We start from the raw sequence: 113,091 nt of genomic DNA, 5'->3' as shown, positions 1-113,091 counted from the left end.
ACCGCTCCAGGTGCTGAGCCTGCTCGGTCAACAGCGCGACGATTTCCGCGCGATAGACCTTTTTCACATGGCCGGTGTACCCGGGGTAAGCGATTCCGGCCAGAAACGCGATGATCGCCACGGCGATCAATAGCTCGATCAGGGTAAAACCCTGGCTGTCCATGCCCATTCCATTGCTCCTTATTGAAGTTGCCGCCACGAAACCCGCCGAAACCGCGAGCCGCTCTCGTCCTCCACCCGCGCATATACGCTCTCCAATACGGTGCGCGATTGACCACTGAGCCCGACCGCTGTTACCCGGTACAACGTCGCCAGGGCTTGCGGCGGCACATGCGGCAGCCCTGCACCAGGCCCCAGGGACTGAATACCGTACAGCCCACCCTTGATGGCAACCCAGTTAACCGATGACACAGGATGGGGACCGGCACCCACCACCGAAAACGCTTCATCCGGTGGCCCGCACGCAGCGATCGACTGGCACTGCGGCAAGGCCGCGCCCTTTCGCCTCACACCTTGCTCGCCCAGCCTCAAACCACTTTCTGCGGTTTGCAGCGACTGGTTGCGGTGCCACAGGCTACCGGTGATCTTTTGCTGGGTGACCGCCCCCTGTATCGAAGACAGGCCGATCAACGACAACAGCAGCAAAAACACCAGGCTTATCAGCAGAACCATCCCCCCCTGCCGCGAAGAAACACCCCCAGCAAACACCATGGTCGCCCTAGCCCACACGGTTTCGCAGCGCCGCCACGACGCTGTAGGTTTGATCTTTTACCCGCCCCGTCGGGTCTTGCAGCGTCATGCGGATGCGCACACTGCGGATCAAGGACTCATCGGTCGGGATAGCGTCATAACGCACAACCCGAACTGACGCCGGGCTGGCAGCCACGCCGAAACTGACATCGAAAGCCCGTACGTTATCCACCAACACAGCCCTGGCCGGCGAGGAAAGCGTGCTGACCTTCAACTGGCCCACCTCGAAGGTGTAGGTCAGTTGCCGAATCGCAAAACGAATCTGCCCGGGAGCAGGCGCAGGTGAGCTGCCTGAATAGGCTTGGGCGCCAGCAGTGCAGTCGGAGAGCACCGTCCAGTCAGGCCTGCCGCCGCCCACATCGGCAGTGACCAGCGTCAGCGACTTTGAACTGCCCCCGGCATTCCAGCTGACCGGCCTTTCAAAGGCTGGCGGGGCATTCTCGATAAAGGCCGGGGCCAAACAGCCAAACATGCCCGCCTGGCGAATGTCCCGGATCATCTTGCCCAGCACAAACCGCGCATCATCCTGCAGCAACATGGCCGCCTGCTGGCTGGCGTGGGTCGCTCGGGAATTGATCAGCACCTGGCTCCCGCCAAGCACCAGCACCAAACCGACGGCCAGGGCCAGCAACAATTCCACCAGGCTGAAACCTCTAACCCGATGCCTCATTGCATCACCCCCGCCTCATTGTCGATGCGACTGGTCAGGGTGAAGGTTTCCCGCGCGCCAGGCGTGTTTGCACCCCGGCTGTCATCCCAACTGATACTGACAGTCACTTCATCTGCACTGACCGCCACGGAGCCTTTGCCGCTCTCCCCGGCAAAACCGCGAATATTGGCCTCGAAATCATGCAGGTCCACGTCACGCACGCTGGTGGTCGCGGTACTGGCCGGCGCTCGAGCGCCACGACGCAACGAATAGTCGGCACCGGAATTGGCACGGATTCGGTCGAGCATATCGTAGGCGATGAAACTGGCCTGGCTGGTCATCCTCGAACTGTCGGTGTACTTGAGGGCGTTGAGCTGGAGCATCACTGCACCTAACAGCCCGACGGCGAGAATCAGCACCGCCACCAGCACTTCAATCAATGTCATGCCGATTTGGCACCGAGGAAAAGTCAGGAAGAAACAGGTTTTCAGGCAGGCAGGCATTACCGTCGTCATCCGTGTCGAGGGCCGAAAAAAGCAGGAAAACCCTGCTGTGCCCCCCAAGACTAGCGTCGGTTTTTCGCCGGCGCTGGCTACGGAACAAAGGGAAATACTTTGGACATAAAGGCCATCATTCGACACTCCGAGCCGGACGCTATACCTATGTCTCAACCCTGTATGTACACACGCCCACGGAGGGACGGCCTATGGAGCAACGAGGTTTCACCCTGATCGAACTGCTGCTCGGACTGATCGTGAGCGGCATCCTGGCGCATCTGGCTACGCCCAGTTTCACCAGCCTGCTGGAATCACAGCAGCGACAAAGCGCGGCGCAATCACTGACAAACGGATTTCACTTCGCACGCACTGAAGCCATCACGCGTAACCGCGCGGTGGTCATCCACGCACTGGACGATGACTGGAGCCGGGGTTGGCGGGTCGTGCTGGATGTAAGCGGGCGTGGCCATCTGGACGACGACAACCCGGTGTTACTGGAGCGCCAGGGCAGTGGACGGGTGCCGATCGTCGGGAATGGACCGGTCAAAAGCCAGGTACGCTTCAGCGGATTGGGCGAGCCGGTATTTGCTGGGGGAGGTTTTCGTGCCGGCACTGTACATATATGCGCCACGGACTCGGTACAGAGCCTGTACCAGGTAGTGCTGGCGCCCAGTGGGCGCATCAGCCTGCGCAGCGATAGAGCCGAACAGGCGTTGTGCCGAAGTTACTCCGGCACCCTGGCATTCAGAGCAGCGAGCGAACCCGCAGCTCCTTGGGCATGGAGAAAGTGATGTTCTCTTCACGACCGGCCAACTCATCGGCGCCCGTAGCCCCCCATGCATGCAACTGCTGGATGACGCCGCGCACCAGGACTTCCGGGGCCGAAGCGCCCGCCGTGATGCCAATACGCTCGACACCATCGAACCAGCTGCGCTGCATATCTTCAGCACCGTCGATCAGGTACGCCGGTGTCGCCATGCGTTCGGCCAATTCGCGCAGGCGGTTGGAATTGGAGCTGTTAGGGCTGCCGACCACCAGCACTACATCGCATTCATCGGCCAACTGTTTGACTGCATCCTGGCGGTTTTGGGTGGCGTAGCAGATGTCGTCCTTGCGTGGCCCACCAATGGCCGGGAAGCGGCTGCGCAGCGCGTCGATGACGCGGCTGGTGTCGTCCATGGACAAGGTGGTCTGGGTCACGAACGCCAAACGCTCAGGGTTGTGAACCTGCAAGCTGGCGACGTCTTTTTCGTCTTCCACAAGGTAGATGGCGCCACCATTGCTGCCGTCGTATTGGCCCATGGTGCCTTCGACTTCCGGGTGGCCGGCATGGCCAATCAGGATGCATTCGCGACCATCACGGCTGTAGCGCGCGACTTCGATATGTACCTTGGTGACCAGCGGACAGGTGGCGTCGAATACTTTCAGGCCACGACCGGCCGCTTCGGAACGCACGGCCTGGGAAACACCGTGGGCGCTGAAAATAACGATGACGTCGTCCGGCACCTGCTCCAGTTCTTCGACAAAAATGGCGCCACGTGCGCGCAGGTCTTCGACGACGAACTTGTTATGGACGACCTCATGGCGCACATAGATCGGCGGCCCGAAGACTTCCAGGGCGCGGTTGACGATTTCGATCGCCCGGTCCACGCCGGCGCAGAAGCCACGGGGGTTGGCGAGTTTGATTTGCATGCTGTGCCTCGTGTCTGGCGCTTGGGCCAGAGTTGATGCTACTGAACTGACAATGACGACCAAACGCGGGAGCGGGCTTGCCCCCTCCCACATTTTAGCTCGGGGCGTTGATCAAAGAGCTTTAACGTCGATGATTTCAACGTCGAACGTCAAGGTTTTACCGGCCAACGGGTGGTTGAAGTCGATAGTTACCTGCGCGTCATCGAAGGTTTTGACCACACCGGGCAGCTCGGTATTCGCCGCATCGTTGAAGATCACCAGCAAGCCTTCCGACAGATCCATGTCCTGGAACTGAGAACGCGGGATGATCTGCAGGTTTTGCGGGTTGGGCTGGCCAAAGGCGTTTTCCGGCAGGATCTGCAGGGTGCGCTTGTCGCCGGCCTTGAAACCGAACAGGGCCGCTTCAAAACCCGGTAACAGGTTGCCGTCGCCGACCTTGAAGGTCGCCGGGGCTTTGTCGAACGTGCTGTCGACCGTGTCGCCATTCTCCAGGCGCAGTGCGAAATGCAAGGTGACTTCCGTGTTCTGGCCGATGCGTTGCTCAGCCAATACCTGATCAGTCATTGACGGTCTCTCCGGTTTTCTTACTTTTGAACATGTCCAGCGCCAGCATGATTGCACCGACGGTGATGGCGCTGTCGGCAAAATTGAACGCCGGGAAGTAATGGCGGTTCTGCCAATGCACCAGGATGAAGTCGATCACATGGCCCAGGGCTATACGGTCGTACAGGTTGCCCAGGGCGCCGCCCAACACCAGGGCCAAGGCGATGGCCAGCCAAGTGTCATCGCGCCCCAGGCGCTTGAGCCAGACCACGAGCACCGCACTGACCACCACCGCGATCAGGGCGAACAGCCAGCGCTGCCAGCCGCCACCGTCAGCCAGGAAGCTGAAAGCGGCGCCAGTGTTGTAGGCCAGGGTCCAGCTGAAGTAATCCGGGATCACCACGATTTGCTGGAACATTTCCAGGGAGCCCTCGAAATGAGCCTTGCTGACCTGGTCGATGACCAGGACCAGCACACTCAGTACGAGCCAGCCCAGACGTCCGAAACGACTGGCTGCATTAGGCATAGTGGCGAACCTCGCCTTCACCGGAAATGTTGTCGACGCAACGACCGCAGATTTCCGGATGCTCAGGGTTCACCCCGACGTCTTCACGGCAGTGCCAGCAACGGGCGCACTTAGGGAAGGCCGACTTGACAACCTTGAGCTTGAGGCCCGGCACTTCGGTGGCCACGGCGTCCGCCGGTGCCAGGGCAAACGGTGCCAGGCTCGCAGTGGAAGTGATCAACACGAAGCGCAGTTCGTTACTCAGCTTGGCCAGGTCGGCAGTGAGGCCTTCCTCGGCAAACAAGGTGACTTCGGCCTGGAGGTTGCCACCGACGGCCTTGGCCGCACGCTGAACCTCCAGCTCCTTGTTCACCGCAACCTTGACGGCCATTACGCCTTCCCAGTAGTCGCGGCCCAGTTCGAAGTCGGCCGGCAGTTCGGTCAAGCCTTCGTACCAGGTGTTGAGCATGACGGACTCGTTACGCTCGCCCGGCAGGTATTCCCACAGTTCGTCGGCGGTGAAGGCCAGGATCGGTGCGATCCAGCGCACCAGCGCTTCGGAGATGTGGTACAGCGCGGTCTGCGCCGAACGGCGGGCCTTGCTGTTGGCACCGGTGGTGTACTGGCGGTCCTTGATGATGTCGAGGTAGAAACCACCCAGCTCCTGCACGCAGAAGTTGTGGATCTTCGAGTACACGTTCCAGAAGCGGTATTCGCCGTAGTGCTCCTGCAACTCGCGCTGCAGCAACAGGGTACGGTCCACGGCCCAACGGTCCAGGGCGAGCATGTCCTCGGCCGGCAGGATGTCGGTGGCCGGGTTGAAACCGGTCAGGTTCGACAGCAGGAAGCGCGCGGTATTACGGATACGGCGGTAGGCATCGGCGCTGCGGGCCAGGATCTGGTCCGACACGGCGATCTCGCCGGAGTAATCGGTCGACGCCACCCACAGGCGCATGATGTCGGCGCCCAAGGTGTCGTTGATCTTTTTCGGCTCGATCACGTTCTTCAGCGACTTGGACATCTTGCGGCCCGTCTCGTCGACGGTGAACCCGTGGGTCAGCAGCTCGCGGTATGGCGCGTGGTTGTCGATGGCGCAACCGGTCAGCAGCGACGAGTGGAACCAGCCCCGGTGTTGGTCGGAGCCCTCCAGGTACAGGTCGGCACGCGGGCCGGTCTCGTGACCCATCGGGTGCGAGCCGCGCAGCACGTGCCAGTGGGTGGTACCGGAGTCGAACCATACGTCGAGGGTGTCGCTGATCTTGTCGTACAGCGGCGCTTCGTCACCCAGCAACTCGGCGGCGTCCAGCTTGAACCAGGCTTCGATGCCTTCCTGTTCGACACGCTGGGCCACCACTTCCATCAGTTCGACGGTGCGTGGGTGCAGCTCGCCGCTTTCCTTGTTGAGGAAGAACGGGATCGGCACGCCCCAGTTACGCTGACGGGAGATGCACCAGTCCGGACGGTTGGCGATCATCGAGTGCAGGCGCGCCTGGCCCCAGGCCGGGACGAACTTGGTGTCTTCGATAGCCTTGAGCGAGCGCACACGCAGGGTGTCGCCGCTGGTCGGCTCTTTGTCCATGCCGATAAACCATTGCGCGGTGGCGCGGTAGATCAGCGGGGTCTTGTGGCGCCAGCAGTGCATGTAGCTGTGCTTGATGGTGTCGGTTTGCATCAGCGCACCGACTTCACGCAGCTTGTCGATGATCGGCTGGTCGGCCTTGAAGATGAACTGGCCGCCGAAGAACTCCAGCGAAGGCACATAAACACCGTTGCTTTGCACCGGGTTGATGATCTCATCGTTGACCATGCCGTACTTCTTGCAGATCACGAAGTCGTCCACGCCATAGGCAGGCGAGCAGTGAACAATGCCCGTACCCGAACCCAGCTCGACGTAGTCAGCCAGGTACACCGGCGACAGACGGTCATAGAACGGGTGACGGAAGTTGATCAGCTCCAGCGCGGAACCGGTAGTGGTGGCAATCACCGAACCTTGCAGCTCGTAGCGAGCCAGGCACGCTTCGACCATTTCCTCGGCCAGCACCAGCAGGCGATCACCGACGTCCACCAAGGCGTAGGTGAATTCCGGGTGCACGTTCAGCGCCTGGTTGGCGGGAATGGTCCACGGGGTGGTGGTCCAGATCACGATGGCAGCCGGCTTGCTCAGGCTTGCCAGGCCAAAGGCCTCGGCCAGCTTGGCGTCGTCGGCGATCGGGAAGGCCACGTCGATGGTCGAGGACTTCTTGTCTTCGTATTCGACTTCCGCTTCAGCCAGGGCCGAGCCGCAATCGAAGCACCAGTTCACGGGCTTGAGGCCCTTGAACACGAAACCGCCCTTGACGATTTCGGCCAAGGCACGGATTTCACCGGCCTCGTTCTTGAAGTTCATGGTTTTGTACGGGTTGTCCCACTCGCCCAGCACACCCAGGCGGATGAACTCGGACTTCTGCCCTTCGATCTGCTCGGCAGCGTAGGCACGGCACAGTTCGCGGGTTTTATCCGCGCCCAGGTTCTTGCCGTGGGTCACTTCGACCTTGTGTTCGATCGGCAGGCCGTGGCAGTCCCAACCCGGGACATACGGCGCGTCAAAACCCGCCAGGGTTTTCGAGCGCAGGATCATGTCCTTGAGAATCTTGTTCAGCGCATGACCGATGTGAATCGTGCCGTTGGCATAAGGAGGGCCGTCGTGCAGGACGAATTTCGGACGATCCTTGCCAATTTCGCGCAACTTTCCGTACAGGCCAATACTGTCCCAGCGCTGCAGGATCTGCGGTTCGCGCTGTGGCAGGCCGGCCTTCATTGGGAAGGCGGTGTCCGGAAGGTTTAACGTGGCTTTATAGTCGGTCATTTAAGGCTCTTCGGTTAGCGATGGGCGCTAGGTGCGGCTAGTGCACGGGCGGCGGCGACATCCGCATTGATCGCCGTTTTCAACGCCTCAAGCGAGGCGAAACGCTGCTCTTCACGCAGCTTCTGGTGGAAAACCACCGTCAAACGCCGGTCATACAGATCACCGGCAAAATCCAACAGATGAACTTCCAGGTGGGCCTTGCCATCACCTGCAACCGTGGGCCTGACGCCTATGTTGGCGACTCCCGGCCACGATTGGCCGTCGATGTCGACGCTGACCAGGTAAACCCCGGTCAGCGGCACACGGCGGCGCTTGAGTTGCACGTTGGCGGTTGGCGTGCCCAGTTGGCGCGCCAGCTTCTGGCCGTGCAGTACCCGCCCGGCAATGCGGAACGGGCGACCGAGCAAACGCTCGGCCAAGGCGAAGTCGGCAGCGGCCAGGGCGTTCCGCACCTGGGTGCTGCTCACGCGCAGGCCGTCCAGTTCGACGGTTTGCGCGGCTTCGACGGTAAAGCCCTGGGTGATACCGGCGTGTTGCAGGAACTCGAAATCCCCGACCCGGTCGCAGCCAAAACGGAAGTCGTCGCCAACCTCCAAATGCTGTACGCCCAGGCCGTCTACCAGTATGCGGTCGACGAACTCGGCAGCGCTGAGACTTTGCAAACGTTGGTTGAAAGCCAGGCAGAGGACGCGGTCCACGCCTTCTTCGGCCAGCAGTTGCAGCTTGTCCCGCAGACGGGCCAGACGTGCCGGTGCCGTTTCCGGGGTGAAATATTCCCGCGGCTGCGGCTCGAAAATCACCACGCAGCTGGGTACGCCCAACTCGACCGCACGCTCGCGCAGCCGGGCCAGGATAGCCTGGTGGCCACGGTGAACACCGTCAAAGTTGCCAATAGTGGCGACGCAGCCCCGATGCTCAGGGCGCAGGTTGTGGAGACCTCGAACCAGCTGCATAACGCGCTTCTTGCTCATAAAGTGGTCGATTATAACCACACCCGGCCCCGGACGACAGGCAACAGCGCAGGGCAAATGGATCGAATCGATAAAACAACCGTTTTATCGCGGCAAACTCTCTAGCTCAACGACTTGCGATTGAAATCCCGCAGGCGGAAGCCTTGCAGCAGCAACATCCCGAAGTACACCACCACGCCGGCCACGACCAGCACGCCCAGGCGCATGAAGCGCTCCAGCATATGCCCCTCATCCCAGGCCGGCATGAAGTGCATCAGGCCGAGCAATACCGCCGACATCATCGCAACGGCCACCAACAACTTGAGGGCGAACATGCCCCAGCCAGGCTGAGGCTGGAACATCTGTTGTTTGCGCAGCTGATAAAACAGCAGGCCGGCATTGATGCACGCACCGGCACTGATGGCCAGGGCCAGGCCGGCGTGGGCCAGCGGACCGATAAACACCAGGTTGAGCAGTTGCGTGACGATCAGGGTGAAGATCGCGATCTTTACCGGCGTGCGGATGTTCTGCTGGGCATAGAAGCCAGGCGCCAGCACCTTGATCACGATGATGCCGAGCAGCCCGACGGAATAAGCCACCAGCGCATGCTGGGTCATCAACGCGTCATGGGCATCGAATTGCCCGTATTGGAACAGCGACACCGTCAGCGGCTCGGCCAGGATCCCCAACGCCAGTGCGCACGGCAGCACCAGCACAAAGCACAGGCGCAGGCCCCAATCGAGGATGCGCGAGTATTCCTGGCGATCCTTGCTGGCATAGGTGCGTGCCAGCGTCGGCAGCAAAATGGTGCCGAGGGCAACGCCCAGTACGCCGGACGGCAGTTCCATGAGGCGGTCGGCGTAATACATCCACGACACCGAGCCGGATACCAGCAGCGAGGCGAACGCGGTGTTGATGATCAGGGAAATCTGGCTCACCGACACCCCAAGGATCGCCGGCAACATATTGCGCATCACGCGCCAGACGCCGGTGTCCTTGAGGTTCAGGCGCGGCAATACGAGCATGCCGATCTTTTTCAGGTGCGGCAGTTGGTAGAGCAACTGCGCCAGGCCACCGGCCAGCACGGCCCAGCCAAGGGCCATGACCGGTGGATCGAAGTAAGGTGTCAGGAACAGCGCAAAGATAATCATGCTGACGTTAAGCAGCGTCGGCACGAACGCCGGCACCGAGAAACGGTTCCAGGTGTTGAGGATCGCACCGGCCAGGGATGACAGCGAGATCAGCAATATATAAGGAAAGGTCACCCGCAACAGGTCAGTGGTCAGCGCGAATTTTTCCGGCGTATTGGCAAAACCCGGCGCCGTGGCCCAGATCACCCAGGGCGCGGCGAGCATGCCGACGAGGGTCACCAGCATCAACACCAGGGTCAGCAGGCCCGAAACGTAGGCGATAAAGGTCCGGGTCGCCTCCTCACCCTGTTGAGTCTTGTATTCGGCCAGAATCGGCACGAACGCCTGGGAAAACGCGCCCTCGGCAAAGATCCGTCGCAGCAGGTTGGGCAGTTTGAAGGCAATAAAGAACGCATCCGTGGCCATGCTGGCGCCGAAGATACGCGCCAGCAGGGTGTCACGCACAAACCCCAAAACCCGGGAGATCATCGTGATAGAGCTGACGGCGGCCAACGATTTGAGCAGATTCATTGAAAGAGTTTGCGCCTATAGATAAAGAGCAGGCGAACTAAGCGCCTACTTATGCGATACTGCGCGCCTGCAACAGCACAGCGCCAAAGCTCGCGAGTTTACAGGTCAAGCGCCGGAAATAAATCACCCGCCTCTTCAGATCGACCACTCAGCAGTTCGCATCAGCCGGCCTTGACAACACATCAAGTCATCGGCATGATTCGCGGCCTATTTTGTTTGCTATTTCCTAAAAAGTCTTTCGAGGAGCTCGACGGTGGCCAACACACCTTCCGCCAAAAAACGTGCAAAACAGGCTGAGAAGCGTCGCAGCCACAACGCCAGCCTGCGTTCCATGGTTCGTACCTACATCAAGAATGTAGTTAAAGCCATCGACACCAAAGACGCTGAAAAAGCTCAAGCAGCTTACGTTCTGGCTGTGCCAGTTATCGACCGTATGGCCGATAAAGGCATCATCCACAAGAACAAGGCCGCTCGTCATAAGAGCCGCCTGAACGGCCACATCAAGGCTTTGAGCGTTCCTGCTGCAGCCTAAGTGGTAACAACTGCAACGCAACCCCGGTTGCAAAACAGTTAAGAAATGCCCCATACCGAAAGGTCTGGGGCATTTTTGTTTGTGCCTGAAAATACACCACGATCAAAATGTGGCCGGGGTATCCGGTAGAGATTTTCAAGCGCACAAAAAAACGCCCCGAACCAGCCGGGGCGTTTTTGCTACCACTTGATCAAAACATCAATCAATGGTGATGACCGCCTTCACCGTGGACGTGACCGTGGGCCACTTCTTCCTGGGAAGCGTCACGGATGGCAACGATCTTCACTTGGAAGTTCAGGCGCTGGCCAGCCAGAGGGTGGTTGCCGTCGACGGTAACGTCGTCGCCGTCCAGGTCACGGATGGTGACGATCTGCATTTGACCGTCCGGCGCGGAAGCGTGGAACTGCATGCCCACTTCCAACTCATCAACACCTTCGAACATGCTGCGGCTCAGGGTGCTGACCAGTTCGGCGGAGTATTCGCCGTAGGCATCTTCAGGTTCTACGGCAACGGTCAGCTCATCACCGACGTTCTTGCCTTCCAGAGCCTTTTCCAGGCCTGGGATGATGTTACCTGCGCCTTGCAGGTAGACCAGCGGCGCGCCGCCGGCTGAGCTGTCGATGACCTCACCAGCGTCGTTGGTCAGGGTATAGTCGATGGAGACAGCCTTGTTAGCGGCGATCGTCATGGGGCGAGACCTTTTGCATAAGAATGAAGAACGGACAAGTCTAAACAAGGATTTGCCCGAAAGCGAACAGAACCCGGACGGACGGGGCCGATCAACGGCATCCTTGGTCATCGGTTTCCATCAGGACGAGGAGGGTCACTGGGTTGCCGGGCTGTCCTGCGGCCACACCCAGCACCTGCGCCACCAGCCGCCATGGCAGTCTCGCGCCTGGGTACTCGACGCCGCGCAGCGCCTGGAAAAAATAGGCCAGCCCTTTGCCTGCGGCTGGTGTGCGCAAGCGCCCGAATAACGATAACCTTGGCGCCTGATTCCCGGTAGGCACTCAACCATAGGGCGCCACCGAAGCCATGCACCTCCAGAGAATTCGCATGCAGACTTTTTTTATCGCGCCCACCGATTTTGGTGTGGGTCTGACCTCCATCAGCCTTGGGCTGGTGCGTACCCTTGAGCGAGCCGGCCTGAAAGTCGGTTTTTTCAAGCCGATTGCCCAGCCGCATCCCGGCGATACCGGCCCCGAACGCTCCACCGAGCTGGTGGCTCGCACCCATGGCCTCAAGCCGCCACAACCACTAGGCCTGGCTCACGTGGAACGCATGCTCGGCGACGGCCAGCTCGACGAGCTGCTCGAAGAAATCATCACCCTTTATCAGCAGGCCGCCGTGGGCAAGGACGTGCTGATCGTCGAAGGCATGGTACCGACCCGCAGCGCCAGCTATGCGGCCCGGGTCAACCTGCACCTGGCCAAGAGCCTGGATGCGGAAGTGATCCTGGTCTCGGCCCCGGAAAACGAAGTGCTCACCGAACTCTCCGGCCGCGTGGAACTGCAGGCCCAGTTGTTCGGCGGCCCGAAAGACCCGAAAGTGCTCGGCGTGATCCTGAACAAGGTGCGCACCGACGAAAGCATGGAAGCCTTCTCGGCGCGCCTCAAGGAGCATTCGCCCTTGCTGCGCAGCGGTGATTTCCGCCTGCTCGGCTGCATTCCTTACCAGCCGGAACTCAACGCGCCGCGCACCCGCGACGTGGCCGACCTGATGGGCGCGCAGATCCTCAACGCCGGCGACTACGAAACCCGACGCATGACCAAGATCATCATCTGCGCCCGCACCATGCGTAACACCGTGGAGCTGCTCAAGCCCGGCGTGCTGGTGGTGACCCCCGGCGACCGTGACGACATCATCCTCGCCGTCAGCCTGGCCGCGATCAACGGCGTGCCCCTGGCCGGCCTGCTGCTGACCAGCGACACCCTGCCCGACCCGCGCATCATGGAGCTGTGCCGCGGCGCCTTCCAGGCCGGGTTGCCGGTGCTGTCGGTGAGTACCGGTTCCTACGAGACCGCCAACCTGCTCAACAACCTCAACAAGGAAATCCCCATCGATGACCGCGAGCGCGCGGAGATCATCACCGATTTCGTCGCCAGCCACCTCGATGCGCGCTGGCTGCACCAGCGTTGCGGCACGCCACGGGAGATGCGCCTGTCGCCGGCGGTGTTCCGCTACCAGCTGATCCAGCGCGCCCAGGCGGCCAACAAACGCATCGTGCTGCCCGAGGGCAGCGAACCGCTGACCGTGCAAGCCGCCGCCATCTGCCAGGCCCGGGGCATCGCGCGCTGCGTGCTGCTGGCCAAGCCGGCTGACGTAGAAGCGGTCGCGCGCGCGCAAGGCATCGAATTGCCCGAAGGCCTGGAGATTCTCGACCCGGACCTGATCCGCCAGCGCTACGTCGAGCCCATGGTTGCCCTGCGCAAGAGCAAGAGCCTGAATGCGCCGATGGCCGAGCAGCAACTGGAAGACACCGTGGTGATCGCCACCATGATGCTCGCACTGGATGAAGTGGACGGCCTGGTTTCCGGGGTTATCCACTCCACCGCCAACACCATTCGCCCGGCTCTGCAGCTGATCAAGACCGCACCGGGCTGCACCCTGGTGTCGTCGGTGTTCTTCATGCTGTTTCCCGAGCAGGTGCTGGTCTACGGCGACTGTGTGATGAACCCGCACCCCAGTGCCGCCGAGCTGGCGGAAATCGCCTTGCAAAGCGCCGACTCGGCCGCTGCCTTCGGTATCACCCCGCGTGTGGCGATGATCAGCTACTCCAGCGGCGACTCGGCCAGCGGTGAGGAAGTGGAGAAAGTCCGCGAAGCCACCCTGCTCGCCCATGAACAGCAAAGCTCACTGCTGATCGACGGCCCGCTGCAATACGACGCCGCCGCCAACGAAACCGTCGCCCGCCAACTGGCCCCCGACAGCCTGGTCGCCGGCAAAGCCACCGTGTTTGTGTTCCCGGACCTGAACACCGGCAACACCACGCACAAGGCCGTGCAACGCAGTGCCGATTGCGTCAGCCTGGGGCCGATGCTCCAAGGCCTGCGCAAACCGGTCAACGACCTGCCACGGGGTGCCCAGGTCGACGACATCGTGTACACCATCGCGCTGACTGCGATCCAAGCCGCCAACCGACCTATGGATATCTAAATGCTGGATTTTCTACCTGCCGCCGTACGCGGGGTGATCGCTTCGCTGCTGTTGGCGCTGAATACGATCCTGCTGTGTTCGTTCCTGTTTATCGTGGCGCTGTTCAAGGCACTGCCCTTCGCCAAGGGCTTCAGCGAATGGCTGATGAACCACACCCACGAAGCCTGGGTCACCAACAACAAGGGCTGGATGAACCTGGTGCGCCATACCCGTTGGCACCTTAAAGGTCTTGAAGGCCTGGACTACCAGCACTCGTACCTGGTGACCAGCAACCATCAGAGCTGGGTCGACATCATGGTCCTGCAATATGTGCTCAATCGTCGGATTCGCCCGCTGAAGTTCTTCCTCAAGCAGGAGTTGATCTGGGTGCCGGTGATTGGCCTGGCGTGGTGGGCACTGGGCTTTCCCTTCATGAAGCGCTACACCAAGGCCTACCTGGAAAAACACCCGGAGAAGAAAGGCAAGGACCTGGAAACCACTCGCAAGACCTGTGCGAAGTTTCGCGACAACCCGGTGGGTATTTTCAACTTTGCCGAAGGCACGCGTTTTACACCGGGCAAGCATGCGCAGCAGAAGTCGCCGTTTCGCTACCTGCTCAAGCCCAAGGCGGGTGGTATCGCGTTTGTGCTGGATGCCATGGGAGAACAGCTGAAATCACTGGTCAATGTGACCATTCACTACCCTGGCGGGCGCCCGGGGTATTGGGACTTGCTGTGCGGGAATGTGAAGGACGTTGTGGTGCAGTTTGAAGAGGTGCAGATTCCGGCAGAGTTTATCGGCAGGAATTATGAGCAGGATGGGGAGTATCGGTTGGCGTTCCAGGGGTGGATCAACCAACTGTGGGAAGAGAAGGATGCGTTACTGGACACGCTGCATAAAGACTTCCCAGACAAACGATGATCAAAATGTGGGAGAGGGCTTGCCCTCGATAGCAGTGTGTCAGTCAGTACATCTGTCACTGATCCACCGCTATCGGGGGCAAGCCCCCTCCCACATTTGACTGCGCGAGGCTTAGATCGCGCCGCGCTGACGCAACAGCTCCAGCACTTGCTTGACGCTGTCTTCCAGCGACAAGGCCTGGGTGTCGATTACCAGGTCGGCATTCAACGGCACGTCGTACGGGAAGGATTCGCCAGGGATGTTATCCCCACCCGCCGCGTACAAGCCCTGCGGATCACGCTCGGCGCACACCTGCGGGGAGGCCTGCACGTACACGGTCAACAGGCGGTCGCTGCCAATCAGCGCCTTGGCCTGTTCACGGCCTTCGGCATCCGGGGCAACGAATGCGGCCAGGGTCAGCAGGCCGGCTTCGTTGAACTGACGCGCCACGTGAGCGGCACGGCGCCAGTTTTCGGTACGCCCGGCACGGTCCTGGGGCAAGCCCTTGTTCAGGTCGTGACGCAGGTTCTGGCCATCCAGCACGAACACCGCACGGCCCATGTCGAACAGCTTGCGCTCGACCGCATAGGCCAAGGTGCTCTTGCCCGCGCCTGACAGACCGCTGAACAACACGGTAGCCGGTTGCTGGCCGAAACGCTGGGCGCGCTCCTCGGTGGCGACATGGGCCAACTTGCCGTGATGCGCCGCACTGCCGTGGGTGACCGGCGGCGCGATGATCATGCCGGCGCCCACGGTGCCGTTGGTCAGGCGGTCGATGACGATAAACGCACCGGTGGTGCGGTTGCTGTCATAGCCATCCAACGCGATGGCGGCGTCGAGGCTGACCTTGACCCGGCCGATTTCGTTCAGTTGCAGCGAACTCGCAGGGCCTTCGGCCAGGGTGTTCACGTCCACACGGTGCACGATGCTGGTGATGGAACCCGGCACGTAGCTGGTGGCGCGCTTGATGTCGTATTTCTTGCCCGGCAGCATCGGTTCTTCGGCCATCCACACCAGCATGGCGTCGAAGGCGTCGGTCACTTGCGGCACGTTGTCGGCATGCACCAGCAGGTCGCCACGGGAGATGTCGATCTCGTCTTCCATGGTCAGGGTCACGGCCTGGCCTGGGCCGGCGTGTTCCAGCTCACCTTCGAAGGTGACGATGGATTTGACGCGGCTGCTCTTGCCCGACGGCAGTACCACGACTTCGTCGCCCTTGTGCACGATGCCGCTGGCCAGGGTGCCGGCGAACCCACGGAAGTTCAGGTTCGGACGGTTGACGTACTGCACCGGGAAACGCAGGTCGGTGTAGTTGCGGTCGTTGGCGATCTCGACGGTCTCGAGGATCTCCATCAGCGACTGGCCGGTGTACCAGGGCGAGTGCTCGCTCTTGTTCACCACGTTGTCGCCCTTGAGCGCCGACATCGGCACGAATGCCATGGTGCTCGGCTTGAAGGCGATGCCTTCGGCGAACTTCAGGTAATCGGCCTTGATCGACTCGAACACGCTTTGGTCAAAGCCATTGATGTCCATCTTGTTGACGGCGATCACGATGTGCTTGATGCCCAGCAGCGAAGCGATATAACTGTGGCGACGGGTCTGGGTCTGCACGCCGTAGCGCGCGTCGATCAGGATGATCGCCAGGTCACAGGTGGAGGCACCGGTGGCCATGTTGCGGGTGTACTGCTCATGGCCGGGGGTGTCGGCGATGATGAACTTGCGCTTGGCGGTGGAGAAGTAGCGGTAGGCGACATCGATGGTGATGCCCTGCTCACGCTCGGCCTGCAGGCCGTCGACCAGCAACGCCAGGTCGATGTCGTCACCGGTGGTACCGGACTTTTTCGAGTCACGGGTGATGGCTTCCAGGTGATCTTCGTAGATCATCTTGGAGTCGTGCAGCAGGCGCCCGATCAGGGTGCTCTTGCCGTCGTCGACGTTGCCACAGGTCAGGAAGCGCAACATTTCCTTGCGCTCGTGCTGGCCCAGGTAGGCGAGGATGTCCTCGCTGATCAAATCAGATTGATGCGACATGACAGCCCCTTAGAAATAGCCTTGACGTTTTTTATCTTCCATCGAGCCGGCACCATCGTGGTCGATGACACGGCCCTGGCGCTCGGAAGTTCGCGTCAGGAGCATTTCCTGAATGATGTCCGTCAGCGTCTCGGCTTCGGACTCCACCGCGCCCGTCAACGGGTAGCAGCCAAGGGTACGGAAACGTACTTTCTTTTTGACGATTCGGGCTTTGTCTTCGTCGGACAAGTGCTCGAGGATGCGGTCGTCGTCGATCATGATCAACGTGCCGTTCTTCTCGATGACATCGCGCTCGGCGGCGAAGTACAGCGGCACGATCGGGATGCCTTCCAGGTAGATGTACTGCCAGATATCCAGCTCGGTCCAGTTGGACAGCGGGAACACACGGATCGACTCGCCCTTGTTGACGTTGCCGTTGTAGACGTTCCACAGCTCCGGGCGCTGGTTCTTCGGGTCCCACCGGTGCTTGCTGTCGCGGAATGAGTACACGCGCTCTTTGGCGCGGGATTTCTCTTCATCGCGACGGGCACCGCCGAAGGCCGCGTCGAAACCATGCTTGTCCAAGGCCTGCTTGAGGCCTTCGGTCTTCATGATGTCGGTGTGCTTGGCGCTGCCGTGGGTGAACGGGTTGATGCCCTGCGCCACGCCATCCGGGTTGACATGGGTGATCAGGTCCAGGCCCAGTTCCTCGACCATTTTGTCGCGGAACTTGTACATCTCCTGGAATTTCCAGCGGGTGTCGACGTGCATCACCGGGAACGGCAGCTTGCCCGGGAAGAAGGCCTTGCGCGCCAGGTGCAGCATCACGGCGGAGTCTTTACCGATCGAGTAGAGCATCACCGGGTTATCGAACTCGGCGGCGACCTCGCGGATGATGTGGATGCTTTCCGCCTCCAGCTGTTTCAGATGCGTCAGTTTGTCGACCATGGTTACTCACGGAAAAACGATCTTATGGACGGCCAGCGGGCCGTGTTCGAGCGGGGCATGCTAGCACAGCACCTTCTTCTATTCAGGGCGCCAGCTAGATCGAAACGGTATATCAATATGCCCCAAGGTTTGGCCATCAAATCGGGTTGGGGCAATCGATGAACAGATGCTCCAGGGCGAAGCGCCGCGCCAGGTAATCGCCCAGCGCCTGTACGCCGTAACGTTCGGTGGCGTGGTGGCCGGCGGCGATAAAGCTGATGTCGTTTTCCCGGGCACTGTGGAAGGTTTGCTCGGAAGCTTCGCCGCTCAGGAACAGATCGACGCCCGCGGCGATGGCGTTGTCGATGTAACCCTGGCCGCCACCGGTGCACCAGCCGACGCGGCGGATCATCTGGCTGCCTTCGATCAGCAGCGGCTCGCGGCCCATCACGTCCTGCACACGCCGGGCGAAGTCGCGGGGCGACAGCGGTTCGACGAGCGAGCCGACCAGGCCGACGACCCTGGGGTTGCTCGGGTCCAGTGGGCCTTCGACGGTGATATCCAACTGGCGGGCGAGTTGCACGTTATTGCCAACGTCGGGGTGCAGGTCCAGCGGCAGGTGGTAGGCCAGCAGGCTGATGTCGTGTTTGAGCAGGGTTTTCAGGCGGCGTTGCTTCATGCCGGTGATACAGGGGGTTTCGCCTTTCCAGAAATAACCGTGGTGCACCAGGATCAAATCGGCCTGGGCTTCGACGGCCGCGTCCAGCAGGGCCTGGCTGGCGGTCACGCCGCTGACGATGCGCATCACTTGCGGCCGCCCCTCGACCTGCAGGCCATTGGGGCAGTAATCGGCAATCTTTGCGCTGCCGAGGTAGCGGTCCGCTTCCTCGACGAGGGTGGTAAGGGGGACGGCCATAAAAGACTCCTAAATATCCCGTTCCGAGGCGCTCGCAGCCTCGTATAATGCGCGACATTATGGGCGCTCTCCCGCCCCCTGCAACCTGTCAGGACTTACTTGATGCTCAAGGCACTGCGTTTTTTTGGATGGCCATTGCTGGCTGGCGTGCTGATCGCGATGCTGATTATTCAGCGTTATCCCCAGTGGGTGGGCTTGCCCAGCCTTGATGTCAACCTGCAACAGGCGCCCCAGACCAGCTCGGTGGTGCAAGGCCCGGTGACTTACGCGGACGCGGTGGTCATCGCCGCTCCTGCGGTGGTCAACCTGTACACCACCAAGGTCATCAACAAGCCGGCCCATCCGTTGTTTGAAGACCCGCAGTTCCGCCGCTACTTCGGTGACAACGGGCCCAAGCAGCGCCGCATGGAGTCCAGCCTGGGTTCCGGGGTGATCATGAGCCCCGAAGGCTACATCCTCACCAATAACCACGTGACCACCGGCGCCGACCAGATTGTGGTGGCCCTGCGTGACGGCCGTGAAACCCTGGCCCGCGTGGTGGGCAGCGACCCGGAAACCGACCTCGCGGTCCTGAAGATCGATCTGAAAAGCCTGCCGTCCATCACCCTCGGCCGCTCCGATGGGCTGCGGGTGGGTGATGTGGCACTGGCTATCGGCAACCCGTTCGGAGTGGGCCAGACGGTGACCATGGGCATCATCAGCGCCACCGGGCGAAACCAACTGGGGCTGAACAGCTACGAGGACTTTATCCAGACCGACGCGGCGATCAACCCGGGCAACTCCGGCGGCGCACTGGTGGATGCCAATGGCAACCTGACCGGCATCAACACGGCGATTTTCTCCAAGTCCGGCGGCTCCCAGGGCATCGGCTTTGCGATCCCGGTAAAGCTGGCGATGGAAGTGATGAAGTCGATCATCGAGCACGGCCAGGTGATTCGCGGCTGGCTGGGGATCGAAGTACAGCCGCTGACCAAGGAGCTGGCCGAGTCGTTCGGCCTGACCGGGCGCCCAGGCATCGTGGTTGCCGGGATTTTCCGCGATGGCCCGGCGCAGAAAGCCGGCCTGCAGCTGGGGGATGTGATCCTCAGCATCAACGGCGAACCGGCCGGTGATGGGCGCAAGTCGATGAACCAGGTGGCGCGGATCAAGCCAACCGACAAGGTGGCGATCCAGGTGATGCGCAACGGTAAAGAGATCAAGCTGCTGGCGGAAATCGGCCTGCGTCCACCCCCTGCACCGGTCAAGGAAGAGGAATAAACCACCTCGCCAGGTACCCGTTCGCGGGTACCTGTAAGCTCATATTTCAAAGCGAATCCATTCTCATCGGTTATGTTATATTGTTTCAATATCGCTATTGGAACGCTCTATCATGCCGTCTCGAAAGTTTGCCCCCCTGGCTGGCCTGGCCTTGGGTCTGCTGCTGGATCCCGCGTTTGCCGAAGAAAACACCGTTGAGCTGGATACCATCAGCGTCACTACCGACGCCTATGAATCCGCCACCGGCCCGGTCAAAGGCTACCGTGCCACCCGCTCTGCCAGCGCGACTAAAACCGACACCGCCCTGCGCGACATCCCACAGTCCATCAGCGTGATTCCCGCCTCGGTACTCACGGACCTGGGCAGCACCAACGTGGAACGCGCCCTGGAGTTTGCCGGCGGAGTGTCCAAGCAGAACAACTTTGGCGGCCTCACGCTCTACGAATACAGCGTGCGCGGCTTCACCACCTCGGAGTTCTACCAGGACGGTTTCAGCGCCAACCGCGGCTACCCGAGCACACCGGACGCGGCCAATATCGAACGCATCGAAGTGCTCAAGGGCCCCGCAGCCAGCCTGTATGGCCGCGGTGATCCCGGTGGCACGGTGAATATCGTCACCAAAAAACCCCAGCCCGAAGCCTTCACCACCATGCAAACCAGCGCGGGCAGTTGGGACCGTTATCGCACTGCCGTCGATATCAATACGCCGCTGGACAGCGAGGGCGACCTGCTGTCGCGGGTCAACCTGGCGGTGGAGGACAACAACAGCTTCCGCGATCACGTCGAGAGCAAGCGCGTATTCGTCGCGCCCTCATTCAGCTGGCAGCTGGACCCGGACACCCACCTGCTGGTAGAAAGCGAATTCGTACGCCACAGCTCCACCTTCGACCGGGGCATCGTCGATGCCCCAGGCGTATCACGCTCCACCTTCCTCGGCGAACCCAACGACGGCGATATCGACAACCACAACAACCGCATCCAGGCGACCCTCGAGCATCATCTCAACGACGCCTGGAAACTGCGCCTGGCCAGCCACTACAAGCAAGGCAGCCTGTGGGGCGACGCCTCGGAAAACCGCGCGCTGAACGCCGACGGCCACACCCTCAACCGCCGTTACCGCGAACGTTCCATGGGTTGGCACGACAGCATCACCCAACTGGAACTGCGCGGTCTGTTCGACCTTGGCAGTTGGCAGCATGAATTGCTGGTCGGCACCGAATACGAGGACTACCGCAAGAAGGAGCGCGTCACCGCCATTGCCGGCAGCCCCTACGCCATCGACCTCTACAACCCGGTCTACGGCCAGCCCAAACCCAATGGCGCACGTTCCGGCACCGACTTCTTCGAACAGACCAAAAGCCAGGCGCTGAACCTGCAAGACCAGATCATCTTCACGGACCGCCTGCGCGGCATGGTCGGCGCGCGCTTCGAGCATTTCGAACAAAGCACCGACGACTTCACCCGCAACCACGCCAAGAGTCGGCAAACCCACGACGCACTTACCCAGCGCGCCGGTCTGCTGTATCAACTGACGCCAGAGGTCGGCGTATTCGCCAACGCCTCCACTTCGTTCAAGCCCAACAGCGGCCTGGACGCCAGCGGTAACACCTTCAAGCCCGAAGAAGGCGTGGGCTACGAGGTGGGGATCAAGAGCGAGCTGTTCGACGACCGCCTCAGCACCACCCTCGCCGCCTTCCATATCGAAAAGGAAAACGTGCTGGCCCTGGACCCGGCCACCAACACCAACCGCGCCATGGGCAAGGCACGCAGCCAGGGCTTCGACCTGCAACTGACAGGACAACTGACCGATGCCGTACGCGTGATCGGCGCGCTTGCCTACATCGACGCCGAAGTGACCAAGGGTGATAAAGCCATTCCTGCGGGCAGCCGCATCCTCGGCGTAGCCAAGCGCAGCGGCAGCCTGTTGGGGGTGTATGAATTCCAGGACGGCGCGCTGCGCGGTTCAGACCTGGGCGCGGCGTTCACCTATGTGGGGGATCGCTCGGGTGAAGCGGGCAGCCGCTTTGAATTGCCCGCCTACCACACCGTCGACTTGCTGGCCCATTACAAGGCCACGCAGAGCGTCACCGTGGGCCTGAACCTCAACAACTTGTTCGATGAAAAGTACTACGAGCGGTCCTATAGCAATTACTGGATCAATCCCGGCGAGCCGCGCAATCTCACCGTCAGCCTGACCCTCAACCTCTAACCCCCCCTTGTAGGAGCGAGCTTGCTCGCGAAGCACCTGAGAGCGCCGCGTTACCCCAGAGGCGCTGCGTTATCGTTAACGACCTTCGCGAGCAAGCTCGCTCCTACAGTGACAGCGGTGCTCTTTCGCAGAGCGTATTGAGCGCTGCCGCCCACTGCGGATCGTCATTCAAACACGGCACCAGCACCAACTCCTCACCGCCCGCCTCGCGGAATTGCTCCCGACCACGATCACCGATCTCTTCCAGGGTCTCAATGCAGTCGGCAACAAACGCGGGGCACATCACCAGCAGCTTTTTCACCCCTTGCCGGGCCAGCGCTTCCAGGCGTGCCTCGGTGTAGGGTTCGATCCACTTCGCACGGCCCAGGCGCGACTGGAACGCCACCGACCATTTGTCGTCGGGCAAGCCCAGGCGCGCGGCGAAGTCGCGGGCAACGCTGAAGCATTGTGCGCGGTAGCAGGTCGCGAGCACCTCAGGCGAGGCGTTCTTGCAGCAGTCCGCATCCTTGAAGCAATGCTGGCCGGTCGGGTCGAGCTTTTTCAGATGGCGCTCGGGCAAGCCGTGGAAGCTCAGCAGCAAGTGGTCGTAATGCGCGTCTATATAAGGTCGGGCGCTGGCTGCCAACGCGTCGAGGTATTCCGCCTGATCGTAGAATGGCTGCAGGATCGAGAACTGTACGTTGAGCTTTTTGTCACGCACTACCCGCTTGGCTTCTTCAATCACTGTGGTCACGGTGCTGTCGGCAAATTGCGGGTACAAGGGCGCCAAGGTGACCTTTTGAATACCTTGGGCGGCCAGCCGCGTGAGCGTCGTTTCCAGGGAAGGCTCGCCATAACGCATCGCCAGCTCCACTGGCCCCTGGGTCCACTGCGCGGTCATCTGCTGCTGTAGGCGACGACTGAGCACCACCAGCGGCGAGCCCTCGTCCCACCAGATCGAGGCGTAGGCATGGGCCGATTGCTCGGGGCGCTTGATCAGGATCAGCGACACCAGCAAGCGCCGCACCGGCCACGGCAGATCGATGACATAAGGGTCCATCAGGAACTGATTGAGGTAGCTGCGCACATCGGCCACCGAAGTGGACGCCGGTGAACCCAGGTTGACCAGTAACAACGCGTGATCCGTCATGCAACATCCTATCTCTTAGCGGCGGCTGGAAACGTCGTCCAAGGCCGCACGCAACTCAGTGAACTGGAAAGTGAAACCGGCCGCCAGCAAGCGTTCGGGCATTGCTTTCTGGCCGCCCAGCAACAAGCCGGACAACTCGCCCAAACCCACCTTCAACACAAAGGCCGGCATCGGCATGAACGCCGGGCGGTGCAGCGCCTGGCCCAATGTCCTGGCGAACTCGCGGTTACGCACCGGGTGCGGCGCGCAGGCATTATAAGGACCGCTGGCGTCATCCTTGTGCAGAAGAAAATCAATCAAGGCGATTTGATCCTTGATATGCACCCACGGCATCCACTGCCGCCCGTTGCCGATAGGCCCGCCCAGCCCGAGTTTGAACGGCAGCAACAGGCGCGACAAAAAGCCGCCCTCGGCCGCCAGTACCAGGCCGGTGCGCACCAGCACCACGCGGATGCCCATCGCTTCGGCACGTTGGGCGGTTTCTTCCCAGGCGATGCACAGTTGGCTGGGGAAATCGTCCTGTACCGGCCCACTCGCCTCGGTCAGTTCGCGCTCGCCGCCGTCGCCGTACCAGCCCACCGCCGAACCGGAAACCAGCACCGCCGGCTTCTGCGCCTGGCTTTCGAGCCAGGCCAGCAGGGTTTCGGTCAAGCCGATGCGGCTGCTCCAGAGCAGCGCCTTGCGTTTGTGGGTCCAGGGACGGTCAGCTATCGGCGCGCCTGCCAGGTTGACCACCGCGTCCACCGCGCCAATCACCTCCTCCAGACGAGCCACCCCGAGCACCGTTGCACCGCATAACCGGGCGACGTCTTCAGGATGGCGGCTCCACACCGTCAGGCGATGACCTTGGGCAATCCAGTGTTGGCAGAGTTGGCGACCGATCAGGCCGGTACCGCCGGTCAGCAAAATATGCATGGGACGCTCCTCATGTAACGTTCGCCGCCGATCACTAGTCTATTTTATAAGCAGGGATCAATTTGTAATCGAGCGTGACTTTTGTTTAAGCCTCATGCTTAACCATAGGTCACGCCAAGCGATCAGGTACGCCAAAACTTATACCAAAAAATAATATTGTACAGCTATTGGTGTCGGCGTAGCCTGTACCCAACGGTAAAACGAGGCCTCCCATGACTGTCCCCATCGCGATCATCGGCACCGGCATCGCCGGTCTCTCCGCCGCCCGAGCGTTACAAGACGCCGGGCACGTTGTACAACTCTTCGATAAAAGCCGCGGCAGCGGCGGCCGCATGTCCAGCAAGCGCAGCGACGCCGGCGCATTGGACATGGGCGCCCAATACTTCACCGCCCGCGACCGACGCTTCGTCAACGAAGTGCAGCGCTGGCAAAGCAACGGCTGGGCCGAGCAGTGGAAGCCCCAGCTGTACAACTTCAAGTCCGGCCAACTCACGCCCTCCCCCGATGAACAGATCCGCTGGGTCGGCACGCCGCGCATGAGCGCCATTACCCGCGCCCTGCTCGATGACCTGCCGGTGGAGTTCGGTTGCCGGATCACCGAAGTGTTCCAAGGCAAGCAACACTGGAACCTGCTGGATGCCGACGGCGAAAACCACGGCCCGTTCAGCCATGTGATCATCGCCACGCCTGCGCCCCAGGCCACGGCCCTGCTGGCGGCAGCGCCCAAATTGGCGAGTGCCGCCGCCGGCGTGAAGATGGACCCGACCTGGGCCATTGCCCTGGCCTTCGACAAGCCCCTGGATACCCCTATGGAAGGCTGCTTCGTGCAAGACAGCCCGCTGGACTGGCTGGCGCGCAACCGCAGCAAGCCCGGGCGCGATACGACCCTCGACACCTGGGTGCTGCATGCCACCAGCACCTGGAGCAAGGCCCACCTGGACCTGTCCAAGGACGCGGTCATCGAACACCTGCACGGCGCCTTCGCCGAATTGCTGCACAGCGCCATGCCCGCACCGTCCTTCAGCCTGGCCCACCGCTGGCTCTACGCACGGCCGTCAGCCGCCCATGAGTTCGGGGTGCTGGCCGACGCCGACCTGGGCCTGTACGTGTGTGGCGACTGGTGCCTCTCGGGCCGCGTGGAAGGGGCGTGGCTCAGTGGCCAGGAAGCCGCGCGACGGTTGATCGAGCACCTGCAATGAACCGCATCAACCCGGCCAAATTGCTGCTGTCGAAGTGGACGGCAGCCCGGCCCCGCAACAAGGAAAAACACTTTCTGGTGACCGAACTGTTTCGTGACGAAGACGGCACAGTGCTGGAAATCGAGTTGCAAGCCGTGATGACCCTGCGTGCCCAGCGCCTGGCCTGGCAAACCCTGCAAAATGCCGAGGCTTGGCAAATCGGCTGGAAATAGCCCCGCGCAAATACTTGTACAAAATATTTGACTTGTACAGCATCAAACCTATGATGAGATTTAGTTGTACAGATTTCAGATCTTGTACAGGAATCTTGCAGAGGTTTGGCCATGCCCAGCACACCGTCCATCAAGCCGAAGATTGGCATCAGCGCCTGCCTGCTGGGCGAGAACGTGCGTTTCAATGGCGGTCACAAGCAGTCCCAGCTATGCAGCGAGGTCCTCGCCGAGTACTTCGACTTTGTGCCGCTGTGCCCGGAAGTGGCGATCGGCCTCGGTATCCCCCGTGAAACCATTCGCCTGGTGGGCGATGCCGAACAGCCCCAGGCCGTCGGCACCGTACACCACGAGCTGAATGTCACCGCGCCGCTGGACGCATACGGCCGCAAAATGGCCGCCGAACACACTGACCTGTGCGGCTACATCTTCATGCAGAAGTCGCCGTCCTGCGGCCTGGAACGCGTCAAGGTCTACCGTGAAAACGGAGCGCCGGTGGAGGGCGGCGGGCGTGGCATCTACGCCCAGGCGTTCTGCGCGCGCCACCCGAACCTGCCTGTGGAAGAAGACGGCCGCCTGAATGACCCGGTACTGCGGGAAAACTTCCTGACCCGCGTCTTCGTCTACGCCAGTTGGCAGCAACTGCTGGCCGAGGGCCTGACCCGCCACCGCCTGCTGGCGTTTCACGCGCGCTACAAGTATTTGCTGATGGCCCACAGCCTGATGCACTACAAGAGCCTTGGCCACCGCCTCGGCAGCATGGCCAGGGACGTCAACCTCGACGAGGTGGCCGCCTGCTATTTCAGCGACTTGATGACCGGTCTGAAAAAGTGCGCCACCCGCGGCACCCACACCAACGTGCTGCAACACATCAGCGGCTACCTCAAGCAGGCCATCAGCGCCGATGACAAACAGGAAATGCAGACGGTCATCAGCCAGTATCACCAGGGCATCGTGCCGCTGGTGGTGCCGTTGACCCTGCTCAAGCATCACTTTCGCCAACACCCGGACCGCTACATCGCGCAGCAGGCCTACTTGCAGCCGCACCCGGAAAATCTCAGCCTGCGTAATGCGATCTAAACCATGAAAAGCGTCATGACCGCTATCTTGCAAGACGAACCCGGCGCAGACATCGCCCAAGCCCTCGAAGACGGCTGGCTGCCGATTCGTGAAGTGGCGCGCCAGACCGGCGTCAACGCCGTGACCCTGCGCGCCTGGGAGCGCCGTTATGGCCTGATCGTGCCCCAGCGCACCCCCAAGGGCCATCGGCTGTTCAATGCGGACCATGTCCAACGCATCCACACCATCCTCACCTGGCTCAATCGCGGCGTGCCGGTCAGCCAGGTCAAAGGCCTGATCGATTCCGCCCAGGCCCTTCCCGATGCCGTCGAGAACGAGTGGCACGCCTTGCGCCAGAACCTGGTACAGGCCGTCAGCGAACTGGCCGAACGCCGGGTGGACGATGTGTTTAACCAGGCGATGGCGCTGTACCCGCCGCGCACCCTGTGCGAGCAATTGCTGCTGCCGTTGCTGCAGGAGCTGGAACAGCGCTGGCAAGGCCAGTTTGGCGCACAGATGGAGCGGGTGTTTTTCCTGTCCTGGCTGCGCAGCAAGTTCGGTGCACGCATCTACCACAACAACCGGCAGTTGCACGGCGCGCCGCTGCTGCTGGTCAACCACTCCGACCTGCCCCTGGAGCCGCACCTGTGGCTCAGCGCCTGGCTGGCCAGCAGCGCCGATTGCCCGGTGGAAGTCTTCGACTGGCCGTTGCCCACCGGCGAGCTGGCCCTGGCGGTGGAACACCTGCAACCGCGCGCCGTGCTCCTGTATTCGAGCATGGCCCTGCAATTGCCGGCACTGAGCAAGCTGCTGGCTGGCGTCAATTGCGCAAAACTGCTCGTCGGACCCACGGTCTGCATCCACCAGACCGAGCTGTCCGTATTAACCCAAGACATTGCGCAATTGTTCGTGGCCGAAGACCCGTTGTCGGCCCATCAGCTCCTGATCCAGCGTGGACTTATCTAAATGCACTTGATCTGGCTGCGCACCGACTTGCGCCTTCACGACAACACCGCCCTGGCCGCGGCCTGCCAGCGAGGCCCGGTGGCGGCCGTGTACCTGGTCACGCCCGAGCAATGGCTGGCCCATGACGATGCCCCCTGCAAAGTGGATTTCTGGCTGCGCAACCTGCAGCACTTGAGCCAGGCCCTGGGCGCCCTGAACATTCCCTTGCTGATCCGCCATGCCGCTGACTGGGATCAGGTTCCCGCCATGTTGAGTCAACTGTGCCGGGAACTGGCCGTGGAGTCGGTGCACGTCAACGAGGAATACGGCATCCATGAAAGCCGTCGCGATGCCGCCGTTGCCAAGGCCCTGGAGGCCGTCGGCGTGACGTTCCACAGCTACCTGGACCAACTGCTTTTCCAACCGGGCAGCGTGCTGACCAAGACCGGCACCTACTTCCAGGTGTTCAGCCAGTTCCGCAAGGTCTGCTACGCGCGCCTGCACAGCGCCCTGCCGCGTCGGGTCGCAACGCCCAAGGCCCAAGCCGCGCTCGCGCTCAAGAGCGATCCGATTCCCGAACAGGTCGACGGCTTCGAACCGCCCAGCGACACCTTGCGCGCCCTCTGGCCCGCCGGCGAAGACGAAGCCCGCCGCCGCCTCGACGCCTTTGCCGACCAGCAGATCAGCTACTACAAAGACGAACGGGACTTTCCGGCCAAGCCCGGCACCAGCCAGCTCTCCGCCTACCTGGCCGCCGGTGTGGTTTCGCCGCGCCAATGCCTGCACGCCGCCCTGCAAACCAACCAGGGCGAGTTCGAAAGCGGCGACATCGGCGCCATCACCTGGATCAACGAACTGCTATGGCGTGAGTTCTACAAGCACATTCTGGTCGGCTACCCGCGGGTCTCCCGTCACCGCGCTTTCCGTCCCGAGACCGAAGCCCTGGCCTGGCGCGATGCGCCCGAGGACCTCGCCGCCTGGCAACAGGCGCGCACCGGCCTGCCGATCATCGATGCCGCGATGCGCCAGTTGCTGGAAACCGGCTGGATGCATAACCGCCTGCGCATGGTAGTGGCGATGTTCCTGACCAAGAACCTGTTGATCGACTGGCGCGAAGGCGAGCGCTTCTTCATGCGCCACCTGATCGACGGTGACCTCGCCGCCAACAACGGCGGCTGGCAATGGAGTTCATCCACCGGCACCGATTCGGCGCCGTATTTCCGGATTTTCAGCCCGCTGAGCCAGTCGGAAAAATTCGACGGCGACGGCGTGTTTATCAAGCGCTGGCTGCCGGAGCTGGCCACGCTGAACAAGAAGGAAGTGCACAACCCGCAAGCGCTCGGCGGCCTGTTTGGCGTGGCGGATTACCCGCGCTCGATTGTCGACCTGAAAAAATCCCGCGAACGCGCCCTCGCAGCCTTTCGCAACCTGCCTTCACGCCAGGAGGTCGCCGAACATGAGTGACTTCCTGCGCCGCTTCGCCCAGGCCTTTGCCTCGCTGGACAAGCACAATCTGCAGCTGCTCGACAGCCTCTACAGCCAGGACATCGCGTTCACTGACCCACTGCATGAAGTCCATGGACTGACCGCGCTGCACACGTATTTCGCCGAGTTGTACAGCAACGTCAGCCAGCTGCGCTTCGACTTCCATGGTTTCGACCAGGTGGCCGAAGGCGAAGGTTACCTGCGCTGGAACATGAGTTTCTGCCACCCGCGCCTGGGCAAAGGCAAGGTCATCCGCGTGGAGGGCTGCTCGCATTTGATGTGGCGTGACAAGGTGTACCGCCACCGCGATTACTTCGACGCCGGCGCCCTGTTGTACGAACACCTTCCCGTGTTGGGTGGGGTCGTCAGTTGGTTGAAAAGGAGAGTGGGATGAACGCACTGCCGCCCCGTCGTTATTGGCTGACCGGTGCCAGCAGTGGCATCGGTGCTGCGCTGGCCGTGGAGCTGCTCAACAGCGGCGCCCACGTGGCCCTCAGTTCACGCACCAAAGGCCCGCTGGAAGCACTCGCCCAACGGTACCCCGGCCAGGTGCTGGTGGTGGCCGGCGACCTGACCAACAGCCAGACCGTGCGCGAGATCGGTGAACACATCGGCGCGACCTGGGGTTCGGTCGACACCGTCATCCTCAACGCCGGCACCTGTGAATATGTCGACGCCAGGCAATTCGATGCCTCGATTATCGAACACGTGGTGCGCACCAACCTGCTGGCCAGCAGTTACTGCATTGAAGCGGCGCTGCCGTTGTTGCGCGCCGGGCGCACGCCACACCTGGTGGGCGTCGCCAGCGCCGTGACCTACCTGCCGATGCCACGGGCCGAAGCGTATGGCGCGTCCAAGGCCGGGCTGCGCTACCTGTTCGAATCCCTGCGCATCAGCCTGTCGACCGAAAACATTGATGTCACGGTGATCAGCCCGGGCTTCGTCGACACCCCACTCACCGAGCGCAATGACTTCCCGATGCCCCTGAGCTGGTCAGCCGACAAGGCTGCGCGGCATATCTTCGCCAAGCTGGAAAAACGCCCGCTGGAGATCGCCTTCCCCGCGCTGTTTATCGCCACGCTGTGGCCGCTGTCGAAACTGCCGAACCGCGCGCAATTGATCATCGGCAAACGCATGTTGCGCAGCCCGCCACCGAAAAAGGACGACCTGTGAAGATCGCCATTATCGGCAGCGGTATCGCCGGGCTGACCAGTGCCTACCTGCTCAGCCGCCGCCACGACATCACCCTGTTCGAGGCCGGCGACCGTATCGGCGGGCACACCCACACGGTCAACGTCACCGTCGAGGGCAAACCCTATGCCGTGGACACCGGCTTCATCGTGTTCAACGACTGGACCTACCCCAACTTCATCCGCTTGCTGGGGCAGATCGGCGTGACCTTCAAACCCACCGAGATGAGCTTTTCGGTGTGCGATCAGGGCAGCGGCTTCGAGTACAACGGCAACAACCTCAACAGCCTGTTTGCCCAGCGCCGCAATATCCTCTCGCCGGGCTTCTGGGGCATGCTGCGTGACATCCTGCGCTTCAATCGCCAGGCGCCGCTGGACCTGCAAGAGCAGCGCATCAGCGCCGAGATGACCTTGGGTGACTACCTCGAAGCCGGGGGCTACGGGCCACGGTTTATCCGGCATTACATCGTGCCGATGGGCGCGGCGATCTGGTCGATGTCCCTGGCGGACATGCTCGACTTTCCGTTGCAGTTCTTTGTGCGTTTCTTCAAGAACCACGGTTTGCTCTCGGTGAACAATCGGCCGCAGTGGTGCGTGATCGAGGGTGGCTCCAGCCGTTATATCGAACCGTTGACCCGCAGCTTTCGCGAGCAGATCCGCCTCGACTGCCCGGTGCATCTGGTCGAGCGTGACGCAGAGGGCGTAATCATTTACAGCGCCGCCGGCACCGAAGCCTTCGACAAGGTGGTGTTCGCCTGCCACAGCGACCAGGCACTGGCCCTGCTCGGCGACCCAAGCCAGGCCGAGCAGGAGATCCTCGGCGCCCTGCCCTACGCCGACAATGACGTGGTGCTGCACACCGACACGCGCCTGCTGCCCGAGCGCAAACTGGCCTGGGCCAGCTGGAACTACCGGCTGAGCGGCGACACGCAGACCCAGGCCGCTGTCACCTATGACATGAACATCCTGCAAGGCATCGACAGCGCCACCACCTTTTGCGTCAGCCTCAACCAGACCTCGATGATCAACCCGCTGAAGATCCTCGCGCGCTATACCTACGCCCACCCGCAATACAGCCTGGCCGCCGTGGCCGCACAAGCACGCTGGGAAGAACTGAACGGCACCCGCCATACCTGGTACTGCGGCGCCTATTGGGCCAACGGCTTCCATGAAGACGGCGTCGTCAGCGCCCTGCGCGTAGCCGAAGCCTTCGGGGAAAGCCTGTGAACAGCGCCCTGTACAGCGGCTGGATCGCCCATCGGCGGTTTGCCCCCAAGGCTCATGCCTTTCGCTACCGCATCGGCCTGCTGTATCTGGACCTCAGCGAACAAGACGAAGTGCTCGGGCTGTCGCCCCTGGCCGGTGCAAGTCGCCTGGCGCCCTTCGGCTTTCGCCAGCAGGACTACCTGCGTGAATTCACGCGCCACGGCATGAGTTTGACCGATGCCGTGCGCCAGGAAGTCGGCAAGGCCCTGGGGCATACACCCCTGGGCGTTATCTGCCTGCTGACCCAGGCCCGCAGTTGGGGCCTGGCTTTTAACCCGGTGAGTTTCTTCTACTGCTTCGAGGCCGATGGGCAACTGGCCGCGATCCTGTGCGAAGTGACCAACACCCCATGGCGCGAGCGCTATCACTACGTGCTGCCGGCCCAGGCCCTCGGCGCGGATCAGCACCAACACTTCGCCGTGGCCAAGGCGTTTCACGTGTCGCCGTTTTTGCCGCGCGACCTGGAATACCGCATGAGCTTCAGCCCGCCCGCCACCAGGCTCGGCGTGCACATGGCCGATTGGCAGGGCGAGGTGAAAGTCTTCGACGCCACCTTGAGCCTGCACAGGGAAACGCTGAACCGCGCCAGCCTGCACCGTTACCTGTGGCGCTATCCGTGGATGACCGCCAAGACCTGCCTGGCCATCTATTGGCAGGCCCTGCGCCTGTTGCTCAAGCGCACACCGATTTTTTCCCATCAGGCCGCCGACGGCGCCTCTCGCACAGCTGTCGGGTACACCAAGGATCGCCGCCATGAAATCCCCTAGCTTATCGGTCAAGACCCACCGCCTGAACGTCAACGGCATGACCGGTGCGCTGCTGCGCAAGGGCGTGCTGCGCCAACTCAGCCAACTGCGCCATGGCCAGTTGGTGGTGATCGAGGACGGCGAGCGCCAGGTATTCGGCGCACGGGAAGCGCACCTGCTGGGGGAAATCCAGATTGTCGATTCGGCGGTCTGGGGGCTGGTGGCGGCCAACGGCTCCATCGGTGCGGGCGAGGCCTTTATCCACGGCTATTGGACCAGCCCGGACCTGACGGCGGTGGTGCGGGTGATGGTGAGTAACCTGGATGTGCTCGATGCAATGGAGGGTGGCCTGGCGAGATTGGCACGGCCGTTCACCCAAGGCCTGCACTGGCTCAACCGCAACACGCGCAAGGGCTCGCAGAAAAACATCGCCGCCCACTACGACCTCGGCAATGAGCTGTTCGAAGAATTCCTCGACCCGACCATGATGTATTCGGCCGCGCAGTTCCTGACGCCCGACGACAGCCTGGAACAGGCGCAACTGAACAAACTGCAACGCATCTGCCAGAAGCTCGCGCTCAAGCCCACCGATCATCTGCTGGAAATCGGCACCGGCTGGGGCAGCATGGCGCTGTATGCGGCGCAGCAGTACGGCTGCAAAGTCACCACCACGACCTTGTCCAAAGAGCAGTTCGCCTACACCGAAAAACGCATCACCGCCTTGGGCCTGCAAGACCAGGTCACGTTATTGCTGCAGGACTACCGCGACCTGACCGGCGAGTACGACAAGCTGGTGTCCATCGAAATGATCGAAGCGGTGGGCCATCGGTTCCTGCCGACCTACTTCAAGCAGTGCGCGCACCTGCTCAAGCGCGATGGCCTGATGTTGCTGCAAGCCATCACCATCCGTGAGCAACGCTTTGAACAGGCGAAGAACAGCGTCGACTTTATCCAGCGCTATATCTTCCCCGGCGGCGCCTTGCCCAGTGTGCAGAACATGCTGCATATCGTCAGCCGCGACACCGACATGAACCTGTTGCACATGGAGGACTTCGGCCTGCACTACGCGCGAACCCTGCGCCTGTGGCACGAGAACTTTCGCCACGCCCACGGCCGCCTGACGGAGTTGGGCTACGACGAATATTTCCTGCGACTGTGGGAGTTTTACCTGTGCTACTGCGAGGGCGGCTTTATGGAGCGCACCATTGGCACGGCGCAATTGCTGTTGGCCAAACCGTCGGCCATCAACCCTCCGTTGCTCGGGCGCTTCAGTGCTTAAACCACTGATCAATGCCGTGCTGTTCCAGTGCGGGTGGTTTGCCTGCGTACTCGGTGGCGATAGCCCTTGGTTGCTGGTGGGGCTGGCGGTGCTGGCAATCCACCTGCTGTGGATAAGTTCGTGGGCCACCGACGGCGCGCTGATTATCCGCGTGACGCTGCTGGGCACGCTACTGGATACGTTGCTGCGCAGCCTGGGGGTGTTTCACTTCAGCGAGCCCGGACCGCTGATTCCCTTTTGGCTGATCCTGCTGTGGGCGGTGCTGGCCACCACCCTGCGCCATTGCCTGGCCTGGAGTGCACGGCCCTGGTGGCGTGCGGCCGCATTGGGGGCGATCGGGGGGCCGTTGTCGTATTACGCCGGGAGCCAGTTGGCGGGCGTGCATTTTGGCTACCCACTGCTACCCACCCTGGCGGGGCTGGCGCTGCTTTGGGCGGCGGTGTTCGTCGGACTGCATCGGCTGGCGCGCTGACGCCTGTCAGACCTTTCACACCTGCGTCACCCGCTTGCCTTACACTGCGCGCCTATGACCAACATCCCCCACATCCAGATCACCGAACCCGCCGTCACCTGCTCGACCTGCGCGGCCTGCTGCTGCCAGTTGGAAGTGATGCTGATCACCGACACCGGCGTGCCGGAGCGCTATATCGACACTGACGATTGGGGCGGTGAAGTGATGCTGCGCCTGGACGACGGCTGGTGCGCGGCGCTGGATCGGGACACGATGATGTGCACGATTTACGAACGTCGGCCGTTGATTTGCCGGGAGTTCGAGATGGGTGCACCGGAGTGCCTGACCGAACGCGAAGGCATCGCCACGGCCTACCGCTGATCTCAGGCCAGTGAGGACCTTAATGTGGGAGGGGGCTTGCCCCCTCCCACACTGTCTTGCAGCGTTCCTGGGAATTACAGCGGCATGGTGTAGTGCAGCGAGTAGCTTTCTACACCATCGTTATTGCTGCTGATCCCGGCATTGGAGTAGTGCGTGGCGCGAATGCCGACTTCATGCCCACCGGTGAAGCGCAGGCCAAAGCCCAGGCGGTCTTCGAACTGGAAAGCCTGGCCGATGTTGTTGTCTTCCAGCTTGGTACGGGAAAACACTGCCACGCCAATCCCGGCTTCGATGTAGGGCTTGACCGACTGGCCGGCAAACTCATACACAAATACCGGCGAGAACGACAGGCTGCTGGCACCTGCACGGTCATCACCCTCCCAATAGGTATAGGCGCCGCTCCAATAGCCGGTCAGGCGACCGACGTCGCTCTGCATCCAGCTTTTATCCCAATCCGAGGTCAGGCCCAGCCGATAGGTCAACGTCGAATCGCTGGTGCTGCCCACCCCAAACTCCAGGCCTGCAGCCTGGGCCGAAACAGAGTGTCCCACCACTACGGCCGCAATCGCGGCCAAACAGAACAAGCGCTTCATAAGAAACAGTCCTTTGAAAACAAAGTTTGTATGAATTTTTACAGGCCATCTCGCTATAGAAGCTGACGCACACTCAGAAGTTCAGCGACATTTCACGAAATTTTCACGACCCGAAGCTTCGCACAACTGCAGAATGTTTCCATAGTGTCGGTAGGATATTTCTTAGGTGATACACATCACCACTGGTCCAGAACTGTGCAGGCTCAGGATCGCCGAGGGCCAGCAGTTCGCGTTCGCCCAGCAAACGCTTGAGCTGTCGCGCGACAGCAGCGCCGGTGTCGATGAGGATGATGCTGGCGGGCAGCATCTGCGCCAGCAGCGGCTTGAGGAAGGGATAGTGGGTACAGCCGAGGATGATGGTGTCGCAGCCGGCGCTGAGCAGCGGGTCGATATAGCCCTGCAACAACTGACGCAGGGCCGGGCTGTCCAGATCACCGGTTTCAATCAGCTCCACCAGGCCCGGGCACGGCTGGGTGATCACCCGCACATCGGTGGCAAACCGATCGAGCAACGCGGCGAACTTGGCGCTTTGCAGGGTGCCGGTGGTGGCGAGCACCCCGACCACGCCACTGCGCGTGGCCGCCGCGGCGGGTTTGACCGCAGGCTCCATGCCCACCAGGGGCCAATCGGGGTAGTCCTGGCGCAAATCCGCGACGGCCGCCACGGTCGCGGTGTTGCAGGCGATCACAAAAGCCTTGGCGCCCTGCTCGCGGAAAAATTCGGCGACAGACCGGGAACGCTCAAGAATGAACGCCGGGGTTTTCTCGCCGTAGGGTATATGCCCGCAATCGGCCACGTACAACAGGGACTCGTGGGGCAGCAATTGCTGGATCTCAGCCAGCACCGACAAGCCGCCGACACCAGAATCGAACACACCGATTGGCGCCTCCTTACCCATGTTGCGTCCCGCAGACACTGCAAGCGGGATCACGCTTGACCCGCAGTTCGCGAAAACGTGTGGTCAACGCATCGATCAGCAACAAGCGGCCTACCAGCGGCTCGCCGAAACCCGCCAGCAACTTCAAGGCCTCCAGGGCTTGCAGGCTACCGACCAGGCCCACCAGTGGGCCGACCACACCCGCTTCGCTGCAGGTCAGTTCAGTGTCGCTGCCGTGCCCGTATAAACAGTGATAGCACGGGCTTTCGGCACGACGTGGATCGAACACCGACAGTTGCCCTTCAAGCCGGATCGCCGCGCCGCTGATCAATGGCCTGGCCGCCGCCACACAGGCAGCATTGACGGCCTCGCGGGTGGAGAAGTTGTCGCTGCAATCGAGCACTACGTCCACACCCGCCACCGCCGCCGCCAAGGTATCGGCATCCAGCGCGATGGGATGGGCGACCAAGGTGATTTCGGGGTTGAGGGCACTCAGGCGGCGCATGGCCGAATCGACCTTGGCCTGCCCGACGCTGTCGGTGTCATGGATGATCTGGCGTTGCAGGTTGGTGAGGTCGACGGTGTCGAAATCCGCCAGGTGCAACTCACCGACACCCGCGGCGGCCAGGTACATCGCCACCGGGGCACCCAGGCCACCAAGGCCGACGATCAACGCGCGGCCGTTTTTCAGGCGCAATTGGCCGTCGATGTCGACATGCTGCAACAGAATCTGTCGGCTGTAGCGCAACAGCTCCTGATCGGTCAGCACGGCCGGCGTCCCAGGGAGATGCGTTCGTGACCGCCAAGGTCGATGCGGCTGTGCACCTGCTCGAAGCCTTGGCTCAGCAACAGGTCGCGCACCGCGCCAGCCTGGTCGTAACCGTGCTCCAGCAGCAGCCAACCCGCCGCGTTCAGGTGGGCCGGGGCCTGGGCGATGATCAACCGCAGGTCATCCAGGCCATCATGGCCCGCCACCAAGGCGCTGGCCGGCTCGAAACGCACATCGCCCGCCACCAGGTGCGGATCGTTGGCGGCGATGTAGGGCGGGTTGCTGATGATCAGGTCGTAGGCGTGGCCTGCCAGGGCGCTGAACCAATGGCTGTTGATCACCGTGGCGTTATGGAGGTGCAGGCGCTGGCGATTGCGCTCGGCCAGCGCCACGGCTTCCAGCACGCGATCGACGGCCGTGACGTGCCAGGCCGGACGCTCGCTGGCCAGGGCCAGGGCGATGGCGCCGCTGCCAGTACCGAGATCGAGGACCTTGACCGGTGTGGCCGGTAACAATTCCAGGGCCGCTTCCACCAGCAGCTCGGTGTCCGGACGCGGGATCAGCGTGTGGGGCGCGACCTCCAGGTCCAGCTTCCAGAAACCTTGCTGACCGAGGATATAGGCGACCGGCTCGCCGGCGCGGCGGCGTTGCAGGTAGCCGGCAAACGCCAGGGCGTGTTCGCTGCTGACGATTTTTTCCGGCCAGGTGTGCAGGTAGCTGCGGGACTTGCCCAAGGCCGCCGCCAGCAATAACTCGGCATCCAGGCGCGCCGTGGGCGAGTCGGGCAGGTCGGCGGCGCGCAACAGGCTGGCGATAATGGTCATTTATTCACCTATCGCCGCCAGCTGATCGGCCTGGTATTCGGCGAGCAGTGGCTCGATCACCGCATCCACGCCACCGGCGAGAATCTCGTCCAGGGAATAAAGGGTGAGGTTGACCCGGTGGTCGGTGACCCGGCCCTGAGCAAAGTTGTAGGTACGGATGCGCTCGGAGCGGTCGCCCGAGCCCACCAGCAATTTGCGCTCGCTGGCAATCGCGTTGGCGGCGGCGCTGGTCTGCTGGTCATTGAGCTTGGCCGAGAGCCAGGACATGGCCCGTGCACGGTTCTTATGCTGGGAACGTTCTTCCTGGCACTCCACCACGATGCCCGACGGCAAGTGGGTGATACGAATCGCCGAATCCGTCTTGTTGACGTGCTGGCCACCGGCGCCCGACGAGCGGTAGGTATCGACCCGCAGGTCGGCCGGGTTGATCTCGATGGCTTCCTGCTCGTCCGGCTCGGGCAACACGGCCACGGTGCAGGCCGAGGTGTGGATGCGACCTTGGGATTCCGTCGCGGGAACGCGCTGCACACGATGGGCACCGGACTCGAACTTCAGCTTGCCATAGACGTTGTCGCCTTCGACCCGCGCGATGACTTCTTTATAGCCGCCGTGCTCACCTTCGTTCTCGGACAGGATCTCGACCCGCCAACCGCGACGCTCGGCATAACGCGAATACATGCGGAACAGGTCGCCGGAGAAAATCGCCGCTTCATCACCGCCGGTGCCGGCACGGATTTCAAGGAACACATTGCGCCCGTCGTTGGGGTCTTTGGGCAGCAGCATGCGCTGCAGGTCACCTTCCAGCTCGGCCAACTTTTCCTTGGCCTCGCGGACTTCTTCCACGGCCATTTCACGCATGTCCGGGTCGCTGTCCTTGAGCAGCGCCTGGGCGCCTTCAAGGTCGGCCTGCACTTTGGTGAGATTCTTGTACGTGGCCACAATGGGCTCAACTTCGGCGTATTCCTTGGAATAGGCGCGGAACTTGGTTTGATCGGAAATGACTTCGCCGTCGCCGAGCAAGGCGGTCAGTTCTTCGAAACGGTCCTGGAGCACGTCCAGTTTATTGAGCAGTGACGCTTTCATTGCGATTTTTTATCCGAAGAGCTGGGCGCGCCCTCACCGAGGGCAAAGAGTTCCTGGGCCATGGCCAGCGCATCGAGGCGGCCTTCGGCAGTCAGTTTTTTTAATTGTACGCTGGGCGCATGCAGCAACTTGTTGGTCAGGCCGCGGGCCAGTTGCATCAGCACCTCCTCGGCGCTGCTGCCGTTGGCGAGCAGGCGCTGGGCCTTGATCAACTCTTCATCACGCAGGCGTTCGCCCTGCTGACGATACGCCTTGAGCACGTCCACCGCCGCCAGCTCACGCAGGCGCACCATGAACTCTTCGGCACCGACGCTGACCATCTCTTCAGCCGCCTGGGCAGCGCCCTGGCGACTCTTGAGGTTTTCGGCGACCACTTCATGGAGATCGTCGACGCTATAGAGGTAAACGTCGTCCAACTCGCCGACTTCGGGCTCGATATCCCGGGGAACGGCAATGTCCACCATGAAGATCGGCTTGTGCTTGCGCAGTTTCAGCGCGCTTTCCACCGCGCCCTTGCCGAGGATCGGTAGCTGGCTGGCGGTGGAGCTGATGACGATATCGCTGCGCACCAGTTCGGCCGGGATGTCCGACAGCAGCACCGCATGGGCGCCGAACTGCTCGGCGAGAATGCTGGCGCGCTCCAGGGTACGGTTGGCGACCACGATGCGCTTTACGCCCAGGTCATGCAGGTGGCGGGCAACCAGGGTGATGGTCTCACCGGCGCCGATCAACAGCGCCTGGCTGCGCTGCAGGTCGCTGAAGATCTGCTTGGCCAGGCTGACGGCGGCAAACGCCACGGACACCGGGTTTTCACCGATGGCGGTGTCGGTGCGCACTTGCTTGGCGGAATTGAAGGTGGCCTGGAACAGACGCCCCAGCAGCGGACCGACGGTACCGGCCTCGCGCGCCACGGCATAGGCGGATTTCATCTGGCCCAGGATCTGCGGCTCGCCCAACACCAGCGAATCGAGACCGGATGCCACGCGCATCATGTGACGAACTGCCGCATCGTCTTCGTGCACATAGGCGCTCGCGCGCAGGTCGTCGAGGCTCAAATGGTGATAATCGGCCAGCCAGCGCAGTACCACATCCGCCGAGAGATGTTCCTGCTCTATATAAAGCTCACTGCGATTGCAGGTCGAAAGGATCGCAGCTTCGCGGCTGTCGGTGAGACGGCAGAGCTGCTGCAAGGCCTCAACCAACTGCTCTGGCGTAAACGCCACGCGCTCGCGCACGTCTACGGAAGCAGTCTTGTGGTTAATACCGAGTGCGAGGAAGGCCATTCAATATCGCTGATGATGTCGGGAAGCCGACAATTGTCCTACTTCGAAAGATTCAGAACAACCACCGTCGTCTATTGTCCTAATGCCTTGTGTCTATAAAGGCATCAACTGAGACTCGGTTATGTTTGGCCGAAGGCTTGTGTCATGATGATCCGACCGCAGGTTAGTCGTCCTCTTCCTATATGAATAGATCTTCCGCGTTGCTCCTTGCTTTTGTCTTCCTCAGCGGCTGCCAGGCCATGGCACCCGTGTCGCCGGACGGTACACCGCCGGTGGAAGACAGCACACCCGCCCCTGAAAAGCCCAAGGTTTATTCCTCGTTCAGTGAAGAAACGGTGTTCAGCCTGCTCAGTGCGGAACTGGCCGGCCAGCGCAATCGCTTCGATATTGCGCTGGATAACTACGTGACCCAGGCCATCAACACCCAGGATCCGGGAGTTTCCGAGCGGGCGTTCCGCATTGCCGAGTACCTCGGGGCCGATCAGGCCGCGCTGGATACTTCGTTGATCTGGGCAAAGAACGCGCCGGACGATCTGGAAGCCCAACGGGCAGCCGCCATTCAATTGGCGCGGGCCGGGCGCTATGACGACTCCATGGTCTATATGGAGAAAGTCCTGCAAGGCAAGGGCGACACCCATTTCGACTTCCTCGCGCTGTCGGCTGCCGACACCGACCAGGACACCCGCAATGGCCTGATGAAGAGTTTCGACCGCCTGCTGCAAAAACACCCGAAGAACAGTCAACTGGTGTTCGGCAAGGCCCTGCTGCTGCAACAGGATGATGAAGCCGAAGCCGCATTGAAGCTGCTGGAACAGAACCCGCCGGAAGACGGCGAGATCGCGCCGATTCTGCTGCGCGCGCGCCTGTTGCAGAACCTCAACCGCGGCAAGGAAGCGATTCCACTGCTGGAAAAAAGCATCAAGAAATACCCGGACGACAAGCGCCTGCGCCTGACTTACGCACGCACGCTGGTGGAGCAGGACCGCATGGAGGACGCCAAAGTGCAGTTCGCCAACCTGCTCCAGCAATACCCGGATGACGATGAACTGCGTTATTCCCTGGCACTGGTGTGCCTGGAAGCCAAGGCCTGGGACGAGGCCAAGGGTTACCTGGAAGAGCTGATCGAGCGCGAAAGTCATGTCGACTCGGCGCACCTGAACCTGGGTCGCATCGCTGAAGAGCGCAGCGACCCGCAGGCCGCCCTGCTCGAATACGCACAGGTCGGCCCAGGCAACGACTACCTGCCGGCCCAACTACGCCAGGCCGACATCCTGATGAGCAACGGGCGTACCGATGAGGCAGAAAAACGCCTGGCCGCTGCACGGGATGCCGAACCGGACTACGGGATCCAGCTTTACCTGATCCAGGCCGAGACCTTGTCAGCCAATAATCAGGGCGAGCGCGCCTGGAAGGTGCTGCAACAGGCCTTGCTGCAATTCCCCGACGATTTGAACCTGCTGTACACCCGTGCCATGCAGGCGGAAAAACGCAATGACCTGGCGCAGATGGAAAAAGACCTGCGCCTGATCATCAAGCGCGACCCGGACAACGCCATGGCCCTGAATGCCCTGGGCTACACCTTGTCCGACCGCACCACGCGCTACGACGAAGCCAAGGCGTTGATCGAGCAGGCGCACAAGCTCAACCCGGAAGACCCGGCCGTACTCGACAGCCTGGGCTGGGTGAACTATCGCCTGGGTAACCTCGACGAAGCCGAACGCTTGCTGCGCCAGGCCCTGGAGCGCTTCCCCGACCAGGAAGTCGCTGCACACCTGGGCGAGGTGCTGTGGGCCAATGGCAAGCAGCGCGAAGCCCGCCAGATCTGGGAAAAATTCCTCAAGGAACAACCCGAAAGCCCCATCCTGCGCGGCACCATCAAGCGCCTGACCGGATCCGAGACCCTTTAAGCTTATGTTCTTGCGCCACGTTATCGTTTTCAGCTTCATCGCCCTGCTCGCCGGTTGCGCGGGCTTCGGTGCCCGCGAATCCGTTGAGGGCCAGGGCAACCCGGCGCAATGGAAGCAGCACAAGGATCAGCTCGGCAGCATCGACGGCTGGCAGATCGAAGGCAAAGTCGGGGTTCGCGCACCGAAAGATTCCGGCAGCGGCACCTTGTTCTGGCTGCAACGCCAGGATTACTACGACATTCGCTTGTCCGGCCCCTTGGGGCGTGGCGCCGCGCGCCTGACCGGCCGCCCGGGACAAGTCAGCCTCGAAGTCGCCAACCAGGGTCGCTACGAGGCCACCTCGCCCGAAGCGCTGCTGGAAGAGCAGATTGGCTGGAAACTGCCTGTCTCGCACCTGGTGTGGTGGGTCCGCGGCTTGCCCGCGCCGGACAGCAAGAGCCGCCTGAGCCTCAACGGTGACAGCCGCCTGGCCACCCTGGAACAGGATGGCTGGCAGGTCGAGTACCTCAGCTACGTGGAACAGGGCGGTTATTGGCTGCCAGAGCGCATCAAGCTGCATGGCACCGACCTTGACGTCACGCTGGTGATCAAGGACTGGCAACCGCGCAAGCTGGGGCAATAACGTGGCCGTACAAAAACTGACCCTGCCCTCTCCTGCCAAACTCAATCTGATGCTGCACATTCTCGGTCGCCGTGAAGACGGCTACCACGAGCTGCAGACACTGTTTCAATTTCTCGACTACGGCGATGAGCTCACCTTCGCCCTGCGCGACGATGGCGTGATCCAGCTGCACACTGAATTCGAAGGCGTGCCCCACGACAGCAACCTGATCGTGAGGGCCGCGAAAAAACTCCAGGAGCAGTCCGGCTGTTCCCAGGGCATCGATATATGGATCGATAAGATTCTGCCCATGGGTGGCGGAATCGGTGGTGGCAGCTCGAATGCAGCGACCACACTGTTGGGTCTGAACCATTTGTGGCAACTGGGCTGGGACCATGATCGCCTGGCTGCGCTGGGCCTCACGCTGGGCGCCGACGTCCCGGTTTTCGTGCGTGGACACGCCGCTTTTGCTGAGGGCGTGGGGGAAAAACTCACCCCGGAATACCCCGAAGAGCCGTGGTATGTCGTGCTTGTCCCGCAAGTATCTGTAAGTACAGCAGAAATTTTTTCAGATCCGCTGTTGACACGTAACTCTCCTCCCATTAAAGTGCGCCCCGTTCCCAAGGGAAACAGTCGAAATGACTGCTTACCGGTTGTAGCAAGGCGTTATCCAGAGGTACGTAACGCTTTGAATTTGTTAGGTAAATTTACCGAAGCAAAATTAACCGGAACTGGAAGTTGTGTGTTTGGGGGCTTCCCAAGCAAAGCTGAAGCTGATAAAGTCTCGGCCCTTCTTACAGAGACCCTTACAGGGTTTGTAGCAAAAGGAAGCAACGTTTCGATGTTGCATCGCAAGCTGCAAAGTCTGCTCTAAAAGGAATCGAGTACTGGGTACTCGTTGCAACAGATACAGGGGCGTCGCCAAGCGGTAAGGCAGCAGGTTTTGATCCTGCCATGCGTTGGTTCGAATCCAGCCGCCCCTGCCATTTTCTAATACTCATCCAGGTTACCCTCAGCCTCTAGGTACTGCGCGTGTCCAAGATGATGGTCTTTACGGGGAACGCCAACCCCGATCTGGCTCGACGTGTCGTACGTCAGCTGCATATCCCTCTCGGTGACATCTCTGTCGGTAAATTCTCCGACGGCGAAATTACAGCCGAGATCAATGAAAACGTCCGCGGTAAAGACGTCTTCATTATCCAGCCGACCTGCGCTCCGACCAACGATAACCTGATGGAACTCGTCGTGATGGCTGATGCCTTCCGCCGCTCCTCAGCGACTCGAATCACAGCTGTAATCCCTTACTTTGGTTATGCCCGCCAGGATCGCCGTCCGCGTTCCGCACGTGTGGCTATCAGCGCGAAAGTCGTTGCTGACATGCTGACCGTGGTAGGTATCGACCGTGTGCTCACGGTTGACCTGCACGCTGACCAGATCCAGGGGTTCTTCGATATTCCGGTAGATAACATCTACGGCTCCCCCGTCTTGGTGGATGACATCGAAGACCAGCGCTTTGAAAACCTGATGATCGTGTCCCCGGACATTGGTGGCGTCGTGCGTGCACGGGCTGTTGCCAAATCCCTGGGCGTGGACCTCGGGATCATCGACAAACGCCGTGAGAAAGCCAATCACTCTGAAGTGATGCATATCATCGGTGATGTCGAAGGGCGTACCTGTATTCTGGTTGATGACATGGTCGACACCGCCGGCACCCTGTGCCACGCGGCCAAAGCCTTGAAAGAGCACGGTGCTGCTAAAGTCTTCGCCTACTGCACACACCCTGTGCTGTCGGGCCGAGCGATCGAGAACATCGAGAACTCCGTGCTGGACGAACTGGTGGTGACTAACACCATCCCGTTGTCCGCCGCTGCTCAAGCCTGTGCGCGTATCCGTCAACTGGATATCGCACCGGTAGTTGCCGAAGCGGTTCGCCGCATCAGCAATGAAGAATCGATCAGCGCGATGTTCCGCTAAGGGTCAAACCTTCGGAACACCTCACTGACGAAAAGCGCCCCGCCCCAGCATACTGTTGGGGCGGGGCTTTTTTGCCCATATCGCCTTTAGCGCTGGTCGCAAACGCTGGGGCGAATGTGGTTATTTTGGAGATACAACATGAACGATTTTACTCTGAATGCTGAAGTGCGTTCCGACCTGGGGAAAGGTGCGAGCCGCCGCCTGCGTCGTCTCGCAAGCCTGGTTCCAGCTGTAGTTTACGGTGGCGACAAAGCCCCTGAATCCATCAGCATGCTGGCTAAAGAAGTTGCCAAACTGCTCGAAAACGATGCGGCCTACAGCCACGTTATCGAACTGAACGTTGGCGGCAAAAAGCAAAACGTCATCATCAAAGCCCTGCAACGTCACCCATCCAAGGGTCACGTTCTGCACGCTGACTTCGTACGCGTCGTAGCCGGCCAGAAACTGACCGCTATCGTGCCTGTGCACTTTGTTGGCGAAGAAGCTCCGGTCAAGAAAGGCGGCGAGATCTCTCACGTCCTGAACGAAATCGAAGTGACTTGCCTGCCGAAAGACCTGCCTGAGTTCATCGAAGTCGACCTGTCGGCTCTGGAAATCGGCGCAATCATCCACCTGTCCGACCTCAAGGCTCCTAAAGGCGTTGAGTTTGTCGCACTGGCTCACGGTGATGACAAAGCTGTTGCAAACGTACACGCTCCACGCGTTGCTCCAGAAGCTGAAGAAGGCGCTGCAGAGTAATTCACTCTGTATTGCCGGAGCTTGAGGAAACATCGCGGACCGAAACGTAGCGAGAAAGCGGGCGATAACGCGGCGTTTACTCTTGAGTAAATGATCTCTTGTCGTCCACTTTCGCCGCACGCAGGTGTAGCGATGTTATCCACAACTCCAAAGGAAGGGCCCCTGTCGTGACTGCCATTAAACTGATCGTTGGCCTGGGAAATCCAGGCGCCGAATACGAACAGACCCGGCATAACGCGGGGGCCCTTTTTGTTGAGCGCATCGCCCACGCCCAAGGTGTAAACCTGGTGGCCGATCGCAAATATTTTGGCCTGACCGGACGCTTCTCGCATCAGGGTCAGGATGTTCGTCTGTTGATTCCCACCACCTACATGAACCGCAGCGGCCAGGCTGTAGCGGCGCTTGCGGGCTTCTTCAGGATCAAACCCGAAGAAATCCTGGTGGCCCATGACGAACTGGACCTGCCACCCGGCGTTGCCAAGCTCAAGCTCGGCGGCGGGCACGGCGGGCACAATGGCCTGCGCGACATCATCGCGCAGTTGGGCAATCAGAATAATTTTTACCGCCTGCGGCTCGGCATTGGCCACCCAGGCGTCGCCAGTATGGTTTCAAATTTCGTCCTGGGTCGTGCGCCACGCGCCGAACAGGAAAAACTCGATGCCAGCATCGACTTTGCCCTCGGCGTGCTGCCGGATATCTTCGCCGGTGAATGGAACCGCGCGATGAAAAACCTGCACAGCCAGAAGGCCTGACTTTTTTCCGAGGGGAAACACCATGGGATTCAATTGCGGCATCGTCGGCCTGCCCAACGTCGGCAAATCCACCTTGTTCAACGCTTTGACCAAGTCCGGTATTGCGGCGGAGAACTTCCCCTTCTGCACCATCGAACCCAACAGCGGCATCGTGCCGATGCCCGATCCGCGCCTGGACGCACTGGCGGCCATCGTCAATCCCAAGCGCATCCTGCCGACCACCATGGAGTTCGTCGACATCGCAGGCCTGGTAGCCGGCGCGTCGAAAGGTGAAGGCCTGGGCAACAAGTTCCTGGCCAACATCCGTGAAACCGATGCCATCGCCCACGTGGTCCGCTGCTTTGAAGACGAGAACGTGATTCACGTCTCCAACAGCGTCGACCCGAAACGCGACATCGAGATCATCGACCTGGAACTGATCTTCGCCGACCTCGACAGCTGCGAGAAGCAACTGCAGAAAGTCGCGCGCAACGCCAAAGGCGGCGACAAGGACGCAGTGGTCCAGAAAGGCCTGCTGGAACAGTTGATCGCGCACTTCACCCTGGGCAAGCCGGCACGCAGCCTGATGAAGACCATGGGCGCTGACGAGAAGGCCGTGGTCAAGGGTTTCCACCTGCTGACCACCAAGCCTGTGATGTACATCGCCAACGTCGCTGAAGACGGCTTCGAGAACAACCCTCTGCTCGACGTGGTCAAGGCCATCGCCGACGAAGAAGGCGCCATCGTGGTGCCGGTGTGCAACAAGATCGAAGCGGAAATCGCCGAACTGGATGACGGCGAAGAGAAAGACATGTTCCTTGAGGCCCTGGGCCTGGAAGAACCTGGCCTGAACCGCGTGATCCGCGCCGGCTACGAAATGCTCAACCTGCAGACCTACTTCACCGCCGGTGTCGAAGAAGTCCGCGCCTGGACCGTAAAAGTCGGCGCCACTGCGCCACAGGCTGCCGGTGTGATCCACACCGACTTTGAAAAAGGCTTTATCCGTGCGGAAGTGATCGCCTACAACGATTTTATCCAGTTCAAGGGTGAGGCCGGTGCCAAGGAAGCGGGTAAATGGCGTTTGGAAGGTAAGGAATACATTGTTAAAGATGGCGATGTGATGCACTTCCGCTTTAACGTGTAAACGCTACCTGCGAAGTCTACGACAAATAAAAAAGCCGATGCACTGCATCGGCTTTTTTGTAGGTGAAACTTCCTAACATAGGACAAGCATCGTTCACACTTCACTACCAGACTTCCCCTACTTACCCCCTCCGCCTTTAATGCAGCCAGGCAGTTGCACAATTTAAACTCAATAATGCCGGGGTTTTCCTACATTATTCCGGCCCACACTTACGTCAATATCCCCGTATAAGTTCTATACCCTCATTCCTGATTGACGAGCATAGACTGTCCTCTCAACACTGAAGTCGAGCGATAATGGAGAACTCTTCGATGTCGGTCTCCACCCTTGGAGAAAATGAAAAAGATACTTCACTCTTCGAAGACACGGATATTGAAAACACACTGAGCAGCACGGCCCCCCTCAACATAGACATACTGTTGCTGGGAGAAACCGGCACTGGCAAAGATACCCTGGCGCAGCGGGTTCACCGCCTATCGACACGGCGGGGCAATTTTGTCGCGGTCAATTGTGCGGCTATTCCTGATAGCCTCGCCGAAAGCCAATTGTTCGGCGTCAACAGCGGTGCCTATACCGGCGCCATCCAGTCCCGTGCCGGTTTTATCGAGGCAGCCCATCTCGGCACCCTGTACCTCGATGAGATCGATAGCATGCCGTTGAACCTGCAAGCCAAACTGCTGCGCGCGCTGGAGTCGCGGGGGGTAGAGCGCCTGGGCTCAACCCGCTTCATCCCGGTGGACATGCGTGTGATCGCGTCTGCCCAACAATCGCTCCACCAGATGGTCGAACTCGGAACCTTCAGGCGCGATCTGTACTTCCGTCTGAATGTCGTCAACATCCAGCTTCCAGCCTTGCGTGATCGGCGAGAGCACATCATCCCGTTGTTCCTGGAGATGATTCAGCAGGAAGCCCACCGGTTCAAACGCACTGCCCCGCCGCCCACTGACGGGCTGCTGCAACAACTGCTGTGCCACACCTGGCAGGGTAATGTTCGGGAGTTACGTTCTACGGCCAAGAGGTTCGTGCTGGGCCTGCCACCGTTTTCTACCTCGGTGAGCGACCAACAGAAAATCCAGATGGGCCTGAAGGCACGCCTACAACACGTTGAAAAAGCGTTTATTGAGGAGTCGTTGCGCAGGCATCACCACTGTGTAGAAACCGTCGCGGTTGAACTGGGTGTTGCCAAGCGCACGCTGTACTACAGGATGAAACAATTAAATATATCATTAATGTAGAAAAACTGTTCCAGCTAAGTGCCTCGCCTAACTAGACACCAGCGCATCTAAAAAAACACATTTAGGAACATCTATACCGAGCAATATTCGGAACCATTTCCTTCTAGCAACCACACACTCATCGTCAGATTCAAGTTGTAGAGAAACATGTCACAGACTCAATACAATTTGCTCTCCTGACGGTTAGTACCACTTAAATACCTTAAGATAGGAAGTTATTATGAGCGCAATTTCCGCTTCAAGCCCTGTTTCTTCTGGCTACGCCACAAATAATTACGCTTCACCAACGTCATCGGATTTGTCCGGAGCAATGGGCGGAGGCGACGATGATCTGATAGCCCAAGCAAAAGCTGTCGGCAGGGACGGTGCGATGAAAATGCTTGATATGAAAGCGTTTAACAACGTCACATCGGCCGCTAAAGCAGTCCAATAATAAAAGCACCTCTCCGAGCTGATGATTGGAGAGGTGCTTGTACTGCTTGAATGATTCAATCGTTAACGTCAGCGACAAAAAAACTATCGCCCCCACACAGTAGACTTCACATGTGGATAGAAAATATTGAGTCTTCAGTATCTGACGAGACTGTCGAGAGGAACGACAAGACGTCTGAATTTTTGGCGCTGGATACGGATGTCAACTTTTTCAGCTCAATGCTAGAACACTCATTCCCGGCTACCTCCGCCTCAGGAAAAAGAGGCCTGCCGACGGCGCTGATAGAAGCGATTGAGCCGCTCAATATCACAAGAGCGCGTCTTGCGCGAGCACTGAAATCCACAAACAAGCAGATAAATATCCAAGAACTTAAAAAATTTCCGGGAGAGCTTTCCGGTGCGGTTCTCACGTCTCAACTACTGGTAAAAACCCTTGGCAAGACAACTCAAGGCATCGACAAGATTTGCAATATGCAATAGTGAACATGAATAGATTGTTATCCGCCGCGCTGATTTTTTTTATTACGTTGATATTAAGCGGTTGCGGTGACCGCGTTGAACTTCATCGTCAGCTCTCTGAACAAGAGGCCAATGAGGTCATAGCAGAATTGGCAGATAAACATATTCGAGCCTTAAAAATCCCGGCCAAAGATGGTGTCGTCGTGGCGGTTAACGCAATCGATATCGGACGCGCCGTACGTACCTTGGAAGCCGCCGGTCTACCGAGAATGGCCCGGGCAACATTGGGCGATACCTTTCGCAAGGAAGGCGTTATTTCCACACCATTGGAGGAGCGCGCACGTTACATCTATGCCTTGTCCCAAGAGCTTGAGGCGACCTTCTCTAACATCGACGGCGTTATCGTTGCGCGGGTACACGTAGTGTTGCCCGAACGCATCGCACCTGGGGAACCTGTCCAACCCGCATCCGCGTCAGTATTCATCAAGCATGATCCGCGCCTGGATCCCGATAACATCCAAGCACGCATTCGCAGAATGGTGGCAAGCAGCATCCCTGGCATGACCACAGCAGTGGAAAATCCGCAAAAACTGACCGTGGTATTTGTACCTGCCACCGCTTACCAGGAACAGCAGCGCCTCGTGTATTTTGGCCCTTTCCTGGTACCCAGCGATGACCTGGGGTTTTGGCGCAACAGCACAGTCTTCACTCTGCTAGCCATGGTTGCCGTCGTGAGCACCGGACTATTCCTACGCAATCGGCGTCAGCGTCTTGTAAAAGGTGCGTCCGTGGCAGGCGAATCGACTGGCCTCTCCCATGACGTCTAGACCCGTCAATCCAATGAGCGAACATCTGGCCTGGGCTCAATGGTGGGCATTCCCATGGAAGTATGCCCACGCGGACTGGAGAGGCGAAAAATACCCAGCGATCAGCACGCTATATCACCTTGGACGGTTGGCGCCGGGCAACCTCACGGGGGTTGCAACCTGCTTGCCTGCTGCCCCTCACCCTACCGTGCTTCGCCTGGCCCTCGCCTCAACTGAGCAACTCGACCTGGCGATGACACTGATTCACGACACCTTTAATCCTGAGGCAGCAGCCCCCTTGAGCAACAGCCATCATCTGTGGTGCATGCGTCTGTCCAAGGCGCTGCCCCCAGCCATGCTGCCTTGCGACGCTGATCCATTGCAATTGCTCCATAGCTGGGTGGAACCGGCGACTTGGCAACGTCTTCGGTTGCGCTTCCCACGTGAGCGTGTAGGTGATGTCGAAAAAAGAAATATCTCATTCGAGAACGCCAGCAGCCGCCTGAACACACTGTGGCAAGCCGTGGTCTGGCGCGTGACGAATTTGGCAAGCGACCCCACGCCCCCCTGAATCGAAGGGGTAAGGAAATCAGCGATGTTATGTCGATACACCATTGAGTTGCTCAAGGACGCTACGCACGTACAGAGCAGCCTGATCCTGCGGGAAGAGCTTGCCAACTGGAAGCAGGCCGACCAACTCTTGAACCGGGCCCATGCACAGGCCGATGAGCTGATAAGCCTGGCAGAGGAAAAATGCGAAGCCTTGCTGGAAAAAGTATCCCTGGAGGTCTGGCAGCGCGCGGATGCCCAATTCAAGCGATGGGAGCACGACCGTCAAGCGATGTACGACAGCCTGGAGCACTACGCAACATCGATCACCAACCAGGCAATTCGCTGCCTGCTTGACGAGACGGTAGCCCAACAAAGGCTTGGAGCCCTTCTCAAGCATTTGATGGCGAACCAGATTCAAGAGGTCAACGCCACACTACTCTGTCACCCCCATGACCTGGAGGAGGTGAAACAGTTTTTTGTTCGTCACACCTCCACACGCTGGAAACTTCAGGCTGATGACACAACCCCCCTGCAGACACTGGTACTGAAAACAGATGAGGGCGATTTTCGCATCAGTTGGAATTCGATGATCGAAGCTTTTTTCAACGGCAGTTACGCAAACGAGTCCTCTCCACAATAAGGAAAACCATATGGACTTTTTCGATAAGTTGTCACGCCAACTTTTGAAGAATAACGCTGTCAGCGATAAACGTCTTAGGGCTTTAGTGGAGATGGAAGAAGAGGATGAAGAGTCTGCCGAACTATTCTACAACCTCGCGCTAAGACGCTCTGCGAGCGATATGGCTTATCACGAGCACAAGCGGGCGACCCATCTTATGTACAAATCGACGTTTGAGAGTTTCACCTGATATGCACGAGTTGATCAATGAATGGTTAAACAGCCATAACGAACAGATCAGTTTGTTCGAAGGCGACGATGAAATCATTCTTAAACGTCAAGGGGAAGTGCTATTACTGGGTGCTCAACTAACTTCAGTTCGTCCCGATAATGCAATCCTGCAGAATTGGATGCGACTGGGCGCCGCCAGCCTGAATCATTTCCAAGGCGCACTGGCCCTCAAAACTGAAAGCGGCGCGCTATGGCTGGTTCAAAGTCTGCGCAGCGGGCAGGAAAAGAGGGCTGTGCTCGGCTGTCTCGAAGCCCTGCTTAACCAACGTGACACATGGCGCTCAACGGTGACACGTCTCGCTCAGCCGGCCCGAAACCTCAAACCCACTTCGCTACGCTCACTATCCTACTGAACAGAGAACTGTGAATGTCTAACAAGCCTCACAAGCGCAGTCGCTTGCGTCCAGACTCGCCTGCCGATTCCCTTAAAAGATTCCATTGGCGCAACATGATCCTGCTTCCCTGGCTGCTGATCCCAGCAGGGAACACACTGGCGGCCATACCCCCCGAGTGGAAAAACACCGCATACGCTTATGAAGCTGAACATAAGCCACTCCGGGAAGTGCTGGAGGATTTCGCCCAGACCTTTGGGACACAACTACATGTCGAGGGCCTGCTGGAAGGCAACGTAAATGGCAAGATTCGCGCCAATACCCCGCAGTCGATGCTCGACCGTCTGGGGGTAGAACACCGTTTCCAGTGGTACCTGTACAACAACACCCTCTATATCAGCACGCTGGACCAGCAAGACTCGGCGCGCCTGGAGGTTTCTTCCGAGACCATTGCCGACCTTAAGCAAGCGCTCACCGATATTGGCCTGCTCGATAGCCGTTTCGGTTGGGGCGAGTTGCCCGAAGACGGCGTGGTACTGGTTTCGGGCCCTCGACGCTATATCGAGCAGATCAAACAGTTCAGTACCCAGCGCCGCTCTCCGGATGAAAAGCAGAGTGTGCTGAGTTTCCCGCTTAAATTCGCCAATGCGACGGATCGTCAAGTGGATTACCGCGGCGAGAAGCTCACTATTCCGGGAGTGGCCAGCATTCTGCGTGGATTGCTGGAGCCGCGCTCCAATTCGACCCTCAACAGGCTGAACCAACCCTCCCCGTCACAGCCAGCGCCGCTCGTACCGAACATTCCCCGATTGAACAACCCTTTACTGGGGCAGATGCTGGGTACAAACGTTAACACCGGGCAGGTGGATCCGCTCCCGACACTCACCTCGCGAGCCCCGGTCTCACCGAGCAGGATTCGCGTCGAAGCCGATGTACGCAATAACGCTGTGCTGATCTATGACCTGCCTGAGCGGCAGGGCATGTACCGAGAGTTGATCACTCAACTCGATGTCGCGCGCAAACTGGTGGAAATCGACGCGATCATTCTCGATATCGAGCGCACCCAATTGCGAGAGTTCGGGGTGAACTGGGGGTTTCAGAACAGCCGATTCCGTGGCGGCGTCAATATGGCACCGGGCACCTCTTCACAGGTGTCGATTGAGAACCGCGAGCGCTTCTACGCAGATATACGCGCGCTGGAAGCCAAGGGGCTGGCAAGCATGGTCTCCAACCCCTCGGTGCTCACCCTGGAAAACCAACCGGCGGTCATCGACTTCAACCGCACCCAGTACCTGACCCCCGGCCGGGAGAATGCAACCATTTTACCGGTTACCGTGGGCACCAGCTTCCAGGTGGTCCCCCGTGTCATCACCAGCCGTGGCAGTCACCAGATCCATTTGGCGGTGGATATCGAAGATGGCAACTTCAACGAAACCAACCCCACTCCCGGCAACCTCGATGTACGCCGAGGCAAGGTCAGCACCCAGGCCGTCATGGCGGAAAAGCGCTCACTGGTGGTCGGTGGTTTCCACGTCACCGAAAGCAGCGACAAGCGCAACAAAGTCCCCCTATTGGGTGATATCCCGCTACTGGGCAAGGCGCTGTTTTCCTCGACAGAACGGCAGAACAATCGACGTGAACGCCTGTTCATCCTCACCCCGCGCGTCATCGGTGACCAGGCCGATCCGTCGCGCTACCTGCCCCAGGCCGACCAGGTCGAATTGCAGGCAGCCCTCGCACCGTTGGCGCGGCGCTACAGCCCTCACCAGCCGGTAATCAAGCGCAGCGACATCATCAGTACCCTGGCGCACATGGTCAGCGGGAAAGTGCCCAAGGCCTTCAAGGCGGCACCAATGCCCCTGGGGCTGAACAGTTTGTGCAGCACCCGCGACTTGCTCGCGCTGAACACCGAACGCAGCCAATGGTATGCGGGACCGGACTACAACGTGGCGGTAGTGGTCCTGCGTAACCAGGTCAAACGCCACGTGCGTATCGACGAAAAGGAATGCAGCAACTCGCAGACCCTGGCCGTCAGCGTGTGGCCGCGCGCCTGGCTCAAGCCGGGTGAAGAAGCCGAGGTGTTTATCGCCATGCGCCCGGTGGTGAAGGACGAACACCTCAGCGTGCCCCGCCCCTCCTTGATTACTCCTGCTCAGAAGGCCACGCCATGAAACACCGCTTATTGTGCGTCACCCTGATCGCAACGGCACTGCTTGTCGCCGGCTGCACGCCCACCTGCAAGGGGGACTCCTGCTCACGCCCGCAATCGAGCAAGGACAAGATGGTGATCTGGTGGCCACCGCAGATGCGTGCCGAGCCTGGTCCCGCCGGGGAACGTGCGGATTACCAGACTATCTCGCTGGAACGATGAGCCGCCAGGAAATGCCCGACAATCAACGCCAGGTATTTCTGGACAATCTGGTGAGTGGCGCTGCCGCTCACCTGATGCTCGCTCCCGGTATCAAAGCATGTGCACTGCACGCCGGCAAACGCCCGGGCATGGCCTTGCAAGTCGCTCGTTCAGCATTACAGGCAGGGCAGTTGCAGCAGGTATTGGAGCGGCGCTTTGAGCTTGCCGTGGTGTTCGATGGTTGTTTTATCTACCTGGACGCGCAGGATGCCTTGGTAATCTGGCACGCGCTGCCGGCTGCAAACGATGCGCTCGACGGACTCCTCAGCCGGATGCTTTCCCTGGCCAATCTCCAAGCCCTGGACACACGCTCCACCTGCTGATCAGCGACGTTCCAACTCAGGCAATTCCAGCGTTTCGCGCTTGGCTTCATCATCAAGCTCACGCAAGGTGCGATAGATCAGTGCCACAGCCTGCAAGGATTCGCGGGGAATGCTTGCTCCCAACGCTTTGGTATAGAGCAAGCGTGCCAGCCATACGCATTGGATGACCGGCACCTCGGCAGCCTTCGCCTGCGCAATCAACTGGCGGGCGACGGCATCCGTACCTTTGCTGACCAGCAGCGGAAGCGGTGTCTTGCCCGGGCGGTAATACAGGGCGACAGCAAAGTGGGTCGGGTTGACCACCAGCATGTCGGCTTCCTCCAGCTTGGGCAGCTTGACCTTCGGTTCCTCCTGGGCCAATTGCTGCGCCAGCGCGCGGCGCTGGCCCTTCACATGCGGGTCGCCTTCCATATCCTTGTACTCTTTGACGACCTCGACCTGGGTCATGCGCATGCGCTTGGCGAAGAAGTACTTCTGCAAGGTGAAATCGATAACTGCCAGTACCAGTAACAATGCAAGACAGGCATGCAGCAGATAGCGGAACAGGGCGATCAACGCCAGCAGGTAACTTTGCAGATCGCTGTTGGCCAGGTTGATCAACGTCCCAAGAGAGGGCCAGACCACCAGGAATACGATCAGCCCCAAAAGAAACGCCTTGGCGATGCTCATCAACAGATTCATCAGCGACTGGGCAGAAAAGAATTGTTTAACTTGGCTGATCGGGTTGAGACGATTGAAATCGAGCTTCAGTGCCTCGGGTGCAAACAGCAATCCGAACTGCATCCAACTGGCGATCAGCTTCGTGGCAATCGCCACGCCGGCCATCAGCAGGCCGAATGAGAAGAACACCACCAGGCCTTCAATCAGCACTTCTTCCAACGCCCGTACAAAGGGCTGGTCCAGGCGTGAGATCGGCAACACCATCAATTGCTGGAAACGTTGCAAGCTGGTATCGGCGGTGAACAAGGCGATCTCGCTGATGGCCGCCAGCACCATCAACTTGGCCACATCCTGACTTTGAGCGACCTGGCCTTTCTGGCGCTGGTCACGCAGCTTCTTGGCTGACGCCGGGTGCTTTTTTTCCCCCGAGTCACTCATGGCATCGGGGCCTTGAATAAAAGGCCCAGCGAGTGCTTCAGGTCACTCAGTTGGCTCATACTCCCCACGATCAAGTCCTGCAGCAGCGCAAAATACAACAGCAGAATACCGATCCCCGCCAGGCACTTGACCGGTGGCGCCAGCGTACTCACCTGTAGCTGCTGACTGTAGACCCCCAGCAGTGCGATGCCGAACTCCAGCAACAGCAGCACCGCGATAAAGGGAGCAGCGTAGAGCATCATATGGGTGAAGGTGTCGCCCAGCAGGCCGACAAATACACTCATGCCATCAGGCGCCGGGAGTGGGAACCATACGGTGGGTGGCCAAATCAGGTAACTGTCCCAGATCACCTGAGTCAACGCGCCTAACCCCAGGGTGGCCATCAATAGAAAAATCGCCAATTGCTTGAACAAATGCCCTATCGGCGTCGCATCCGGCCCCAGTGAAGGATTGAGCTGACCACCGGCCAAGGCTCCGCGCTGGTTATCGAGCAAAGCCCCCACCGACTCGAACAGCCAGAACGGCATCGCAAGCAACATCCCCAGCAACACCCCCAGCGCCAACTCCTTGAGCGCCAATGCAGCGAGCACAAACGCTGAGTAATCATGCTCCGTCAACACAGCATGGATACCCGGCGCGGGCATCAGCGCCATGACCATCACAAGGATGTGCCGGAGCATGCCGCGTATATGCTGGAAACAGAACGCCGCCACCAGTATTCCGCACGGGTAGATTCGCGCCATGCCGATCATCAGACTGGGAAGGAAATCAAGATAAGCCAACACGGGCGAGGCCTCAGTTCCGGGCCGAGCGGCCAATCATTTCGAAGGTCAAGTTGATCAGTTGGATCAACTCCACGCCAATCCAGCGCCCCGTCAGGATCAACGTAACCCCTACGGCCACCAGCTTGATGCCAAAAGGCAGCGTCTGGTCCTGTATCTGCATCAATGCTTGCACCAGAGACACCAGCACCCCCACCACCACCGCCACAATCAATGGGGGGGCAGACAGCACCACCACCAGCAACATGCCCTGCTTGAACAGCACAATCGGGTCCATACGCCACTCAGAGATAGGAGAGGAACAAGCTGTCGAGCAACCGTGACCAACCCGACACCAACACGAACAACAGCAATTTGAGCGGCAGGGAAATGGTCATCGGCGAGACCATTTGCATGCCCAGCGCCAGCAGCAGGTTGGAAACAATCAGGTCGATCACGATGAAGGGGATATAGATCAAGAAGCCTATCTCGAACCCTGCCTGCAGCTGCGACAACACGAAAGCCGGAATCACCAGGATCAGATCTTCGCGTTGCACCTCCTGCGCCATTTGTGCAGGCCAGAGGCGCGTGGTGTTTTCCAGCAGGTGCGTCAATATATCCGGGTCCACATTGCGCAGCATGAATGCGCGTAACGGTGTGATGGCCTCATTGCCCGTCTGCAGAAACGTTTGCACGTTACTCATGTCCAGGGGCGATGCCTTGACGCTCTCGGCGATCTCATAACCCACTGGTGCCATGATGAACAGCGTGGCCGCCAACGCGATGCCATTGATGGCCATGCTGGGCGGTACCTGCTGCACACCGATGGCATTGCGGGTGATCATCAGCACGATGACGATCTTCAAGAACGATGTGCAGACGATCAACAGCATGGGCATCAGCGTTAATGCCCCCAGGAATACCGCCAGAATGAGGGGGTCTATCCCCTGCAAACTCATCGGCCGAACATCACGCGAGACAACTGCAACCCCAGGCGCCCATCGACTTCCACCAACTGCCCCTGGCCAATCGGCCGATCGCCGTAATACAGGCCGGCCATGCCGGGAGCGTAACCGCTAATGCCCAATACCGAACCGGGCGCGAGGTTACGCAGTTCGCCCAAGGTAAGGTTCAGCGTTCCACAGCGCACATTCAGCGCCATGCTCAACTCATCGAATGGTTCGTGGCCAAATACATCCACGACCGGTTCATCATCCTCATGCTCCGAGTAATGGGGCGCTGCAAAATGTTCGTCCACAGACGAGTCCTCGATAGAAGTAAGCGTCAGGCACAACGGCCCGGTGTCATCGTCAATGCGGCCATGCAAACGTTGCCTGCCAACCTGCACGTAGCCGCTGCCTTGGGCGGAAAAAAAATACGGGCCGAGCACCAGCACATCACCGGTACGCAGGCTGCGCACCTGCGCAATCGGTAACTGCACGCGGCCCAGGGTCACGGCGATTGCCAGTTGAAACGGCGCCGGCAAAGCTGCCGCAGTGGCGCGCCAAGGCCCTGCCTCACACAAGGCCAGGAAACTCTGGGGGGTCAACCATAGGTAGCCTTCAACCCGGGACGCCCCCTGGGTCACACTGAGCCGGCAGCCAAACCCCTTGGGTCGATCCGTTTCCAGCAAGCGCACATAACCCAGCAGCGCCCGCACCTGGGGACTCATGTGGTACTGGTACAAGGCCCAGAACCAGGAGTCCGGATCGTTGCCAACCTGGGACAGGGTCACCGGGCACTCACCCAGCAGACTGAGCAACGGCCCTGCTTCTACAAGCGCCAGCACGCCACACACCGTCTCAAAGCACAAAGCCTTGCCGCCAGCTGGGGCACGCCCGGGCTCAATCAGCAACTCGCCGGCCTGCCCGGCCACCTTGAACGGCAGGCGCAGGCCGCGCCCCAATCGACGGCGCGCGGCAACCGTATCGCTATTAATCAAGGGAAAGGTCAGCGCCGGCATCAGCATGCGCAACCGACGCTGGGCATCAGCAAGTTCACCGGCAGCCCCAGCGCTCCCGCGAATCGACCCTCGCACTGTTGGCGTACACCGCAAAGCCAGCGCGCCGTAGCGTCCTGCTCCGCCTCCAGCTCGATCGTCCAGGCGCCCTGCTCGCGGCGCACGCTGGCATTGATCCGCCCCAGGCGAGGCAAGTACAGCACCGCCTGCAACGGCCACTGCGACGCAGCCTGCACACGAGGCGCCAGTTGCTCGGCAAGCGCCTCGATCAGGGCTATACTGGTAGACGCCTGTTTGCCCGATAAGGCAGTCCCCACACCAGCGCCGCCATCGTCTCCAGTAAAAAATTGAGTGAATAATCGCCCGAGTTCCATGGACACGGCTGTCGTGGCCCCCGGCTCACGCTCCTCCCGCGGCTCGCGCTGGCGCGGACGCTCAGTGGGTTTATTTGAAACCTGGGTCATGTCGGCTCCTGAGCCAGTAAGAGGGATAACTCCTGAAGTTTTTCCACCTGCCGCAGGCACTCCGTGACATGTTTCTGGGCGCTGCCAACCCGACTTTCGCTTTCCCCCTGCTGGCCCCGCAACGCCTCCAACTGGCCTATCTCCCGCTGAGTACTGGCAGATAGGGAGCGCTCCTGCGCGCCCCAAGATTTCAAGGCCTTGAGGCTCAGCACCTGACCCTGATGCTGACTGAGCAATTCAGCACTTTGCCGGGCCTCCTCCTGCCGAGTCTGCTCAAGCGCATCCTTAGCCTGCTGGATATGTGCAAGCAGGGCCTGCTGGGCGCGCCTGGCCTCACGCAGGGCGCGCTCGGCGCGGTCAGCCCTGTGCCTGCGCAGGCGCCGCAACGTCTCGACTTCACCGAGAAGCACATCAGAATGGGACATGGGCGGTCAGATCCTTAAGTTGCTCCAGCGTCGCCACCATCGGCGTAGGCACACGCAAGTCCTGGCGCAGGAACCCGTCGACCGCCTGACGGCTGTCCACCGCCAGATCGGTCAGGGCATCGCTGCCGGGTTGATACTCTCCCAGCTTGAGCATCAGCTCGATCTGTTGGTACGCCGACAACAACCGTCGCAATGCCGTACCCGCCTGGATGTCCTCCGGCTCCGCGACGTTGCTCAAGATCCGTGAAAGGCTTGCCAACACATCCACCGCCGGGTAGTGCCCACGCTCGGCAAGCTTGCGGGACAGCACGATATGCCCATCGAGCAGCGAGCGAACTTCGTCGGCCACCGGATCGTTCATGGAGTCCTGCTCAATCAGCACCGTATAGATCGCGGTGATCACACCGTCACGCGTCAACCCGGCACGCTCCACCAGTCGTGGCAGCAGGCTGTATACCGAAGGAGGCAAACCTCCGCGCCCCAGGGGTTCGCCGGCAGCCAGGCCGATCTCACGCTGGGCCCGGGCGAAACGGGTCAAGGAGTCAATCAGCAGCAATACCCGCTGCCCCTTGCGCCGAAAACCTTCGGCTAATGCCGTGGCCGTGAACGCGGCGCGGGCGCGCTCCATGCTGGAGCGATCGGAGGTGGCGCACACCAGTACCGCCTTGGCGCGCAGCTGGTCATCGAGCTCATGGTCGAGAAATTCACGCAGCTCCCGCCCCCGCTCGCCGATCAGGCCGAACACGATGACATCGCACTCGACGTTACGCGCGATCTCGGCCAGCAGGGTGGTCTTGCCACAACCGGCCCCGGCGAACAGGCCTACACGCTGCCCCTCGCCAATCGTCATCAGGCCATCGATCGAACGCACGCCGGTGGCCAGTGCACGGTTAATCCTCGGCCGCTCAGTGGGCAACGGCGCTTCACACAACACCGCACTGGTATCCGGTAAGTCAGCCTCGACAAACGCACTCACGCCCTGCCCCGTAATCGGCCGCCCAAAACCATCCAGCACCTGGCCCAACAGGGCCTCGCTGACCTGGACTCGATGCGATACCCCAAGGCGCTCCACTCCAGCACCTACCCGCACGCCTTCCAAATTACCCAAGGCGCTGAGCACCGCGTCCTGCTGATCGAAGCCGATGATCTCGGCGAGCATGTAGTCGCCTGGACTTTTTTCCACCTGGCACAAATCGCCGATACGCGCCTGGGGTAGCCGGCACTGCAGCAGCATGCCGTTGACGCGCTGGATTCGGCCACGCATCGTCACCGGTGCAAAGGTGCTCAGTGACTGGGCCTGACGCTGTTGCCAGGCGTCCAGACGAGCTTGCAGTTCCGCACTCACCAGCGCACCTCGTAACGCTGCGCACCATCAAAAACCACTTTGCCGTTGTCGATCAGCACCAGCCGCAGCCCTTCCACTTCGTCGCCCACAAACAGTCGGCTGCCTTCTTCCAGGACCACGTGACCATTCGGCCCGCCGACGATTTGCACAATCCTGAATGGCAGTGTGCCGTCGCGCACACGCACACGGCTGATCACCGGCACCGAGCTGTCGAATTGCTCGCCAAAACGGCTGAGCATGCGCGCTACCAGCTCCACCTCGTCCTGTGAGACCTCTCCATTGAGCGCCACCTGGTCATTGATCACTTGCAAGGTGACCCGCTGACTCAACTCACGCTCGCTGAGCATCTTCAACAACTGCTGGCGTACTTCAAAAGACGAAGCCAATTCCTGTTTCTGCACCGCGGGCGGCATCAGCGAAGCCTGCGCCTCACGCTCCCCAGTGGAAACCATGCCCACTGCCACAATGATTACCGTCACCACCAGCACCAGGCTGATCAGGCGCTTCTGCTGGGAGGGCGAGATTGACGATAACGTCATCACCTGCGCAGGCACATCGGCCGCTAGCGGCACTACCGGAGCAGGGGCTGCGGGTTGAGGCCAGGGTTGCTCGGCCAAGGTCACGCACAGCCGCACCCCTCCCACTGTAAACGGCACATTCAGTTCCAGTTTGGCGATCTGCGCCAGTACCTGGCCTTCGGGGTCTCGCAACAGTCCGGCTTCGGCCTGCACCAACCAGTTGGCGTCGATAAACCGCAGGCACGCATGCTGCTCGACGACTCCCGGATCGTTCAGCATCAGGTCAGCGTCCGCGTGCGCACCAATACTCCATCGCTCCCCAAATAACGGCAACGCAGCGCCCTGGCGCAGCCCATCAAGCACCCTTAACTCAAACATCATCGCAACCTCCACGCTGGCCATGGCCGAATACTCATGCCACCGCACCACGCATCAGCTCGTCCTGGCCCAGGTCAATGCGCCCCAGCACCTTGACCTTGGAGGAGCTCCCCAACTCGGCAAACGACAGCACCGGGACATGGTTGAACTCTTCCAGCAGCAAGGTACGCAAGGGGCTTCGCAGGTCCTGCGCCACCAACAGCACACTTTTACTCTTGGCCCTTAAGGTAAAGGCCTGGTTGAGCAGGCTGATCAACGCAGCGCTGTGCTCATCGTCAAGCGCGAAAAACACCCCGGTCTGGGTCTGTCGCAATGCCTCGCGCAGGATGTTTTCCGTATGCGGTGAAAGCAGCCAGGCATGCAGGCCGTCGGCCTCGCTGTACTGGTGGAAAATCTGCGCCTTGAGCGCAATACGCGCGTAGTCGGCCAATGCTTCCGGTTCACGCTCATGCTGGCCATACTCGATCAACGATTCGACAATCAGCCGTACGGCCCGCAGCGGCACACCTTCGCTGGCCAGGCGTTGCAACACCGACGAAAAGCGCGACAGCGGCATGATTCGCTGCAGTTCCTGCACCAGCTCCGGCTGGTTGTGCTCCAGCCAGCTGAGGATCGACTTGCTCTCCTGGATCCCCAGGAACTGCGGGCCGCTGAGCATCATGGCCTGCTTCATGCGTTCGATGATCAGACTGGTCGCGGTGAAGCGCTCCAGTTGCGGATCGTCGAGCAGTGGATCATCCGGTGCCAGCCAGACCCAGTCCTGTTCATCACGCTCGGCCAGCCCGGGTATTCCATGCTCGGGCTCGACCGTCAAGGCGTTACGCTCAACGGCCAGATAGTTGACAACCGAGGCCTTGACCATCGGCACTTCATGCACACAGAAACGCATTTCGTCGGCGGCCAGCGAGTCATCGAGCTCGACCTCGAATGGCGGCAGGGTCAGGCCGATATTGGCAACCAGTGCATTTCGGGACTGGCGAATCCCATGAATAAGCTCCGTCACCTCAGGCGTCCCACGCAAAACCGGGGGAAACTGCAACAGGTAGGGGCGCGACGGATCGAACCCGCGCAAGTCCTCTTTTCCGTTCTCTTCGGGACGCACGGCTTCGGAGGCTTCGGCCGCGGGCGCTGCCTCTCGCTGACGCTGGCGCATCAGGTAATACCCCAATGTGCCGGTTATCAGCGAAATAAGGATAAATACCCCGGTCGGCATACCGGGCACTATCGCAAAGGCGAGCATGCCCACCGAAGCGATTATCCAGCTCTTGGGCTCGCTGGTCATTTGCCGGGCAATTTCGGCCCCCATGTTACTGATGCCCTTGCGCCCCTCCGGCGCCACCCGGGTGATGATCATGCCGGCGGTCAGGGAGATCAGCAGCGCCGGAATCTGTGCAATCAGGCCATCGCCGATAGTCAGCACCGAATACAACGCCATTGAATCAGCGGCGCTCAAGCCGTGCTGGAACATGCCCGTAGAGAAGCCACCCAGCAGGTTGACCACGACGATGATCAACCCCGCGATAGCGTCGCCCTTGACGAACTTCATGGCCCCATCCATCGCACCGAACAACTGGCTCTCACGGGACAACTGCTCGCGCTTGTCCCGCGCTTGCGTGCCGTCGATCAGGCCGGCACGCAAGTCACTGTCGATGGACATCTGCTTGCCCGGCATGGCGTCCAGGCTGAACCGCGCCGCGACCTCGGCCACCCGTTCCGAGCCCTTGGTGATCACCAGGAAGTTAACCAGGGTCAGGATCAGGAAAATCACCATTCCCACCGCCAGGTTGCCACCCACCACGAAATTACCGAAGGCCTCGACGATATCGCCGGCGTCTTGCTCCAGCAGGATCAGACGCGTGGTTGCAATCGACAGGGCCAGTCGAAACATGGTGGTCAACAGCAGGATCGAGGGGAACGAAGAAAACGCCAGGGGGCCCGGCAGGTAAAGCGCAAGCACGATCAACAGGCACGAAATGCAAATATTGAGGGCGATCAGAATATCCACCAGCCAGGTGGGTAACGGCACGATAAAGATGAATACGATGGCCATGACCACCACAGCGCCCAGCACCTCGGCGCGTTGTGCCACTTTGAGCAACCCACGGTTGATGGCCGACAGAGCGGTCACGTCATCAGCCTCGGTTCACCGGCATACCGTGTGGGTCCACGCAAGGCGCGGTCCAGTTCATCGATCACCGTCAGCAGGATCTGCAGGGTTTCCAGACGTATTCGCTTTTCGGACCACAATGCCAGGGGAAATTGCTGAAAAAGAGGGTAAAGGGCATTGAGGGACATCAGTTGACGGTCAAGCGGACCGCCTCCCAGTTCGTCCCCCAACCGCAGCAATTCATCGACAGCGATACCGGCGCCGGCATACCCCAGCAGGCGTTGCAACAAGCTCACGGCGTTATGCTCGATACTCAAGCGCTGGATCAGCTTGTGACAACCGCCCAATACGCTGCTCAGTTGCCCGCAGTCCCGCAGGCCCATCAGCAAAGTGCGCAACAGGGGTGTGGGCATTGACGACACCGCGGCCGCGATGTCATCCGCCAAAGCCTTACGCATCACCTTGAGCCCGACGTGGAACTGCTCACCACCATATACACCCAGCAAAGCCTGCATCATCGTCGACAGGGACTGGCGCGTGACCACACTGGCATAGTAGAGCACACGCAGTGCCTGGCGCTCCTGCGGGTCGACCCCGGCCGACTGCAATGCCAAGGCAATGTTCAGGCCGGCCTGGATCTCCCCTTTGAAACGAGCCTCAAGCTTGGCAATTGCATCGCGCGCCAACGTAGTGTCGGACGGGCGGCCCTCGCTGTCTGCCTTGGCCACCACATGCTTGAGCACCACGAACGCGCGCGCCGGGTCCCCGTCCGCAAGCTTCAGCAATTTTTCGACAGTCGGTCTGTCCTGCAATTGCTGCCTGAAGAGCAGTGAGAGGAAAGCCAGGGTTTTCTTGGCCGGATGGCCCAACTGATCATAAAGTTGCGCAAGCTGCTCGGCCGGGAGCACGCGTACCACCATCTTTCGTTCGTTCAGCGCCCGGCTGTTGAGCTCCACCTCCTGACCAAACAGATGTGCAAGCTCATCGATGCCCTTCGCGGATGTGTGCACTTGCGCTGAGGCATGGCTGACAACCGCTTCACCCTCAGAGGGGTGGGTGCGCACATCGTTACGAGGGTCAGTTGTTTTACGGGATACTTGTTCCATGGACACGCCAGTATAGGAAGAGTGTTTCCCTGTGTGGCAACGTCTCCCCATGCAGTTCCATCAAAATCCGTGCTCACTAGGAATTTGAAAAAACTTGCAAAAGCCTTAGGCGCCCCATGCAAATCACTGCATAAAAACCCACCAAATAAAAATATTTATATATGTAAATCATATAGTTATGTGTTTTTTTCGATTGGCACAGGGAGTGCTAAGGGGACCTGTCGACACCCGCTCGACTGCGTCTACCCTAAGGAAAAAAAACATGAATCTCCCCATTGAAGCTTTAGCTCACCTCGTTGGCAGCTCGCCTCAATTCATGCATCACCTGACAGACGACCAGCAGAAAAAACTCAGGCGCTTCATTCACAAGCGCGTACTTAACCCCGAAGATGCGGATGATCTTCTGCAACTGACGTACCTGGAGGCCTGGCGCAACCGCGAGCGCTTCTGCGGTAACGCCTCGCTCAGCACCTGGATGTGCGGCATCGCGCAAAACCTGATTCGCAACCACTTCAGGCGCATGTATGCCAAACCCGTGCATTGCGAATTTGATGAATCGTTGTGGCATGGACAGGAAGAAAACAACAACCTGGATTGGGAGTTTGAGATCAACCGCCGCCTGGAGAACACCCTGAGCGCCATTGATCACCTGCCGGCGGAAATGCGCAAGACGATGTACGCCTCCCTGGAAACCGACGGCAGCTATCAGGACACAGCCGACGTATTGGACATCCCCATCGGCACCGTTCGCTCGCGACTGTCGCGCGCACGAGAACAGCTCAAGCGTGCCACCCAGAATCCGTTTCAATCGTAAATCCGGTTGACTGGCCAAGCGTTGGGCGACAGGGATATCTGCCCAACCGAACCAGACCTCTTTCGTACGTGCCAGGCAGATCGCCCAGCCTCCTGACAGTACCGCACCGATCCCACCAACACCGAACATCAGCCCCACGCCTCTCGGGCGATCAGTCCAGCTGCCAGCAGGAGCAGCAGGCAGGTTTGCGCTGCGGTCGAGGATTGCTCGGCGTCATCGGTGTCTCTTCACGGGAGAAGCGAATCAGCAACCACTCGTCGCCCAACTCGCTCATTTCCGATAAACAATTGAAAGCGTAGATAAAAACTCAAAATAAATGCTTGACGCATTCCCGTTCTACGCGAATAATGCGCGCCACTTGGCTACATAGCTCAGTTGGTTAGAGCATAGCATTCATAATGCTGGGGTCCGGGGTTCAAGTCCCTGTGTAGCCACCAAGTACCGATCCATAGATGTCTACAGCAGTCTATGAATCACCTCAAGAAGCCCGCCTCGTGCGGGCTTTCTTGTGTCTGGCCGTTTATCCCTGTCTATCCCTCCCCACCCCGCACCATCGCTGCCCACTGGCATGCCGGACATCTATACCTGTCCTTTTTAACCAAACGGTTGTCCATTCGAGCCAAGCACACTTCATCTCCCCTAGATAATGTTCACTCCACGCCGTGTCCCTAAAAACACAAATGACGAGGTGTCTCATGCATCTACGAGAACAGCAGCGACTATCCGATTCATCCTGGTTTTTACACAGATGGGACATGGCACCCGAAGAGTTTGCCACTTACCTGCTGCAACTCGGGACCTTGGTGCTGCAACGCCGATGGAATGGGAGCAATCGTAAAACACCAACGTCCACGGCGATCTAGAACAGCGAACCGTCCGGTCAAGACAGAAATAAAGGAACCCCAGTCACGGACCATATATCCCCCCATGCCCGCAGGACCAGTTCCGATGTCAGCATTCTGCGTCGGCTGCAAGCACGGTTTTCCTAAGCCGTTGTCCGTCTAGACCAAACGATTGTCCTTGCCAGCAAAGCGTGCGCTCGACAGCAGCTCTAATTTTGTATTCGTCGCACGTTCTCGCGCCCTTTATCAACCGTGCGGAACACGACATTGAGCGAATCAGATCGTCCCCAGCCGAAACGGAGAAACCGCATCATGACCGACCAGCAACCATCCGTGGAACAACAGCCCTCCCTCTATGCGCGTCTTGGGGGCTACGACGTCATTTATCAGTTCGCAGGTGCAGTTTTGAGGAAGACCATGGGACATCCCGCTATCGGCCATATCTGGGCGCACATGTCCGAATCAACATTCCAGAAGGAACACATCAACTTTGTCGATTTCCTTTCTGAACATTGGGGTGGCAGCGCCAAATACCGGGGCAGGGACATGGTCACCGCGCATCGCGGAATGGGTCTTACCGAGGTGCACTGGCAAGCCGTGCTCGATTGTCTTGAGGAATGCTACAACGACTACGATCTGGCACCGGACCTGCGCAAAGAGGTCAATGACTTTCTGATCAAGTTTAAACCCGCCGTGATTGGTAGCCCCTCCTACCGCGACGTAGTACTCGCACACCCCGAAATGGACCCCGCCAAAGGAATGAAAAGCGTTGGGGTAATTTGGCCGAAACGAGGAAAGTAACCTGTGAAAAAGCTGGCGCCGGATACGGGTATTGCTGCACTCGTCGAGTAATGCAGGGAGCGATTTCACCAACTTCAGAGGGGGCAAAGACATGAGCCATACGCACGAACATCATCACGATCACGACCACACTGAGCCACCGGAGGCCATAGCGCTACGCGTCAAAGCGCTCGAGTCCCTGCTGACGGAAAAGGGCCTGGTCGATCCCGTCGCCATGGATGCTTTGGTGGACACCTACCAACACAAGGTCGGCCCGAGAAACGGCGCCCAGGTCATAGCGAAAGCCTGGTTCGACCCTCTGTACAAACACAGGCTGCTGGAAGATGGCACTGCAGCCATCGCCGAGCTGGGCTTTTCTGGTGTTCAGGGTGAAGACATGGTGGTCGTGGAGAACAGCCAGACCGTGCACAACGTGACGGTATGCACACTGTGCTCCTGCTACCCGTGGCCGACCCTGGGCCTGCCACCGGTCTGGTACAAATCCGCACCTTATCGCTCGAGGATAGTCATTGACCCGCGCGGCGTGCTGGCGGAGTTCGGTCTGACGATTCCTGATGACAAGGAAGTTCGCGTCTGGGACAGCAGCGCTGAGCTGCGCTATCTGGTATTGCCGGAACGTCCGGCGGGTACTGATGGCTGGAACGAGGAACAACTGGTCGAACTCGTGACTCGCGACGCCATGATCGGTACCGGACTGCCTAAGAATCCGGATCAAGTAGCCTGAACCTGAAAAGGAGAAAACCCATGAATGGTATACACGACCTGGGCGGCATGCATGGTTTCGGCCCAGTGCTCACGGAAGAGCACGAACCCATCTTCCATCATGATTGGGAGCGCAGGGTTTTTCCGCTCTTCGCCTCGCTCTTCGTCGGCGGGTACTTCAACGTCGACGAATTCCGCCACGCCATCGAACGCATGAAGCCGGCCGAATACCTGCAGTCGAGCTACTACGAGCACTGGCTGCACGCCTTCGAGACCCTGCTGACAGAAAAGGGCGTCATCAGCGCCGCCGAACTGCAGGGTACGGCCAAACCAACCCCACCGACACAGCCCGTCACGGTTTTAACTCCGGATATCGTCGACGCCGTCGTGCTCGGCGGCGCCTCGTCACGAGCAAAAGAAGATGTCCCCGGCCAATTCCGAGTCGGTGACCGGGTGCGGACGAAGTGCCTCAACCCAACCAATCACACCCGGCTGCCACGCTACGCGCGCGGTAAGGTCGGCACAATCGTGATCGCGCATGGCGCGTTCGCTACCCCGGACACGATGGCCCATGGTTTGGGCGAACAGCCGCAGCAGGTCTATGCCGTACGCTTCAGTGCCGAGGAATTGTGGGGAGTACGGCGACCGGACAGTGTGTGCATCGACCTATGGGACAACTACCTGGAGGCCGTATGAACACGAGCATGCGCCACGACTACAAGGCCGTCGGCCTCCCTCTCGACGATGAAGGCCCGGTGTTCGACAAGCCTTGGCAGGCTCAGGCTTTTTCCCTGCTGGTGCACTTGCACCAAGCCGGCGTGTTCCCCTGGAAGGACTGGGTGCAGGTATTCAGCGAAGAGATCAAGGCTGCCCCGGCGCAACCCGGAGAAAGCGTCAATGACGCCTATTACCGGCAATGGATCACGGCCATGGAAAGAATGGTCACCACCCTCGGCCTGACCGGGATGGAAGACATCGTCCAGCGGGGCGAGGAATGGAGGCAGGCCTACCTGAATACTCCCCATGGACAACCGGTGGTTTTGCTCAATGCAAGTTGTCCACCGGCCCACGGGCACACCGGTGAGCATCTGCCGCATCGCGAGCCCGTGGCGATCAGCCGAGCCTCTCACTGAGGGCGGAGCAGTTTTTTGTTGTCCTTTTTTACCTAGCAAGCCGCAGAGGCGGCCAAGGAGTCATCGTCATGCATATCGAACCTGGCCTCGTGGAAGCCGGAAAACTCTGGCTGAGCTATGTTACCGCCGCAAGCGTCGGCACCTACACCGTCAAACTCGTTGCGGACGCCATTGGCGAACGAGGTGCCGTCTCGCTGGTGGTTCGCGCCGCCGCCGCCACGGCGCTGGTGTTTGGCTTCTTTGAACTGCTGCCGCATCATCCGGTTGGCGTCTCGGAGGTGCATCTCATACTCGGTTCGACGCTGTTCCTGTTGTTCGGTGCAGCACCTGCCGCAGTAGGTCTCGCTTTGGGGCTGTTAATCCAGGGTCTGTTCTTCGCCCCATTCGACCTGCCGCAGTACGGCATGAACGTCACCACCCTTTTGGTACCGTTGTTGGCAGTTGCTGCCCTGGCGCGGCGTATCATCGCGCCAAACACGCCCTATGTTGATCTGGGCTATCGCCAGGCACTGGGCCTGTCGACGGCCTTCCAGTCAGGCATCGTCGCCTGGGTTGCCTTCTGGGCCTTCTACGGGAAGGGCTTCACGGCAGAGAACGCACTGTCAGTCCTGACCTTCGGCAGTGCCTACATGACCGTCGTCATCCTCGAGCCGCTGTTGGACCTGGCCGTGCTGGCCGGTGCCAAGGCAACGCATCGCCTGCGTAACAGCAGGCTGGTCGAGCACCGTCTGTACCAGGCCGCCTGAGTCGACAGACGCCAGTCCAAGCCAGACTGTCCCCGGGCATTCGAAGACCGCAATGCTCGGGGCATCAAGAGCGAGAACGACCTCAACACCTCGTGAGCAAAACTGGAGGTAGTTGATGCTTTTCAGAAATAGCCCCCGCAAGTCAGTCCGGGGAGTACCGCTGGCTCCATATTCATGGCGAAACGCGCCGTGATGAACGGGGACTACCAACAGATGACCGCGGGTCACCCTGCGCCGCATCCCATCCCGGCACCTCGCACCGTGATCGCCTTTGTAGTTCCTGAACCTTGTCTTCACCTGATCAGAAGATCCTGGACCGATCCACAACTGTTCGTTCCTGGTTTGGCTTCACCGTCGACGCTGGCTGCGAGTCCGCGTGGGGAGATCCCGAACCGCTGCTTGAACAACCGGGAGAAATGCGAGGCATCGTTAAATCCCCAGCGCAGCGCTACGGCGAGCACGCCAGGATGGCTGGAACTGCAGAGATCGCGCGCGCTGTGCCGCAAGCGCAGCTCCCGGATCAGGCCACTGACGGAAAATGGCTCTTCCTCGAACAGGCCATAGAGTGTCCGGCGCGAGACCTTGAATCGCGCCGCAAGCAGGTCCGGCCCGAGCCCGGGTTCAGATAAATGATCGGCTATATAGGTCTCGACCGCCTGGCGGAAGGCTGTCCGCAGCGGCACCCGGTCCTGTTCCTGCGCCTCCAGCGTGGCGCCCAGCGCGACGGCGATGACACCGTTGAGCGCGGCGCTGAGCCCGTGCTGCGCCTGTAGGCCGACGCTGGCGTCCATCTGTTCAAGTGAGCGGGCGAAGCGAGCCGCGACCAGTCCAAGTCCCGCTTGTCCGCTGACGCAGCGCGCTGTCGCCTGGCGCGGTGCCGCGAGCCTGGACACCAGTTGCTCCCTGGGTATACGGAATGACAGCACGCGCCAATCTTCCCTGAAATCGAGAAAGTAGGGACGCGTGGAGTCCACGACGGAGAAGTCACCGGGCAACACCAGTGTCTCCTGCCCATCCTGACGTACCACGCATGACCCTTCCAACTGGAAGTTCGCGAAGCAGAACTCGACCGGGTTGCGGCGGATTTCATCCCAGCGTCGTTGGACGAACTGCGCACGGGAAAACACGCGGGTCTGCGCGCTCATGGAGAGGGGCCGGGAGCTCACCTCGCCCGTGAAGTTCGATCCTGCAGGCTCTTGCTTGAGGATGGGATTGAGCGAGACGAAGGCTTCGCAGAGGACCTCACGCCAGTAGCTGAATCTTTCGCGCTGCACGCACGCTTCGGTAGTCCAGATTTGCATCCTGCGGTCACCCCTCAGTGGCGCAAAAGACAATCATCACGAGCGCAAGCCAGCGACTGATTTCTGAGCCAATGTCACGGTATGGCGGGCCGCTCAGACGTGTCATGTGTTCCTCCTGTTGCACAGATCGTCAACTGGTCTTGCACGCAAAGGCAAGTCGTCGGTTGATGGGCGTTCAGGCACCCTGGCACGGCATTTTCGTTTGTGCCTGCGCTGTGCACGGTGGGAATGCGAATGCGTCATGCCGGTGCAGTTTTCGCCGGATAAACAGGCGCAGGACTGAACCCATGTGACCTGCGGCAGGAAGACGCAAAGTCCGCGCCAGAACCAAGGGGGCATTCACCCGCCACAGGCTCTTTCTGCAGAAGGCACGACCTCAGTCGGGAAAGCCCTGTGCCCTTGCGCAAATCGTCAATTGGGCTTGCACGCTCCGGCGAGACCGAGGCAGTCCGGCTGCCTACGATGGGTTGTCCGTTACCTAACCCACCGCAAGAAAGGTCGCTTCCCATGGCTATCGATTTCCAGCTCACCGAATCACAGAAGGCTTTACAGGCAAGCGCGCGAACCTTCGCCGCCGAAGTCCTCAGCAAGGTCGCCCCCACTATCGCCCCAATCGCGCGACCGGAAGACCGGTTCTACGCCACGCGGCCGTTCTACGATGCAATGGTCGACGCCGGCTTCATCAAGGCGTTGCTGCCCGTCTCGTGCGGCGGCAGCGCCCTGACCACGCTGGATTTTGCCTTGGCAGCCGAAGAACTCGCCGCCGCCGACGTCAACTTGCCTTCGGCCTTGCTGGGCACCGGCCTGGGTTTGCACGCGGTGCTGCACCACGGCACCGAGGAGCAGAAGCGCCGCTTCCTGCCGGACTTCGTCGAAGATGGCTCGCGCCTGGCCGCCCTGGCCTTCACTGAGGTCACCGGAGGCGCTAACTACGACAACCCCGACCCCTCCGCCGGCGTGCAGACATTCGCCCGCCTCGAAGGCGACGAATGGGTCATCAACGGCGCAAAGCACTACACCACCAACGGCACCGGTTGGGACGGCAAGGGCGCGCACCTGTACAGCGTCATATGCCGCACCGATGCGACCCTGCCGCCGCAGCAATCGCTGGCGGTCATCATGGTGCCCGGCAGCGCCCAGGGCATCGAGATCGCGGGCTTTCTCGATACCGTCGGCCATCGCGCGACGATCTCGCCGCGCATCCACTTCAACAATGTGCGCGTGCCGGCGGCCAATATTGTGGGCAAGCCGGGCGATGGCATTGCCATGGTGGAAGATGCCTTCTCCTGGACTGCGGCGCTCATCGGCGCGGCCTGCGTAGGTGTGATGCGCGCGGCCTTCGACGTCGCCTTGAAGTTTGCCCGCACCGACAAGCGCTCCGGCACGGTGCCTGTGATTGAGCACCAGAACGTTGGCTTCATGCTGGCCGATATCAAGATGCGCATCGAGGCCGCGCGCTACCTGACCTGGAAAGCCTGTCACCAGCTTGATATCACCCAGGGACGCAGCCGCGAACTGGCCATCATCACCAAGGTTCACTGTTCAGAACTGTGCGTTCAGGCCGTCTACGATGCCATGCGCGTTGTCGGTGTCGATGCCTATACCGACCTCTACCCGTTGGCCGGCCTGATGCAGGACGCGCTGTGTTTTCCCCTGTACGACGGCGGCAACATGGGGGTCCGTCGCCGGCAACTCCATGCGCTGCTGCGCTCGCCGGCCTACGACGCCATGGCCGGTGCAGAGGCACGCAGTTGAAGCGGCCGCCGTGCCACGAGGCGTAAGCGCCGAGCAGCTGTCCTTCCCAGCACAACGAATGACCGCCCCAACAAAGCGACTTGGGGCGCGTCCCCCCTATCTTTGTCATGCGCACTGCCGCGTTGTCCTGTGTCGCCGCACTTCGCCGGCCGATCAATGACAGATGACTACTCGAGAGAGGACTTCCGTAATGACCCAAGCATTCTCCAGCGTCGCCCGCAGGACCGGCCACGTGTCAAAGGCCGGTACCCACTCGCCCCTGAGCAGCATGAACAAGGTATTGGCCTTGGCCTGTCTACCAATGGTCACGATGGTGCCGATGACCGCGCGCGCCATCGATGTGGACATCGGTGATTTCGTCCCGGCGCCGGAGGGTACGACGGCGGGGTTGCTGTACCTGCAGCATGCCGAGCGCAACAAACTCTATGCCCAGGGACGGCAGACGGCGCGGGATCCTCGGCTGGTCTCGGATGTCGGCATCGGGAGGCTGGTGCACTACACCACGATCGGCGGGCTGACGGTAGGCCCCCAGATCCTGGTACCGTTTGGCCGGCTGGATGCCGGGCGCGACACGAGTGCACTGGGCAAGACCAGCGGGGTAGGTGACGTTATCCTGGCCGCACCAGTCTGGTTGATCAACGACGCAGCGTCTCGCACCTATCTAGCCATAGCGCCCTATCTGTACCTTCCAACGGGTAGCTATAGCCACGACCGCCCGCTCAATCTGGGTGAAAACCGCTGGAAGTTTGATTTACAGGTAGGTTTCGTCAAAGGGCTGACCGACAATTGGTATGTCGACTTGACCGGCGACGTCATGTTCCACGGCAAGAACGACAACTACGGCGCTGCCGGCGACACGCTCAAGCAGAAACAGCTCTACCAGGGGCAGGGATATTTGCGTTACCAGTTCACCCCCGGCGCCAACGCTTTCGTCGGCCTGTCACAGACCTGGGGCGGTGAGACCCGAGTCAATGGCGTTGACAGCGACGACGAAGCTCGGCAACGAAAAATCAGCGTGGGTGGCAGTTACTTCATCCGCCCGAAGACGCAGGTGCTGGTGGCGCTCGGGCGCGATCTTGAGGTGGAAAATGGCTTCAAGGAAAGCGCCCGCATCAACGTTCGACTGTTGCAGGTGTTCTGAGCAAAAATCTCATTCAGGGCTACTCGATAACGCCTGGCGTTGAAACAACGCCGGGCATGAGGTGGCCAGGTGTAATCGAACAGCAGTTGCCCTCAATTGACGCGTAACCCGGTACTGATAACGGCTTACCGAAAGGTAGAGCGTTTTTTTATGCCTTGAAGAAAGTGCCTGGGGCATACTCGCAGCCCCCTCCTGGATACAGAACTGAGCCAATAGGATGCCCCTTCATGAGCCTTGATGTGTTCGCAATCATCATGCTGGGCGCTGCGTTGCACGCGACTTGGAATGCCGTGGTCAAGGGCGGTGACAACAAGCTGCTGACCACCTGCATGATCGCGTCCATTGCATCGCTGATCGCAGCGACGGTCATTCCGTTTCTGGAGTTGCCGGCCAAGGAAAGCTGGCCCTTCATCGGTGCGTCGGTGATTTTGCAGGTGGTGTATTTCGTGCTGGTCGCCTCGACTTACCGCATTTCCGACATGAGCCAGACCTACCCGATCATGCGCGGCACTGCGCCGTTGCTGGTGGCGACAGCGGGCGTAGGGCTGTTGTCCGAATCCTTGTCCTCATTCGCCTGGCTCGGTATTGCCATCATCTGCATCGGCATTTTGAGCATGGCTGCCGCCCCCAGCATCGGTCAGCGAAAAGGCATGCTCCTGGCGCTGGTCAACGCGGCAGTCATCGCCGGCTACACCCTTATCGACGGTGTGGGTGTGCGCAAATCCGGCGCGCCGGCGGCCTATACGCTGTGGATATTCCTGCTCACCGGCCTCGCGCTTGCCGTATGGGCATTTGCCGTCAGGCGGCGCGAATTCTGCCGCTATCTGGCGCGCCACTGGCGCCCAGGTGTTATCGGTGGCTTCGGCACCGTCGTGTCCTACGGCCTGGCACTTTGGGCAATGACGGCGGCACCGATCGCCACGGTTTCGGCGCTCAGGGAGACGTCGATCCTGTTTGGCGTGGTGATCTCGGCACTGGTGCTCAAAGAGCGGCTGACCGGCCGCCGCATCATGGCTGCGTGCATCATTGCCGGCGGGGCTATGGTATTGCGATTGGGCTGACGGGCAGGCCGCTTTTGACGCCCTCCCTTACCACTGTTAGTGTCCAGCCTCCCCCCACGCACGGAGTGCTTCACGGTGAAACTGGACATCTACCAAGTCGACGCCTTCAGCCAACATGCCTTCGGCGGCAACCCTGCCGCGGTGTGCCCGCTCACCGAGTGGCTGCCCGATGAGCAACTGCAGCATATCGCCGCCGAAAACAACCTCTCCGAAACCGCCTACTTCGTGCCCCGCGATGGCTTCTATGAGTTGCGCTGGTTTACCCCGCAAGTCGAAGTCGACCTGTGCGGCCATGCCACGCTGGCGACAGCGTGGGTGTTGATTCACGCGCTGGCGGATGCACCCCAGGTGCTGCGCTTTGCCACCCGCAGCGGCGAGCTACGGGTGACGCGCAAGGGTGATGAGCTGGCGATGGATTTCCCCGCCCGGCAACCACAGCGCTGCGAACCGCCCGCTGGAATGTTGAGTGCCCTGGGGATCGAGAGCGCCGACGTGTTCGGCACCGATGACTACATCGTGCTGGTGGACGACGAAGCCCAGGTCGCCGCGCTGACGCCTGACTTTTCGCGGCTCAAGGGCCTGCCCAAGCGCGGGATTGCAGTCACCGCCAAGAGCACACGGTTTGATTTCATTTCGCGCTGGTTCGGGCCGAATGTGGGGATCGATGAAGACCCGGTCACCGGTTCGGCGCATACCTCGCTGGCACCGTTCTGGGCCGAGCGCCTGGGCAAGTCGCACTTGACGGCCGAGCAAGGGGGCCAGCGCAAGGGCCAGTTGCACTGCGAGCTGCAGGGCGACCGCGTGATTATTTCCGGCAAGGCAGTGTTGTACATGCAAGGCACGATTTACCTGTAAACCGCAGCGCCCCAAGGACAACAGATCATTCGCACAATGAACGGAGTTCAGCACGTGTTTTCGATTTCCCGCCGCCAACTGTCACTCATGGCCGCAGCCCTGACCCTGGCTGCCTGCCACACCCCGGTCAACGACCAGCCACCGGCACCGGAGTTGGGCTCGGGCTATCGCACCGACCTCAGCACCCGCCATGCCGAGCGCCATATGGCCGCCGCCGCCAACCCGCTGGCGGCCGAGGCCGGCCGCGAGATGTTGCGCCAGGGCGGCTCGGCCATTGACGCCGCCATTGCGATGCAGGCGGTGTTGACCCTGGTGGAACCACAATCCTCCGGCATTGGCGGCGGTGCGTTCATCATGCTGTGGGACGGGAAAAACGTGCACGCCTATGACGGCCGGGAAACGGCTCCGGCCGGGGCGACCGAGCGGTTGTTCCTGAACGCCGACGGCACGCCGATGGCCTTCACCGACGCGCAGATCGGCGGGCGTTCGGTGGGCACGCCCGGGGTGCTGCGGGCCCTGGAAATGGCCCATAGGAAGACCGGCCGCCTGCAATGGGCCAAGCTGTTCGAGCCGGCGATTCGCTTGTCGGAGCAGGGCTTCGCGATTTCACCGCGCTTGCACAGCCTGATCGCCGCAGACCGCTTTATCCCGCAATCGCCGGAGATGGCGGCCTACTTTCTGAATGCCGACGGCACGCCAAAAGCCGCCGGTACACGGCTGAAAAACCCGGCGCTGGCCGCTGTGTTCAAGCGCATCGCCAAGGAAGGACCGGACGCCTTGTACCACGGGCCGATTGCCGATGAGATTGCGCGCAAGGTGCAGGGCAACCGTAATGCCGGCAGCCTGACTCAAGCCGACCTCAAGGGCTACGTCGCCAAGGAACGCGCGCCGTTGTGCACCGATTACAAACGCTGGAAAGTCTGCGGCATGCCGCCGCCGTCCTCAGGCGGGATTGCGGTCGCGCAGATGCTCGGCACATTGCAGGCCCTGGAAGCCCGCGACCCGCGCCTGGCCATCGCGCCGATGACACCGATAAAAAGCGCTTCGCCTGCCGGGCTTGAGCCCACGCCCGAGGCCGTGCACCTGATCGCCGAAGCCGGTCGCCTGGCCTTTGCCGACCGCGCGCTGTACGTGGCCGATGCGGACTTCACACCGGTGCCGGTGGCCGGCCTCGTGGCCCCGAACTACCTGGCACAGCGTGCCACGCTGATCGGCGAGCGCAGCATGGGCATCGCCAAGCCAGGCCGACCGGCCGGTATTCAAGTCGCGTATGCACCGGACCGTTCGCCGCTGCGCATCTCCACGTCACAAGTCGTCGCCGTAGATGACCTGGGCGGCGCCGTGTCGATGACCACCACGGTGGAAGCAGCGTTTGGCTCCCATGTAATGGTCCAGGGCTTTTTGCTCAATAACCAGATGACCGACTTCTCATTCATCCCCGAAGAAAACGGCCAGCCGGTCGCCAACCGCGTGCAACCCGGCAAACGCCCGCGCTCGGCGATGGCGCCGACCCTGGTGTTCGACCGCAAGAGCGGTGAATTGCTGGCTACGCTCGGTTCGCCGGGCGGCTCGCAAATCATCGAGTACGTGAGCAAATCCCTGGTGGCGCTGCTCGACTGGAACCTCGACCCGCAAGCCGCCATCGGCCTGCCCAATTTCGGCAGCCGCAATGGGGCTACCGAGTTGGAGGCCGGGTTGTTCAGCCCAGGCCTGAAGCAGGTATTGAAGGACAAGGGCCATGAGCTGAGCGAGATCGACATGACCAGCGGCATCCAGGCCATCGTGCTCAAGCGGGACGCCCAGGGTAAGGTGTCGCTCAGCGGCGGCGCCGACCCTCGGCGCGAAGGCGAGGCGATCGGCGACTGATTTTATTGAACGGAGGTAAGCCCTTGCATCAGGCTGAAAATCTCGCTGCCATCCCTGGCATCGACCACGGTTTCTGTTCGATCGACGACCCACGGCGCCCGGATGAAGTGTTCATCTGCAAGCAAGTGCACAGCGCCTCGGTGATTGAATGGCAGGCCGGCCAGGTGGCCAATACGATCGAGGCCGATGGTGTGTTGACGCACCACGCTCACTCGATCGCGGTGATCACCGCCGATTGCCTGCCCATTCTGTTCGCGTCGAAAACCGGCGAACGGGTGGCGGCAGTCCATGGCGGCTGGAAGGGGCTGCAACGCGGGATTATCGCCAACGTCATGCAGCGCTTTGCCGCCGAAGGGATTGCAGCCGACCAGCTGCAAGTAGCTATCGGCCCCTCGATCAAGCCGTGCTGTTATGAAGTGAGCGACGGGTTTATCGCCGAGTTCCAGAGTGACCAAGGGCACCTGTGGCAACACGCCCAGGCGCCGTGGAGCTACGTGCAACCGGCACCGCTGCGGTCCCCGCAAATCAGTCCGCCCCATGCAAGGCAAGCAGGCAGTGCGTGGTTTGACTTGAGCGGGTATGGGTTGTTGCTGCTGCAAGCGGCGGGTGTCAAGCGTGAGCAGATCGACGTGAGCGAGGTGTGTACCTACTGCACGTCGCCGACGTTTGCCAGCTACCGCAGAAGGACGCATCAGCCGGAGGAAGCGAAGACATTGATTTATTCGTGGATTGCTCGCACAGACTGATAGGAGAAGGCCTACAACACTCTTTCTCAAATCCTCTACATGTCTTCAGAGATTTACGGCAAGGGCGCTACGGAGAATATTCCAGCGCACATCCTGTACAAAATTGCGAAGGAGATGAACCATGCCTCTCACTGATAAACAACTGCAGGAACGTGACGCCAAACGCAATATCGGCGAAGAATTACTGAGCGCTGTTCAGGATGTTAAAGCAGGACGCTACGGCGCCATGCACCAGGTCGAAATCACTCAAGCTGCCGAAGCAAGAAGCAAGACAGGACTGTCGCAACCCAAATTTGCCGAGCTTTTGGGGGTTTCGGTAAGGACCCTTCAGGAGTGGGAACAGGGGCGTCGTTCCCCCTCCGGCGCAGCACGCTCACTGCTGCATATTGCGGCCATAAGGCCAGACGTTTTTCGGGAGGTCCTCAGTAAGGCCTGATGGCATTACTGGCCACTCCCTGAAGATCAACGGCTGATCTTCAACCCCTTCCGCCCCGCATGCCGCTCCAACGCCAGCTCGATCAACCGGCTCACCAGCTCGCTGTAGCTCATCCCCGCCGCCTGCCACAGCTTGGGGTACATGCTGATGCGGGTGAAGCCGGGCAGTGAGTTGATTTCGTTGATCAGCACTTCGCCGTCGTCGGTCAGGAACACATCGACCCGCGCCAACCCCGCGCAGCCCAACACCTCAAATGCCTCAAGGGCCAAGCGGCGAATCCGCTCACTGGCTGCATGGCTGATGTCCGCCGGCACCACCACCTGGGCCGCCTGGCCGTCGATGTATTTACTGTCGTAGGAGTAGAAACCGCTGTTCACCACGATCTCGCCGCAGCCGCTGGCCACAGGGTTTTCGTTGCCCAGCACGGCGCATTCGATTTCGCGGCCCTGGACCGCCGACTCCACCAGCACCTTTTGATCAAAACCCAGGGCCAGTTCAACCGCGGCGTGGTACTCAGCCTCGTTGCCAACCTTGCTCACACCCACCGAAGAACCCTGGTTGGCCGGTTTGACGAACATCGGCAGGCCGAGTTTATTCACCGCTGTTTCAAAGGAAGTACGCGCGGCGTTGCTGCGGGTCAGGGTGATGAACGGCGTCACGGCAATGCCTGCGTCGCGCAGCAGGCGTTTGCTGATGTCCTTGTCCATGCACACCGCCGAGCCGAGCACGTCGGAACCGACGAAAGGCAGGTCAGCCATGCGCAACAGGCCTTGCAGGCAGCCGTCTTCGCCGAGGGTGCCGTGGACGATGGGAAAGATCACGTCGATGTGTGCCAGCAGGCCGTTACCGGAGGTTTCCACCACCTGCTGGCTGGCCTTGCCGGGTACCACCGCCAGTTCGCGGTTGGATTGGTTGAGTGCGATGAGTGCCGGGTTTTCCTGGTTGATCAGGAAGTTCGAGGTGTCGTTGAGGTGCCAGTGGCCGGCCTTGTCGATGCCGATCAAAACCGGCTCGAAGCGGGTGCGGTCGAGTGCATCGACAATATTGCGCGCCGACTGCAACGAGACCTCGTGCTCGGCCGAACGGCCACCAAAAATAATCCCTACCCGCACCTTGCTCATGACCCGGCCTCACTGTTGAAAGTAAGGCTTCTTACCACGGACGGTCAGCGATTCGCTACCAGGTGTGCGCCGAACAACACGTAGCAACCGCCGGCAAAACGGTCGAGCCATTTGCGCGAGCGGCTGTAGAGGTTGGCCATGTGCGCACTGGAAAACACCAGGGCCACGCAGGAATACCAGCTGAACGACAGGGTGGCCATGGTGATCACCGCCAGGGTCAGCAGCATCGGCGACGGCGACGGCGGCATGGTGGAGGCGAAGATGGTGGCGACGAACAACGCGGCCTTGGGGTTGGACAGGTTGCCCAGCAACCCCAGGCGCCAGGCGGAAAACAACGAGCGGCGCGCTTCGTCCGGCAACAGGCTCTGGCCCATCGCCGGTGCCGAGCGCTTGAACAGTTTCAGCCCCAGGTAAATCAGGTAGCAGCCGCCGATGATCTTGAACGCCAGGTACAACATGGGCGCGGCGGTAAACAGCGACTTGATGCCCAGCCCACCCGCCAGCCCCCACATGATCGTGCCAGTGGACACGCCCGCCGAAGCCACCACGCCATGGCGGCGCGAACAACTGGCAGCCAACTGTGCGGTGTTGAAGAAGTTGGGACCCGGCGTCACCACCGCCACCGTCCACAGCAGGGCCAGCGAGACCAGAGGCGCCACATAGGTGGGGTTGATAAATTCCATGGGGCGGCTCCATCAGCGCAGGGCACGAGCAGGGAGCATAGACCTCGCCCGCCGCCTGCACAATCGTACAAGACCCCGGCAGACAAGGGATGCAGACTGGGTTAACGTGTTTCCACCTCTTTTTGTGACAAGCCACCATGGGCAAACCGACCCGCAACTTCGACTGGCTGCACCGTGCCCCCCATGCCAGCGGCCTGGACCGTATCGAGGCGTACTTCGCCGGTTTCGCCTTCGACCCCCATCGCCATGACACCTATGCCATCGGGCGTACCTTGTCTGGCGTACAGAGTTTTCACTACCGCGGCGACATGATCCACAGCCTGCCCGGCACGACCATGGTGCTTCATCCCGATGAGACCCACGACGGCCACGCCGGCAGTGAGGAAGGTTTCAAGTACCGGATGATTTACGTGGAGCCGTCGCTGATCCAGCAGATCCTTGGCGGCAAGCCATTGCCGTTTATCCCCGGAGGCTTGTCCACTGACCCCAGGCTGTTCCGCGCCAGCGATGTGCTGCTGCAAAACCTGGATAACCCCATCGACCCATTGCAGGAACAGGACGCGATGTTCGACCTGGCCCACGCGCTGAGCAACGCCGCGGGCGCCATCGTCAGCCGCAAGGCGTTCGATTACGTCGCCGCCGAGCGCGCCCGGGAGTTTATCCACAGCGCCCTGGGCCGCAGCATCACCCTGGACGAAATGGCCGACCACGCCGGCCGCGACCGCTGGGCATTGTCGCGGGACTTTCGCGCGCTGTTCGGCACCAGCCCCTATCGCTACCTGACGATGCGCCGTCTGGACCTGGTGCGCAGTCTGCTGGCACAGGGGCAGTCGCTGGTGGACGCGGCGCTGACCGCCGGCTTCACCGACCAGAGCCACATGACCCGGCAATTTCGCAGCACCTACGGTATGCCGCCGTCGCGATGGGTGAAGATGCTCGGGCGTTGAGTACGCTTATAGCGAATGCCCATCGATGGGCTCGCCGATGCTCAGGAAATGACCACCCGCTACATGGTGCAAGGTGCGTAACTGATCATACCCTTCAAAGTGCCAGCGGCCTTCGCTGAACACACGTTCGTCGGCATAGGCTGCGACCACTTCGCCGAGGAACAGGTCATAGGCCTGCTGGTTGTGGGGCTCGGGGAGCAAGCGGCATTCCAGCCAGGCTACACAGCCTTCCAGCAACGGCGCCTGCGTGTGTTCACCGTTGAAGGTTTGCAGGCCATAAGCGGCGAACTTGTCACGCTCGGTGCCGGTGGTATTGCCGACCGTCTGCACGAGGTCGACCTGGGCCACACAGGGCACCTGCAGCACGAAGCTGCCGGCACCTTCCAGCAATTGGCGAGTCCAGGTGGCCTTGTCCAGCACCACGGCGACTTTCGGCGGTTCGAAATCCAGCGGCATGGCCCAGGCGGCCGCCATGATATTGCGCTGGCCGTTGTGGGCCGCACTCACCAGCACGGTTGGCCCGTGGTTGAGCAAACGATAGGCCTTGGGCAACGGAACGGGGCGGCAGTGGGTAGGGCTCATGGAGGATCGGCTCTTCAAACGAAAAAACCTACGATACCTCAAGCATCAGCCCTATGGATCAGCTCGACAGTTGGTTAGCGAATTGTCCTACGGCGCTGACCACCTTCTGTGCGCCGTCCTGGATCTCCACGATCACCGTGCCCGCTTCCGCCGCCAGGGCCAGGCCTTGCTCGGCTTGCAGGCGGCCGTCGGTCATCAGGGCCACCGCGTCGCGGGCCATATCCTGGTTCTGACGCACCACACCAACAATTTCCTCGGTGGCTTTGCTGGTCCGTGATGCCAACTGGCGCACCTCATCGGCCACCACCGCAAAGCCCCGGCCTTGCTCGCCGGCACGTGCCGCTTCGATGGCCGCGTTGAGCGCCAGCAAATTGGTCTGTTCGGCAATGCCGCTGATGGTCTTGACGATGGTGCCGATCACTTGGGATTGCGCGTTCAGTGCCTCGATGCCTTCACCCGCCGCCTGCATGTGCGTGGCCAGGTCGCGCATCACCTCCACCGCCTGCGTCACCACGGTGGTACCGCGCTGGGCGCTGTCGTCGGTATGCAACGAGGTGCTGTAGGCAATGTTCGCGGCCTCGGCGACGGCTTGCTCCCGATTGACCTGATCGGTAATCACCGTGGCGAACTTGACCACTTTGTACAAACGATCATTGGCGTCCAGCACCGGATTGTAGGTGGCTTCCAGCCACACCACGCGGCCATGGCTGTCCACACGCTTGAAGCGCGCTGCGACGAATTCTCCGGCGTTCAGGCGTTTCCAGAAATGCTGGTACTCGGCGCTGTTGTACTCCTGCGGCTCACAGAAGATACGGTGATGCTTGCCCTGGATCTGCGCCAGGCTGTAGCCCATGCCGCTGAGGAAACGGTCGTTCGCGGTCAGCACGTGCCCATCCAGGTCAAACTCGATCACGGCGGTGGAACGCACCAGCGCGGTGATCAGGTTTTCATGCTCGCGCGACGCTTCGATGGTGCGGGTGAGGTCGCTGGAGTAAATCGAAAAATGCTTGATGCGCCCATCGGAACTGCGCACCGGCTGCACAATCGAGCGCAACCAGGCTTCCTGCCCGTTACCGCGCATCAGGCGTACGGCGCCGGCGAAATGCTCACCGCGCAGCAGGGCGTTCTTGAAGCGCTGCTGGAATTCGTCCTGGCGCACATGGGCGGGCACCAGGTCTTCGATGGGGCGCCCCAGCAGCGTGGAACTCTGGTAGACCAGTTCCTGCAGAAAGTTGGCATTGGCCCATTCAACCCGACCTTCTGCGTCCAGCGTCAGGCAGAGCATTTCGCTTTCCAGGCTCTCCCTGACCTGTTGCAAGCTGGACAGTTCTTCGCGAAGAGCGGACAGCTCCTGCTTCAAGCGGGTGTTAAACATAGGGCACCGAGGTCGATGGGAGAGAAGTATCAGATCTGCATCGGCCCTATGGGCTGTTTCTGAAGCGAACTCAGGCGCTACACCCCACTCTTTTTTTGACGCCATTAACTGCCGTTATTTCGGCACACGCCCATGACTTGGTACTCCAACGTGGTGAGCTTGCCGCTGGAGTCTTCATAGGTCATGCGCGAAGGCACGGTATTGCACGCGCGGATCGGCGGCGTCACGTTGACCACCTTGGCAATGTCCAGGTCCATGCCATAGCGATACACCTGGACCTGGGGCGCCGGCTTACCGTTTCTCTCGGCGTAGGCGGCCATGGCTTTTTCATTGCGTTCCATCATCAGGGCAAAGGTCCGGTCCCCCCCGCCTTCGGCCAATGCGCCGAATGACAGGACGGCCGTTAGTACACCCACGCCTGCGGTAGAAAAGTTCATCACCTGTTCCTCGACTGAAAGTTCAGTGCCGAGACTAACGAACGAACCCTGACGCGATGTTCACCAGAACATTACTTATTTGTTAGGTGGCGACGAGCTTCCAGAATTGTAATGTTCACGCCACCCAATCGTTATCCACGGTTTGCAACTATCAGCCCGGGCCAGATCAATAAGAACGCCCGCCTCCATAAGAAGCTGATAACTGCCAACACCGAGGAGCGAAACATGCGGATCCGTTATTACACCCTTCCCCTTTCACTGATCGCCACATTGCCCCTGGCAGCCGTGGCCGCGGAAGACAAACCTGAAGGGTTTATCGAAGGCAGCAGCGTGAACGTGCTGGCGCGCAATTTTTACTTCAACCGTGATGACCGCAAGGGCCAATCCAGCCCCACCGGTAATGGCTATTCCGAAGCCTGGGCCCAGGGACTGATCGGTCAATTCGAATCCGGTTTTACCCAGGGCACCGTGGGGTTTGGCCTGGACGCCTTCGCCATGGTCGGCGTGAAGCTCGACTCGGGCACCGGCCGCAGCGGCGGCAAGGGCTCGTTCGGCGTGCTGCCGGTGGACAGCAACAACCATCCTGAAGACAACTACAGCAAGGTCGGCGGCGCGGCGAAACTGCGGGTATTGGACACGGTGATCAAGGCCGGCGACGTGTTCCCGCTGACCCCCGTGGTGGCCTACGGCGATTCGCGGGTGTTGCCGGAAAGCTTCCGTGGCGTGACCCTGCAGAACACCAGCCTGGAAGGCCTGACCTTGCAGGGCGGGCGTCTGAGCGGCATGAGCCAACCCAACGAAAGCGGCATGAACAAGGGCTTTGCGACGTTTTACGCAGGCCCCGTGGACTCGCCCTGGATCGGCTATGCCGGTGGTGATTACCAACTCAACAAACACCTGAGCCTGAGCCTGTACAGCAGCCGCCTGAAGGACGCCTGGGACCAGTACTACGTGGGCAGCGCCGCCAGTTACCCGCTGAACGAAGACGTTTCGCTGTTCGGCGACATCAACTACTACAAGGCCGTGGACGAAGGCAAAAAACTGCTGGGTGAATTCGATAACAGCATCTGGAGCGCCCGGCTCGGCGTGAAGGTGGGCGCCCACAGCCTGGCCGTTTCGCACCAGCGCAACAACGGCGATGACGACTTCGATTACCTGCGCCAGTCGGACTCGATCTTCCTCAACAACTCGATCCAGTACAGCGACTTCAACTCGCCCAAGGAGCGCTCGTGGATGCTGCGCTACGACCTGGACATGCAGCCATTCGGCATTCCCGGCCTGTCGTTCATGACCCGCTACGGCAAGGGCACCGGCGCCGACTACAGCAACGCCAACGCGGTGTATATGCGCCGCGATGCCGCCGGCGATCCGCTCACCGACCAACGCCGCTGGGAGCGGGATATCGAAGCCAAGTACGTGGTGCAAAGCGGCAACTTGAAGGACTTATCGCTGCGACTGCGCCAGGCCACCGTGCGCTCAAGTTCATTCGAGTCCGACCTTGAAGAAGTCCGCGTCATTATCGAATACCCACTGGCGGTGCTTTAAGACGCGCTTACATTCACTTGCCGATGCCCTACATCTGTTCACAGGTTGAAGTCTGTCAGAACTGTAATATCGGCCTCACCTTCTCGTTAAGTTGCGCTTTTTATACTGCGCATCGAACACTTCTCATCTCTGCGGCTTTTGTGTAGCTCCTTTGGAACAGAGATGAATTTTATACGCCCCAGCCGGGGCGTTTTTTTTGCGTGCCCGGTCAGTGACGAATCGTCGCACCGGCCTGACGCGGCTTGACCCTAAAGCTACTCCAGGCTTCAGAGTTTTCCTACAGCCCATTCAAGCCTCTATGAGGCCATCTCCTTTCGTTTTCCTTGAAGGTAAATCCCCATGCGTATCCTTGTGGTTGAGGACGAGCAGAAAACCGCCGATTACTTGCAGCAAGGCCTGACCGAAAGTGGCTACGTCGTCGATTGCGCCGCCAGCGGCATCGACGGCCTGCACCTGGCCCGGCAGCACACCTACGAACTGGTGATCCTCGACGTGAACCTGCCCAACACCGACGGCTGGGAGGTACTGGAACAACTGCGCCGGGACGGCAACCAGCGCGTGATGATGCTGACCGCGCGCGGCCGCCTGGCCGACAAGATCAAGGGCCTGGACATGGGCGCCGACGATTACCTGGTCAAACCCTTCGAGTTCCCCGAACTGCTGGCCCGTGTGCGCACCTTGCTGCGCCGTAGCGAACATATCCCGCTGCCGGATGTGCTGCGCGTCGCGGACCTGGAGCTGGACCCGCGTCGCCATCGCGCCTATCGTGGCAGCCGGCGCATCGACCTGACCACCAAGGAATTCGCCCTGCTGCATGTGTTGATGCGCCAGGCCGGCGAGGTAATGACCCGCACGCAGATCATCTCGCTGGTGTGGGACATGAACTTCGACTGCGACACCAACGTGGTCGAGGTCTCCATCAGCCGCCTGCGCGGCAAGGTCGATGACCAGAGCGAGGTCAAATTGATCCACACCATTCGCGGCGTGGGTTATGTGCTGGAGGCGCGCCAATGAGGACCAGCAGCCTGTCGATGCGCCTGGGGCTGACGGTCAGCCTCATGGGCGCCGGGCTGGTGGTGCTGTTGGCGACCCTGGCCTACCTGGCCTTGACCCATGAGCTGGAAAAGCTCGCGCGCAAGGGCCTGGAAAGCAAGATGGAACAGCTCCAGCACAGCCTAGCGCTGGGCCTGGACACCCACGCAATCAAAGCCCGCCCCCACTCGTTGCTGGACCTGGTGATGGGCCATGACAATTTCTACCTGACCATCGTCGGCACCGCACCCGATAACGCGGTGCTGCTCAGTGTCGGCGCCAAACCCCAGGAACCGTTGCTGACCGACTTCTCCCCTCGGGAAACCCTCGGTTACCTCAACTGGCAAGACCAGGACGGCAACCAGGTACTCAGTGCCTCCAGCCTGATGCGCCTGGCCAGCGGCGAGCGCGTACGGGTGTTGCTGTCGCTGGACCGCAGGGATGACCAGGCCCTGCTCAGTGCCTACCTGCGCGCCACCCTCATCGCCCTGCCGATGCTGCTGGTCCTGATCGGCATGGGCGCCTGGTGGCTGGTGCAGCGTGGGTTGGCGCCGTTGAAGCAGTTCAGCCATGTCGCGGCCCAGGTGACGACCCAGGACCTGACCCACCGTTTATCCATCGACAACCTGCCCCAGGAGCTGGGCGAGTTGGCGCAAAGCATCAACGTAATGCTGCGTCGCCTGGACGCCGGTGTGCAGCAGTTGTCGCAGTTCTCCGACGACCTCGCCCACGAGCTGCGTGCGCCGCTGACCAACCTGATGGGCAAGGCCCAGGTGACCCTGTCCCGCGAACGGCCCTCGGAGGAATACAAGGCGGGGCTGGAATCCTGCACCGAGGAAATGGAACGCCTGTCGCGCATCGTCTCCGACATGCTGTTCCTGGCCCAGGTCAGCCATCCGGCGGCGCGGGCCGGGTTTGGCCCGGTGTCATTGGGTGAAGAAGCACAACGGGTGATGGCGCTGTTCGCCCTCAGCGCCGAAGACAAACACGTGGCCCTCAACCTGCGCGGCGACGCCTGGGTGACGGGCGATCGCCTGATGATCCAGCGGGCGATTTCCAACCTGCTGTCCAATGCCATCCGCCATACGCCCGAAGGCTCCAGCGTGCTGCTGCTGGTGGAGACCTACGACCAGAGCGTGGCGTTGTCGGTGGGCAACCCCGGGCGTGGCATCGAAGCGCACCACCTGCCGCATCTGTTCGAACGCTTCTACCGCGCCGACAGCAGCCGTACCCGCGCCGAAGGTGGCACGGGGCTGGGGCTGGCCATTGTGCAGTCGATCATGCAGCTGCATCAGGGGCACACCGACGTCAGCAGCCAGCCAGGCCGGTTTACACGGTTCAGCCTGGTGTTTCCTCTGCGCCTGAAAACAACGCAGGTCTAGGGTGGGAGGGGGCTTGCCCCCGATAGCAGTGTGTCAGCTGACACATGTATCAACTGACCCACCGCTATCGGGGGCAAGCCCCCTCCCACATTGTTTTGCGGTGTTTTTAAAGAACTCAGGCAGCCTCCTCTTCACGGCGATGGGCCCACTGGTACAACGCCGGCAGCACCAGCAAGGTCAGCAAGGTAGAAGAAATGATCCCGCCGATCACCACCGTCGCCAACGGACGCTGCACTTCGGCGCCGGTGCCGGTGGCCAGGGCCATGGGGATAAACCCCAGGGAGGCCACCAGCGCGGTCATCAATACCGGGCGCAGGCGGGTCAGCGCGCCCTCGTGGATAGCCACCGACAGCGAGCGTCCTTCCTCGCGCAGGTTGCGGATGAAGGCAATCATCACCAGGCCGTTGAGCACCGCCACGCCGGACAAGGCGATAAAGCCCACGCCTGCCGAGATCGACAGCGGAATATCGCGCATCCACAGCGCCATGATCCCGCCGGTCAACGCGAACGGAATCCCGGTAAACACCAGCAGCCCGTCCTTGAGGTTGTTGAACATCATGAACAGCAACCCGAACACCAGCAGCAACGCCACCGGCACCACGATCTGCAAACGCTCGGCGGCTTCCTTCAACTGTTCGAACTGGCCGCCCCAGGTGGTCCAGTAACCCGCTGGCACTTTCACCTGCGCCGTGATCGCCGCCTCGGCCTCTTCCACGAACGATCCCATATCCCGCCCGCGCACGTTGGCACTGACGATCACCAGACGCTTGCCGTTCTCGCGGCTGATCTGGTTCGGGCCGAGCACCAGGTCCAGGCTGGCGACCTGGGACAACGCAATGAACCCCAACTGCCCCGCCGCATTCCCGGCCAGCGCCGGCACCGGAATCAGCAGCCGCGACAAGCCGTCGATATCAGTACGCAGCGCGTCGGACAAGCGCACAACCATGTCGAAACGCCGGTCACCTTCATACAGGGTACCGGCCTGGCGCCCACCGACGGCGACGGCAATGGTGTCCTGCACATCGCCGACATTCAGGCCAAAGCGCGCGGCCTTGTCACGGTCGATATTGATGGTCAGCACCGGCAGGCCGGACGTCTGTTCGACCTTCACTTCCGAAGCGCCATCGAGGCCTTGCAGGGTCTCGGCAATGTCTGCGGCGGTGGTGTTGAGCACCGCCATGTCGTCGCCGAATACCTTCACCGCCACATCACTGCGCACCCCGGAAATCAGCTCGTTGAAACGCAGCTGGATCGGTTGCGACAACTCGTACGCACTGCCCGGCACAATCGCACTGGCGCGCTGGATATCGGCGATCAGGGTGTCGCGGGATTTATTCGGGTCCGGCCATTGCGCCTTCGGTTTAAGCATCACGTAGCTGTCGGAAATATTCGGCGGCATCGGGTCGGAGGCGATTTCCGCCGTACCGGTACGGGCGAATACCCGCTCGATTTCCGGCACCTGGGCCATCAAGGTTTTTTCCAGCTGCTGCTGCATCTGCACCGATTGCGTCAGGCTGGTGCCGGGCACGCGCAGGGCCTGTTGGGCGAAGTCGCCCTCGCTGAGGCTGGGGATAAACTCACTGCCCATGCGGCTGGCCACCACGCCCGACGCAACAATGGTCAGCACGGCCAGGCCGAACACCAGTGGCCGGCGCGCCATCACCCAATCCAACACCGGCCCATAGGCCCGGCGCGCGGTACGCATCACCAGGTTTTCTTCTTCCTTGACCTTGCCGGTGACGAACAGCGCAATCGCCGCCGGTACGAAGGTCACTGACAAAATCATCGCCCCCAGCAGCGCGATCACCACGGTGAACGCCATGGGGTGGAACATCTTCCCGGCCACACCGGTGAGGGCGAAGATCGGCAGGTAAACGACCATGATGATCAGCTGCCCGAAGATCAGTGCACGCCGCGCTTCCTTGGCCGCCGCGAACACCTCGTGCAGGCGCTCGCTGCGGGTCAGCAGGCGGCCATGGCGCTGCTGGGCATGGGCCAGGCGGCGGATAGCGTTCTCGACGATCACCACCGCGCCGTCGACGATAATGCCGAAGTCCAGCGCGCCGAGGCTCATCAGGTTGGCGCTGACTTTGTGGGTGAACATGCCGGTAAAGGTGAACAACATCGCCAGGGGAATCACCATCGCGGTGATCAGCGCCGCGCGGATATTGCCGAGGAACAGGAACAGCACCGCGACCACCAGCAGCGCACCCTCGAAGAGGTTTTTCTTCACCGTGGCAATGGCTTTTTCGACAAGGTTGGTGCGGTCGTAGACGGTCACCGCCACCACGCCTTCGGGCAGCGAACGGTTGATTTGTTCGAGCCTGGAAGCCACCGCCTGGGACACCGTGCGGCTGTTTTCTCCGATCAACATAAACACCGTGCCCAGCACCACTTCACGGCCGTTTTCCGTGGCGGCGCCGGTCCGCAGTTCACGGCCGATCTCGACCTGGGCGACATTGCGCACGCGGATCGGCGTGCCGTCGGACGTGGTGATGACGATATTGGCGATGTCGTCGATGGACGCCACCTGCCCCGGCGCGCGGATCAACAATTGCTCGCCGCTGCGCTCGATGTACCCGGCGCCGACGTTGGCGTTGTTGCGCTCCAGTGCCGTGACCAGATCGTTCAAGGTCAGGTTGTAGGCCGCCAGGCGCTTGGGGTCGGGGGCGATCTGGTATTCCTTGGCGAAGCCGCCGATGGTGTTGATCTCGGCCACACCGGGCACGTTGCGCAGTTGCGGCTTGATGATCCAGTCCTGGATCACCCGCAGGTCGGTCGGCGTGTAGGGCGTGCCGTCGTCCTTGCGGGCGCCCTCTTCAGCCTCCACGGTCCACAGGAAAATCTCCCCGAGGCCGGTGGAAATCGGCCCCATCGCCGTTTCAATCCCCACAGGCAATTGCTCGCGGGCAACCTGCAGGCGCTCGTTGACCAACTGGCGGGCGAAGAACAGGTCGGTGCCGTCCTTGAAGATCACCGTCACCTGGGACAAACCGGAGCGTGACAGCGAACGGGTCTGCTGCAGGCCCGGCAAGCCGGCCATCGCGGTTTCGATGGGAAAGGTAATGCGCTGCTCGGTCTCCAGCGGCGAAAAACCGGCCGCCGCCGAGTTGATCTGCACCTGCACATTGGTGATGTCGGGCACCGCGTCGATGGGCAGTTTCTGATAGCTGGCAATGCCGACACCGGCCATCAACAGCACCGCCAGCAGCACGATGATGCGCTGCTCGATGGCGAATTGGATAAGGCGCTCAAACATGGGAAATCACTCGCAGGATCAATGGGCGTGCTCGGCCGAGCCCTTGCCCAATTCGGACTTGAGGATGAAGCTGCCGGTGGTGGCCACCTGGGCTCCGGCCTCCAGGCCCTGGCGCACTTCGACGTAGCCGTTTTCACTGGCGCCAAGCTCAAGATGGCGGGTGATAAAACCGTCTGGGGTGCGTACGAAGACCGAGGGTTTTTCCTCGACGGTCTGGATCGCCGTTTGCGGCACGGTGACCTTGGCCTGGTAAGTGTCGGTGGCCAGTTGCACGGTGACGAACAGTCCAGGGCGCCAGGCGTCGTCGGGGTTGGGCACCGTCACACGTACGGTGGCGGTGCGCGTTTGCTCGCCGAGCAAATTGCCGACATAGGCCACGGTGCCCAGCACGTCGGTGCCCATTTCCGTGGAGCTGACTTTCACCGGTTTGCCGAGCCGGACCTTGTTCAAATCCTTGGGAAATACGCCGAAGGTGACCCACACCTGGGACAGGTCAGACAGCGTGAAGGCGTTACTGGTCTCGCTCACCACCTCGCCGACACCGAGGTGCTTTTCCACCACCACGCCCGCGAACGGCGCACGCAGTTCGTAACGATTGCCGCCGGCCAATACCGTGTTGCCGCTGAGCGCGGTCATTTTTTGGCGGGCATTGTTCAGCGCGATTTCGGCTTCTTGCAGGGTTTGGCGCGCCAGCAGGTAATCCTGCTCGGCGGAGATTTTGTCCTGCCACAACTGGCGTTCACGCTGGAAGGTGATACGCGCCAGTTCAACCCGACGCTCGCTGGCCGCCAGCTCACTGCGCTGGTCGGAAATCTGCTGGCTGGCGATCACCGCGAGCAGCTCGCCCTTCTTCACCGCCTGGCCAAGATTGACCTTCACCGACTCCACCACACCGGCCGCGCGGGGGACGATATGCGAGGTACGGTCTTCGTCGAAACGCACCTCCCCTGGCAGCGTAAGCAATGTGCTGATCGACCGGGGTCGGGCCTCGGCGAGCTCGATGCCGGCGGCCTGGATTTGTTGTTCAGTCAGCTCGAGGGTGCCTTCTTCTTCCTCGGCGTTGGCCACGCCGGACAGCATCAGGCCCAAGGCGACGGCAAGCGCCACGCCGTGTCGTTTATTCATAAGGCACTCCAGAAAAAATCAAAACCGGGCGAGGTCGCCGTAAATCCGTTCGATGCGCAGCCAGGCATCGGTGGCCTGGGCGGTGGCCGCAAGGTATTGGGTGCGCGCCGCGATCAGGGTGCGCTGGGCGTCGAGCACGTCGAGGAAGTTGAACTTGCCCATCTCGAAGCCGCGGGTGGCGCTGTCCACCGCGCGTTGGGCGGCGGGCAGAATCTGCTGGTTGAATGCGCGCACTTCGCTGTTCGCGGTTTGCCACAGGTCCAGGGCCTGGCGCGTTTCGGTACGCAGGCGCAATTCGGCAGCGTTGCGCAGGTCGCGGGCCTGATCGGCACGGCGCGTGGCGGCGAGCACGTTGCCCTGGTTGCGGTTAAACAACGGAATCGGCATCGACACGCCGACCAGGTTCACCCGCTCGCGCACACTGGCGTCGTACTGACTGCCAATGGACACATCCAGGTCGGGAATACGCTGGGCTTTTTCCAGGCCCACGCTGGCTTCGTTCTGCACAATCTGCAGTTCGGCCAGGCGCAGTTCGGCGGTCTGTTCAAGGCGCGCCAACAGGTGCGTGGCGGACGGCAACGGCGGTGTGGAGTGGCTTGGCGTGGCGACGGCCTGGAAGTCGGTCGCCGCGCTGCCGGTACTGGCGGCCAGGCGACGATAGGCGTCGGTGAGGCCCATGTGTGCGCGGTTGAGTTCGAGGCGAATCTCCGACAACTGCACCTGGGCACGCGTGGCTTCCACCGGTGAGGATTTGCCGGCAGTCACGCGGCCGTTGGCGACCACCAGCCCGCGCTCGGCCAAGGCCAGGGAACGCTGGGCCAGGTCGAGACGTTCCTGGGCGCGCAGGGCGCCGTAATAGCCCTCGATCACCTCGGCGCGCAACGTATTGCGGCGCTGTTCCAAGGCCAGTGCGGCGGCGTCCTGGGCACGCGTCGCCACGTCAATGCGGGCACCGCGCTTGCCGCCCAGTTCCAGGGTTTGGCTGAGCTTGAGGGTGGTGGTGCGCGTATCGCGACGAGTGTCTTCGGCATCCCAGGACGCCACCGGATTGGGGATCAGCCCGGCCTGCTGGCGACCGCCCGCGGCGATCTCGATGTCCCATTGCGCGGCCGCCAGGTCGGGGTTGTTGGCGAAGGCGGTTTGCAGGGCCGCGTCGAGGGTGAGGGTTTGTGCCTGGGCAATGCTGGCAGCGCCCCACAACAGCGTCGCCCCCACCAGCTTTCTAACGGAAATTGCCATAACGAGAGTTCCACGCCCATAAAGTAAAAGCCGGGAGAATGTAGCGTTCGCGACTTATCAGAGCGGTGGAGCAAAGATTACAAATCCGACAGCAATGGCTCTACGGCGGGCGTTATCAGGTATGCTTTTGGGGCAGGAAATAAAAAGAAACAATTTTCCCAACCTGTTCGATAAGGAGTCCCGCCTTGGCGTTATCGACTGCCGCGTGGATGGTTCACGACACCCGTCTCATGCTCTGCGTACTGCTGGCCATCGCCAGCATCATCGTGCTGATCAGCGCGACCAAGTTGCCGCCGTTCCTGTCGATCCTGATCGGCACCTTTATCGCCGGGGTCGGCGCCGGGCTGCCAGCGGAAGAGGTGGCCAAGGCCTTCAGCAAGGGCGCCGGGGCGATCCTCGGTGAGGCCGGGATCATCATTGCCCTGGGCTCGATGCTGGGTGCGCTGATGGCGGAATCCGGCGCGGCCGACCGCATCGCCACCACCCTGCTCGGGCTGGGCAAGGGCAAGTCGTTGCCATGGGTGATGGCGCTGGTGGCGATGGTGATCGGCCTGCCGCTGTTCTTCGAAGTAGGCCTGGTGATGATGGTGCCAATCATCTTTGTGATGGCCAAACGTTCGAACCAGCCGCTGTTGAAAATCGCCATCCCGGCGCTGGCGGGCATGACCACCTTGCACGCCTTGATGCCACCGCACCCGGGGCCGCTGATTGCGGTGGGCGCGTTGCACGCCGACCTGGGCCTGACCATGTTGCTGGGCTTTTGCCTGGCGGTGCCGGCGGTGATCCTCGCCGGGCCGCTCTATGGCAACTGGCTGTCCAAACGCCTGCATGTGGATGAGCCGGCCGACATCGGCGCGCTGTTCAGCGCCCCGCCCAAGGCCCCGCGCCAGCCGAGCTTTGGCGTGTCATTGCTGATCATTCTGTTACCGGTGATTCTGATGCTCGGCAGCACCTTGGCCAAAGTCGCGCTGCCAGCGGAAAGCAGCGTGGGCCTGACCCTGAAATTCCTCGGCGAACCGCTGATCGCCCTGGGCCTGGCGGTGATCGCCGCCGTGATCTGCCTGGGCTGGGCCGCCGGGATGCCGCGCGCTGAGGTCGGCAACACCCTGCGCAAGGCCCTCGCGCCCATCGCCGTGTTGCTGCTGACCATCGGCGCCGGCGGCGGCCTCAAGCAAACCTTACTGGATGCCGGCGTCAGCCAAACCATCAGCAAAGTCGCCGAAGGCGCGCACATGCCGTACCTGCTGCTGGCCTGGTTGATCGCCGTGGCGCTGCGCCAGGCCACCGGCTCGGCCACGGTCGCCACCACCACGACCGCCGGCATCCTCGCACCGATGATGGCCGGGTTGGCGGCGACGCAAAGCTCACTGGTGGCGCTGGCGATCGGCGCCGGTTCGGTGTTCTTCTGCCACGTCAACGATGCGGGGTTCTGGATGGTGCGCGAGTACTTTGGCTTGCAGCTGAAGCAGACGATTTGGGTGTGGTCGGTGTTGCAGACGATTGTTTCGGTCGTCGGCCTGATCGGTACCCTGCTGCTCTGGCACTTTTTGACCTGAGTTTCATCCAACCAGGGTGTGGCGCTTGCCAAACAGCGCCACACACACCACCCCCACCGCGCCCATCACCACGCAATACCCCACGCAAATCCACGGGCTGGTCGGCATCAGCGCGATCAGCATCAGCGGCGTGGTACTCGCCCACAGTGCGTAAGCGATGTTGTAGGTGAAGGAAATACCCGACACCCGCACCTGCGCCGGAAACAGGCCGACCATCACCGACGGCACCGCGCCCACCACCCCGCAACTCAAGCCCGCCAGCGCGTACGCCGCGCCAAGCCAGATGCCGCCGCTGATCAGGCTGGCGTACAGCAGGAAAATACCCACCGGCAGCAGCAGGCTGTAGACCAGCACCGCGCGCCAGGCACCGATGCGGTCCACCAGCAGGCCGGCGAGGACGCAGCCGATGTTCAGGAAGACGATGCCCAGGGCGCTCAAGGCAAAGGTGTGGCTGGGGCTCATGCCGAAGGTTTTCTGCATCATGGTCGGGGTGATGACCACCAATACCACTACGGCGGAGGTGAGCACGCAGGTGAGGATCATCGCCGGCAACAGTACGGCGCGATGGTCACGCAGTACGGTGCGCAGCGGCAGTTCGGCGGCGGCCTGGCGGCGGGCCTGCATTTCGAGGAAGACCGGGGTTTCGCTGAGCCAGCGCCGCAGCCACACGCCGATCACGCCGAACACACCGCCAAGCAGGAAGGGGAAGCGCCAGGCATAGTCGAGGATTTCGGCCGGGGTGAAGACCTGCGCCAGCAGCGTGGCGGTGAGGGCGCCGAGCAGGTAGCCGAAGGTCAGGCCGGCTTGCAGGAAGCCCAGGGCATAGCCACGATGGTTGCGCGGTGCGTGTTCGGCGACGAAGGTCCAGGCGCTGGGTACTTCACCGCCCACCGCCGCACCTTGCAGCACGCGCAGCACCAGCAGGATCAGCGGTGCGAAGTAGCCGATCTGTGCGTAGGTGGGCATGATCCCGATCAGCAGGCACGGCAACGCCATCATCAGGATGCTCAGGCTGAACACACGCTTGCGCCCCAGGTGATCGGCGAAGTGCGCCATCAGGATGCCGCCCAACGGGCGCGCCAGGTAACCGGTGACGAAGATGCCGAAGCTTTGCAGCAGGCGCAGCCACTCGGGCATTTCCGGCGGGAAGAACAGTTGGCTGAGGGTCAGCGCAAAGAACACGAAGATAATGAAGTCGTAGATTTCCAAGGCGCCACCCAGGGCGGCCAGGCCCAGGGTTTTGTAGTCGGAGCGGGAAAAACGCTGCGCCTGTGGCACAGAGGTGGCAGTCATGTTGAGGCTCGGCAGACAAACAAAATGGCGTGCAGGTTATGAGCTGAGCCGGTTGATGGCAATCGCGGCAGATATATTTGTTTTCCTCATGGATCGATGAAGATAACTGCATTCCCATATCAATGGCCGTGGAGGAACATGCCGAAAAATTGCCGACACCATAATAACTACAAGAGGAAAGACTCGTGGCCGATGCTATCGAAGAAAGCCGCTATGCCCGCTTTGCCCTGCGCTGCTCGAACTTTGCCGAGCGCTGGTTTCCGGACTCCTGGGTGTTCGCCGCCCTCGCCGTGATCATCGTCGCCGTGGCGACTCTGGGCATGGGCGCCGCGCCGACCGAAGCCGCCAAGGCCTTTGGCGACGGGTTCTGGAGCCTGATCCCGTTCACCATGCAGATGGCCTTCGTGGTGATCGGTGGCTACGTGGTCGCCAGCTCGCCACCGGCGGTCAAGCTGATCGACCGCCTGGCACGCATCCCGAAGAACGGCCGCTCCGCCGTGGCGTGGGTCGCGTTGATCTCTATGGTGGCGTCATTGCTCAACTGGGGCCTGTCCCTGGTGTTCGGTGGCTTGCTGGTGCGTGCGCTGGCCCGCCGTACGGATTTGCGCATGGACTACCGTGCTGCAGGTGCGGCGGCCTATCTTGGGTTGGGCGCGGTGTGGGCGCTGGGGCTGTCGTCGTCAGCCGCACAATTGCAGGCCAACCCGGCCAGCTTGCCGCCGTCGATCCTGTCGATCACCGGGGTGATCCCGTTTACCGACACCATCTTCCTGTGGCAATCCGGTGTGCTGTTGCTGGCACTGATCGTGGTGTCGCTGATCATCGCCTACGCCACCGCGCCCGGCCCCAACAGCGCCCGTGACGCCAAGGCCTGTGGCGTCGACCCGGCCTTCAACCTGCCCAAGCTGCAACCACCGGGCCGCCCCGGCGAATGGTTGGAACACAGCCCGTTGCTGACCATTCTGCTGGCATTGCTGGCGGCGGGCTGGTTGTTCCATGAGTTCTCGACCAAGCCGGCGATCAGCGCGATTTCGGGGCTGAATACCTACAACTTCCTGTTCATCATGGTCGGTGCCCTGCTGCACTGGCGCCCGCGCAGTTTCCTCGATGCGGTGGCCCGTGCAGTGCCGACCACCACCGGCGTGTTGATCCAGTTCCCGCTGTACGGCTCGATTGCGGCGCTGATGACCGTGGTCAAGGGCGGCGACGGCCAGACCCTGGCGCACCATATCTCGACCTTCTTCACGTCCATCGCCTCCCACGACACGTATGCACTGCTGATGGGCGTGTACTCGGCGGTGCTGGGCTTCTTTATCCCGTCTGGCGGCGGCAAGTGGATCATCGAAGCGCCTTATGTGATGCAAGTGGCCAATGACCTGCAATACCACCTGGGCTGGGCGGTGCAGATCTACAACGCGGCCGAGGCGCTGCCGAACCTGATCAACCCGTTCTACATGCTGCCGTTGCTGGGAGTGCTGGGGTTGAAGGCGCGGGATTTGATCGGGTTTTCGTTTGTGCAGCTGCTGGTGCACACACCGTTGGTGCTGTTCCTGCTGTGGGCGCTGGGGACGACATTGAAGTATTTGCCGCCCGTCATGCCGTAGGATCAGTTGCAAGCCTCAAGCCTCAAGCTTGAAGCGTGAAGCTTGAGGCTCATAGCTTGCAGCTGCCTTAATTCCGTCACATTGCATTGCTACCGTCCTGCGAAATATCTTGCAACATCTCGCCAGCAAGGACTCCCCGCAATGAGTGATGATCACGAAGACCGCCCTTCCCCTGATGCCATGGCCCAACCGCCGGTAGACACCGGCCGTCGGCGCTTCCTGGGGGGCGCGGCGGTGTTGGGGGTTGGCGCGACCTTGAGTGCCTGCGGCAATGGCGGTGAGGCGCCGGGCAAGCCGGTGGCGCGGCCACTCACGCCCCAGGAGCTGGACAAGGCCTTGCACGACCAGGTGAAGACCGTGGTGGTGATCTATGCCGAGAACCGCAGCTTCAACAATCTGTTTGCGGACTTCCCAGGCGTTGAGAAACCGCTGTCGGCGCTTTCCGCCGCCGACACACAGCAACGCGACCGCGACGGCAGCCTGTTGACCACCCTGCCCCCGGCCTGGGGCGGTGTGCTGCAAGTGGGCCCGCAAAGCGTGGACGGGGTGACTTACCCCAGCGAAGTGCAATTCCAGGAAAACCTGCCCAACGCCCCGTTCGCCCTCAAGGGCCCGAACGCCGAAGACCTGCCGTTGAGCCTGGTCACCCGCGACTTGTGGCACGTGTTCTACCAGAACCAGATGCAGATCAACGGCGGCAAGAACGACGGTTTCGTCGCCTGGGCCGACGCCGGCGGCCTGGTCATGGGCCATTACGCCCAGAGCCGTTATTCCCTGCGCCTGTGGGATGTCGCCAAGGAGTTTGTGCTCTGCGATAACTTCTTCCAGGGCGCGTTTGGTGGCTCGTTCCTCAACCATCAATACCTGATCAGCGCCACCGCGCCGTTCTACCCGAATGCCGCGCAGTCGGTGGCCAAGGCGCAGATCGCCACGCTGCAAAGCGATGACCCCACCGACCCGCGTCTCAAACCGCTGGATAAATCCCCGGCGAGCGCCATGACCGGCCCGCCACAGTTCGGCCCCAGCGCGCTGACCCCGGACGGCTACGGCGTGAACACCCTGGCGCCGCCGTATTGGCCGACCTGGATTCGTGACCCGGAAAACCCGGACTACGCAAAAGCCGACCTGCCCAACGTGCTGGTGCCGCAAACCCACGAACATATCGGCGACAAGCTGTCGAAAAAGAACGTCGACTGGGCGTGGTACGCCGGGGCGTGGCAGGCGACGCTGGACCAGTTCAAGGATTCGGGCGGCATTCCGAAGATCCCCAACTTCCAGTACCACCACCAGCCGTTCAACTATTTCAAGCAGCAGGGCCCCGAGAACCGTGCCGAGCGTGACAAGCGCCTGCGCGATGGCGGTTTGGGCGATGAGGCGAGCACCAATAAATTCTTCGCCGATGCCCAGGCCGGCAAGCTGCCGGCGGTGAGTTTCTACAAGCCCCAGGGCAACCTGAATATGCACGCCGGTTACGCTGACGTGGCGTCGGGCGACCGCCACATCGTCCGCGCCTTGAAGGTGCTGCAGGAAAGCCCGCAATGGAAAAACATGGTGGTGGTGGTGACCGTCGATGAAAACGGCGGCTGGTGGGACCACGTCGCCCCGCCCAAAGGCGATCGCTGGGGCCCAGGCACACGGGTTCCGGCGCTGGTGGTCTCGCCCTTCGCGCGTAAAGGCACCGTGGACCATACGGTGTACGACACCGCGTCGATCCTGCGCTTGATTACGCGGGTCTTCCAGCTGGAGACCCTGGACGGGCTCAAGCAACGCGATGACGCCATGATTGCCCGGGGTCAGAAACCCATGGGGCATTTGAGCAACGCGTTGCAGTTCAGCGTGTAGGACGCTTATCCAATAGCGACATGCCTGGCGATTTAGCACGCGGTTTTCCTGGCCAACCGCTACTGTGAGGAGGTGGGCTTTCACCCCGCGCAGACGGGCTTTCGCTGACAAGGAATCAAGTATGTTCAAACCGACCAGGTTGTCCTTCACCCTGGCCGCACTGATGGCCAGTGCGGTCGTACACGCCGACATCGAAGTACCGTTGGGCAGCACTCAACGGGTGACCCAGTTGTTCGCTTACCCCAATAACTGCAATGTGATCTGCTTTCGGCCATGGACGCTGGAGCAGACCGCCGAGCACTACCTGAACCAAAGCCTGCAGCGCGATGGCTACAGCCGAGCCAAGGTCAGCGTCAAGAACCATGAAGGGCAGCTCGCCGCGACCTTCAGCGGTGTACCCGACAGTTACGGCCAGCCCCTGACCGCGCTGCTCAATACCGCTGACCTGGCCTACCAGGGCGCGAGCAGACTCAACAGCGACGGCAAGTGGGCGTACAACTGGTACCTGTTCCTGCCACTGGGCATGGCCCTGGAAAACCGCAAGAGCATCGAGTTGCTGCATTTCCCGCCGGATTATTCGCTGACCCAGGCCCAGGATTACCTGGAGTCGGCCACCACCGACCGCTGGGCCAGCCTGCTCACCGATAACGGCGTGCCGGCCACCGAAACCCCGGCCTACCAGACCATCATCGATATCGCCCCCATCGCCGCCCCTTCCAATGCGGGCAAGGACCTGGAGAACGTCTACGGCTACTTCACCGACTACCAGACCCGCATGGTCAGCGAACTGAGCCTGCACCCCAACGGCTCGCTGCCAATGGTCGCGTTCGGCGCGCCGGTGCGCAGTTGGATCAAGCAGCAATACGGGCAGACCGTGGGTGTGCTGGGCCTGGCGCAGATCAGCCCTGCCGCGGGCAGGACCGTCTCGGTGCTGGGCGCCAACCACCCCAGCTACATCTGGTACGCGGCCAGCCCGGACACCTATGACGGTAACGAGCAGAAAGCCGACGAAGCCGGCTTGAAAGTGATGGGCCAGGACTTGAGCGCCGCCTGCTGGCAGGCCGGAATGGGCCAGAAGCCCGCGAGCGATCCGAATGTACTGCTCAAGGCCTGCATGAACACCTGGCAGGTCACGCGCAAAGAGCAGACCTGCGAATTGTTCTACACCTCGGTGCGCAACCTGACCCCGGAACAGGCGAACGCCAAATGCGCCACGCCTTCGATCAAGACGCAGCTCAAGCAGCTGAAAAACGCAGCACCCGCCCCCAGCATCACGGCGCCTGCGCTGTAGACAGCAAAAAAATCCGACTTCTACTGTCAAAGTTGACAGTAGAAATCGGCTCCACGTTCAGCGAGTCTTGAGCCGGGCCCATCCGCTGCAAGACTGGTAGTCAGCCACCACCCGCAGGTCGATGCAGCCTAACCAAGGAGAGTTATGAAAACTCAAGCCATGGACCAGGCTAAAACCGTTGTGGGTGATGGTTTGTACCCGTTCAAGACACTGCTCGTTGAACAGGGCTACCCTTCGGCCAAGCACTTTAAGGTTGAGCGCGACGGCGGCGGCGTCAGGGCTCGCGTGGGTTTCGACGGCCGCGTGCGCATTGCCCGGGTGTCCGGTTACGCCGTGAACGAGCGACGCCCACATACGCTGCAGCTGTCCGCCCGCATCCACCTGTATGACAGCTGGTTCTGCGGCCTGCTGCGACACTCCTGCAACCCGAATGTGTTTTTCGACACCACTTACCTGGAACTCTGGACCGTACAGCCCATCCCCGCCGGCGCCCCGTTGACCCTGGACTACGCCAGTACCGAGGACACCTTGTTCCGACAGTTCGCCTGCCAATGCGGCGAGCTGAACTGCCGGGGCTGGATCACCGGCAGCACAGAGTGTTTGAACGCCGAGGGCCAGGCGTTCATGACCCATTGGCGCGAACGCAAACGGCCTTAGGCTTCGCCCAGCGGACGCAGGCGATACTGCGGCGGCAGTTGCTCGAAGCCACTGATGGTGGTGTTCAAGCTCTTCCAACGGCCGTCCTTGATGCCGTAGATGCAGCCGTGGATCGACAGGCTCTGCCCACGGTGCCAGGCATTTTGCACAATGCTGGTGTGGCCGACGTTGGCCACCTGCTGGATCACGTTCAGCTCGCACATGCGGTCCACACGCTCCTCTTCGGTCGGCAGTTGGGCCAGCACGTCACGGTTTTCGTAGTAGAGGTCGCGAATGGTGCGCAGCCAGCCGTCGATCAGGCCGAACTGGCGGTCCTGCATCGAGGCGCGCACGCCGCCGCAGCCATAGTGGCCGGTGACGAGGATATGTTTGACCTTGAGTACATCGACCGCGTACTGGATCACCGACAGGCAATTGAGGTCTGTATGCAGCACCACGTTGGCCACGTTGCGGTGTACGAACAGATCACCGGGCAGCATGCCGACGATCTCGTTGGCCGGTACCCGCGCATCGGAACAACCGATCCACAGGTATTCAGGGGTCTGCTGGCGGGCGAGCTTGGCGAAGAATTCGGGATCTTCCTGTTTGATCGCATCCGCCCAGCGTTCGTTGTTATCAAGCAGGTCTTGTAGTTCGTTCATCAGGGAAAGCCTCAGGAATGATGCGCAGCTTTGACAGACGACCGCCTGTCCGGGTCACGCCGATCATAAAGATAGCCGGCGGCCAATTACTTGAATCTTGGGGGGCCATGCCTGTCCACACACTATAAGCCCCACAGTATGAGGATTGGCCATGACTGAATCACGACGTCCCTACGGCGCTGCACAGCCCGAACCGATTGACGACAACGAAGACCGCATGGGCTCGATGCGCGAGCTGGATTTTGACGAGGAAGAACCGACGGCGGAGATTGGCAATGAGATCCCCCGTGGCGAGCGAGAACAGCTGATGCCCGACGAACGGGTGCGCGAGGCCGGAATGACCGGGGCTTCAACGGCGGATCATGAGTCGACCGATGATGATATGAGCCCGGAAACCCTGATCCATGAAGACGGTGCGCGGGATGCTCGGGAGGCGGGCGAAGACAACCCGGCGGATTTTGACCTGAGCATTGTCGATGAAGATGACATTGGCGGCGGCAATGGCCTGGATGAAGCGGAACTGGCTGATCTGGACCCGGTGGACGGAAACCGCTGACACTGCGCAAATCCAAATGTGGGAGGGGCGACCTGCCCCCTGCCACGTTGGCTTGTGTGTTTAATCGACCAGGGTACAGGCCATCACGACTGCATCCTCACGCCCCCCCACGGCTGGGTAATAGTCCCGACGACGCCCAATCTCGTTGAAGCCATAGCGCTCATACAGGCGGAACGCGCCGGTATTGCTGTCGCGCACTTCCAGGAAGCATTCCCGCGCGTTGGCGGCATAGGCGCGGGACATCAGGTGTTCCAGCAGTGCCAGGCCCAGGCCACGGCCCTGGTTTTCCGGCTTGACGGTGATGTTCAGCAAATGCGCTTCATCGAGGATGATCTGTACCACGCCGTGACCTACCTGCTGCTCGCCTTCGAACATCAGCCAGATCTGGTACTTGCCCAGGCCGTCGAGAAAGATCCCGCGGGTCCAGGGATGGCTGAACGCCGCGTATTCGATTTTCAGCACGGCGTCGAGGTCGGCCTCGGTCATCGGGCGGAAGGATAAAGCCTCACTCATCGGTTGTTTTCCAGCGCGCCATCAGCCGGCGCATGGCTTGCCAGACATCAGCCTTACGCTGTGGCTCTTCCATTAATAATTCCAGGCCCGGCAGGGCCCATACAGAACCCAGGCCCTCGACCTGCAGTTCGCGGTACCAGGCTTCTGCGTTCGCTTCACCGGCAAATCGTACGGCGGGCAGGCCGATCAGCCACAGGCACACGCAGGGTTCGTCCTCCAGGCGTGCCGAGACGAAGCCTTGCACGAAATCCCGCGCCGCTTCCGGGCCCTGGTTCATGGTGCCGCGTACCAGCAGCGGCCAACGGACCGGGTCGCCGACGATTTGCGGGCTGTCGGGCAGGCCGGCGGCGCGCAGCATGTCCTTGAGCAGCATGTAGGCGGGGTCGCGGGTCTGGAAGCGCTCGCCGGTGGGTAACTCCACCAATAGCAGGCAACGCCCGGCCCGCAATAACTGCAGGGCAAAACGTGGCGGCGGCACCACGGGGGCCTTGGCAACCGGCGCAGCCGCTTCGGCCACCACGGGCTTGGTCATTGGCCCCGGGCGCGGCACCTCGACCTTGACGCGTTCAACCGCAGGACGAGCTTCCAGTACGGGTTTGACCACGGCCACCGGTGCAGCCGCCTCCTCCCCCGAAACCTCGAACGCCTCATAGGGCTCAAGCGCCGCTAACAGCTCGGGCCGCGACGGGGCGGCGAACGGCAGTTCGGTGCGGGGCAGCCAGTTGACCACCTGCATGGCGGTCAAGTAAGCGCGACGTCGGGACTCGATAAGCACAGCTCGGCCACTTGTGGATAAGTAAAGAGCGGGGATTCTACCGCTGTTCGGTAACAATCGCCCACTGTGCACTGACCGGCTGTGGATAAATCCCGCGCCTGATGCAGTACAATCGCGACTTTTAATCGCCAACCAGCCGGCCATTCCCATGATCGAACCCAAGCGCGTCCTGCGCGCCCTCGCCGAACACTGGGCCTTACTTGAGCCACTGTGCGAACACTTCGACCAAGGCACCCTGAGCCTCGGCGAGCTGCGCGCACAACTGGCCGCCCAACAACTGGACAGCACGCCCCAGGACATCACCAGCCTGCTGGACGTGTGGATTCGCCTGGATATCCTGGTGCCTGTCGCCAAGAGCCCGAACCGTTTCGAGCTCAACGCGCAGATCCACGACTTCCTGGCTTATCTTCGCAAGGAGCACCGGCTTGGCCTGTGCCTGGAGATCGAAGCCTACCTGCGCCATCTGGAGCGCCTGGCCGGTTATATCCAGGATGCCTTCGACATTCGTGATGGCCACGACCTGGCCCGCCAACTGCGCCTGCTGGACATGCGCGTACGCGACGTACTGAAAAAACTCGCCAACGACGAACAGGCCCTCGCGGCCGTGGCCGACCGTGCCAAGACCAGCGACCGGCAGATCCCGCTGCGCCAGCGTTATGCTGAAGTCCTGGCAACCTGGGACGAGTACGTCGAACCGATGATCCAGCTGGTGAACGCCGACGGTGCCTTCGAGCAAGGCGTGCGCAAAGTGGAAAACGTGCTGCTGCGCATGCTCACCGAGCAACAGCGCCTCGGCCACCTGGTGGACGACGACATGCTGCTGCGCACCCACGCGCGCATCCTCGAAATGCAGACCAGCGCCCAGTTGACCTTGCGGCATGCCCGCGAGCTGCTGTTGCCGCTGCGCGAAGAAGCGCGTCGGCACAACGCCGTGACCCGCGGTGCGGCGCTGGCGCTGTCGGCCATCCGCCGTAAAGGCCTGGACGCGGTGCCGCAGGCGGCGATGCCGATGTTTACCCGACCGCAAAGCACCTTCCTCGGCAGTGCCAGCCAGGTCGAAGCCTATGTGTATGCCCTGGCGAACTTCGAGCCGAAACCGGCCCGGTTCCCCAAGGCGCACAAGTCCCACAAGGGCGAAGCCCAGCGCGCACCGCGGACGGTCAAGGAAATGCTCGAGCGCTGCGAAGACGCGCTGCCGATGCCGGACCTGATGACCTGGCTGCTGGAGCAGGAACCGGACGGTGCCACCGACGAATTGCTGTACTGGTTCTCGCGGCTCTCGCGGGAGAAACGCTTCAAGCGCGAGCGCCTGGAACGCCGCGACTACCACACACACGAGCACCAGGTCAGCCTGCGCTCATTCGCCCTGCTCCCGGCCGGCACCGACGCCGCCGAGCATTCTGCGAGTACACCTCATGCATCTTGATCTATCCGAACTGTCCCAGCTGGCGCCGATCTTTCGCGAGCTGTTCAAGGGTTACCACGTCAGCCGCCGCGACCCCGAGCTGTACGCGCAACTGTCGAACTTCCAGGACCAGTACCGCACGCTGTTCAAGGCCCTGGGCTTTGAGCTGGTGTGCGATACCCGTGGCTTCTACTACTTCGTGCCGGACTCCGCGATTGCCAGTGCGCAGGTCAACAAGACCGCCCAGCGCCTGGCGCTGTTCACCTTCATCATTGTCGAGCACCTGGCCGACCAGGGCCGCGACCCGATCGCCGTGCTCGACGGTGGCAGCCTCGGTCGCGATGAACTGCCGTCCCTGCTGGAAAAGTACCGCGACCTGTTTATCCAGGCCGAAGTGCAGACCCAGGAAGAACTCGAAGAAAAGATCATGCGCCGCATGACCCAGCTGGGTTTTGCCAGCGAAGACAACGGCATCTACCGCTTCCTGCCACCGATGCACCGCTTCCTCGACGTGTGCCTGTCGGTGCAGCAAGACCGTGACCTCGCGGCCAGCGTGCACAGCGTGTTGCCGTTGCCGGCACCGGTGATCATCGACGAAGACAGCGATGAGAAGCTGCTGAAGACCGATGACCCGCTGGACTTGAGTGACTTCGCGGAAGAAAGCGAAGAAGACGCCCTGGCCCGCGCCATTGCCGAAGAACAGGAGACCGACGCATGAGCAAGGAACGCTACGGCATCCGCCGCTTCGCCCTATTGAACACCGCCGGCTACAGCTTGGGCTTGTTCCCGCTGGAAGAACCGCTGTCGGTGTATGGCGCCAACAACCTGGGTAAATCCGCGTCGATCAACGCCTTGCAGTTCCCGATCCTGGCGCGCATGTCGGACATGAGTTTCGGCAAGTACACCCTGGAGCAATCGCGACGCTTCTACTTCGCCACCGACACCAGCTACATCCTGGTGGAAGTCTCCCTGCCCCATGGCCCCCACGTAATCGGCGTGGTCGGGCGCGGCCCGGGCGGCGGTTTCGGGCACCAGTTCTTTGCCTACGCCGGCAAGCTGGACCTGGCCCACTATCAGAAAAACGACACCTGCCTGCGTCAGAAGGAGCTGTTCACCAACCTTGAGCGCGAAGGCCTGAAAGCCTACGAACTCAAGCCGGATGAACTGCGCCGTTTGCTGGTGGGTGGTCATACGTCGATCCCGCTGGACCTGACCCTGATCCCGCTGCGCTCCACCAGTGAGCAAAGCCTGAAAACCTTCCGCGCGTTGTTTATCAACCTGCTGCACATGCGCGAAATCACCGCGGCCAAGCTCAAGCAGCTGTTCCTCGATGCGTTCGAGCACAGCCTGCGTTCGGGCAGTGTGGATTACATCGCAGCGTGCGAAGAAGCCTTCCGCGACGTACGACGTATGGAGCAGGACTACAATTCCCTGGTCGCAGCCGGCCCGCTGGTGGAAGCCCTGGCCAACGGCGTTCGCCAGCGCGACGTACTGCGCGGCAAGCTGCATCGCCTGTCGCCGCTGCTGGATTCGCTGCTCGGCACCTGGTCGGACTATGCCAGTGCGCGCAAGGAAGAGCTGACCATCCAGGCCGAGCACTACCGCAACGAGCAGGACGCACTGCAGAACGACCAGCGTGGCGGCACCCAGGAGCTGATGCGCCTGGAGCGGGAAATCAGCGGCATCCAGCGTTGGCTGGGCGAGCTGTCGGTGCTCAAGCATCGCTTTGCCCTGGTGGATGACGTCAAGGTCCTGGAGCAGCAACTGCTGGCGGCCAAGGATGCTCACGATGAACTGGCGGGCGCCCTGGCGCAGTCGCGGCAGTTCAGCGCCGAGGATCTGGACGAGCGTCTGCGTGACCTGGAAAAACGCTTGAAGTCGGTCAAGCAGCAGCTTGATCACGCGGATAACAACAGCTACGCCAAGCTGCGCGAAGAGTTTTCGCAGCAGGACGTCGAGCGCCTGATGCGCCTGTTCAACAGCTCGTTGTTCAGCCTGCCACTAGGTGAACACGGCATCACCCTGGACGAGGACGGCCAGTGGGTCAAATCCCTGGAGCAGATCCTCGATGGCTTCAAGGGCGAGCGCTTTGAAGTGCCGGGGCTGTCCATCGACATCTCCCACATCGAACCACCGGCGCTGCAGGCCCTGGCGGATCGCGCGGCGTTGCGCGACCAAAAGGAACGCCTGGAGAAAGAACTCAAGCAGCTGAAAACCCAGCAGGCCGTGGCCTCCGACCGCGCGGCGAGCAAGACCCAGACCGAAGCGCTGTACCAGCAGGTGCTGGACGCGCAAAAGGCGCTGGAAGACTTCCGTCGCGCGCAAACCCTGAGTGCCGAAGAAGGCGAAAAACTGGAAAACCTGGCACAGATGGAAGCGGCCCAGGATGAATTGAAACGTTCCAGCGATGCGTTCACCGAGCGCGTCCAGCAACTGTCCGCCAAGCTGCAACTGGTGGGCCGCCAGATCGGCGATATGGAAGCCAAGCAACGTACGCTGGATGACGCCTTGCGCCGCAGGCAGCTGTTGCCGGCCGACTTGCCGTTCGGCACGCCGTTCATGGACCCGGTCGATGACTCCATGGATAACCTGCTGCCGCTGCTCAATGACTATCAGGACAGCTGGCAGGGCCTGCTGCGTGCCGATGGCCAGATCGAGGCGCTGTATGCTCAGGTGCGCCTCAAGGGCGTGGCCAAGTTCGACAGCGAGGATGATGTAGAGCGTCGTCTGCAATTGTTGATCAACGCTTATGCGCACCGCACCGATGAGGCGCTGACACTGGGCAAGGCGCGCCGCGCGGCGGTCACTGACATTGCGCGAACCCTGCGTAATATCCGCAGCGACTACGACAGCCTGGAACACCAGCTGGCGCTGTTCAACCGCGAGATCAACAAGCGTCAGGTGTCCAACCTGCAGAGCTTCCGCATCGTACTCGCGCCGAACAAGGAAGCCCTCAAGCATATCGACCAGATCATCCACAGTGCTGGCCAGTACGAAGAAGGCGAAACCCTGTCGGTGTTCGACCTCAGCCAAAGTGCCGAGCAGGACAACAAGAACGAAGAGGCCAAGGAATACCTGGCCCGCCTGGTGGCCGCCAACCATAACCAGTTGGGCCTCAAGGACCTGTTCGAGCTGGCCTTCGAAATCACCAAGGTGCACGGCCAGCCGGTGATCCACACCGACATCGATGGCGCGGCGTCCAACGGCACCACCATGACCATCAAGGCGCTGACCAACATGTACTTGTTGCTGCACTTGATGGACCGTGACCAGGCCGGGCGTGTGCGCTTGCCGTACTACCTCGACGAAGCAGCGGATATCGATGAGAAGAACCAGGCGGCGTTGCTGGAAACCAGTTTGCAGCTGGGCTTCGTGCCGATCCTCGCCAGTGTGAAGCCGCAGGTGTCTGCCCAGGTGGCAATCGACCTGGAAGGCGGCAGCGGGCCGAACGGGATCTACATCGATGAGGCAGACTGGAAGTACATCCGTCGCCATGATGTGGTGAAGGCGACAGTGAATGTGCAGGCGGATGAACCGGAGCTGGATGAGGTCTGACGTTTTGCGCTGAAATGCAAAAAGGCCGCGATCCATTGGATCGCGGCCTTTTTTTGTAGCTTTATTTGCCGAGTGGGATTTTCGGTGCCCAGGTCAGCCATTCCTCTTCGAATTTGTCGAACAGCGGGAAGGTTTGCTGCGGCCGCGCGGCGTTGCCCATGCGCTCGCCGTCTGGCGTGGCAAAGGCGATACCGCCGGCCACCAGCGTCTCCAGGGATTCGGTGCGCACCGTCGCGCCCTTGAACAGACCGAAGTCGAGGCCAAAGCCGCTGGTGTTCCAGAAGCGGCTGCCACTGCGTACCAGCGGTGCGTACTTGGGCTCGATGAGGATGTGGATCAGCACCCGATCGGCGGTCTGGCCCAACTCGTAGCCGGTCACTTTGCCCACGGTGACTTCACGGTAGGTCACCGGCACACCTTCCTTCAACGAGCCACGGCGTGCGGCGCTGAGTGTCAGGCTCAGGCCAGCCTCCTGACGAACAGCTTCAGGGGGTTGGGCCAGTGCGACGAAGCTCTTCTGCGGACCGGCGTTTTTCGCAGCCGGCTGCACCTCGATGTATTGCCCGGTGACCAGGGTTTCCAGGTTGGAGGTTTTCATCAGGCCCAGCTCTGGCTTGACCACCCAGAACTGGCTGCCGACGCGCGCGATGCGGTCCGCTACTTGGGTAATACGTGCACTGAGCAACACCGATTGCATATCGGCACTGAGGTCCACGCTCTCGATCTTACCGACATCCAGGCCTTTGAAACGTACCGGTGTGCCTGGACGCATACCGTCAGCACGCTCGACCTTGATGGTCACCAGGGTGCCATGCTGATTGGCCGCCTCACGGTCGGCAAACAAACGGAAACGTGGAATGCGCTTTTTCAGCGGTACGTTCGGCTGCGGCGTTTCGAAGGCAATACCGCCGGCCATCAGGCTGGCCAGGGACTCACTCTTCACCTGGATACCACCGGTAAGGCCGCCGGTCAGGGTCACGCCGCTGGCATTCCAGAAACGTGTCGAACCGTTAACCAGGTTTTCGTATTCCTTCTCGATATGAACGCCGATCACCAACTGCTTGTTCTTGCGCGAGAACTGGTAGCTCTGCACCGAGCCGACCTTGACCTGTTTGTAGAGGATCGGGCTGCCGACATCCAGGGAGCCGAGGTTGTCGGTGAACAGCACCATGTGCAGGCCAGGGGAACGCAGGTCCAGCGGCGGCGCCTTGGCGCGGGCGACGAATTCGCGCTGCGGGGCGCTGCCTTTGTCACCAGGACGAATGGCGATGTAATTACCTTTGACCAGGGCTTCCAGGCCGGTAATGCCGGCCAGCGAGATGGAAGGTTTGACCACCCAGAACTGGGTGTCCTGAACCAGGTAGTCTTCGGCCAAGGGGTCGAGGGTCAGCTCGGCGTTGGCGCTGGACAGGTCCGGGTCGATCTTCAAGGTTTTCAGGCTGCCCACCTGAATGCCTTTGTACATCACCGGTGTACGCCCGGCCTGCAGGCCTTCGAAGTCCGTGAGCTTGACCTTGGCCTTGATACCGGCAGCGGCTGCGTCGAAGTCTTCGTACAGGCGGAACGGCAGGCTCGGATCGGTCGGCGGGCTGTCCTTGCGATTCTCCGGCGTGGCGAAGGCAATGCCGCCGGCGACGATACTGGAGAGGGATTCGCTGCGCACCTTCACGCCGGAGAGATTGGCATCGATGCTGATGCCGCTGGCGTTCCAGAAGCGGGTGTGTTTGCGCACAAGGTTGGCGTAGGTCGGCTCGATGTAGACCTTGATCTCGACGGTGCTCTGGTCCTCGGAGAGCAAGTAGCTTTTGACCTGGCCGACCTGTATCTGCTTATAGAACACCGGGCTGCCACGGTTGAGCGAGCCGAGGCGGTCGGCCTTGATGGTCAGGTGCAGGCCAGGCTTGGCGTCGGACAAAGGCGGCTCTTCGGAGAGCGCCTTGAATTTGCGTGTGGGCTCACCGTCACCGGGGCTGGCGGCGATGTAGTTACCCGAGACCAGGGTTTCCAGGCCGGTGATACCGGCAAGGCTGACACTGGGCTTGACCAGCCAGAAACGCGTGTTGGTCTTGAGGTATTGCTCGACATCCTTGTTCATCTCGATGGTGGCAATCACCCCGCGATTATTGCCCTCGTCGTCAAGGGCAAGGGTCTTTACCTTACCCACGGACATGCCTTTGTAGACCACTTCGGTTTTGTTGGCCTGGATGCCTTCGCCGCTTTCAAAGCGCACCTGGATCTCAATACCCTGCTGGGAATAGGCACGCCACCCCAGCCAACCGCCGATGATCAAGGCAATCAGGGGAAGAACCCAAATGGCTGACCAGTTGGAGGCCGGGCGGGTTTTAGCTTTAGGCAAATCACTCATGGTCGTCGTCCGACTCCGTGTTATCCCAAATCAGTCGGGGATCAAAAGTTACTGCGGCAAGCATCGTAAGGATCACCACACTGGCGAACGCTGCGGCGCCAAGGTTGGCCTCGACGCTGGCAAGCCGTCCGAAGTTTACGACCGCCACCAGGATGGCGATCACGAAGATATCCAGCATGGACCAGCGGCCAATGAATTCGATAAAGCGGTACATGATAATGCGTTGCTGCGCGGAAAGCGGTTGGTGACGCTGAACCGAGAACAGTAAAAGGCCAATGCCCACCAGCTTGAACGTCGGCACCAGGATGCTGGCGATGAACACCACAGCCGCAATCGGGAACATGCCGTGCTGCACCAGTTGGATGACTCCGGCCATGATGGTGCTGGGCTCGCCCTGGCCGAGGGAATTGACGGTCATGATCGGCAACAGATTGGCGGGGATATACAGAATGGCCGCCGTGATCAGCAAGGCCCAGGTACGGGTGAGGCTGTTGGGGCGACGGGCATGGATCAGCGCACCGCATCGCGTGCAGGTTTGCTCATCGGTGTCAGGCTCTTGTTTGTTCAGTTCGTGGCATTCAGTACAAATCAGAATGCCCGCATCAATCGCCCGCATGATCATCCTCTCCTGACAGTGCTTGCCAGATCTGGTGCGGCGACATCACCACCTCAAGCAGAACCTGAACCATTAATAGGCTGACAAAGCAGACCAGACCCAGGCCGATGGTGATTGAGGCCATGTCGGCGAGTTTCACGATCGCCACCAGTACGCCCATCAAGTAGACCTCCAACATTCCCCAATCTTTCATATGATGGTAAATGCGGTACAGCAGCAGGCCGTAACTACGGCCGATCTTCCAACGAATACTGAGCAGCACCACCAGCTGGCAAAGCAGCTTGAGCAGCGGAATACCCATGCTGCATAGGAACACCACGGCGGCGACGCCTTGCATCCCGGTATCGAATAGACCGACTACGCCACTCCACACAGTGTCCTCTGAGGACTGCCCGAGCAGATTGAGCTGCATGATGGGCAGAAAGTTCGCCGGGACGTACAGCAACAGCGCGGCGAGTACCAGGGCGAGGCTGCGCTCAACGACATTATGGCGGTGAGCGTAGAGTTCATAACCGCAACGCGGGCATTGGGCTTTTTCACCGAGGGCGAGCATGGGTTTGCGCATCAGCAAGTCGCACTCATGGCATGCAACCAAGTTGTCCAGCGGTAAATCCGACACCTCAAGGGCATCAACCGGATCCGGCATAGATAGGGCTCTGACTCTAAAAAAGGTTAGGTGCCTATTCTAGTGGTCTGGTTCAGAAATAACTGTGCAAATTTGTCGTGCATCTTTGCGCACTTTTCGAGCGCCCAAAACAAAACCCCATCTGCTTTCGCAAATGGGGTTTCGGAATTTAATCTTGACGATGACCTACTCTCACATGGGGAAACCCCACACTACCATCGGCGATGCATCGTTTCACTGCTGAGTTCGGGATGGGATCAGGTGGTTCCAATGCTCTATGGTCGTCAAGAAATTCGGGTACTGAGTCGTGGCCGGCTGGCCTCGCTTCAGCAAATTGGGTATGTGACAGCTGTCGGTGCTTTGTGAAATCTCGAACTTTCGGTTCATTGCGTCTTCACACACCGCAATCTGATGCTCTTTCGAGTAGTCAAATTGCTTGGGTGTTATATGGTCAAGCCTCACGGGCAATTAGTATTGGTTAGCTCAACGCCTCA

At 60.9% G+C, this 113,091-nt stretch carries 111 protein-coding genes, 2 tRNA genes, 1 rRNA gene and 2 pseudogenes (1 of these 116 only partly in view); 65 read left to right on the top strand and 51 right to left on the bottom strand.

Annotated features, from left to right (window positions below):
* The 4 genes in view from J1N02_RS17600 to pilV are tightly spaced (at most 11 nt apart) and all read right to left on the bottom strand, a layout consistent with a single transcriptional unit that may run on beyond the window.
* Positions 1–169 carry the 5' portion of a type IV pilin protein gene (locus J1N02_RS17600; protein WP_027606847.1) on the bottom strand. 233 nt of this gene lie to the left of the window's left edge, so only the first 169 of its 402 coding nucleotides appear in the window; the start codon lies at positions 167–169; its stop codon lies off the left edge, out of view.
* An 11-nt stretch (positions 170–180) separates the two neighbouring features.
* Positions 181–711 carry a PilX N-terminal domain-containing pilus assembly protein gene (locus J1N02_RS17595; RefSeq protein ID WP_092358885.1) on the bottom strand — a complete coding sequence of 177 codons (531 nt, stop codon included), beginning with the start codon at positions 709–711 and terminating at the stop codon, positions 181–183.
* A gap of 7 nt (positions 712–718) precedes the next feature.
* Complete coding sequence (locus J1N02_RS17590; protein ID WP_027606849.1) at positions 719–1,420, bottom strand: prepilin-type N-terminal cleavage/methylation domain-containing protein; 702 nt, start codon at positions 1,418–1,420, stop codon at positions 719–721.
* Complete coding sequence (gene pilV, locus J1N02_RS17585; RefSeq protein ID WP_421147528.1) at positions 1,417–1,902, bottom strand: type IV pilus modification protein PilV; 486 nt, start codon at positions 1,900–1,902, stop codon at positions 1,417–1,419. The genes J1N02_RS17590 and pilV overlap by 4 nt, the downstream gene beginning before the upstream one ends.
* A 203-nt stretch (positions 1,903–2,105) precedes the next feature.
* On the opposite strand from pilV, the gene J1N02_RS17580 reads away from it, so the two are divergent.
* The gene (locus J1N02_RS17580; protein WP_419480643.1) at positions 2,106–2,687 is read left to right on the top strand and encodes a GspH/FimT family pseudopilin; all 582 of its coding nucleotides are present in this window, start codon (positions 2,106–2,108) and stop codon (positions 2,685–2,687) included.
* Here the strand turns inward: J1N02_RS17580 and ispH are convergent.
* The 6 genes from ispH to murJ all read right to left on the bottom strand — a co-directional run bounded on the left by ispH (position 2,641) and on the right by murJ (position 10,092).
* Positions 2,641–3,588, bottom strand: a complete 948-nt coding sequence (gene ispH, locus J1N02_RS17575; RefSeq protein WP_065938472.1) for a 4-hydroxy-3-methylbut-2-enyl diphosphate reductase — start codon at positions 3,586–3,588, stop codon at positions 2,641–2,643. The two genes, J1N02_RS17580 and ispH, sit on opposite strands and share 47 nt — an antisense overlap.
* Positions 3,589–3,699: 111 nt before the next feature.
* The gene (gene fkpB / locus J1N02_RS17570) at positions 3,700–4,137 is read right to left on the bottom strand and encodes an FKBP-type peptidyl-prolyl cis-trans isomerase (protein ID WP_175472328.1); all 438 of its coding nucleotides are present in this window, start codon (positions 4,135–4,137) and stop codon (positions 3,700–3,702) included.
* A gap of 7 nt (positions 4,138–4,144) precedes the next feature.
* Positions 4,145–4,657, bottom strand: coding sequence for a signal peptidase II (gene lspA / locus J1N02_RS17565; RefSeq protein ID WP_027606854.1), 513 nt, complete (start codon positions 4,655–4,657; stop codon positions 4,145–4,147).
* Positions 4,650–7,481 (bottom strand): isoleucine--tRNA ligase, encoded by a 2,832-nt coding sequence (gene ileS, locus J1N02_RS17560; RefSeq protein ID WP_027606855.1) that lies wholly within the window; start codon positions 7,479–7,481, stop codon positions 4,650–4,652. Before ileS ends, lspA begins: the two co-directional genes overlap by 8 nt.
* Before the next feature lie 14 nt (positions 7,482–7,495).
* Complete coding sequence (gene ribF / locus J1N02_RS17555; RefSeq protein WP_065924072.1) at positions 7,496–8,434, bottom strand: bifunctional riboflavin kinase/FAD synthetase; 939 nt, start codon at positions 8,432–8,434, stop codon at positions 7,496–7,498.
* Between the two features lie 119 nt (positions 8,435–8,553).
* Positions 8,554–10,092: a murein biosynthesis integral membrane protein MurJ gene (gene murJ / locus J1N02_RS17550; protein ID WP_092358832.1), complete on the bottom strand. Its 1,539-nt coding sequence runs from the start codon at positions 10,090–10,092 to the stop codon at positions 8,554–8,556.
* A gap of 253 nt (positions 10,093–10,345) precedes the next feature.
* Here murJ and rpsT point away from each other — a divergent pair, with 253 nt between their 5' ends.
* Positions 10,346–10,624 carry a 30S ribosomal protein S20 gene (gene rpsT, locus J1N02_RS17545; protein WP_003188401.1) on the top strand — a complete coding sequence of 93 codons (279 nt, stop codon included), beginning with the start codon at positions 10,346–10,348 and terminating at the stop codon, positions 10,622–10,624.
* Between the two features lie 202 nt (positions 10,625–10,826).
* Here the strand turns inward: rpsT and J1N02_RS17540 are convergent, their stop codons facing one another.
* Positions 10,827–11,312, bottom strand: a complete 486-nt coding sequence (locus tag J1N02_RS17540) for an FKBP-type peptidyl-prolyl cis-trans isomerase (protein ID WP_003188398.1) — start codon at positions 11,310–11,312, stop codon at positions 10,827–10,829.
* Here J1N02_RS17540 and J1N02_RS17535 point away from each other — a divergent pair.
* The 3 genes from J1N02_RS17535 to J1N02_RS17525 all read left to right on the top strand — a co-directional run bounded on the left by J1N02_RS17535 (position 11,311) and on the right by J1N02_RS17525 (position 14,680).
* The gene (locus tag J1N02_RS17535; RefSeq protein ID WP_313904232.1) at positions 11,311–11,601 is read left to right on the top strand and encodes a DUF3565 domain-containing protein; all 291 of its coding nucleotides are present in this window, start codon (positions 11,311–11,313) and stop codon (positions 11,599–11,601) included. The two genes, J1N02_RS17540 and J1N02_RS17535, sit on opposite strands and share 2 nt — an antisense overlap.
* Before the next feature lie 79 nt (positions 11,602–11,680).
* On the top strand, positions 11,681–13,780 hold the full coding sequence (gene pta / locus J1N02_RS17530) for a phosphate acetyltransferase (RefSeq protein WP_027606860.1): 2,100 nt from the start codon (positions 11,681–11,683) through the stop codon (positions 13,778–13,780).
* Positions 13,781–14,680, top strand: coding sequence for an acyltransferase (locus J1N02_RS17525; protein WP_421147527.1), 900 nt, complete (start codon positions 13,781–13,783; stop codon positions 14,678–14,680).
* A gap of 111 nt (positions 14,681–14,791) precedes the next feature.
* Here J1N02_RS17525 and cysN read toward each other — a convergent pair whose 3' ends face one another.
* From cysN to J1N02_RS17510, 3 genes are all read right to left on the bottom strand, one after another.
* Positions 14,792–16,690: a sulfate adenylyltransferase subunit CysN gene (cysN, locus tag J1N02_RS17520; protein ID WP_065924067.1), complete on the bottom strand. Its 1,899-nt coding sequence runs from the start codon at positions 16,688–16,690 to the stop codon at positions 14,792–14,794.
* A 9-nt stretch (positions 16,691–16,699) separates the two neighbouring features.
* Complete coding sequence (gene cysD / locus J1N02_RS17515) at positions 16,700–17,617, bottom strand: sulfate adenylyltransferase subunit CysD (protein ID WP_017137614.1); 918 nt, start codon at positions 17,615–17,617, stop codon at positions 16,700–16,702.
* 136 nt (positions 17,618–17,753) lie between these two features.
* Positions 17,754–18,512 (bottom strand): Nif3-like dinuclear metal center hexameric protein, encoded by a 759-nt coding sequence (locus tag J1N02_RS17510; RefSeq protein WP_368963156.1) that lies wholly within the window; start codon positions 18,510–18,512, stop codon positions 17,754–17,756.
* Between the two features lie 102 nt (positions 18,513–18,614).
* Here J1N02_RS17510 and algW point away from each other — a divergent pair, with 102 nt between their 5' ends.
* Positions 18,615–19,769, top strand: a complete 1,155-nt coding sequence (algW, locus tag J1N02_RS17505; protein ID WP_027606864.1) for a Do family serine endopeptidase AlgW — start codon at positions 18,615–18,617, stop codon at positions 19,767–19,769.
* Positions 19,770–19,881: 112 nt separating this feature from the next.
* Positions 19,882–21,978: a TonB-dependent siderophore receptor gene (locus J1N02_RS17500; protein WP_421147526.1), complete on the top strand. Its 2,097-nt coding sequence runs from the start codon at positions 19,882–19,884 to the stop codon at positions 21,976–21,978.
* A gap of 103 nt (positions 21,979–22,081) precedes the next feature.
* Here the strand turns inward: J1N02_RS17500 and hemH are convergent, their stop codons facing one another.
* Together hemH and J1N02_RS17490 are read right to left on the bottom strand one after the other, a co-directional pair.
* Positions 22,082–23,107, bottom strand: a complete 1,026-nt coding sequence (hemH, locus tag J1N02_RS17495) for a ferrochelatase (RefSeq protein ID WP_065938463.1) — start codon at positions 23,105–23,107, stop codon at positions 22,082–22,084.
* 15 nt (positions 23,108–23,122) lie between these two features.
* Complete coding sequence (locus J1N02_RS17490) at positions 23,123–24,022, bottom strand: TIGR01777 family oxidoreductase (RefSeq protein WP_421147525.1); 900 nt, start codon at positions 24,020–24,022, stop codon at positions 23,123–23,125.
* 212 nt (positions 24,023–24,234) lie between these two features.
* On the opposite strand from J1N02_RS17490, the gene J1N02_RS17485 reads away from it, so the two are divergent.
* The 12 genes from J1N02_RS17485 to J1N02_RS17430 all read left to right on the top strand — a co-directional run bounded on the left by J1N02_RS17485 (position 24,235) and on the right by J1N02_RS17430 (position 34,232).
* Positions 24,235–25,221 carry an NAD(P)/FAD-dependent oxidoreductase gene (locus J1N02_RS17485; protein ID WP_027606868.1) on the top strand — a complete coding sequence of 329 codons (987 nt, stop codon included), beginning with the start codon at positions 24,235–24,237 and terminating at the stop codon, positions 25,219–25,221.
* Positions 25,218–25,433 (top strand): TIGR02450 family Trp-rich protein, encoded by a 216-nt coding sequence (locus J1N02_RS17480; RefSeq protein ID WP_027606869.1) that lies wholly within the window; start codon positions 25,218–25,220, stop codon positions 25,431–25,433. Before J1N02_RS17485 ends, J1N02_RS17480 begins: the two co-directional genes overlap by 4 nt.
* Positions 25,434–25,544: 111 nt before the next feature.
* Positions 25,545–26,510, top strand: a complete 966-nt coding sequence (locus J1N02_RS17475) for a YbgA family protein (protein WP_065924059.1) — start codon at positions 25,545–25,547, stop codon at positions 26,508–26,510.
* Positions 26,511–26,525: 15 nt separating this feature from the next.
* Positions 26,526–27,455, top strand: a complete 930-nt coding sequence (locus J1N02_RS17470) for a MerR family transcriptional regulator (protein ID WP_027606871.1) — start codon at positions 26,526–26,528, stop codon at positions 27,453–27,455.
* The gene (phrB, locus tag J1N02_RS17465) at positions 27,456–28,898 is read left to right on the top strand and encodes a deoxyribodipyrimidine photo-lyase (protein WP_421147524.1); all 1,443 of its coding nucleotides are present in this window, start codon (positions 27,456–27,458) and stop codon (positions 28,896–28,898) included.
* Entirely contained in the window at positions 28,891–29,313 is a 423-nt protein-coding gene (locus J1N02_RS17460) for a nuclear transport factor 2 family protein (protein WP_027606873.1), read from the top strand. Before phrB ends, J1N02_RS17460 begins: the two co-directional genes overlap by 8 nt.
* A complete protein-coding gene (locus J1N02_RS17455) occupies positions 29,310–30,092 on the top strand; it encodes an SDR family NAD(P)-dependent oxidoreductase (RefSeq protein ID WP_421147523.1) in 783 nt (260 codons plus the stop codon). Before J1N02_RS17460 ends, J1N02_RS17455 begins: the two co-directional genes overlap by 4 nt.
* Complete coding sequence (locus J1N02_RS17450) at positions 30,089–31,336, top strand: NAD(P)/FAD-dependent oxidoreductase (protein WP_108573863.1); 1,248 nt, start codon at positions 30,089–30,091, stop codon at positions 31,334–31,336. The genes J1N02_RS17455 and J1N02_RS17450 overlap by 4 nt, the downstream gene beginning before the upstream one ends.
* The gene (locus J1N02_RS17445) at positions 31,333–32,142 is read left to right on the top strand and encodes a DUF1365 domain-containing protein (RefSeq protein WP_421147522.1); all 810 of its coding nucleotides are present in this window, start codon (positions 31,333–31,335) and stop codon (positions 32,140–32,142) included. Before J1N02_RS17450 ends, J1N02_RS17445 begins: the two co-directional genes overlap by 4 nt.
* Positions 32,129–33,400, top strand: a complete 1,272-nt coding sequence (locus tag J1N02_RS17440) for a class I SAM-dependent methyltransferase (RefSeq protein ID WP_421147521.1) — start codon at positions 32,129–32,131, stop codon at positions 33,398–33,400. Before J1N02_RS17445 ends, J1N02_RS17440 begins: the two co-directional genes overlap by 14 nt.
* Positions 33,393–33,872, top strand: coding sequence for a DUF2878 domain-containing protein (locus tag J1N02_RS17435; RefSeq protein ID WP_421147520.1), 480 nt, complete (start codon positions 33,393–33,395; stop codon positions 33,870–33,872). Before J1N02_RS17440 ends, J1N02_RS17435 begins: the two co-directional genes overlap by 8 nt.
* A gap of 54 nt (positions 33,873–33,926) precedes the next feature.
* Complete coding sequence (locus J1N02_RS17430) at positions 33,927–34,232, top strand: YkgJ family cysteine cluster protein (RefSeq protein ID WP_027606879.1); 306 nt, start codon at positions 33,927–33,929, stop codon at positions 34,230–34,232.
* A 74-nt stretch (positions 34,233–34,306) separates the two neighbouring features.
* Here J1N02_RS17430 and J1N02_RS17425 read toward each other — a convergent pair whose 3' ends face one another.
* The 6 genes from J1N02_RS17425 to hemA all read right to left on the bottom strand — a co-directional run bounded on the left by J1N02_RS17425 (position 34,307) and on the right by hemA (position 39,661).
* Positions 34,307–34,825: an acyloxyacyl hydrolase gene (locus tag J1N02_RS17425; RefSeq protein WP_027606880.1), complete on the bottom strand. Its 519-nt coding sequence runs from the start codon at positions 34,823–34,825 to the stop codon at positions 34,307–34,309.
* A gap of 103 nt (positions 34,826–34,928) precedes the next feature.
* On the bottom strand, positions 34,929–35,723 hold the full coding sequence (gene murI, locus J1N02_RS17420; RefSeq protein ID WP_421147519.1) for a glutamate racemase: 795 nt from the start codon (positions 35,721–35,723) through the stop codon (positions 34,929–34,931).
* Positions 35,716–36,471, bottom strand: coding sequence for a molybdopterin-synthase adenylyltransferase MoeB (locus J1N02_RS17415; RefSeq protein ID WP_098480396.1), 756 nt, complete (start codon positions 36,469–36,471; stop codon positions 35,716–35,718). The genes murI and J1N02_RS17415 overlap by 8 nt, the downstream gene beginning before the upstream one ends.
* On the bottom strand, positions 36,465–37,295 hold the full coding sequence (gene prmC, locus J1N02_RS17410; protein ID WP_027606883.1) for a peptide chain release factor N(5)-glutamine methyltransferase: 831 nt from the start codon (positions 37,293–37,295) through the stop codon (positions 36,465–36,467). Before prmC ends, J1N02_RS17415 begins: the two co-directional genes overlap by 7 nt.
* Positions 37,296–38,378, bottom strand: coding sequence for a peptide chain release factor 1 (gene prfA, locus J1N02_RS17405; RefSeq protein ID WP_027606884.1), 1,083 nt, complete (start codon positions 38,376–38,378; stop codon positions 37,296–37,298).
* Positions 38,375–39,661 (bottom strand): glutamyl-tRNA reductase, encoded by a 1,287-nt coding sequence (gene hemA / locus J1N02_RS17400; protein ID WP_027606885.1) that lies wholly within the window; start codon positions 39,659–39,661, stop codon positions 38,375–38,377. Before hemA ends, prfA begins: the two co-directional genes overlap by 4 nt.
* A 182-nt stretch (positions 39,662–39,843) precedes the next feature.
* Here hemA and J1N02_RS17395 point away from each other — a divergent pair, with 182 nt between their 5' ends.
* The 19 genes from J1N02_RS17395 (at position 39,844) to J1N02_RS17305 (ending at position 54,215) form a co-directional block, all read left to right on the top strand.
* Complete coding sequence (locus J1N02_RS17395; protein WP_421147518.1) at positions 39,844–41,568, top strand: tetratricopeptide repeat protein; 1,725 nt, start codon at positions 39,844–39,846, stop codon at positions 41,566–41,568.
* Between the two features lie 4 nt (positions 41,569–41,572).
* Positions 41,573–42,190 (top strand): lipoprotein insertase outer membrane protein LolB, encoded by a 618-nt coding sequence (lolB, locus tag J1N02_RS17390; RefSeq protein ID WP_027606887.1) that lies wholly within the window; start codon positions 41,573–41,575, stop codon positions 42,188–42,190.
* A gap of 49 nt (positions 42,191–42,239) precedes the next feature.
* The gene (ispE, locus tag J1N02_RS17385) at positions 42,240–43,043 is read left to right on the top strand and encodes a 4-(cytidine 5'-diphospho)-2-C-methyl-D-erythritol kinase (protein ID WP_205885421.1); all 804 of its coding nucleotides are present in this window, start codon (positions 42,240–42,242) and stop codon (positions 43,041–43,043) included.
* A gap of 37 nt (positions 43,044–43,080) precedes the next feature.
* Positions 43,081–43,155, top strand: a tRNA-Gln gene (locus J1N02_RS17380).
* A 46-nt stretch (positions 43,156–43,201) separates the two neighbouring features.
* On the top strand, positions 43,202–44,143 hold the full coding sequence (locus tag J1N02_RS17375; protein ID WP_003171603.1) for a ribose-phosphate pyrophosphokinase: 942 nt from the start codon (positions 43,202–43,204) through the stop codon (positions 44,141–44,143).
* A 138-nt stretch (positions 44,144–44,281) separates the two neighbouring features.
* On the top strand, positions 44,282–44,881 hold the full coding sequence (locus tag J1N02_RS17370) for a 50S ribosomal protein L25/general stress protein Ctc (protein ID WP_027606889.1): 600 nt from the start codon (positions 44,282–44,284) through the stop codon (positions 44,879–44,881).
* A 167-nt stretch (positions 44,882–45,048) separates the two neighbouring features.
* Entirely contained in the window at positions 45,049–45,633 is a 585-nt protein-coding gene (gene pth, locus J1N02_RS17365) for an aminoacyl-tRNA hydrolase (RefSeq protein ID WP_010213318.1), read from the top strand.
* 22 nt (positions 45,634–45,655) lie between these two features.
* Positions 45,656–46,756, top strand: a complete 1,101-nt coding sequence (gene ychF, locus J1N02_RS17360) for a redox-regulated ATPase YchF (RefSeq protein WP_027606890.1) — start codon at positions 45,656–45,658, stop codon at positions 46,754–46,756.
* A gap of 311 nt (positions 46,757–47,067) precedes the next feature.
* Positions 47,068–47,991 carry a sigma 54-interacting transcriptional regulator gene (locus J1N02_RS17355; protein ID WP_146478132.1) on the top strand — a complete coding sequence of 308 codons (924 nt, stop codon included), beginning with the start codon at positions 47,068–47,070 and terminating at the stop codon, positions 47,989–47,991.
* Positions 47,992–48,211: 220 nt separating this feature from the next.
* Positions 48,212–48,424, top strand: a complete 213-nt coding sequence (locus tag J1N02_RS17350; protein ID WP_133822121.1) for a hypothetical protein — start codon at positions 48,212–48,214, stop codon at positions 48,422–48,424.
* Positions 48,425–48,534: 110 nt separating this feature from the next.
* On the top strand, positions 48,535–48,903 hold the full coding sequence (locus J1N02_RS17345; RefSeq protein WP_027606892.1) for an EscI/YscI/HrpB family type III secretion system inner rod protein: 369 nt from the start codon (positions 48,535–48,537) through the stop codon (positions 48,901–48,903).
* A gap of 5 nt (positions 48,904–48,908) precedes the next feature.
* On the top strand, positions 48,909–49,709 hold the full coding sequence (sctJ, locus tag J1N02_RS17340; RefSeq protein ID WP_421147517.1) for a type III secretion system inner membrane ring lipoprotein SctJ: 801 nt from the start codon (positions 48,909–48,911) through the stop codon (positions 49,707–49,709).
* 13 nt (positions 49,710–49,722) lie between these two features.
* Positions 49,723–50,259: a type III secretion protein gene (locus J1N02_RS17335; protein ID WP_421147516.1), complete on the top strand. Its 537-nt coding sequence runs from the start codon at positions 49,723–49,725 to the stop codon at positions 50,257–50,259.
* Positions 50,260–50,283: 24 nt separating this feature from the next.
* Positions 50,284–50,880, top strand: coding sequence for a type III secretion system stator protein SctL (gene sctL, locus J1N02_RS17330; RefSeq protein WP_098480399.1), 597 nt, complete (start codon positions 50,284–50,286; stop codon positions 50,878–50,880).
* A gap of 10 nt (positions 50,881–50,890) precedes the next feature.
* Positions 50,891–51,109: a hypothetical protein gene (locus J1N02_RS17325; protein ID WP_027606896.1), complete on the top strand. Its 219-nt coding sequence runs from the start codon at positions 50,891–50,893 to the stop codon at positions 51,107–51,109.
* A 1-nt stretch (position 51,110) separates the two neighbouring features.
* Positions 51,111–51,503 carry a hypothetical protein gene (locus J1N02_RS17320; RefSeq protein ID WP_027606897.1) on the top strand — a complete coding sequence of 131 codons (393 nt, stop codon included), beginning with the start codon at positions 51,111–51,113 and terminating at the stop codon, positions 51,501–51,503.
* A gap of 14 nt (positions 51,504–51,517) precedes the next feature.
* Positions 51,518–53,653 carry a type III secretion system outer membrane ring subunit SctC gene (gene sctC / locus J1N02_RS17315; RefSeq protein ID WP_108573856.1) on the top strand — a complete coding sequence of 712 codons (2,136 nt, stop codon included), beginning with the start codon at positions 51,518–51,520 and terminating at the stop codon, positions 53,651–53,653.
* Positions 53,650–53,853 carry an HrpT family type III secretion system protein gene (gene hrpT / locus J1N02_RS17310; protein ID WP_065924022.1) on the top strand — a complete coding sequence of 68 codons (204 nt, stop codon included), beginning with the start codon at positions 53,650–53,652 and terminating at the stop codon, positions 53,851–53,853. The genes sctC and hrpT overlap by 4 nt, the downstream gene beginning before the upstream one ends.
* Before the next feature lie 11 nt (positions 53,854–53,864).
* Positions 53,865–54,215, top strand: coding sequence for a transcriptional regulator (locus J1N02_RS17305; protein ID WP_108573930.1), 351 nt, complete (start codon positions 53,865–53,867; stop codon positions 54,213–54,215).
* Here the strand turns inward: J1N02_RS17305 and sctU are convergent, their stop codons facing one another.
* From sctU to sctW, 11 genes are read right to left on the bottom strand one after another with little or no spacing between them, the layout of a single operon-like run.
* Positions 54,216–55,313 (bottom strand): type III secretion system export apparatus subunit SctU, encoded by a 1,098-nt coding sequence (gene sctU / locus J1N02_RS17300; RefSeq protein WP_027606901.1) that lies wholly within the window; start codon positions 55,311–55,313, stop codon positions 54,216–54,218.
* Positions 55,310–56,098: a type III secretion system export apparatus subunit SctT gene (sctT, locus tag J1N02_RS17295; RefSeq protein WP_027606902.1), complete on the bottom strand. Its 789-nt coding sequence runs from the start codon at positions 56,096–56,098 to the stop codon at positions 55,310–55,312. The genes sctU and sctT overlap by 4 nt, the downstream gene beginning before the upstream one ends.
* Positions 56,099–56,108: 10 nt before the next feature.
* A complete protein-coding gene (gene sctS, locus J1N02_RS17290) occupies positions 56,109–56,372 on the bottom strand; it encodes a type III secretion system export apparatus subunit SctS (RefSeq protein ID WP_027606903.1) in 264 nt (87 codons plus the stop codon).
* 7 nt (positions 56,373–56,379) lie between these two features.
* Complete coding sequence (gene sctR, locus J1N02_RS17285) at positions 56,380–57,033, bottom strand: type III secretion system export apparatus subunit SctR (protein ID WP_027606904.1); 654 nt, start codon at positions 57,031–57,033, stop codon at positions 56,380–56,382.
* Positions 57,030–58,043, bottom strand: a complete 1,014-nt coding sequence (locus J1N02_RS17280) for a FliM/FliN family flagellar motor switch protein (protein WP_421147515.1) — start codon at positions 58,041–58,043, stop codon at positions 57,030–57,032. Before J1N02_RS17280 ends, sctR begins: the two co-directional genes overlap by 4 nt.
* On the bottom strand, positions 58,037–58,498 hold the full coding sequence (locus J1N02_RS17275; RefSeq protein ID WP_421147514.1) for a type III secretion system HrpP C-terminal domain-containing protein: 462 nt from the start codon (positions 58,496–58,498) through the stop codon (positions 58,037–58,039). Before J1N02_RS17275 ends, J1N02_RS17280 begins: the two co-directional genes overlap by 7 nt.
* Entirely contained in the window at positions 58,495–58,923 is a 429-nt protein-coding gene (gene sctO, locus J1N02_RS17270) for a type III secretion system stalk subunit SctO (RefSeq protein ID WP_027606907.1), read from the bottom strand. The genes J1N02_RS17275 and sctO overlap by 4 nt, the downstream gene beginning before the upstream one ends.
* The gene (locus J1N02_RS17265; protein ID WP_027606908.1) at positions 58,910–60,268 is read right to left on the bottom strand and encodes a FliI/YscN family ATPase; all 1,359 of its coding nucleotides are present in this window, start codon (positions 60,266–60,268) and stop codon (positions 58,910–58,912) included. Before J1N02_RS17265 ends, sctO begins: the two co-directional genes overlap by 14 nt.
* Complete coding sequence (locus J1N02_RS17260) at positions 60,265–61,164, bottom strand: FHA domain-containing protein (protein ID WP_421147576.1); 900 nt, start codon at positions 61,162–61,164, stop codon at positions 60,265–60,267. The genes J1N02_RS17265 and J1N02_RS17260 overlap by 4 nt, the downstream gene beginning before the upstream one ends.
* A gap of 34 nt (positions 61,165–61,198) precedes the next feature.
* Positions 61,199–63,292 carry a type III secretion system export apparatus subunit SctV gene (gene sctV / locus J1N02_RS17255; RefSeq protein WP_027606910.1) on the bottom strand — a complete coding sequence of 698 codons (2,094 nt, stop codon included), beginning with the start codon at positions 63,290–63,292 and terminating at the stop codon, positions 61,199–61,201.
* The gene (sctW, locus tag J1N02_RS17250; protein WP_169899173.1) at positions 63,289–64,377 is read right to left on the bottom strand and encodes a type III secretion system gatekeeper subunit SctW; all 1,089 of its coding nucleotides are present in this window, start codon (positions 64,375–64,377) and stop codon (positions 63,289–63,291) included. Before sctW ends, sctV begins: the two co-directional genes overlap by 4 nt.
* Positions 64,378–64,639: 262 nt before the next feature.
* Here sctW and J1N02_RS17245 point away from each other — a divergent pair, with 262 nt between their 5' ends.
* The 7 genes from J1N02_RS17245 (at position 64,640) to J1N02_RS17215 (ending at position 69,415) form a co-directional block, all read left to right on the top strand.
* Positions 64,640–65,191, top strand: coding sequence for an RNA polymerase sigma factor (locus J1N02_RS17245; RefSeq protein WP_065924015.1), 552 nt, complete (start codon positions 64,640–64,642; stop codon positions 65,189–65,191).
* A gap of 360 nt (positions 65,192–65,551) precedes the next feature.
* Positions 65,552–65,628, top strand: a tRNA-Met gene (locus J1N02_RS17240).
* A gap of 717 nt (positions 65,629–66,345) precedes the next feature.
* Positions 66,346–66,834, top strand: a complete 489-nt coding sequence (locus tag J1N02_RS17235; RefSeq protein WP_027606923.1) for a group I truncated hemoglobin — start codon at positions 66,346–66,348, stop codon at positions 66,832–66,834.
* 91 nt (positions 66,835–66,925) lie between these two features.
* Positions 66,926–67,558 (top strand): nitrile hydratase subunit alpha, encoded by a 633-nt coding sequence (gene nthA, locus J1N02_RS17230; protein WP_027606924.1) that lies wholly within the window; start codon positions 66,926–66,928, stop codon positions 67,556–67,558.
* A gap of 20 nt (positions 67,559–67,578) precedes the next feature.
* Positions 67,579–68,232, top strand: coding sequence for a nitrile hydratase subunit beta (gene nthB / locus J1N02_RS17225; protein WP_065924014.1), 654 nt, complete (start codon positions 67,579–67,581; stop codon positions 68,230–68,232).
* The gene (locus J1N02_RS17220; RefSeq protein WP_098480406.1) at positions 68,229–68,669 is read left to right on the top strand and encodes a nitrile hydratase accessory protein; all 441 of its coding nucleotides are present in this window, start codon (positions 68,229–68,231) and stop codon (positions 68,667–68,669) included. The genes nthB and J1N02_RS17220 overlap by 4 nt, the downstream gene beginning before the upstream one ends.
* A 68-nt stretch (positions 68,670–68,737) precedes the next feature.
* Positions 68,738–69,415 (top strand): energy-coupling factor ABC transporter permease, encoded by a 678-nt coding sequence (locus J1N02_RS17215; RefSeq protein WP_146478126.1) that lies wholly within the window; start codon positions 68,738–68,740, stop codon positions 69,413–69,415.
* A gap of 293 nt (positions 69,416–69,708) precedes the next feature.
* Here J1N02_RS17215 and J1N02_RS17210 read toward each other — a convergent pair whose 3' ends face one another.
* The gene (locus J1N02_RS17210; protein WP_421147513.1) at positions 69,709–70,716 is read right to left on the bottom strand and encodes a helix-turn-helix domain-containing protein; all 1,008 of its coding nucleotides are present in this window, start codon (positions 70,714–70,716) and stop codon (positions 69,709–69,711) included.
* Between the two features lie 507 nt (positions 70,717–71,223).
* Here J1N02_RS17210 and J1N02_RS17205 point away from each other — a divergent pair.
* The 7 genes from J1N02_RS17205 (at position 71,224) to J1N02_RS17175 (ending at position 78,576) form a co-directional block, all read left to right on the top strand.
* On the top strand, positions 71,224–72,471 hold the full coding sequence (locus J1N02_RS17205; RefSeq protein ID WP_098480409.1) for an acyl-CoA dehydrogenase family protein: 1,248 nt from the start codon (positions 71,224–71,226) through the stop codon (positions 72,469–72,471).
* Between the two features lie 190 nt (positions 72,472–72,661).
* Positions 72,662–73,612 carry a transporter gene (locus J1N02_RS17200; protein ID WP_223841665.1) on the top strand — a complete coding sequence of 317 codons (951 nt, stop codon included), beginning with the start codon at positions 72,662–72,664 and terminating at the stop codon, positions 73,610–73,612.
* Between the two features lie 227 nt (positions 73,613–73,839).
* Positions 73,840–74,673: an EamA family transporter gene (locus J1N02_RS17195; RefSeq protein WP_421147512.1), complete on the top strand. Its 834-nt coding sequence runs from the start codon at positions 73,840–73,842 to the stop codon at positions 74,671–74,673.
* Between the two features lie 75 nt (positions 74,674–74,748).
* On the top strand, positions 74,749–75,528 hold the full coding sequence (locus tag J1N02_RS17190; protein ID WP_169899185.1) for a PhzF family phenazine biosynthesis isomerase: 780 nt from the start codon (positions 74,749–74,751) through the stop codon (positions 75,526–75,528).
* Between the two features lie 36 nt (positions 75,529–75,564).
* Positions 75,565–77,394 (top strand): gamma-glutamyltransferase, encoded by a 1,830-nt coding sequence (ggt, locus tag J1N02_RS17185; protein WP_169899187.1) that lies wholly within the window; start codon positions 75,565–75,567, stop codon positions 77,392–77,394.
* Positions 77,395–77,417: 23 nt separating this feature from the next.
* A complete protein-coding gene (pgeF, locus tag J1N02_RS17180) occupies positions 77,418–78,140 on the top strand; it encodes a peptidoglycan editing factor PgeF (protein ID WP_027606933.1) in 723 nt (240 codons plus the stop codon).
* Positions 78,141–78,261: 121 nt separating this feature from the next.
* Positions 78,262–78,576 carry a helix-turn-helix domain-containing protein gene (locus J1N02_RS17175; RefSeq protein WP_027606934.1) on the top strand — a complete coding sequence of 105 codons (315 nt, stop codon included), beginning with the start codon at positions 78,262–78,264 and terminating at the stop codon, positions 78,574–78,576.
* A gap of 26 nt (positions 78,577–78,602) precedes the next feature.
* Here J1N02_RS17175 and ddlA read toward each other — a convergent pair whose 3' ends face one another.
* Both ddlA and J1N02_RS17165 read right to left on the bottom strand, forming a co-directional pair.
* Positions 78,603–79,697, bottom strand: coding sequence for a D-alanine--D-alanine ligase (gene ddlA, locus J1N02_RS17170; RefSeq protein WP_027606935.1), 1,095 nt, complete (start codon positions 79,695–79,697; stop codon positions 78,603–78,605).
* A 44-nt stretch (positions 79,698–79,741) separates the two neighbouring features.
* Entirely contained in the window at positions 79,742–80,380 is a 639-nt protein-coding gene (locus tag J1N02_RS17165) for a LysE family transporter (protein WP_027606936.1), read from the bottom strand.
* Between the two features lie 137 nt (positions 80,381–80,517).
* On the opposite strand from J1N02_RS17165, the gene J1N02_RS17160 reads away from it, so the two are divergent.
* Positions 80,518–81,327: an AraC family transcriptional regulator gene (locus J1N02_RS17160; RefSeq protein WP_421147511.1), complete on the top strand. Its 810-nt coding sequence runs from the start codon at positions 80,518–80,520 to the stop codon at positions 81,325–81,327.
* A gap of 6 nt (positions 81,328–81,333) precedes the next feature.
* Here J1N02_RS17160 and J1N02_RS17155 read toward each other — a convergent pair whose 3' ends face one another.
* From J1N02_RS17155 to J1N02_RS17140, 4 genes and pseudogenes are all read right to left on the bottom strand, one after another.
* Positions 81,334–81,909 (bottom strand): flavin reductase family protein, encoded by a 576-nt coding sequence (locus J1N02_RS17155; RefSeq protein WP_169899189.1) that lies wholly within the window; start codon positions 81,907–81,909, stop codon positions 81,334–81,336.
* Positions 81,910–81,967: 58 nt separating this feature from the next.
* Positions 81,968–82,396 (bottom strand): annotated as a pseudogene (locus J1N02_RS17150) (methyl-accepting chemotaxis protein); the annotation flags it as partial.
* 111 nt (positions 82,397–82,507) lie between these two features.
* Positions 82,508–83,194: pseudogene (locus J1N02_RS17145) on the bottom strand (PAS domain-containing protein); the annotation flags it as partial.
* Positions 83,195–83,388: 194 nt separating this feature from the next.
* Positions 83,389–83,721, bottom strand: coding sequence for a DUF2790 domain-containing protein (locus J1N02_RS17140; protein WP_092359791.1), 333 nt, complete (start codon positions 83,719–83,721; stop codon positions 83,389–83,391).
* Between the two features lie 225 nt (positions 83,722–83,946).
* Between J1N02_RS17140 and J1N02_RS17135 the strand changes: the two genes are divergently transcribed.
* From J1N02_RS17135 to J1N02_RS17125, 3 genes are all read left to right on the top strand, one after another.
* The gene (locus J1N02_RS17135; protein ID WP_027606941.1) at positions 83,947–85,266 is read left to right on the top strand and encodes an OprD family porin; all 1,320 of its coding nucleotides are present in this window, start codon (positions 83,947–83,949) and stop codon (positions 85,264–85,266) included.
* 339 nt (positions 85,267–85,605) lie between these two features.
* On the top strand, positions 85,606–86,280 hold the full coding sequence (locus J1N02_RS17130; RefSeq protein ID WP_027606942.1) for a heavy metal response regulator transcription factor: 675 nt from the start codon (positions 85,606–85,608) through the stop codon (positions 86,278–86,280).
* Positions 86,277–87,680, top strand: coding sequence for a heavy metal sensor histidine kinase (locus tag J1N02_RS17125; protein WP_169899193.1), 1,404 nt, complete (start codon positions 86,277–86,279; stop codon positions 87,678–87,680). The genes J1N02_RS17130 and J1N02_RS17125 overlap by 4 nt, the downstream gene beginning before the upstream one ends.
* Before the next feature lie 115 nt (positions 87,681–87,795).
* On the opposite strand, the gene J1N02_RS17120 is transcribed toward J1N02_RS17125, so the two are convergent.
* Genes J1N02_RS17120 through J1N02_RS17110 form a run of 3 tightly spaced genes read right to left on the bottom strand, consistent with a single transcriptional unit; the run spans position 87,796 to position 93,303 of the window.
* Positions 87,796–90,939, bottom strand: coding sequence for a CusA/CzcA family heavy metal efflux RND transporter (locus J1N02_RS17120; protein ID WP_098480418.1), 3,144 nt, complete (start codon positions 90,937–90,939; stop codon positions 87,796–87,798).
* A gap of 18 nt (positions 90,940–90,957) precedes the next feature.
* Positions 90,958–92,064 (bottom strand): efflux RND transporter periplasmic adaptor subunit, encoded by a 1,107-nt coding sequence (locus tag J1N02_RS17115; protein WP_027606945.1) that lies wholly within the window; start codon positions 92,062–92,064, stop codon positions 90,958–90,960.
* A gap of 18 nt (positions 92,065–92,082) precedes the next feature.
* Entirely contained in the window at positions 92,083–93,303 is a 1,221-nt protein-coding gene (locus tag J1N02_RS17110; RefSeq protein WP_098480420.1) for a TolC family protein, read from the bottom strand.
* 185 nt (positions 93,304–93,488) lie between these two features.
* Here J1N02_RS17110 and J1N02_RS17105 point away from each other — a divergent pair, with 185 nt between their 5' ends.
* Entirely contained in the window at positions 93,489–94,859 is a 1,371-nt protein-coding gene (locus tag J1N02_RS17105) for a gluconate:H+ symporter (protein WP_027606947.1), read from the top strand.
* 3 nt (positions 94,860–94,862) lie between these two features.
* Here J1N02_RS17105 and J1N02_RS17100 read toward each other — a convergent pair whose 3' ends face one another.
* Positions 94,863–96,152 carry an MFS transporter gene (locus tag J1N02_RS17100; protein ID WP_027606948.1) on the bottom strand — a complete coding sequence of 430 codons (1,290 nt, stop codon included), beginning with the start codon at positions 96,150–96,152 and terminating at the stop codon, positions 94,863–94,865.
* 185 nt (positions 96,153–96,337) lie between these two features.
* Here J1N02_RS17100 and J1N02_RS17095 point away from each other — a divergent pair, with 185 nt between their 5' ends.
* The 4 genes from J1N02_RS17095 (at position 96,338) to J1N02_RS17080 (ending at position 101,546) form a co-directional block, all read left to right on the top strand.
* A complete protein-coding gene (locus J1N02_RS17095; RefSeq protein WP_027606949.1) occupies positions 96,338–97,756 on the top strand; it encodes a short-chain fatty acid transporter in 1,419 nt (472 codons plus the stop codon).
* Between the two features lie 141 nt (positions 97,757–97,897).
* Positions 97,898–99,598, top strand: coding sequence for an acid phosphatase (locus tag J1N02_RS17090; protein ID WP_421147510.1), 1,701 nt, complete (start codon positions 97,898–97,900; stop codon positions 99,596–99,598).
* A gap of 121 nt (positions 99,599–99,719) precedes the next feature.
* Complete coding sequence (locus J1N02_RS17085; RefSeq protein WP_027606951.1) at positions 99,720–100,889, top strand: hypothetical protein; 1,170 nt, start codon at positions 99,720–99,722, stop codon at positions 100,887–100,889.
* Positions 100,890–101,033: 144 nt separating this feature from the next.
* Positions 101,034–101,546, top strand: a complete 513-nt coding sequence (locus J1N02_RS17080) for an SET domain-containing protein-lysine N-methyltransferase (RefSeq protein WP_169899197.1) — start codon at positions 101,034–101,036, stop codon at positions 101,544–101,546.
* Here J1N02_RS17080 and can read toward each other — a convergent pair.
* Positions 101,543–102,187: a carbonate dehydratase gene (can, locus tag J1N02_RS17075; protein ID WP_003188288.1), complete on the bottom strand. Its 645-nt coding sequence runs from the start codon at positions 102,185–102,187 to the stop codon at positions 101,543–101,545. The two genes, J1N02_RS17080 and can, sit on opposite strands and share 4 nt — an antisense overlap.
* A 151-nt stretch (positions 102,188–102,338) precedes the next feature.
* Between can and J1N02_RS17070 the strand changes: the two genes are divergently transcribed.
* Positions 102,339–102,743 (top strand): hypothetical protein, encoded by a 405-nt coding sequence (locus J1N02_RS17070; RefSeq protein ID WP_027606953.1) that lies wholly within the window; start codon positions 102,339–102,341, stop codon positions 102,741–102,743.
* Between the two features lie 60 nt (positions 102,744–102,803).
* On the opposite strand, the gene rimI is transcribed toward J1N02_RS17070, so the two are convergent.
* Together rimI and J1N02_RS17060 are read right to left on the bottom strand one after the other, a co-directional pair.
* Entirely contained in the window at positions 102,804–103,256 is a 453-nt protein-coding gene (rimI, locus tag J1N02_RS17065) for a ribosomal protein S18-alanine N-acetyltransferase (protein ID WP_003188286.1), read from the bottom strand.
* Positions 103,249–103,992 carry an energy transducer TonB gene (locus J1N02_RS17060; protein ID WP_421147575.1) on the bottom strand — a complete coding sequence of 248 codons (744 nt, stop codon included), beginning with the start codon at positions 103,990–103,992 and terminating at the stop codon, positions 103,249–103,251. Before J1N02_RS17060 ends, rimI begins: the two co-directional genes overlap by 8 nt.
* Before the next feature lie 187 nt (positions 103,993–104,179).
* On the opposite strand from J1N02_RS17060, the gene mksB reads away from it, so the two are divergent.
* From mksB to mksF, 3 genes are read left to right on the top strand one after another with little or no spacing between them, the layout of a single operon-like run.
* Positions 104,180–105,457: an Mks condensin complex protein MksB gene (mksB, locus tag J1N02_RS17055; protein WP_027606955.1), complete on the top strand. Its 1,278-nt coding sequence runs from the start codon at positions 104,180–104,182 to the stop codon at positions 105,455–105,457.
* Positions 105,447–106,154, top strand: coding sequence for an Mks condensin complex protein MksE (gene mksE, locus J1N02_RS17050; RefSeq protein ID WP_027606956.1), 708 nt, complete (start codon positions 105,447–105,449; stop codon positions 106,152–106,154). The genes mksB and mksE overlap by 11 nt, the downstream gene beginning before the upstream one ends.
* The gene (gene mksF, locus J1N02_RS17045; RefSeq protein WP_027606957.1) at positions 106,151–108,991 is read left to right on the top strand and encodes an Mks condensin complex protein MksF; all 2,841 of its coding nucleotides are present in this window, start codon (positions 106,151–106,153) and stop codon (positions 108,989–108,991) included. Before mksE ends, mksF begins: the two co-directional genes overlap by 4 nt.
* 61 nt (positions 108,992–109,052) lie before the next feature.
* Here mksF and J1N02_RS17040 read toward each other — a convergent pair whose 3' ends face one another.
* The 4 genes from J1N02_RS17040 to rrf form a co-directional block, all read right to left on the bottom strand.
* A complete protein-coding gene (locus J1N02_RS17040) occupies positions 109,053–111,356 on the bottom strand; it encodes a PqiB family protein (protein ID WP_027606958.1) in 2,304 nt (767 codons plus the stop codon).
* Positions 111,349–111,972, bottom strand: a complete 624-nt coding sequence (locus J1N02_RS17035) for a paraquat-inducible protein A (protein WP_027606959.1) — start codon at positions 111,970–111,972, stop codon at positions 111,349–111,351. The genes J1N02_RS17040 and J1N02_RS17035 overlap by 8 nt, the downstream gene beginning before the upstream one ends.
* Complete coding sequence (locus J1N02_RS17030) at positions 111,959–112,618, bottom strand: paraquat-inducible protein A (RefSeq protein WP_027606960.1); 660 nt, start codon at positions 112,616–112,618, stop codon at positions 111,959–111,961. The genes J1N02_RS17035 and J1N02_RS17030 overlap by 14 nt, the downstream gene beginning before the upstream one ends.
* Positions 112,619–112,770: 152 nt before the next feature.
* Positions 112,771–112,886: ribosomal RNA gene (gene rrf, locus J1N02_RS17025) — 5S ribosomal RNA — on the bottom strand.
* Positions 112,887–113,091 lie beyond the last annotated feature (205 nt).

Origin of the sequence: Pseudomonas sp. NFX5 (genome assembly GCF_049132125.1) — a bacterium.
GTDB classification, from domain to species: Bacteria; Pseudomonadota; Gammaproteobacteria; order Pseudomonadales; family Pseudomonadaceae; genus Aquipseudomonas; species Aquipseudomonas marginalis.
This window is presented reverse-complemented; position numbering and strand designations above follow the sequence as displayed.

Excerpts from the sequence above, each read along its gene's own strand:
- J1N02_RS17595 (WP_092358885.1), bottom strand. The coding sequence starts at position 711 with ATGGTGTTTGCTGGGGGTGTTTCTTCGCGGCAGGGGGGGATGGTTCTG.
- J1N02_RS17590 (WP_027606849.1), bottom strand. The coding sequence starts at position 1,420 with ATGAGGCATCGGGTTAGAGGTTTCAGCCTGGTGGAATTGTTGCTGGCC.
- pilV (WP_421147528.1), bottom strand. The coding sequence starts at position 1,902 with ATGCCTGCCTGCCTGAAAACCTGTTTCTTCCTGACTTTTCCTCGGTGC.
- J1N02_RS17580 (WP_419480643.1), top strand. The coding sequence starts at position 2,106 with ATGGAGCAACGAGGTTTCACCCTGATCGAACTGCTGCTCGGACTGATC.
- ispH (WP_065938472.1), bottom strand. The coding sequence starts at position 3,588 with ATGCAAATCAAACTCGCCAACCCCCGTGGCTTCTGCGCCGGCGTGGAC.
- lspA (WP_027606854.1), bottom strand. The coding sequence starts at position 4,657 with ATGCCTAATGCAGCCAGTCGTTTCGGACGTCTGGGCTGGCTCGTACTG.
- ileS (WP_027606855.1), bottom strand. The coding sequence starts at position 7,481 with ATGACCGACTATAAAGCCACGTTAAACCTTCCGGACACCGCCTTCCCA.
- ribF (WP_065924072.1), bottom strand. The coding sequence starts at position 8,434 with ATGCAGCTGGTTCGAGGTCTCCACAACCTGCGCCCTGAGCATCGGGGC.
- murJ (WP_092358832.1), bottom strand. The coding sequence starts at position 10,092 with ATGAATCTGCTCAAATCGTTGGCCGCCGTCAGCTCTATCACGATGATC.
- J1N02_RS17535 (WP_313904232.1), top strand. The coding sequence starts at position 11,311 with ATGGGGCGAGACCTTTTGCATAAGAATGAAGAACGGACAAGTCTAAAC.
- J1N02_RS17540 (WP_003188398.1), bottom strand. The coding sequence starts at position 11,312 with ATGACGATCGCCGCTAACAAGGCTGTCTCCATCGACTATACCCTGACC.
- pta (WP_027606860.1), top strand. The coding sequence starts at position 11,681 with ATGCAGACTTTTTTTATCGCGCCCACCGATTTTGGTGTGGGTCTGACC.
- J1N02_RS17525 (WP_421147527.1), top strand. The coding sequence starts at position 13,781 with ATGCTGGATTTTCTACCTGCCGCCGTACGCGGGGTGATCGCTTCGCTG.
- cysN (WP_065924067.1), bottom strand. The coding sequence starts at position 16,690 with ATGTCGCATCAATCTGATTTGATCAGCGAGGACATCCTCGCCTACCTG.
- cysD (WP_017137614.1), bottom strand. The coding sequence starts at position 17,617 with ATGGTCGACAAACTGACGCATCTGAAACAGCTGGAGGCGGAAAGCATC.
- J1N02_RS17510 (WP_368963156.1), bottom strand. The coding sequence starts at position 18,512 with ATGGCCGTCCCCCTTACCACCCTCGTCGAGGAAGCGGACCGCTACCTC.
- algW (WP_027606864.1), top strand. The coding sequence starts at position 18,615 with ATGCTCAAGGCACTGCGTTTTTTTGGATGGCCATTGCTGGCTGGCGTG.
- J1N02_RS17500 (WP_421147526.1), top strand. The coding sequence starts at position 19,882 with ATGCCGTCTCGAAAGTTTGCCCCCCTGGCTGGCCTGGCCTTGGGTCTG.
- hemH (WP_065938463.1), bottom strand. The coding sequence starts at position 23,107 with ATGACGGATCACGCGTTGTTACTGGTCAACCTGGGTTCACCGGCGTCC.
- J1N02_RS17490 (WP_421147525.1), bottom strand. The coding sequence starts at position 24,022 with ATGCATATTTTGCTGACCGGCGGTACCGGCCTGATCGGTCGCCAACTC.
- J1N02_RS17485 (WP_027606868.1), top strand. The coding sequence starts at position 24,235 with ATGACTGTCCCCATCGCGATCATCGGCACCGGCATCGCCGGTCTCTCC.
- J1N02_RS17480 (WP_027606869.1), top strand. The coding sequence starts at position 25,218 with ATGAACCGCATCAACCCGGCCAAATTGCTGCTGTCGAAGTGGACGGCA.
- J1N02_RS17475 (WP_065924059.1), top strand. The coding sequence starts at position 25,545 with ATGCCCAGCACACCGTCCATCAAGCCGAAGATTGGCATCAGCGCCTGC.
- J1N02_RS17470 (WP_027606871.1), top strand. The coding sequence starts at position 26,526 with ATGACCGCTATCTTGCAAGACGAACCCGGCGCAGACATCGCCCAAGCC.
- phrB (WP_421147524.1), top strand. The coding sequence starts at position 27,456 with ATGCACTTGATCTGGCTGCGCACCGACTTGCGCCTTCACGACAACACC.
- J1N02_RS17460 (WP_027606873.1), top strand. The coding sequence starts at position 28,891 with ATGAGTGACTTCCTGCGCCGCTTCGCCCAGGCCTTTGCCTCGCTGGAC.
- J1N02_RS17455 (WP_421147523.1), top strand. The coding sequence starts at position 29,310 with ATGAACGCACTGCCGCCCCGTCGTTATTGGCTGACCGGTGCCAGCAGT.
- J1N02_RS17440 (WP_421147521.1), top strand. The coding sequence starts at position 32,129 with ATGAAATCCCCTAGCTTATCGGTCAAGACCCACCGCCTGAACGTCAAC.
- J1N02_RS17430 (WP_027606879.1), top strand. The coding sequence starts at position 33,927 with ATGACCAACATCCCCCACATCCAGATCACCGAACCCGCCGTCACCTGC.
- J1N02_RS17425 (WP_027606880.1), bottom strand. The coding sequence starts at position 34,825 with ATGAAGCGCTTGTTCTGTTTGGCCGCGATTGCGGCCGTAGTGGTGGGA.
- murI (WP_421147519.1), bottom strand. The coding sequence starts at position 35,723 with ATGGGTAAGGAGGCGCCAATCGGTGTGTTCGATTCTGGTGTCGGCGGC.
- prmC (WP_027606883.1), bottom strand. The coding sequence starts at position 37,295 with ATGACCATTATCGCCAGCCTGTTGCGCGCCGCCGACCTGCCCGACTCG.
- prfA (WP_027606884.1), bottom strand. The coding sequence starts at position 38,378 with ATGAAAGCGTCACTGCTCAATAAACTGGACGTGCTCCAGGACCGTTTC.
- hemA (WP_027606885.1), bottom strand. The coding sequence starts at position 39,661 with ATGGCCTTCCTCGCACTCGGTATTAACCACAAGACTGCTTCCGTAGAC.
- J1N02_RS17395 (WP_421147518.1), top strand. The coding sequence starts at position 39,844 with ATGAATAGATCTTCCGCGTTGCTCCTTGCTTTTGTCTTCCTCAGCGGC.
- lolB (WP_027606887.1), top strand. The coding sequence starts at position 41,573 with ATGTTCTTGCGCCACGTTATCGTTTTCAGCTTCATCGCCCTGCTCGCC.
- ispE (WP_205885421.1), top strand. The coding sequence starts at position 42,240 with ATGCTGCACATTCTCGGTCGCCGTGAAGACGGCTACCACGAGCTGCAG.
- J1N02_RS17370 (WP_027606889.1), top strand. The coding sequence starts at position 44,282 with ATGAACGATTTTACTCTGAATGCTGAAGTGCGTTCCGACCTGGGGAAA.
- ychF (WP_027606890.1), top strand. The coding sequence starts at position 45,656 with ATGGGATTCAATTGCGGCATCGTCGGCCTGCCCAACGTCGGCAAATCC.
- J1N02_RS17355 (WP_146478132.1), top strand. The coding sequence starts at position 47,068 with ATGTCGGTCTCCACCCTTGGAGAAAATGAAAAAGATACTTCACTCTTC.
- J1N02_RS17350 (WP_133822121.1), top strand. The coding sequence starts at position 48,212 with ATGAGCGCAATTTCCGCTTCAAGCCCTGTTTCTTCTGGCTACGCCACA.
- J1N02_RS17345 (WP_027606892.1), top strand. The coding sequence starts at position 48,535 with ATGTGGATAGAAAATATTGAGTCTTCAGTATCTGACGAGACTGTCGAG.
- sctJ (WP_421147517.1), top strand. The coding sequence starts at position 48,909 with ATGAATAGATTGTTATCCGCCGCGCTGATTTTTTTTATTACGTTGATA.
- J1N02_RS17335 (WP_421147516.1), top strand. The coding sequence starts at position 49,723 with ATGAGCGAACATCTGGCCTGGGCTCAATGGTGGGCATTCCCATGGAAG.
- sctL (WP_098480399.1), top strand. The coding sequence starts at position 50,284 with ATGTTATGTCGATACACCATTGAGTTGCTCAAGGACGCTACGCACGTA.
- J1N02_RS17325 (WP_027606896.1), top strand. The coding sequence starts at position 50,891 with ATGGACTTTTTCGATAAGTTGTCACGCCAACTTTTGAAGAATAACGCT.
- J1N02_RS17320 (WP_027606897.1), top strand. The coding sequence starts at position 51,111 with ATGCACGAGTTGATCAATGAATGGTTAAACAGCCATAACGAACAGATC.
- sctC (WP_108573856.1), top strand. The coding sequence starts at position 51,518 with ATGTCTAACAAGCCTCACAAGCGCAGTCGCTTGCGTCCAGACTCGCCT.
- hrpT (WP_065924022.1), top strand. The coding sequence starts at position 53,650 with ATGAAACACCGCTTATTGTGCGTCACCCTGATCGCAACGGCACTGCTT.
- J1N02_RS17305 (WP_108573930.1), top strand. The coding sequence starts at position 53,865 with ATGCCCGACAATCAACGCCAGGTATTTCTGGACAATCTGGTGAGTGGC.
- sctU (WP_027606901.1), bottom strand. The coding sequence starts at position 55,313 with ATGAGTGACTCGGGGGAAAAAAAGCACCCGGCGTCAGCCAAGAAGCTG.
- sctS (WP_027606903.1), bottom strand. The coding sequence starts at position 56,372 with ATGGACCCGATTGTGCTGTTCAAGCAGGGCATGTTGCTGGTGGTGGTG.
- sctR (WP_027606904.1), bottom strand. The coding sequence starts at position 57,033 with ATGAGTTTGCAGGGGATAGACCCCCTCATTCTGGCGGTATTCCTGGGG.
- J1N02_RS17280 (WP_421147515.1), bottom strand. The coding sequence starts at position 58,043 with ATGCTGATGCCGGCGCTGACCTTTCCCTTGATTAATAGCGATACGGTT.
- J1N02_RS17275 (WP_421147514.1), bottom strand. The coding sequence starts at position 58,498 with ATGACCCAGGTTTCAAATAAACCCACTGAGCGTCCGCGCCAGCGCGAG.
- sctO (WP_027606907.1), bottom strand. The coding sequence starts at position 58,923 with ATGTCCCATTCTGATGTGCTTCTCGGTGAAGTCGAGACGTTGCGGCGC.
- J1N02_RS17260 (WP_421147576.1), bottom strand. The coding sequence starts at position 61,164 with ATGTTTGAGTTAAGGGTGCTTGATGGGCTGCGCCAGGGCGCTGCGTTG.
- sctW (WP_169899173.1), bottom strand. The coding sequence starts at position 64,377 with ATGGAACAAGTATCCCGTAAAACAACTGACCCTCGTAACGATGTGCGC.
- J1N02_RS17245 (WP_065924015.1), top strand. The coding sequence starts at position 64,640 with ATGAATCTCCCCATTGAAGCTTTAGCTCACCTCGTTGGCAGCTCGCCT.
- J1N02_RS17235 (WP_027606923.1), top strand. The coding sequence starts at position 66,346 with ATGACCGACCAGCAACCATCCGTGGAACAACAGCCCTCCCTCTATGCG.
- nthA (WP_027606924.1), top strand. The coding sequence starts at position 66,926 with ATGAGCCATACGCACGAACATCATCACGATCACGACCACACTGAGCCA.
- nthB (WP_065924014.1), top strand. The coding sequence starts at position 67,579 with ATGAATGGTATACACGACCTGGGCGGCATGCATGGTTTCGGCCCAGTG.
- J1N02_RS17220 (WP_098480406.1), top strand. The coding sequence starts at position 68,229 with ATGAACACGAGCATGCGCCACGACTACAAGGCCGTCGGCCTCCCTCTC.
- J1N02_RS17215 (WP_146478126.1), top strand. The coding sequence starts at position 68,738 with ATGCATATCGAACCTGGCCTCGTGGAAGCCGGAAAACTCTGGCTGAGC.
- J1N02_RS17210 (WP_421147513.1), bottom strand. The coding sequence starts at position 70,716 with ATGCAAATCTGGACTACCGAAGCGTGCGTGCAGCGCGAAAGATTCAGC.
- J1N02_RS17205 (WP_098480409.1), top strand. The coding sequence starts at position 71,224 with ATGGCTATCGATTTCCAGCTCACCGAATCACAGAAGGCTTTACAGGCA.
- J1N02_RS17200 (WP_223841665.1), top strand. The coding sequence starts at position 72,662 with ATGACCCAAGCATTCTCCAGCGTCGCCCGCAGGACCGGCCACGTGTCA.
- J1N02_RS17195 (WP_421147512.1), top strand. The coding sequence starts at position 73,840 with ATGAGCCTTGATGTGTTCGCAATCATCATGCTGGGCGCTGCGTTGCAC.
- ggt (WP_169899187.1), top strand. The coding sequence starts at position 75,565 with ATGAACGGAGTTCAGCACGTGTTTTCGATTTCCCGCCGCCAACTGTCA.
- J1N02_RS17175 (WP_027606934.1), top strand. The coding sequence starts at position 78,262 with ATGCCTCTCACTGATAAACAACTGCAGGAACGTGACGCCAAACGCAAT.
- ddlA (WP_027606935.1), bottom strand. The coding sequence starts at position 79,697 with ATGAGCAAGGTGCGGGTAGGGATTATTTTTGGTGGCCGTTCGGCCGAG.
- J1N02_RS17165 (WP_027606936.1), bottom strand. The coding sequence starts at position 80,380 with ATGGAATTTATCAACCCCACCTATGTGGCGCCTCTGGTCTCGCTGGCC.
- J1N02_RS17160 (WP_421147511.1), top strand. The coding sequence starts at position 80,518 with ATGGGCAAACCGACCCGCAACTTCGACTGGCTGCACCGTGCCCCCCAT.
- J1N02_RS17155 (WP_169899189.1), bottom strand. The coding sequence starts at position 81,909 with ATGAGCCCTACCCACTGCCGCCCCGTTCCGTTGCCCAAGGCCTATCGT.
- J1N02_RS17140 (WP_092359791.1), bottom strand. The coding sequence starts at position 83,721 with ATGAACTTTTCTACCGCAGGCGTGGGTGTACTAACGGCCGTCCTGTCA.
- J1N02_RS17135 (WP_027606941.1), top strand. The coding sequence starts at position 83,947 with ATGCGGATCCGTTATTACACCCTTCCCCTTTCACTGATCGCCACATTG.
- J1N02_RS17130 (WP_027606942.1), top strand. The coding sequence starts at position 85,606 with ATGCGTATCCTTGTGGTTGAGGACGAGCAGAAAACCGCCGATTACTTG.
- J1N02_RS17125 (WP_169899193.1), top strand. The coding sequence starts at position 86,277 with ATGAGGACCAGCAGCCTGTCGATGCGCCTGGGGCTGACGGTCAGCCTC.
- J1N02_RS17120 (WP_098480418.1), bottom strand. The coding sequence starts at position 90,939 with ATGTTTGAGCGCCTTATCCAATTCGCCATCGAGCAGCGCATCATCGTG.
- J1N02_RS17115 (WP_027606945.1), bottom strand. The coding sequence starts at position 92,064 with ATGAATAAACGACACGGCGTGGCGCTTGCCGTCGCCTTGGGCCTGATG.
- J1N02_RS17110 (WP_098480420.1), bottom strand. The coding sequence starts at position 93,303 with ATGGCAATTTCCGTTAGAAAGCTGGTGGGGGCGACGCTGTTGTGGGGC.
- J1N02_RS17100 (WP_027606948.1), bottom strand. The coding sequence starts at position 96,152 with ATGACTGCCACCTCTGTGCCACAGGCGCAGCGTTTTTCCCGCTCCGAC.
- J1N02_RS17090 (WP_421147510.1), top strand. The coding sequence starts at position 97,898 with ATGAGTGATGATCACGAAGACCGCCCTTCCCCTGATGCCATGGCCCAA.
- J1N02_RS17085 (WP_027606951.1), top strand. The coding sequence starts at position 99,720 with ATGTTCAAACCGACCAGGTTGTCCTTCACCCTGGCCGCACTGATGGCC.
- J1N02_RS17080 (WP_169899197.1), top strand. The coding sequence starts at position 101,034 with ATGAAAACTCAAGCCATGGACCAGGCTAAAACCGTTGTGGGTGATGGT.
- can (WP_003188288.1), bottom strand. The coding sequence starts at position 102,187 with ATGAACGAACTACAAGACCTGCTTGATAACAACGAACGCTGGGCGGAT.
- J1N02_RS17070 (WP_027606953.1), top strand. The coding sequence starts at position 102,339 with ATGACTGAATCACGACGTCCCTACGGCGCTGCACAGCCCGAACCGATT.
- rimI (WP_003188286.1), bottom strand. The coding sequence starts at position 103,256 with ATGAGTGAGGCTTTATCCTTCCGCCCGATGACCGAGGCCGACCTCGAC.
- J1N02_RS17060 (WP_421147575.1), bottom strand. The coding sequence starts at position 103,992 with ATGCAGGTGGTCAACTGGCTGCCCCGCACCGAACTGCCGTTCGCCGCC.
- mksB (WP_027606955.1), top strand. The coding sequence starts at position 104,180 with ATGATCGAACCCAAGCGCGTCCTGCGCGCCCTCGCCGAACACTGGGCC.
- mksE (WP_027606956.1), top strand. The coding sequence starts at position 105,447 with ATGCATCTTGATCTATCCGAACTGTCCCAGCTGGCGCCGATCTTTCGC.
- mksF (WP_027606957.1), top strand. The coding sequence starts at position 106,151 with ATGAGCAAGGAACGCTACGGCATCCGCCGCTTCGCCCTATTGAACACC.
- J1N02_RS17040 (WP_027606958.1), bottom strand. The coding sequence starts at position 111,356 with ATGAGTGATTTGCCTAAAGCTAAAACCCGCCCGGCCTCCAACTGGTCA.
- J1N02_RS17035 (WP_027606959.1), bottom strand. The coding sequence starts at position 111,972 with ATGCGGGCGATTGATGCGGGCATTCTGATTTGTACTGAATGCCACGAA.
- J1N02_RS17030 (WP_027606960.1), bottom strand. The coding sequence starts at position 112,618 with ATGCCGGATCCGGTTGATGCCCTTGAGGTGTCGGATTTACCGCTGGAC.